We start from the raw sequence: 115,343 nt of genomic DNA on the forward strand, positions 1-115,343 counted from the left end.
GATTTTTTGAATATTAGTATATAATTTCTAATAAAATTGCAGATTCCGCTTTATAGAAAATTAAAATGGTCCATTATTGCCATCTTTCTTAATTTTAAAGTGAAATAGATCTTAAATTACATGGTTTTTAAAACAAAAGTTATGGAAATTATTTATGCCAAAAGTGATGTTATCAGGGAAAAACCCAAAAATTTCGACCCAAAGGATGAATTACTTTTTCAAAAAGTATGGAATTCAATCAAACCTGAATGTCATTTGCTTAAAATTGACAATATCACAGTAGTAAAAGACATTTTGTTGGATAGCAATAGATTTATTTTTTACGATAAATATTCTCATGCAAACGGCTATAAAAACTACGCAAAATTCAAAAAAACTGTACGCTTTTTCACCAATAAAATAACCAATAAAACTATCAAAATTGAAAAAGGCATTTGGATAAGTGATACCTGGAGCGGTAACTATTATCATTGGTTTATGGATTGTATCCCAAGGTTATTGATGGCTGAAAATTATTTAGATGACCATGTTGTTATTATTCCGGAACGGTTTCAATCCTACTCATTTATCAAAGAATCTTTGGCATTTCTGAGAAGAAAGGCCATATACGTTAAACCTAACATCAACTATAAGGTATCCCACGCCCTTCTTCCAAGTGAAATTGGTAAAATTGGTCAATACCGTATTGAACTATTGGTTAAGCTCAAGGAAAAATTTGTAAAGGATGCGGATACTGTTGTTGGCAAGAGAAAGGTCTTTATCATGAGAAGACCTGCGAAAGCAAGGAATATTATCAATAAAGAGCCAATGATTGAAATATTAAATGAATTCCAATACGAAATCCATTATTTTGAGGATTATAACCTTTTGAAACAAATTGATATCATTAAAGAAACCAAGATTTTGGTTGGTATTCATGGTGCAGGGTTGACGAACATGGTTTTTATGCCAAAAGGGGGAACAGTTTTAGAGTTTAGGAATGAAGAGGACGGATCGAAATTAGTGAATTGCTTTTTCACCTTGGCAGCAGAATTAGGGCTTCATTATTTTTACACCACCAACAAAAGTACGGATAAATTAACGAACAAAGGGGATTTTGACATTGATCTCTTAAAACTCAAAAAAACGTTGAAATTATTGGACCAAATTAAATCTTGAATTTTTTCCCAATGGTATTTAAAGTGGGGCTTGAAGGTAATATCCATATTAAAAAATTCATTTTGAAAAATTTCATATTTTACGTTCCACAGCTTCCAATATATTAGTTTATCTATTGTTTTTTATTATCTGAAATATTACCTATATCCTAATTTGAATATTATAATTTTTTGGAAGAATTTATATGTTGCATAAAAAACCAATTGTAATTCCTGTTATTTGAAAAAATGTTGAATTTTAATTTTAACTTCACGTGTATTTTACTGTCACCGTAAGATTTATATTTTAATGTCAAAATTTTTATGGATTATTTCAAGAAATAATCTACCTGTAGAAACCGAGAAAAGGATTTTATCAATTTGTGAGGAACTAGCTCCCACAAATATTATTCCTAATGAACCAATTATCCACTTGTCAGACTATGTCGCATTCGGGATATCAAATCCGAAAAACAATGTCAATATCCAGTCTAACAGTCTATTGGTTGGAGCTTTGATAGGAAATTATGAGAACTGGTATCAACCGAACACGGATCACCCTGATGGTTCTTATGCCTTATTCCGGGAAGACTCATCCCACGCGGAAATAATTTCTGATCCAGCAGCTTCAAGGACAATTTGGTATTATTTTGAAGAAAATCTACTCATTGCCTCGACTTCGCAATTGGCAATTGTAAGGTATTTAGGGAATTTTGAGATCAATCATGATGTAATTCCGTGGATGCTTTCTTCAGGAACATTAGGACCTTTTCTTTCTTGGGACAAAAGATTACAAAGAATAATGCCTGATTGTTCTATCATATTGAATAAAAGAGATTGGATTCTGGAAAAGAAAACAAAACAAATTGTTTTCAAAGAAGGTAAAGGAGGTGATTTGGACCAAGAGAACCAACTTAAGAAAACTTTACAAAAAATATTTGAGAACTTAAAGCTAAATTATGCTAACTGGATCCTTCCCCTATCTGGTGGCTATGACAGCCGTGCATTACTTTATTACTTCAAAGAACTTAAAAATGAAAAAATCAAATCTGTAACATGGGGTAAACAAGACGCTTTGAATGATCCAAATAACGATGCCTACATTGCCAAAATACTTGCTATGGAAGCACTTATTGGACACACTTATTTTCAAACCAATTTCTCCAATGAGGATGTGGATGAACTAATCAATAAATTTGTCAAAAACGGAGAGGGAAGAATAGACTCTATTTCCGGCTACCTTGATGGATTTAAAATCTGGGAAGACCTTCACAGAGAAAAAGTTCAAGGAATTTTCAGAGGAGATGTAGGCTGGACTTCAGATAGAAAGATTCATACCTATTTTTCAGCAAGGAAAGCAGTTGGACTGACATTCATAAGCGACTACTCCAATCTACAAAACTTCTCTAAAAATAGACCAATTAATCAAACTTTACCTGACTATCTAATGAACTACCCCGGAGAAAATCCGGAAATTTGGAGAGATAGGTTGTATCATTCTTTTAGGATTCCAACTGTTTTAGCATCATTAGCCGACCTTAAATTAGGTTATGTAGAACAAGTCAATCCTCTATTGTCACGGGACTTACTTGAATTGATCCGAAAACAACCTACTCGTTTGAGGAAAGACAAAAAACTATTTAAAAAAATTGTAGATTCAATGTTTCCAAGCATTCCTTTTGCCAAAAACAGTGCTTTGGAACCTGTAAATAATTTCCTGCATTATCCTTATATAAAGGACTATTTAAGGGAAAATCTTGATGTGTTGAAAGAAAATGAAATTTTTGATAAAAATTATATCAACAGAGTGATTGAAAACATTTTGGATAAAAATAATTCTGGTCCTAAAAATAAAAATAACCTAATTTTAAAATTCAAAAGAATAATATTTCCTCCTACTATAAAACTATACCTGAAAAAGATTTTTCAAAAAAAATCAGATGTTAAAAGGACAGAAATGGACTACCACTTAATTGCTTTTAGAATACTTTTAATCCTTAAAACTTTTGAATTATTTGACAAGAAACCAACCACAAATCCATAAATATCTTTTCTTTTGAACCGATTTACATAATTTTAATTAATCTTTATGAAAATTGCCATCCATAATATACCCAATAAGGATCGATTCAGTTCTTACTGGGTGAAATACTGTGAAGAGCACAACATTCCTTTTAAAATCGTCAATTGTTTTGATTCAGACATTATAGCTCAACTTGAAGACTGTTCAGGCTTGATGTTCCATTTTTTTCTGGGGGCTCAAGACAAAATGCTATTTGCCAAACAATTATTGTATTCTGTAGAAAGCTCAGGAAAAAAGGTTTTCCCGGACTTTCGGACAATGTGGCATTACGATGATAAATTAGGACAAAAATATTTGTTGGAATCCATAAAAGCCCCCCTTGTACCAACATATGTCTTTTTTCAAAAAGAAAAAGCGTTGGAATGGGCCAATTCCACACAATTCCCTAAAGTATTTAAATTAAGAAACGGTGCAAGCTCTTCCAATGTAAAATTGGTGAAACATAAAGACCGAGCAATTAATCTCATTGATCAAGCTTTTGGAAGAGGATTTAAACATCAAGGCAATGCCTGGCCACATTTGAAAGAAAGAATTAGAAAATATAAAATGGATAGCAGCAAATGGAGTGGTGTCAAAGCTGCAATCAAAAGGGTTTTTTATATTCCTCCTTCAGAAAGGAAATACGGTGCAGAGAAAGGATACGTTTATTTTCAGGATTTTATTCCTTTAAATAATTTTGATATAAGAGTCATTGTAATCGAAAATAAGGCCTTTGCCATCAAAAGAATGGTAAGGGAAAATGATTTTCGTGCTTCGGGAAGTGGAATGATCAAATACGAAAGAGAACATTTTGATCCTGATACAATAAGGTTGGCACTTGATTTGGCAGGAAAATTAAATAGTCAAAGTGTTGCTTTTGATTTTATTTATTATGAGAGAAAGCCATTGGTAGTAGAAATAAGTTATTGTTTTACTTCACTCGGTGTTTATGAGAAATGTGAAGGTTTCTGGGACAAAGATATGAATTGGCATGAAGGTACTTTTAATCCATATGGTTGGATGGTAGATTCTCTATTAAAGGACTTGAATCAAAAATAGATTCAGCTATTATTTCTTTTTTTAAGTATCTGACTTTAGTTATTCGATAGGAATATATGTTCATTTCCTTTCCAATACCTAGTCAAACAAAAAAAACTGATAATGAACAAATGTTATTCTGCTTCACACGTATTGCCCGGGAAAGAAATTCCGAATTTAAAATTATCTAGTCCATACCAACATACAACATAGTGGATACTTAATTTGAAATGGTTAATCTTTTTTTGGATTAAAATTTTTGTGAATATAAAATTCTTATAAAATGAGTTATGGATTTAAGCTCCTTTGCAATTATCGAAATCTAAGTAGGTTTGATGACCGGATGCAGCGACTTAGACACGGTGCAAAGTTGTGGACTGTCCACTATTTCCTGTTGTCGATTATCCTAACAACCCCTAAACCTAATTTGAAAGTAAAGGCATAATAAAGGTTGGTAATAAATAATGTAAAAATAAAAAGCAATTTGCAATAAATTTAAAATTGCAATAAACAATTATTAGAAATGAAAATCGGAATATTGACCTTACCTCTCCACACAAATTATGGGGGAATTTTACAGGCTTATGCGCTCAAAACTGTTTTGGAACAAATGGGTCATGACGCTTATTTGATTGATGTAAGATTAACCCAACAATCCATGTTGAAAGTATTTAAAAACAAAATAAAGGAATTTATCTTTCGGGATAAAGCATTGCTAAAATCAAGCTTTTCCCGAAAAATAAAATTTCAGGCATATACGAAATTTACTAAACTGTTTATAGATAAGCACTTCAAAAATAAAACTCATACAATGAGTAAAATTCACCAGTTGGAGGATGAAATAAAAAAATACAAATTCGATGCGTTTGTGGTTGGGAGTGATCAAATCTGGAATCCAAAATATTTCAAAAATATTGAAATTGCATTTTTATCCTTTGTCAACGATGAAAAAATCCTTAAAATTTCTTATGCCCCCTCTTTTGGATCAGATACATGGTCATTCAGTCCTATACAAGAAAATAATTGTAAAACACTGATTCAAAATTTTGACGCGGTTTCTGTGAGAGAAGATTCAGGAGTCCAATTATGTGAAAAGTATTTTGGCGCCAAAGCCAAATGGGTGTTGGATCCCACCATGTTGTTGAAAGCAGAAGAATATTTAAAGTTGATACCGAAATCTTTCACAACCAAATCAGGAAAAATGTTTACTTATATTCTTGATAAAACAGAAGATAAGGCAAAGATGATATCATATATTGGTTCTCAAAAAAATCTCGAGGCATATGAACTGCAAACCATTGAGGGGTATGGTCCAATTTCATTGGAAATGGGTACCAAGGCCTCTGTGGAAGAATGGATTAACAGTTTTTCAGAAGCAAAATTTGTAGTGACGGATTCTTTCCATGGGACAGTATTTTCAATATTGTTTAATAAACCATTTTATTCCGTGATCAACTTTAAAAGGGGGGCAACGAGATTCCAATCCCTTCTAAAAGCTTTTGATTTGGAAGATAGATTATTGGGTTCCTTTAGTGATTTGGAGTCCAAAGATATTACCAATCAAATAGATTGGGAAAATGTGAATAAGAAACTTGAAGGAAAAAGGACTGATTCTTTTTTGTTTTTGAAAGAAAGTTTGAAGAAAAGAAATTCTTAAACTTCATTCAGAATTTCGTATCGTAAAAACAATTTTTCAAATCTTGATAGTTACATTATTAATAATATTTATATCATGAAGAGAAATGTAATAGCACTTTATATTATATTAATTCTCTCACTACTATTGAATATAGCCTACTTTAAGTTTGATACATTTGATTATTATCTATTGCCTAAACTGAAAAAACACTTTTCTTATAAGACAATATCAGAGGTAAATCATACGACTGAGTGGTTGATTTTTAATAAAGGGTTATATATGTTAAAATCACAAAATTCTTCAATGATTTACAGTGAGGATCAAGGATTGACAAATAAATTGTTAGGTTTAAAAAGTTCCCGAAAATCGCCTGAATTTCAAATTTATAATTTCCCAAAATCTTATCTGACATACACCTTGTTTTCTTATGCTTTCAAGGAAAATAACTCTGAAATGGTTGCGGAAATAATCCACGAATTCGATAAGCTTATCGATTCAGAAGGGAAGCCTTTGTTCAATTTAAATAAAGTTGATCAAGTACCTTTTGCTTTGACCTCATTAGAATTGTACAAATACACTAAAGAAGTTAAATATTTAACTTTTGGACACAATATTTACAATTTTATCAAATCCCAAATGGATGAGAATGGAATAGTGTGCTACCGTCTTAATTCCAAGGTATATTTTTATGATACTTTGGGAATGATAATTCCTTTTTTGATGGTTTATTACAAAGTGACAAAGGAAGATGAAGTGATTTCTCTTGCTAGACATCAAATAGATTACTATATCACCAATAATGGAATAAATCATATTAATTATATGCCTATTCATGGCATAAGAAAGGCAGATCATGTACAAGTAGGTTCTGCAAACTGGGGAAGGGGAATAGGATGGTATTTTTTAGCTCTATCGTACTTTCATAAAGAAACAGGCGAATTCGAAAAAGAATTTAAAGGATTATCTAAAACCTTAAATGGACTAAGGAATAGTGAAGGTCTATGGAGTCAATTTCCCGGGACAAGTAATGTGTTTGACGCATCTACTACAACTATGTTTATTTATTCAATGAAGTATGTTGATTTGAACTTATTCCCAAGTAAAGAAACTTTAAATTGCTTGAAAAACTATATTGCTGTTGACGGTGCAATATTACAAACATCCGGAGATACCTATACCTTAAATAACTACTCAAGGTCCTTTGGAAATAGCGAATTATCTCAAGGGATGCTACTACTTTTCCTCTCAGTAGATTGAATAATTAGACTGAAGTATAACACTATTTCCTAATCAAGCTAATGCTAGTTAAATTGAAAAAATTATGAACACTTATTTATAATTTCAACAGTTTTTGTGCAATAATGCTTAGCAAATCCTTTATTAAAATTAATACCACATTAATCTTTGTTAAAACCAATCATAATGAACAATTACCAAAGATTAGAAAATAAAAAAAGAACAAAAAATAAAACCTGAAAAAACCTTTCCGTTAGATTAACATAAAAATTATAACTATCTTTTTTGGAATTCAATTTAAATAAATTTACCACTTAGTTAATTTATTTGCAGAAATTGGTTTCTTTGAACATGAATTTTTAAAATCAAAAAAGAAAGTGAGAAAACTCCTAAAAAAAATCTATAGAAATTTGAAAAATATCTGTTCCTATTACTATTTATCAACTGGATCTAAAATTGTTTGTCCAATTTGCAATTGGAAGGGTCACAATTTCAGACAAATTAAATATGCTTTCAAACCTGAAAAAGTTAAGGTTGCCCCTCTTGCCTTCTTCAGAAAGGCATAGATTTGCATTATATTCCTTAAAGGAGAAACTTAAATATTCAGAAAGCACGCTACATATCGCCCCAGAGCAAATAATTGAGCCTTGGTTAAGGAAAATATCTAAAAATTATCTGAGTATTGATCTAATGTCACCTAAAGCAATGAAAAGTATGGATATTACTAATCTAGAATTAGGAGACAATGAATTCTTTTATTTGGTCTTTTCATGTTTTAGAACATATTGAAGATGATAAGAAGGCTATGAATGAACTTTATAGAGTTCTATCCCCAAAAGGTATGGCTATTGTTGGAGTTCCTATTTACAATGGTAGGACCTATGAAAATAAAGGAATAATTACCCCTGAAGAAAGGCTTATTCATTTCAAACCAAAAGACCATGTCTGATTGTATGGACTAGATATTGAAAGAAAATTATAAAATGCCGGTTTTGAAGTCCAAGTAATTATCACGCCCGTCTGTGATGAAGTTGATAAAAAAAGTATGGTCTGGAATATCCTTCTACCAAGGAAATATTTGTATGTAAAAAAACACCTATTTAAATCTAATTTTATATTATTAGTACCTAAGATACTTTTACAATACCGTGTTAATATTCCTTCAAATAAGTAGATATCTATTTTTCCTTCAATGTTCCAAACTGGTCTTTGTGAACAATTTTATCCTCATGCATTTCAATGGAAAGTCAAACAATCAGATTAGAATCCCCGGCTTACATTCAAAAATCTGAGGGTCTAAATGGTTGATAAAGTCAAAACAATTAGCTTATTTCTTTTTAAATTCCTTGAACCTTAATATAACTTAGATTCAATAAATCATGTGAATGCTGACAAAAGCTTCAACTCAATTTCTTGTCTGTTAACTATTAAAAAGTACAAAACGAAAAGCAATTTTCAATATTCTTCATTTTGGAAGATCAAATAAGGTTTCTACAATGAATATTCTTCGTACAAAAAAACAGTCTCAGGATTCAATAGAACTAAAGTCCTGTAATTCCACCATTTTTCGGAATTCTGAAGATTTCTCCTGAAGCTCAAAAAAATCACCTTTATTTTCAATTATACCATCTTTCAATAAATAGATCACATCTGCATTTTTAATAGTGGATAACCTATGCGCGATTACCAGAATGGTGTAACTACCGCTTAATTCTTCAAAATAATTTTGGATTTCCTTTTCCGTCGAGGAATCCAAAGCGGAGGTCGCCTCATCCAAAACCAATAAATCGACAGACTTATACAATTCCCTTGCAATGGCAATTCTTTGTTTCTGTCCTCCTGACACCATAACCCCGTTGTTACCCAATGGAGTATCTTCAGCAAGATCCAAATTTTCGAAAAATTCAGAAAGTGAAGCTTTTTGTAGACTTTCCATAAATCTCTTCAAATTCTCATTGGTTTTTTCTGCCCAAAAAGTAACATTATTAAAAAGTGTATCATTAAAAATAACAGGTTCTTGTGTGATATAGCCGATTCTCGATTGGAACTGCTGAATGTTGGATTTGGATAAATCTTTTCCATTGATCAATAAATTTCCATTTTGAACTGACAAAAGACCGGAAATAATATTAGATAAGGTAGTCTTTCCACTGCCACTGGGCCCCACAAAGGCAATGGTTTTGTTCTTAGGTATAGATAGGTTAATGTTGCTTAGAAGCTTTTTATCTCCGTAGGAAAAGTCAACATTTTTCAACTCAATACTCTCGATGCTTTTGATATCAAAACCGCTGTTGTATTCAACCCGGTTTTTCTTTAAATCAGAAATAAATTCCTTGTAACTCCAAAGAGAACCAGAATTATTTAGAAAGGAATTCCAAAAATTTTGAAAAACTATGATCTGATTCAGAGACCGGTAAAAAAACAGCAAACTCAAAATAATAGGACCTAAGGGTGTGTTGAAATAAGTAGTTTGGATCAAAATCACCACCACAACCACAAATATTGACAATGGTTCTTTTGTTGATGCCAAAATGGAATTAAAGAACCCGATTTTTCTATTTCTATTGACAAGATCTATGATGGTTTTTTTGATTTTTTGGTTGTATTTCCCAATCTGACCGGTTGCTCTTAAATACTTGTAATTATGGATCTGTTGCAACATCAATCCATGGTAAGTATGATTGCTTTGGGTAATCTTCTTAGATGTTTCTTTGGTTTTTTTATAAATTCTATTGTATACCAAATTCGATAATGCCCCACCTATAACGACAAGTACCGCAAATTGTGGATTAGTCAAAAATGCCAAGGAAACGTATACTGCCACAAAAATCATGGATTGCATGGCTGAGGAATAATTTTTGTAGGCACCTTGAACTTTATCCACTTCAGAACTCAGGGAGTTTTGAATCATCCCGGAATCCAACTTTATAAAATGTCGGTAATTCAAATTGGTGATACTTTCTACTGCCTCAAAACGTACTTTTTTTACAAAAAAAGTGGCCAAAATAACATTATAATAGGATTCGATAAATTTAAAAACCGCTTTAAAAGTGAAGAAAAATAAAATTAACATCAATACCGTAAAAAGATTCAAAGAAAGTCCGATAGAATTAAGCAATTCAATGAAATAATGCATGTTTCCTGTACTATCAGCGGTAGTGTTATAAACGCCACCGCTATCTACCAATTGAAGCAATGGAATAAACATCGCCAAACCTAAACCATCCATCAAACCTACTAAAAAACTTAAGGACATTGCAAAAAAGATTTTATTTCCTAGGTAGGAATAAAAGAATCTAAAATCAGAAAATCTATTGGAAATCAAATTGGATATTTTCATTTTTATTGGAAAGGAATGAATGAGCATTATATTTTTCTATCAATTATTAAATATCACTTTTGCAACCCTCAATTATTTATAAAGGTGAAACAGTGACAAGGCTTATTGAAAATTTTATAAAGTCGGGCTAAAATTGCTCGAGACAACAATGAAATTCAATCCATTCTTAGTCAAGACAGTGAGGCGGACGTATTTCATAATATTTTTAAATCCGTTTATGGTAATTACCTTTAAACTATATGTATACAATATAGTGTTCTTGGTCAAAACGTCTGCAAGGTACGATGTTTGGTCAATCAAGTGTTTAAGGGCGATTAATCAATAAATAATTTTCCACATTCTCTTTTTTAGCTACGATTCCTAATACAATTATTTTCCGCCATTTTCAATTTAAGACAAGTCTATTCATCCTGATTTGTTCATTTTTTAATTGTTTTTTCCCAAACAAAACTCCAATTGTCATAAACATATATACCGGTAAAAGCGGCAATTTAGGGGAACCTACCAGAAAAAAAGCCACAAAACATAAACCAGTATAAATCAGCAATATCCAATCAGCCCTGGATTCACATCTTTTCCATGCACGGTAAAATACTGAAGAAACCATCCCCAAGTAAAGGAACAACCCGAAAAAACCAAATCCATGGATAAAATAACCCAAATCTGTGTGCATCGGCCTATTTCCAAATATCTTTTTTCCATAATTCCCACCACTACTCAGCGGACCGTAACCAAACCAAGGGTCATACTCATAATAAACAAATAAATCTTTATACAATAGACCCAATTCCAAGACTCTTCCTTCACCTTCCAATTCCTTTTCTTCAAGATTTCTGCCCTCAATCCTTTCTACAAGCTGGTCACTAAACCCTGTTGTTTTCACTACAATTAATATTACAATCCCAAATACAAAACCATACAATGCAAATTGTTTGAGTTGTTTGAAATTCAACAATTCCACCATCACAGTCAAGACAGCTAAAAGTGATAATGCCATCACCATCCTACGTAAAGTAAGCATAACCAAAAACAACCCAACTATTGAAACAGCTAAGTACAATGGCTTTTTATCCAACAACCCTTTTCGGAAAGCCAAAAAAACCGCAAAAGGGAAAACACTGTATTGGGGCAAAGTAATATTTCCGAAAGATATCCCTGATTTAAAACCATAAGTTGCTTCTGGATAATACCCAAAGACAGTAGATAAACCAGTATTTATGATGAAAAAAAACAAAAGTAAAAAAGCAGAAAAACCCAATTCCTCAAATATTTTTTCTTTGGAATAATTTTTACTGATTTCAGGTGCCAATGTTATAACAGTTAATGTCCAATATAAACCAATAATCAGCAATCTGAGAGTTTTAAAATCATCTATGATCTTTAGTTGAAAGGAAAAAAATAAAATAAGGACTATAAAAAAAATATTCCATTTCAGAAATGGAAGGTTGAAAACGGCATAATAAATTAAAAGAGCTACAAATAATACCTGATAGATTGGAAGAATTTTGCTCTTCTCCAGGATAGAAAACATAAAATAAAAAAAAGGCACGTAGACTATTGACAAAGGACCTTTCTTCATGACAAAATAAGCCATCAATAATGGCAAAGATAAATCAATCAATAGCAGAAAAATATTCATCATATATCAATAAAATATAAGTATCAATAGTTACAATGCCGCATTGTCTCTTTTAAAAAATTTAGACATTCTTTTTTCCCTTTTTTTGGATTCTTCATAATAGCCGTAATTAAACCCTTTATAGGTTAATTCTTTGGCAGGGACATCGTTGAGTATCGCATAGATATTGGAAATCCCTTTTTTCAGTTTAATATCATTCAAATCATTTACAAAGGATGTTTCGCTGAAATTATGGCGCAATACATAAGTTATTAAATCCACGTGTTTGATTACCTCAAATGATTGACTGATCAAACCTACCGGCGGCGTATCCAAAACAATCACATCATACACTTTCTTCAGCTCTTCCAATAAAGTTACAAAACGCTCGGAGCCCAAAAGGTCAGATGGGTTTGGTGGAATGGCACCTGAAGTGATGATGTCAAAATAGGGATATTTTGTATTTTGGATAATTTCGAAAACAGAATCTACCTGTTGGCTTAAATAATTGGAAAGCCCAACCTTGCTCCCGAGACCAAAATCCTTAAAGGAACTCGGCTTAAACATATCACAACTGATCAACAGAGTTTTTTTATTATTTAAAGCATATATTGATCCCAAACCTATTGCCGCAAAGGTTTTACCTTCACCAGAAAGGGTAGAGGATACTGCAACAGTTAGTTGCTTTTTAACAGGAACAACAAAACTTATATTTGTTTTCAGAGCACGAAAAGATTCAGCTGTTGCAGATCTGGGTTCATCCAATACTATAAGTGGGGTCTGGGATTTGTTTTGTGGTATCTTACCCAATAAAGGAACAGCTAACCTATCTTCCAGTTCTTTTATATCTTTAATTCTATTGTCCATAATTACTATCAGGCCAATAATGACGACAGGGATAATAAATCCCAACGCAAAAAACACAATATAAGTAAATGTTTCTTTCACTTTTATTGGTTCCCAATCTGCTCTGGCATATTCTACTATTTTATTACTTGTAGAACTTGATGCCATTGAAATCGCAGCTTCAGCCCTTCTTTGTTGCAAGAAGGTAAAGATTGTTTCATTCAATTCACGGCCTCTTTCCAACCTGATCAGGTTTTGTTCGGTAGAAGGCAATCTTCTGAATTGGTTATCCAATTTCCCCATCCTACTTTCCAATTCTTTGATCTTGAATAGGGTATTATTAGTTAGACTTCTGAGTACCTCTGAAAGGGAAGTACTTGTATCAAGTATTTTGCGGTTAATTTCCTTGATACGAGGGGAAGCTTCTGTCTGGGTGAAAAGCAAGTTAGATCGTTCTTGTTGAAGGTCAATCAAACTGTTGATCAAGGAATTTAAATTAGCATCACCTATCCCCAGAGCTGATGGTGCAATGATTTGGTCATAACTTTCCCTTGCCAAATAATTTTTTAAATTTTCAAAATATTCCTTGTTGAATTTTTCTAGGGAAAGTTCACTTTCTAGCCTTGTTAACTCTTGATAGACCGTATTGCTTTCACGTTCAATATTATAGGTTTTATTTCCACTTCTAAATGATTGTAAATTGGTCTCGAAAAAACTCAACGAATCTGATACACCTGAAATTTGTCTGTCAATAAATTCAACCGTATTCCTAGCCATTCTATTCTTCTCCTCCAATTCCATCTCCAAATAGACTTCCATCATAGCATCCAAATAATCTGCCCCTTTTTGGGGATGGTTCGTTGTAATTGCTATGCTGAGAACGCTTGCAATATTATCAAAAGGGAATACCTGTAAAATATCCCCACTGAATTTTGAAATCAATGAACCTTTGGAATTGATTTTAAATAAAACTTCACCTTCCCCTTCATTTTTAACCAGTGATATTTTGACTTTTAAATAGGGGAGATCTATAAATTCACCAAATTTATACGTCTTGGTCAGTCCTTCCTCTAAAATTAATTCTTCGCTTGAACCACCCACCATAAATTTCTTGTATAATGGATCCGGGAAACTAATTCTAAAAATATCAGTATCAGACCATTCCACCTTAATCATACCACCTACCAACTGAGGATGATTCCAGTCCACCTGTGCATAAATGGGTGAACTCTTGTACAACTCAAAATTGGAAAACATGCCAGGCTGAAAATAATCTACACTAAAATCAAGCCTTTCCAATGTTTTCTCTGCCACTGTTTTGGATTTCAAGAAAACTGCTTGATTAGCCATTGTTTGATCCATTCCAGACATTCCTTCTCGGGAGAGACCTGTTAGGTTTAAAATCCCAGTACCTCCTATTTGTTCATTGATATAAAACAAACTGCTTGCCTGATAAATTTCCGGCTTGGTTTTATTATAAAAATAAGCTGCAACCAGTGCAATCAGCACTGAAATAAATATATAAGGCCAAAATTTAATGTATTTGGATAAAAATTTGATGGGATCAAATACCTCTGTTTTTTCTTCTGTTCTAAAACTATTTTCCATATTATTTTGGATAGGTTTCATGGTTAAATCAATTTTAATTGGTGGTGTTATAAACCAATAATGCTAATGTGGCAAGGCTTGCTAGTACCTGAATGGTTTGAAGAAGTGTGGTTCCTGTACCCAATTCTCTCACTTTCATCGGTTCTGCGTATATCATGTCATTTGGCCTAACAAAATAAAACTCAGAACTCATGATTTCCTTGTTATTCAAATTAATCCGATGTGCTTTTGAACCTTCGGGATACTGTCGGATGAGCATGATATTGTCTCTTTTGGCTACCACTGTAAGATCACCTGCTGTGGCGATGGCTTCAAAAATGGTGACCCTATTTTGTAAAACAGTGTATTTTCCTGGACGGGCGAATTCACCCAAAGCACTGAACCTGATTCCACCTAGCCTGACTCTCACAAAGTAATCATCATCGCGGACGTATTTTTTGAGTTCATTTTCAACAGTGACTCTTGCTGTTTCCAAGTTCATACCAACCAATTTCAACTTTCCCAATACGGGCAATTCAACGAAACCGAAATCATCTAAGGTATAGCCACTCAAATAGAAAATATCTCCACCTGACATAATGCCCCCACCCATCATCATCCTACTGCTACCGGCAGCCTGCACATTGATATCCAACATGGAGTTAAGTAGCGGATCTGATGTCTTGATATTGATTTCAATCACATCATTAAATTGTAAAAGATATTCTTCAAATTTGGCAGGGACCATTTCCCCCATTTTTACCACAGATTCATCAGTCGGCAAGTTCTGCATGTACACTACTCTTTTGTTTGAGATACAACTTACAGATAAGACTAAAAATAAAAAGAATACTAAATGGTTGATTTTAAGCTTCATATTGATATAAAATTGATTGCGGATAGATATAAATTTAAAGAATTTAATTCGGGTCAAAATTAAATACTTTTTGTAATATTAAAAATGTATTTCAAATGTTTTTTTTTGTATTTTATTTTTTTCTTGTTTGATTTTTTATTTATGGGCAAAAATAAAGATAAATATAAACTGTATCATCTGAATTTGATCAATTAATTGATATTTAATATATTTGTTTATACTCGTTATTCAAACCATTCCGAATTTTAATCTATTTTTTTTTATTGAACTCAAAATTTTCTTGTAAAAATATAAACCAATCATTTTATGTCGTTCTAAAGCATCCATTTACCCATGGCTCTTTTAAAACTTTTAATATCTAAATCAAGTACCTGTCTTCTTGGGATTCTTAGTTTGTCTCCATCCCTTTCAACATGTTTGTAGATTGTGGTAAAAGCCAATCCGAACCCCAATTCTTTTACGACTTCAACAGTTACATCATCATGTTTGCCTGATGGATAAGCAAAGGTATTGATTTTTTGTTTGGTAAGGGTTTCTAAATATTCCTTGTTGGTTTTGATTTCTTCCATTTGTACATGCCTTGGAAAAGCGGTAAGCATGGGATGTGACTGGGTATGTCCCCCAATAGTGAACAATGGACTTGATGACAATTCCAGAAGTTGGGCCATTGACATACAATAATTTTTCTCTTTAATATGTGCCGAAACTCCCGCATAGGCCCTTATCTGATCCATAATGAGTTGCTGCCCATCATAATCTAAAGGACTCAAAATCTCCCATATTTTCAAATATAGACCAATCCTTGAATTAGTAGCAGGCATTTGCCAATTCCAAGCTTTATTATAACTAATTAAATCTTGAGTTGCCAATGCTTCCTCATTTAAGTCAAAATAAAGTTTTTTCCCCTGTAGCTCTAAATCAAATATCTCAGGTAAAATCTCTGTTTCCAAAATTAAGTGGGCCAATTCATCCCACCAAAATTCTTTTTGGGTTCCTATATGTTTGGTACAGATAAAAAAGGTTGCAGGTATACCATATTTCTCCAAAAGGGGTTTGGCATGGAGATAATTGTCCAAATACCCATCATCAAAAGTCATCACTATGGATGGAGGTAATTTTTCCCCAGAATACAAATTTTCTTTAAATTGGCTCATCGAAATTACCAAACCAGTACTTTTTAAAAATTTTAGTTGTTCCTCAAAGTTTTTGGGGCTGACACATAACTGCCAAGGATCCATAGGACCTTCGATGATACGGTGATACATTAACACCAAAGTCTTTCTCCTGACTTTGAAAAATATTTTAGCTTCCTTCTCAAGCCTTCTTAATCTGCCTAAAATCATAACCATCTCATTTTTGTGCATTTGCTGAAATAATCACTTGCATATGCGGATCGTTGAAGTCCAACATTTCCTTTTTGACATCAGGTAATCCCATTCCATATAGAAAGGCAGCTGCTGAATGAACATTTCCAAAAGATTTCACATCAACCTGACTTTTCGGAAAAACTTGTGTCAAAATATTGATTATGGCCTTTTTCGTATATGACCAATACCAATATTCTTTCCACTCTTCATAATCTATATTTGATATACCTGGAACTGTCAACAACAAGTGGCCTCCTGGTTTTAAAATCCTGTAACAGGTGGTGACTACATCCTGATATTCAAAAACCATGTGGAGCATTTGGGTAAGAATGATACAGTCATAAGAGTTATCAGCTAAATTGGGAGCATTTCTCAAATCCGCAATAATCGTTGCTTTAGGGTTACTTTCATCAATATCCAATATTTCACTTTGGGTTATGTTTCCCCCGAATTTTATTGTGTATTCATTATCGGTAACCTCCAAAACTTTTCCTCGAATAAAATCTGACTGGTTTTTCAAAAATTTTTCCACATAATACCTATCGATTGCTCCTCCTCTATCATCTCCAAATTCTTCGCTAAAGGGTTTTAACCGAAATAAATCACCAAACTCAATTTTTCCAATAGGAGGAATGTATCTACTTATCAAACCATGTTTAAAAAATAATTTATTAAAATAATCAGGTGCATTATCTTTTATTAAAGGAGAATTATTTATAATCGATCTCAGCTTTTTCTTCAACATATATTTCAGGTAAAATTTCCTATTATTTTTTTTAACGATTTTTAAAGATTCCTTATCCAAGAAAGTATCAGAACTTTGGATTTTCCTGATCAATTTGTTGGTATAATAATTTGTGAAAAATCTTTTTCCATCTATTAATGAATTTTCTTCTTCAACTGATTTCAGTTTTGGCTTTTGCCTTTCTAATACTTCTAAAACAGATTCCAACATGAGTTTGGGATTTCCTGACATATTGGAACCATGCATTCTGTACACTGCAAGCATTTTTGTATGATGGAAAACAGAGTATTTTCTCGCCACTTTCAAGTAAAGATCGTAATCTTCACATGCCTTCAACCTTGTATCGTATTGAAATTCTTCAAAAAGAAAGCGCTTAAACATTACTGTTGCATGCATTTCAATATAATTCCTTTTTAACAAAAGAATATAGGCATTTTTGGAATCAATATCTTTTTGTTTTGGAATTTTCTCTCCTTGAGCGGTCAACAATTGATAAGCCCCTGATACAAATGCCAACTCAGGATTTTCAGACAAAAAATTTATATTAAACTCAATAGCATCCACCACCAATAAGTCATCGGCATCCAAAAAAACCAAATAATCTCCAACACTATTTAAAATACCTGTATTTCTTGCTGCAGATAAACCTTGATTTTCTTGAAAGACATATTTTACATTTGGAAAGGATTCGGCCACGTGTTTTGTATTGTCTGTGGACCCATCATCTACCACAATAATTTCAATCCATTTATATGTTTGGTTTAAGACACTCTGAATCGCCTCAGCAAGGTATCTTCCATGATTATAACAAGGTATAATCACTGAAACTACGGGCTGTGTTGCGTTTACGATTTCCATTTTTTATAAATAAAAAATTAATTTATTTGTTTATTTCAATTGACTCGAAAAAACTAATTCGATATGGTTTAATTCAATGTATGTTTTTGTTTTAATTTAATATGTTTGTCCGTTATGATGCCAATAGACAGGAGATCCATTTTAATTCTTGTCTGCATACTTTATTTCCCGGTACATCGGTCTTCCGACTTCGGTCTTCCGTCCCGAGTGAAGAAGAATATAGGGTTACTTGCTAAAAAGCGTAAATCCATTTAATTCAATTTTTTAAACAGCCTTTTCATTTTCCTATCTATTTTTTTTGGAAGTAATTCAACCAAGTAATAAACTTTGGGATATCGGAAAGGAAACAAAGCCTTCCTCAATAATCCATTCAACATTTTATCTTTTACACCACTTCTTTTCATGTAGCGTTCGAGCCAATCCAAGAAAAATTCCCTACTCTTTAGATAGGTCCCTTCTGACCTTGCCGTGTAGACCAATGAATCCCCTCTTTGCCGGTATATGTTGTAGCAACTAGAAGAAATATACACCTTTTCGTTCAAATAAATTTTACTTAAAAATACCTGATCCTCATACATTCCCTTGAAAGAATCATCAAATCCCCCATGTTTTTCCAAGGTTTTTTTATCCACCAAAAGAGAACAGATTGTTGGAGAAGAACCAATGCCCAAGGGATATAGAACGGACATCAATTCAGGAGGACTGTAGATTTTATTTTCTGTCGTTCCTACAGGATTATCGGTATCAAATCTTTCCGGAAATTTCCATGTGTGCCAGTATTTGGTCCTTTCACAATAGAAGGGCACTTGTTGCTGCTTTTTAATCTGAAAAGCATTCGAAAGAAAATCCGGGGTCCAAATATCATCCCCATCAAGGAAAGCAAGCATTTCTCCTGATGCTTTACTGATGGCCAAATTTCTACTGGCACTTAAGCCTTTATTGACATGACCCTCATGTTGATACAAATGAATATTTGGATATTGGTCAGAAAACCTTTTTGCGATTTCACCACTGTTATCTGAAGACCCGTCATCAACTAGAATCAGTTCCCAATTGGGGTAGTTTTGAGCCAAAACACTTTTTATAGATTCTTCCAAAAATTGTCCAACATTTAAAAAACAAGTTACGGCAGAAATCAAAGGACTTTCTTCATTCAATTGACTAGTGGCCTCGAGACCATTTGTACTAAGTGCATCCATAAAAAATAAATTAATTGGTGTTTAATGAATATTCGTTGACTTGGGTAGTCATCCATTCCAATTTGGGCCTAACAACGCCTCCCATAAAATCCGTATATTCCTTTCTCATATCTCCCGAATCTACGATGGTAAATGTCACCGCCTCTTCCACATAAACTATTGGTGTCATTGCTTCCCTATTAATGATGGCATTAATGAAATATCCTCCTTCATTGAAAAAATAGGCCGGAAATTTCATCCTTGATTTAAAAATTCCTTTTCCAAAGGTTCGATTGGAGTAAGGATCTACATTCAAGGTTGTAGATGCCCAATTTCCTGAAGAAAGCACGAAAATTCCACCTTCAGTAAATAACTGCAAATTACTTGTCAAAGAATTTCCTGCATTTTGGACAGAGAATTCCATTTCAATAAAAAACTCCTCATTATCAGTAAAAATATTGCGTACATTTTCCAAATTGTCCAAAACTTTTACCGACAATAATTTAACACTAAAATTCCCAGGGGCTATTGAAGGATCAGGCCAGATTTTCATTGCTTTGGTTCCATCAAAAGCCATATGGCTGTACTTTGCAATGGTATCTCTTGTTGTTCCCTCATAAAATAATTTGCCTGATTGGAGCATGATTGCCCTAGAACACAGCGCCTGAACAGCTCCCATATTGTGGCTTACAAAAAGAATGGTTCGGCCTTCTTTTGCTACCTGCCCCATTTTTCCAATGCATTTCTTCTGAAAATCTGCATCACCAACAGCAAGTACTTCATCCACAATCAGGATTTCGGGTTCCAAATGTGCTGCTACAGCAAATGCCAACCTCACATACATCCCACTGCTATACCTTTTGACTGGAGTATCTACATATACCTCTACTCCTGAAAAAGCAATGATTTCATCCAATTTGCTCCGGATTTCAGCTTTGGTCATTCCCAAGATTGCCCCATTCAAAAAGATATTTTCCCTTCCTGTCAGTTCAGGATGAAACCCTGTACCCACCTCCAAAAGACTCGCTATCCTTCCTTTGATCTTAATTTCCCCTGTTGTAGGAGTGGTAACTCTAGAAAGTAATTTCAGCAGGGTAGATTTACCTGCCCCGTTTTTCCCGATTATTCCCAAAACTTCCCCCTCTTTTACTTCGAAGGATAAATCTCTGAGCGCCCAAAATTCTTTTTCATCAAATGAACCGGGATTTTCGGAATCAACTTTAGAATATGGGTTTTCTTTCCCCCTTGCTTTTGCCCACCACATATTCAGGTCATCTTTCAACCTTCCGGTTCCGATTACACCTAATCTGTACTTTTTGCCGACATTGTCAACTCTAATGACTACTTTTGACATTTTAACTATATTTAAACAACATCCATAAAACTTTTTTCTATTTTATTGAAAATCAAAATACCAATAAATAGAGATACTATGGTGAATATTATGGTATAAAGGAGACTACTGACTTGGAACTCACCTACTCCCAGAATAGAAAAGCGAAACATCTCAATAATTGGGGTTAGGGGATTGATCATAATTAAGCTTCTATATTTCCCTTCAAAAAAAGACAGAGGATAAATGACAGGGGTAGCATACATCAAAAGCTGTGTCCCAAAGCCGATCAAGTTTGCAAGGTCACGGTATTTTGTGGTCAATGATGATATGATGATTCCGAACCCCAAGCCCAAAGAAGCAACTAATAAAAGAAGAAAGGGAAGCGCTAAAAGATAAATATTTAAAGAAAACTGAACTCCAACAAAAAAATAAAAATACAGTAATAAAACAAATAAAAGCATCAATTGTATCCCAAATCCGATCAGGGCTGAAATTATATTTGAAATGGGCATAATCAGTCTTGGAAAATATACCTTTCCAAAAATCCCAGAATTGGCAGAAAATGTTACGGATGTTTTAGTCAGACAGGTGGAAAAGTAATTCCAAATGACCAAACCTGAAAGGTAAAATAGCGCGGGGGGTGCCCCATCTGTGGGTATTTGGGCGACTCTATCAAAAACTACTATAAACATGACAGTAGTCAGCAGAGGCTGAATTAAATACCACAAAGGTCCCAAAATGGTTTGTTTGTAAGCGGACACAAAATCCCTCCTTACAAAAAGCATTAAAAGATCCCTGTATCTCCAAATATCAGCAATTTGCCAATCAAACCAAGATGTTTTTGGTCTAATGACCAATGACCACTCTACATTTATTTCTTCAAAATCTTTATTCATCTTAATTTTATTATGATTATTTCTGAATTCTCGCTTTTTAAAAGTTATAGTTCTTTAATCTAGGTTACATATTTTAGACAGTCTCATTCCTTTGAGGAACTTCCTTAACCTTGAGGCTATTTAGCATTGAAAATGACAGTGAATTTTTCAAAATTATACTGTATAATTTAATTAAACGGTTGTAAACCTTTGGCGAGGAACTGTCTAACCTCAATGCTAACTTGCTCAACTCAAAAACTAACTTAATGTCCCGGGATTGAATCCATATAGCATACGCGGTATATATAGTCGCTATTGCCCGTGTCTTTCTTAAATTTAACATAATATGTCTATCCTTTTTTGAGAGTCGACTTTCAATCAAAAATAGTGTCTTAGCCAAACTTTTTGCATAAATCCCCTTTTCTATTTTTGGCCAAGATATGGTACCAACATACTTTCTGTACTCTCCAAGAATCTCAGGTGAATAGGCAATGGGATAATCTTTTGCCACTCTTGTCCACATTTCCCAATCTTCCCCGGCAATTACCCCGTAAAAACTTCCCAACTTTTCGTAAACTTGACGTTTAACGACCATAATTACATATTGCATGGGTAACCCTGCAGACATTTTTAAAAAAGCATCTTTAACTAATCCTTCGTTACACTGTGTCAACTTAGCATCTTTCCTCTTTTCTCCAAATTCACCTATCGAATTATAGCTACAAAAAGCTGCCCCTGCTTCAGGATATTCTTCAAAAAGCGCCGTGAATTTTTTATAAAACCCATCTTTGACCCGGTCATCTCCATGTAAGAGATGGACAAGATGTCCATTTGCACGGTTGATGCAGGTTTCAAAATTCCGGAGACTGCCCATATTTTGAGGCTGTCGGAAATATTTTACCCGACCCTTGCCTAAAGTCATCACCAAAGCCTCCACATCTGCGTCTGTGCTGCCGTCATCTACAACCTCAATCTGCATGATGTCCTCTCCAAGATCCTGACTCAAGACACTTCCCAAAGCATCCGGGATGAATCTGGAACAGTTATAAACAGGTATCATGACAGACCATAAAGGCCTAATTGTACCTTCGGGAAGGACTGGAATATTGGGCGGGAAACTGGGTATACGCTCCATATTGGAAAAGTTAAAATAAACTAAGTCAATTGACCGAATCAAATTTAAAATCCCAACCAAATTTAAATGTCAGGGCAAAGACAACTTTAAAAATAGGAGGGAAACCTTTGAATAAAGAAAAGTTGTGGCTTTAATGGATAATTAACATTAATAAAACAAATATAGGTGAAACAATTCAAGATCAAAATAGTTAATAAATAATTTTGTTATTTTTTTTGTATATCATATATAAAAAAATGTATTACATATTTTTTTTAAGAAAATGCGGCATTACAATGAGGGTGAAATACTTAAATCTTTATTTGAAATAATTTAAAAATATCCGGATTGGTATCATTTTTTAAGGTATTTGTCAAAAAAGAAATAACTCCATGATTTATTACTTAATTTATGTACATCACCTATACCTCCATATCGTCCACAAAATCTTCCATCCAGCTCCAATCACTCCTTTGATTGTTCCGCTTACTTTTGATACTCCGATTCTTTTACGGTAATCCACCGGAACTTCAGTCGTTTTCAATCCTGCTTTGGCAGCTTTGATCTGCATCTCGATGGTCCAACCGTAGTTCTGATCTACCATCCCCAAGCCTTTCAACTTGTCCCATTTGATGGCCCTGAACGGACCCAAATCGGAATAGTCTGTTTTGTATATTACTCTCATCAAACTAGTGGCCAACCAATTACCGAATACCTGAGGCAAAGTCATCGACCCACTTTCTCTATTTCCCCTAGCCCTTGAACCTATCACCATATCATAATCTTGCTTTAAAATAGGATCAATGACAGCATGCAGCTGTTCGGGATAATCACTGTAATCGCCATCCAAAAAAACCAGGATATCAGGCTCCATATCCAAATTCGCCAAATAGGACATCCCTGTTAAACATGCTTTTCCATAACCCATTACCCGTTCATCCAAAACAATCGCACCTGCTTTCTCTGCCACTTGGCGGGTATTGTCTTTAGAATTGTTGTTTACGACTAAGACATTCCTTACTGACTTGGGAATGTCGTGGATGACTTTTCCGATCGAACCTTCTTCATTATAGGCCGGAATCAACACGTCAATAATCGGGAATGGTTTATGTTGCTCTTTTAGGGTTGAATTTAAAGACATTGATTTTTGGATGAAATTGGAAGGGAACTTCTGACAGTCCTTTTGAAATTCGGGATTATTTTAGCCTATAACTTTTCAGTGACTCAATGAAAACCACAGAATAGCCAAAAGTCAGCATCAGGTGAAAAACCAACATCTCATAGGTTTGGAAGTGAATCGATAATATTACCATCATCAAGAAAATTACAGCTAAAAGCCCTTCAATGTAGGTTGTGAATGGTATTTTGATCTGATTGTAAATATTCTTTGTCCAGGATTTTTGGCTTTTCTCCAGGTTGTATTTCGGTGTACGGATGAAAGGAGACCGTTTTCCTGTCAGTCCTTCCCAAACTGCCTGTGCATTGTGCAAAGCAAGTCCCATCGATACAGCTAGAAACAGGGGCAACTCCCAAAGAAATCTCCCGATTCCTTTCCATGAATAATCCACCAAACTCAAATTGGCAAAGAAATAAACCAAAGCTATGATCACAAATCCCACAAAAAACACAGCTGCTGCCTGAAAATAACTATCCGGAATATATCCCTGATGGAAAGCCCACCAAATCGGAATGCTGCTAAGGCTTACCAATAATACTGCGATGAAAATCACCGCATTTAGCAAATGGGCAGTTGCATGTAGTTTGGTTTTGAACGGAAGCTTTTTGGAAAGCACATTCCCAAGGTGCTTCACTGCGCATTCGGCGCCACCTTTTGTCCACCTGAATTGCTGTGATTTGATCGCCGACATTACGGGCGGAAGTTCTGCAGGGGATTTGATATCAGGTCGGTAAATAAACTTCCATCCTTTTTGCTGGGCCCGGTAACTCAGGTCAAGGTCTTCTGTCAGGGTGTCATCGTGCCAATTGCCGGCATCGAGGATACAGCTTTTCCTCCATATCCCTCCCGTCCCATTGAAATTGATAAATGCATGCTGCCCGTTTCTCCCCATCTGCTCCACCATAAAATGGGCATCCAAAGCAAAAGCCTGCAAGCGGGTCAAAACAGAATACTCCTCATTCAAATGTGTCCATCTCGTCTGTACCATGCCTACTTTCTCGTCCTGAAAATGCCCGATGGTCTTCATCAGAAAATCTGGATCCGGAACAAAATCGGCATCAAAAATTGCTATAAATTCACCATCAGCCACTTCCATTCCATCTCTCAAAGCACCTGCTTTGAATCCTTTTCGGTCTATCCGATGGATATATTTGAAATTTACATCTGGAAATTCTTTCAACTTGCGCTTGATGATCTGGGAAGTTTCGTCGGTACTGTCGTCCAATATCTGGATCTCTATTTTGTCGGAAGGATAGCGAAATTTGGAAACTGCATCGATCAACCTTTCTACTACATACATTTCATTATAGATAGGAAGCTGTACGGTCACTTTAGGTAAATCTTTGGCTGCGGGTTCCAATGATATATTAAGATTCTTTTTGAATTGAAAAAAATGATATAGCAAATGTGCCTGAGCAAAACTGTAAAAAAGAATGAACAGCATTGCCAGAATGTATATTCCCAAAAAGAAATAAATGAAGATCATTAAGCTTTTACAGTGATGGAATTGTTTCCGATGATGATGGGCATTTCGTTGATTCTCCCCTCCTCATCTCCATTTTCAAGTTTTAACACTCCCCTTGGACAAACTGCGGAACATACACCACAGCCGACGCAGGAAGAACGGACAATGTTTTGGCCCCTTTGTGCATACCACCTCACATCAATGCCCATTTCGCAATAAGTGGAGCAATTGCCGCAGGAGATGCACTGACCGCCATTGGTAGTGATTCGGAACCGGGATTTGAAGCGCTGCACCAATCCAAGGTATGCTGCCAATGGGCACCCAAATCTACACCAAACCCTGTTACCCATCAAGGGATAAAATCCTGTTCCGATTACACCTGCAAAAGCCGAACCAATGGCAAAGCCATAAATACTGTGCAGCTGATCAGTTGCCTGTCCCAAAATAGCGAATCCTGAAAAATAATTTATGATTGTCAGTGCAGTCGAAATCACTGCAAAACCCAAAACGCCGTGAATGAGATAGCGCTCGATTTTCCATGCTTTCACAGTTTTGTCGGATAGCTGACGGTAAGGGTCACCCAAAGTCTCAGCCAATCCTCCACAGCCGCAAACCCACGAGCAATACCACCTTTTCCCATAAAAATAAGTGAATAATGGAACCCCAATCACGATCAAAATGATCCCCCAAATCAACATGAACATTCCCAAAGCACCGGAACTGATCATTCCATCTATTCTGTATTCATAGAAAAAGGAATAATCCAAAGGCCAAATATTTTTGAAGTCATGCCAAGGCATGTTCATCAACACCAAAATTTCCGGCAATAAAAAAGCAAATGCCAATTGAAAAAACATGACTGATGTTGTTCTGATAGTCTGATAGGCATTGCCCCGGTATTTTCTAAACATCCTGATGCCCATCACGATGATGGCCAAAGTGTAGATAAATCCATACAAAAACCATTGACTTGCCGGATTGCCGGAAAGCGCCACACTGATCGGATCGACCATCAGAACGAGGTTGGTGATGTACTCCGGAAACCAATAAAGCACAATATAAAAGAGGATCAGCCAAGAGCCGGTAATCATTCCCAAAAGCCCCTTTGACTTCATCGAGGAAAAGAAAATCCCATCATTTTTGATCCCCTCCGTTTGGCCGCGGTAAAGGGGAAGAATGTAAAGCAATGCACCAAAAACACCTATCAGAACGGTGATCCCCAAAAACAAAAATGGGTTCTCCGAAACAGGTCCTGTAGACGAAGCTTTGGTCAATGCAAAAGCATAATTGTCCCAAATCACCTTATCCCATTCCTGATTTGCTTTTAAACAGTCATTATAGGCATTGAAATAACTTTTGAAATCACTGATAAAAGCAAAATTTGAAGAATAAGTTTTTCCAAACATCGGTGAAAGCACTTCCACCATCTTTTCCGAATGGATTTCTTTGACATTGGCCTCGACAGTTCCCTTTTCCAACTGATAAGTACCGAAAAAAGGGAGGAGAGTGAACAACAGTAGTCCAAAGGCAAAAATTAAAAGTCCTATTTTTTGAATGGTTTTCATGCTTTTGACCCGATTAATTTTTGAATAAAAGACATTTTGTGGACCTTCAGGGATTTCCCTTTTTGCTTGTTGTAGTGATCCAAGACGGCCTTGTGATGGGATTTGAAAAACTCCGGATTGAAGCTTGATTTGTTAAGGTGGGTCAGCACTTTTTCGAACATCCAACCATCCGAGATGGCCTTATCAAAATAATCATGCCGTAATCTCCAGCCAAAAGCATTCACTCCTTTGATTTTCATATCTGATTTCCCATACAAAAACCGGATTGCAATTTTCCCTCCGTCATCTTCCCAATACAAACTTTCATATTCCTCAGACCAAACAGGAGGTACAAAACCATAGGTTTGGTATTCAATGTCAAGAAATTTGGCGGAATTGAACCAAACACCCGGTTGGTAGGGAACAGGATTGTCTGAAGTCAGGTTGAACGCAAGTGTTTCTCCGTGCATTCTTCCTGTGTACCAAACCTGTTCGATATTTTTCCGGTCTGCAGCCGGTGCTTCCTGGAATTCTGCACAGTCACCGATGGCATATACGTCGGGAATATTCGTTTTGAAAAACCTGTCCACGATGATGCCTCTTTTGGTTTGTAATGTTTTATTATTTCCAGAACTCTCCAAGGGTTTGGTTCGAAGAAATTCAATATTGGGACTGACTCCAACAGTCAATCCTACAAACTGACAATCAATCTTTTCTCCTTTTTTGGTGGTGATGGCCTTCACTTTTCCGGACGCATCCCCAATAATTTCTCCCAATTCTGTTTCCAGTCTAAGGTCAATATGGTGTTCCAAAATATGGCGATTGATCATTTTGGATTCTTCCAAGGGGAGGATATTGTCCCAAAAGTTCTTTTCCCTCACCAGAAATGTCACCGGAATCTTCCTGCTGTTAAGCATTTCGGCCATCTCAATCCCAATCAATCCTCCACCCACAATGACCGCCCTGCTGATATCTTTGGTATTGGATTCCATGAGTTCCAAGTCCTGATACGAATACATCCCCTGCACGCCTTTCAGGTCTTGGCCCGGCCAACCGAATTTATTTGGCTTGGAGCCTGTAGCCAAAACCAACACATCGTAAGTCATGGATTCTTTATTGGAAAAAATCAGCGCCTTCTCCTCAAAATCAATTTTTTCTACCCAAGCCCTTTTCAGGTTAATCCTGTTTTTTTCCCAAAACCAATCTTCGTAAGGTTTTGTATGCTCATATTTCATGTGGCCCATGTAGATGTACATGAGCGCGGTTCGGGAAAAAAAATGATCCGTTTCCCCTGAAATGATGGTTATTTGGGCGGATTCATCTTTTTTTCGGATATGCCGGGCACAGGTGACACCGGAGATTCCGTTTCCGATGATGACAATATTTCTGTTTGCTTTACTCATTGAGGGACCAATCGTAGTCAAGGTGTGAGACCTTGGCGTTTGGTTTGATTTTGATGGTGGAATATTGGTTAAGGTAATCAATTAAGCTTCCATTTTTTGTAAAGTCACCTTTGAACCAAGAAAAAATTGATGAAATTTCAATCTTATCGACTGTGATTTTATTCCTTTTGGTATCATTGACAAATGTTCTTGCCACCTTATCTAGCTGTTGGTCAATTTTCTCAGGAAAAAAAGCTTCATTCAACAAAGGAGGACACGAGAAAGATGCACAGTTGATTGCAAAATGGATCCTAGGATCTTCGAATTCCTTCCTCAGGATTTTGTGCTCTATCTCATCAAGAGAAGCTTCCTTCCCTCCTATTTTGAAAAATTTGATATGCCAAACGGTATTGACCAAAGGAATTTTTACCGTGGGGTGTAAGTCCTGAATGCTTTTAACAGGATAATTATCGACAATGAGCTTTACCGTAAAGGCATTGTAAGCATTGATCCAATAGGCCAATTGTTCTTCCTTTGACCATTTCCCCCTGTCCGGGGCATTGTTGCTCAGGAAATCGAGGTATTTGTCAAGCTTGGCTTTATCTTGGATAAATCCCTTGTAATTGACAATCCCATCTTTGCTGACATGCTTTTTGAGCAACTCATCGAATGCCTGATGGGATGGTGCTTTGGAGTTGGCCTGACCGAGTTCTGAAGAACCACAGGAAAGACTGAAGAGAAAAAGGCCGATTATAAAAAGAATTTTCATTTTATCTGAATCAGGTTACAAATTATCCATTCCCGGAGATATACGGAACAGAAATGATTTTAGCTTAGCTATTCCTCATTTAAAAAAAGTTAAATGAGAACAAAGTCAAATTTACACCCGGGTACAAACAACATTTGTCGGGAGTAAGACAACAGAAAAAATTGAATTCAGGATAATTTTCTTTTTTACCTTTTTGGGGCAAGATTCGGGTAATCGGTAATGATTCCATCCACTCCCATTTCCAATAACCGTTCCATCTGATCGGTGGTGTTGACAGTCCAAGGAATGATTTTCATTCCTTTTTGATGGAGTTGGTCTACCGTCTCTTTGGTCAAAGCAATAAAATAAGGAGAATAAATCTGAGGCTGAAATCCCAACTCAGCAAGCTGTTCGGAGGGTTTGGCTGCCGTTTCGACCAACATGGCCAAAGTCACCTTGGGATAAGCCTGATGCATGTATTGCAAAACACGGAAATCAAAGGATTGAATATTTACCCTGTTCCAATCAAGTTTTCCGTCAATTACTTGATACACCATATCAGAAAATTCCTTTGGAGCAGGATGGTAAGTACCGTCACCCTCCGGGCCGCTTTTGATCTCGATATTGTAATTTGGCTTGGGTAATCCCATATCTGCCACATATTTTTCGACAACATCAATCAGATCCGAGAGTTTGGGTTTGCTGACATGAAACTTAACCTGCTTTGGGAATCCCAAATGGAATTTGCTACCACAGTCGTATTTCACTACCTCAGAAAAGTCCATCTGATAGATATTGTGAGATTTATCTCCTGCCGCAATCTCTTTTCCGTCTGAAGTCAGGCAGATCACAGGGTTCATATAAGGTTCGTGGGAGACAATTACAATCCCGTCTTTGGTTACTGCCAAGTCCAATTCCAATGTGGTTGCGCCCAGATCCAAAGCTTTGATCATGGCCGGAATGGTATTTTCAGGCATTAATCCCCTTGCGCCGCGGTGGCCTTGGAGGTCATAGGTAAATTGGGCCGAGGCAGACATGATCAAAAGGAAAAAAAAGAGTGTGGAAAAGATGGTTTTCATTGGGTTCTATTTTTGACTAATTTACCACAGATTTTAAATTTGATGAGGATTTTGGGATTAATGTTTCATTAATTAACGGATGGAAATGAATCCAAATAACCACAAAAGGCACAAAAGATTGATTTCTTCTGTGCCTTTTGTGGTAAAAACAGTTTGCTCAAAACTTTAGATCACATCCCCATACAAATCAAATTCAGTGGCGTCGTTGACACGGACATTGACAAAATCCCCAACTCTGCAATAATGCTTGGCCGCATCGATCAGGACTTCATTGTCCACCTCGATGGAGTCAAATTCTGTCCTTCCGACGAAGTATCCGTTTTCTTTTTTGTCCACCAACACTTTATATTCTTTGCCTATTTTGGCCTGATTGAGGTCAAAGGAAATCTGCTCCTGTATCTCCATAAGGTGGTTTGCCCTTGCCTGCTTCACTTCCTGTGGAATGATATCCTCCATCGTGTGGGCGTGGGTATTTTCTTCATGGGAATAAGTAAATACGCCCAAACGCTCAAATTTCATTCTTTCGACAAAATCCACCATCTCCTGAAACTCGGGTTCGCCCTCTCCCGGATGCCCGGCAATCAGGGTTGTCCTGATCGCAATTTCCGGGATGATGTCACGGATAGAATGGATCAATTCCTCCTGCTTTTCCCGGGTTGTGCCCCGTCTCATGGTCTTCAATACCGACGTAGAACCATGCTGAAGGGGGATATCGAGGTAATTACAGATATTGGATCGCTCCTTCATCACTTCGATTACATCCATCGGAAAACCGGTAGGATAGGCATAATGCAGCCTGATCCATTCGATTCCTTCCACATCAGAAAGGTTTCTGAGCAGGTCTGCAAGGTTTCTCTTTTTGTATAAATCCAAACCGTAATAGGTCGAATCCTGTGCAATCAGCAAAAGCTCTTTGGTTCCGTTGGCGGCTTTGTGTTGGGCTTCCTTCACCAATTCCTCGATAGGTCTTGAAATATGGCCTCCTCGCATCAGCGGAATGGCACAAAATGAACAAGGCCTGTCGCAGCCTTCGGAGATTTTCATGTAAGCATAATGGGCATTGTGCGTCAGCAGCCTCTCCCCTACAAGTTCATGCTTGTAATCCGCTTTGAATTTTTTGAGCAAAGCAGGAAGGTCTCTTGTCCCGAAATAGGCATCCACCTGCGGAATTTCCTTTTCGAGGTCGTCTTTGTACCGCTGAGAGAGGCAACCGGTCACATAAACTTTGTCCACCAATCCCTTTTCTTTGGCATCCACATATTGTAGAATCGTATCAATGGATTCCTGCTTGGCATTGTCTATAAAGCCACAGGTATTGATGATGACGATGTTGTTGTCCTGATTTTCGGATTCGTGGAATGCATTGATCCCGTTTCCTCTCAATTGTGTCAAAAGCACCTCGGAATCAACCAGATTCTTGGAGCATCCCATGGTGATGATATTGACTTTGTCTTTTTTTAATGTTCTCGCTTTCACGCTTTTCCTGCTTTGGCTGCAAAGGTAGGGAAATTTGAGGTTTTAAGATTGGAAGATTGAAAAATTGGAAGATTGGAAGTTGGGAAGATTGGAAGGTTGGAAGGTTTCTCCCTTTTTATTCCAATTTATTTCAACCCTATTTCCATTTTATTTCAACCGTATTTCCACTTTATTTCAATTTTTTGTCTTTCTCTTATTTCAATACCCCGTAATCTCCTTCATTAACTTAAAAAATCCCTTTTTCCGCTCTGAATTGGTTCCCCAATCAACCGGTACACTCTGATATCCCTGCTCAAAGCCCTCATCTTTCATGCGATAATCAAACAGCCCCCATGATGCGTAGGCTGAGACGGCAGCTTTGAAGTTATTCCGATCTTTGTCAAAATCAAAATGATCGTCTTCGTTAAAAATTATTGGCATTTTTTGATATCCTTCCACTTCTTTGGTCTGTTTAACCATTTCAACAATCCTATCCGGGTTGCTTACCCCATTGCCATGGAGCAATATAAAATCAGAGACTTTGACCACATTGGTTTTGGGAATCACTCCTCCTCCATAACTTGTACTCACATAAAACCTATGCCCATTTTTTTCTATATTCTTAGCCAACGCTATCAATTCATGAACTCTTTCAGGCTTTAAAATATCGTGGTCATAAGCATTGACATCACATTCATTGTTTATTTCGATCAACACATTCCTGTATCCACCATCCTGTAACCAATCTGTCGCGTTTTGAACTGCCGCAATCACAGCCTTTTCGTCCGCTAATCTTTGGTCCTGTCCAAAATAAAAATATCCGACAATCGGAACCATCCCTAATTCATCGGCTTTATCAAGGATTCTTTTCAACCGCCCCATATAATCTTTCCTCAATTCGCCCTTCTCGGTAAAAGCCGAATTATACCAAGGCTGACTTTGGGAATATCCAAACGGGCTTCCACCCTGTAAATTGATGGTGAAAGAAAGCAGTCCATGATTTCGCCATTCCTCCATATTGGCTATAAATTCATCTGTGTTTCTTTCAGGATCCCATTTTCCCGAATCCGGGTATTCCCAGTTAAATACAGTCTCAGGATTTAAGTCATCAAAAATCCCCTGTACCATCCTGGAATTCATCAATAATCCTTCAATCTTTTGGCCGTTCCAAACTCTATTTTGATAAGTTGGCTTGCCATTGATGTAAAACTGATCTCCCTTGATTTCGACTGTGGTTTTTCTTTCTTCCTGATCAAAATCATTGCTGAAAATCAAACTCAGGAGAATTATTAAAATTTTAGAAAGTACCATAGGTTCCGATTATTTATCCAAAGGTGTTCTTTAGCAAGTCATTAAGTTAAAAGATTATGTCTGAAAATTATTGAAATCGGCAATTTTGATTTGAAAGGCCATTAACGGGATCCCTTATGTTACTTAAATATTAATTTTTGAGGATTAATTTGGGTTTAAATTAAAGTATCCTTAACGGCTGATTTCCTTTTGGGGAAAGGTTTATTTCTACTTTTGAAGTCGTACAGCAAACGAAAATTTTTTCATTAACCTTGCATTACTTTTAGGCGTCGATGTGAATCGACGCCTTTGCTGTTTTTAGGGGGATTGAAAAATTTCAAAATTGGAAGATTGGAAAATAAAGGGTTTTAAGGTTAAAAAGTTGAAAGATTCTAAAGTTCCTTCCAAAGGTCATGTTTTTAAGGGATGGACAATGGATAACTTCCAACTCCCACTTCCCCCTTCCATCACCTTCCACCTCTCTCCCTCCTACTTCTGCCTTCCATACTTCCTACTTCCCACCTCCCTACTTCTTACCTCCATCCCTCCTCAATTTCCTATACTCACTCGGTGTCATGCCCGTGATTTTTTTGAATTGGGAAGAAAGGTGCTGCACGGAACTGTAATCCAGTTTATACGCCATTTCACTCAAGGTGAGCTCTTCATAAAAAAGCCACTCCTTCACTTTTTCGATTTTGAGGCTGATAAAATATTTTTCAATTGCAATTCCTTCCATACTGCTAAAAAGGTGACTCAGCATGCTATAATCTTCCGGGATATGGGAATTGATATAGGTGGAAATATTTAAACCCGAAGGTATTTCCTCCTTTTGAAACAACAGGGTAAACAGGTTTTTGACCTTTTCTATGCGCTGCACATCCCTGTCTTTCAAGATTTCAAAGCCGAGTTTTTCAATTTCGGTTTCAAAGATCCCGTAGGCTACTTCATCCATTTGGGTATTTAACCTTACTTTCCCAAGTTCCACCCTTTCAAACCCGATTTTTTGTTGGTTCAGGACATTTTCAACAGCCATGATACAGCGTGGACAAACCATATTTTTGATCAGGATATCTACCATAAATATTTCCTCCTTTGCTTATTGAATGAAAGATTTGGATTTAAGTAAACATAACCCAATTTGGTACAAGATAAGTTCTGTCCAAACCTTGGGGAGAAAGCTAAATTCAACTAATTTGGCATCAAATTAAATAGATATACGCTTCTTTGCCAGTTACCTAATAATCTACTTCAGTCGGGTCGGAAGACCGAAGTCGGAAGACCGATGTTCCGGACATTTCAGTGTCCAACATTAAATTATTTTGGATTAACGCTTTCACTGGCATCATTGCGTCCATACATATTAAATCATAAACCCTATGCCCAATCCAAGCACCGAAGCGCAAGCAATGATTTTTGATAGAAAAGAGTATTCTGACAAGACTTTATTGGGTCTATATGAATCCCTGTTGATGCCGAGAAGGATTGAAGAAAAAATGCTCATCCTTCTCCGTCAGGGTAAAATCTCCAAGTGGTTTAGCGGTTGGGGACAAGAAGCCATCTCCATCGGCGCAGTCAATGCCCTGCAGGAAGATGAATATATCCTGCCGATGCACCGTAACCTTGGGATATTTACCGGTAGAAATCTTCCTTTGGAAAAACTTTTTGCACAGTTTCAGGGTAAAAAATCGGGCTATACCAAAGGCCGAGACCGTTCCTTTCACTTTGGTACCAACGATCACCATATCGTCGGGATGATTTCCCACCTCGGTCCACAGATGGCCATTGCGGACGGCATCGGTTTGGCACATAAACTTTCAAAAGAAAACAAGGTCAGCTTGGTTTTTACCGGTGATGGCGCAAGTTCAGAAGGGGATTTTCACGAAGGGCTCAATGTGGCCGCAGTATGGAAACTCCCGGTAATCTTTGTCGTCGAGCACAACGGGTACGGACTTTCTACGCCAAGTGATGAACAGTTTGCTTTCAAATATTTTACTGAAAAAGGCCCGGGTTATGGTATGGAGGCTGTTCGAGTGGATGGAAACAATGTTTTGGCAGTCTATGATACTGTCAAAAAATTAGCAGAAGATATCAGGCAAAACCCAAGACCGATCCTATTGGAAGCAATTACCTTCCGGATGCGTGGACATGAAGAAGCTTCAGGAACCAAGTACGTTCCCAAGGAACTTATGGAAACATGGGCGCTCAAAGACCCGGTGGACAATTACGAGAGGTATTTGGAGGAATCAGGAGTATTGAATCCTGAAGCCAAAGAAAAAATCAACAAAAAAATCAAGGCTGCGATCAATAAAGGATTGGATATTGCCTTTGCCGAAGAAGCCATTAGCGCAGATACTACAGAGGAAATGGCGGATATCTACGCGCCATTTCAACAAGAAGTAATCACTCCAAAATCAGATCAGAAAACCGAAAAACGCTTCTTGGATGCCATCGCCGACGGCCTCCGCCAATCCATGGAAAAGTATCCAAACCTCATCCTCATGGGTCAGGACATCGGAACTTATGGTGGGGCATTTAAGATTACGGATGGTTTCAAAAACAGATTCGGCGCCGACCGTGTACGCAATACCCCGCTCTGCGAAAGTGCCATCATCGGTGCTGCCCTTGGTTTATCCATCAAAGGTTATAAGTCAATGGTGGAGATGCAGTTTGCGGATTTTGTGTCCGTGGGATTCAACCAAATCGTGAACAACTTGGCTAAAATCCATTACCGATGGGGACAAAATGCCGATGTTGTCGTCCGCATGCCAACCGGTGCCGGAGTCGCCGCAGGACCTTTCCATTCCCAATCCAACGAGGCCTGGTTTTTCCACACTCCCGGACTGAAAATCGTCTACCCCTCAAATCCATACGATGCCAAGGGATTGCTGAATGCGGCTTTTGAAGACCCAAATCCATACATGTACTTTGAGCATAAGGCACTTTACCGTTCCATCTCTGAATCCATTCCCGATGACTATTATACCGTCGAAGTTGGCAAAGCCAACTTGGTACAGGAAGGGGAGACGCTCAGTATCATCACCTACGGCATGGGTGTTCATTGGGCAAAAACAGCGGTGAAAGAATTGGGTGTTTCGGCAGACATCTTGGATTTGCGGACTTTACTTCCTTGGGACAAAGAGGCGGTGGAAAAAACGGTCAAAAAAACCGGAAAAGTAATTTTCCTTCAGGAAGATTGCCTCACAGGAGGAATAGGTTCGGAGATAGTGGCCTGGATTTCAGAAAACTGCTTTGAATTCCTTGACGCCCCTGTAATGCGGGAAGGAAGCATGGATACACCGGTTCCTTTTGCCCCAAGTCTGGAAAAGAATTTTCTGCCGGTGGGGAGGTTTAAAGAGAAATTGAGGAAGCTGATGGAGTATTGAGGGATTGAAAAATTGAAAGATTTGAAGGTTTTAATATTATTAAGTTTCAAGGTTGTGTTGTCGTGACGTCATCCTGAAACCGAGGTACAAAGTATGAAGGATCTATAAAATAAAAGAGACTCTTAGCTTCACCACCAATGACAGAAATGGAATTTCCCCCTTCGACAAGCTCAGGGATCGAAGATTCTGTGTTTGGAGGGTGAGGAGGGAAAAGCGGCTACGCCGCTTTTCCCTCCTCACCCTCTCGCGAGAACAACCTCGGTGGCCGAGCTTGCCGAGGCCGAAATAAGATAGTTTCAATGTCATTCCTTTTCTGAAAGTTTTTTTTGAAAATGTTTGAAACTCAGATTGACGAACCAAAAAGACCATTCTTACAGCTTTCATCAAAATCAATTTCACCAAGTTTTTCATTAAATTAGAATTATGAAAACCGAAGAAACCGAAAACAAAGTCAGCGAACCCTCTACAGAATATGGCAAGTATTCCTATGCGGATTACCTGACTTGGCAAATGGATGAAATGGTGGAAATCATCAAAGGAAAAGTTTTTAAATCTGCTGCAGCAGCTGCTCCTAGAAGAATTCACCAAAAAGTCTCTCTTAAGATTTCAAGTTCTCTCTATCAATTCCTTCAAGGCAAACCCTGTGAAGTATATACTGCTCCCTTTGATGTAAGGCTTCCTGTCAAGTCAAAAAGAAACGAAGATATCTTTACCGTCGTGCAGCCCGATATCTGCGTGGTCTGCGACCGCAGCAAATTGGATGATGCAGGCTGTATCGGTGCGCCGGACTTGATTATCGAGATCCTTTCCCCCGGTTCCAACCGAAAAGAACTCAAGTACAAATATGAAGTCTATGAAGAAAGTGGTGTGAAGGAATATTGGGTGATCCAACCTACCGAACAGACGCTGTTGATTTATACGCTGACTACAGGAAAATACGTCCCCTCCAGACTTTTTTCACCCGGAGATATTGTAAGTTCAGCTTGTATTGAAGGATTCAGTTTGGATTTGGAAGAGGTTTTCCAAGACTTGGATTGAAACAAATTTCTAAAACTGCATTAGGTTCTTTCCGTATTAATTCCAAAAACACTCGAATGACTCGGATAATCTTTCTAGCTATCTTCCTTTTGTCTGCATCTGTTTCCCATGCTCAATATTTCTCAACAGGTTTTCAGGCCAATCTTGGTGTACCTGTGGGTGATTTGAGGGAAATAATGGATGGATCTGTTTTTCCTGAATATACCATATCTTTTTATTACCGGTTTCCCATGAAGCCCATTGAGGTGGGATTTGGACTTGGATACGGAAAGCATGGCACAGAACTCGAAAAAAGAACCGACCTATATCCGGGATTTACCGACGAACTGAGACTGAGACGAAACAATAACCTGATGACTTTTATGGGGATATTCAGGTATAATTTTGAAAGTGAAAAGCGGATCATCCCATTTTTGGAAGCGCAGGTCGGCGCCAATTATTTCTATACCCGATATAAAATCCGAGAGTTTCAGTTTGAAGAACCGATAGAAGAAGGGATGGATTTCAGTGATTGGGTATTGGGTTACAGGTTTGGAGGTGGATTCAAAGTCCCCTTCAAAAACAGGGAAATGGGGCATTTCGAATTCAAAGTCCTGTACCACGACAGCGGGCCGGTGGATTTTCTAAGAAAACAGGATACAGAATACCTTCCCGACCAGGGCGAGGGGGAGTTTGTCTATACGCCGCAGCGGTCAGCCATTACCATGATCCAACCCGGAATAGGGTTTATTTTTACGATTGGCAACTGAAAATGCAATGGCACAGGATTTGTTTCGTTAAAATAGAATCTAAACCAACTGTATATATATCCTAAAAAACCGACGGGAAACTGCCGGTTTTTTTATTCCTTGATTTTTACTTTGTAGAAAATATTGTAATCCCGTTCTTCCTCCGGATTGGCGTTATCATTGACATAAAGGATTCCTTTTCCGTCCAAAAATTCCAATCCTCCATGAACAGGAAACTCATCAATGATCCCGATCTGCTTTCCGTCTTTGACCACAATATGGTAGTATTTCATATACTTTTTCATCGCTTCCTTGAACTCCGGCAATTGGTAATATTCTTCCGACTTGGCACGGAGTTCGGTCATAACAGATAGTGGGACTTTGGTACTGAAGGAAACAATCAGGTATTCGCCGGCAAATAGGACATTGGTAAATTTGGGATATTCAGAGTCGGGATTTTCTGCCTCTACGTCAAAGAGAGGTGCTGATTCAGGTCTGAGAGGGTGGGAAAGTTTGATATCGGCCGTCAAGACAGGTTTGCCCTCCTGAAATTCATAAATGAACACCTGATTGCCGACCAAAGGCAGCAATGCATATTTTTTCTTGGAATCATGTAGCGCCACAAAGGGAAGGTCAGGTCCTACAAACCGATTGTTCAGTCTTGGTTCCCACGACTCAGGGAAAGATTCCAGGATTTCATTCTCTTCAGTTCCAAGGTTGTAGCGATAGATGCTGCTGATTTTGGTAAAATAATCCGTCCCTAAGGTTTTGTAATCCGACTCCTCATTGGAAAAAAAATTCGGTTCTTCCCCTATCATCATGTCCTGACCGTTTTCGACATATGGGTGGAAAGTAGTCCTGTTAGAGTAGATGGCGATCGTCCACATTTCTGTCGCATTGCTGGCTATTTTTTGGATCTGATTCCCTTGCAGGTCATAGATAAAATACCCTGTAAATGCGCCTTGAGCCACAAATCGGTCTTTGTCCAAGAATTTATAGCCAAAAGCACCGTTTCCTCCGGTACCATTTGGGCCTTCTCCTTTCAGGTCAAACTTATTGAGAATTTCACCCTTCTCGTTGACCAAAAACGGATTTTGTGATTTGGAATCAAACAGGATATACATACCCGCCTCCTGTGAATAATCCTGAAGACGGAGCGGAACAAGTTCATCCACCATCAGAGAATCCACCACTTCCAATTCCAGTTGCTTGAGAGGATTATCTGCCACGGTTTCATCCTTTGAATTGCAATAAGAAAAGACGAGAAGTGAAAAAAGGAATAAAATAGAATTGGGTTTGAGATTCATAACAAGGAAGGGATTTTGGGTTTGTACAAAATGAGTATCAATATTTATTAGTGCCGGGAGGATAGATTTATATGACAGAACCTATTCAAAGTTTACAAAAAACTCTTGGCGCCTTGGCGGGAAATCAAAATTATCCTTTCTTCCTCCACAAAAACACAGGCAAAGCCACAAAGACTCCTATAATACTGAACACCAATCCGCCGATGGTGCCGATGGCTAGGGAGAACCAGAAAACTTCATTTTGCCCCTCTATGATAAATGGGATCAAGCCAAAGCAGGTGGATAGAATGGTCAGCATGATGGGAACTGCTTTACCGGCCACGGCTTTCAGAATATTCCTATTGTAAAGCCCAATGGACCGGTTGTTCAGGTCATTGACAATAAATATCGCCGCATTGACCGCCAAGCCACCGAGCATCACAAAAGCCGCATAACCTCCCTGATCAAAGTAAAAATCAAAGAGCGAGAATATCAGAAAGAGTCCTATAAATGAAAACGGAATGATAATGATGATGAAAAAAGGCTGCTTGAGGTTCTCAAAAAGAACCGCACATATAAAGAAAATCCCCACCACCAACACCAAAATCAAGCTATACTGTCTTTTTGCTTTGTTCCAATCCCAACTCCAAGTTTCCTTTTCTGCGGTATAGCCGATGGGCATATTGGCTTTCATTTCGGTCAGAACTTCGTCCAGATATTCATTGCCAAACTTGTGCGAACCCATGTACTCAAAAGCCACCAAACGGATATATTGCCGGTCCTCTTTGTGCAGGGCGTTGGTGGTGGTTTCTTTGGTAAGTGTACCAAAGTTCCTGACTTTAAAAACCTGATCTTCCCCTCCGATCAGGCTATTCTCTTCCAGGTCAAATTTCGAATAATTAGCAGATTCCTTTTCCCTGACCACTACAGCGTAGTTTTTATCCTCCAAAGCGAGGTACGCCGAAGGACCGGATGGACGGGAGACGTTGTTGAGTGCATTGATGACTTGGTATTGGTTTGCATTGCCAAGGGCCATTTTGCTTTGGTCGAGTCGGAGTACATATTCTTCGGTTTTCTGTTCATCCCAACCCAAGCGTTCGTTGGTATTCACAGTTTGGATCCTTTTGTGTCGGAGGAGCTTTTCAGCCAACAACGCCGATTGCCTTTCAAGCTCGTCGTAGTTGTAGCCTTTCAATGTCACCCTATATTGGGGGATTCCATCACCACTCGAACCTGTATAAAACCCCTGTCCTACTCCGTAAATCTGCCAACTCGCCCCCGACCAATCGGTGGACTTGACCGACAGCCGGCCTTTGAGTTGGTAAGGCAAAGCCGATTTTTCGTAAGCTTCTTTGAAAGTGATTTCGATTTGAGAGTATTGCCCCGATTGGATAAAAGTCACAAACTGATCAATGCCCTCCACCCCTTGGAGAAATTTCTCAAATTCCCGCATGATAAAATCCATCTGCTCCAAGGTATTGCCAAATGGCAACTGGGCAGTAATGTAAAGCCTTGTCTTTTCCGCTTGGCGATAGGATGATTTTTCAAAAACCCCACGCACAAACAAACGCAGCGAACCCCCAAGTGCCTTGTCCACATATGGCCGGATTTCTTCCTGATACAATGTCGAACCAACGGTTTTGTTGTACCATTCCTGACCCTCCCATTTGGCGGGAAGGAAGAAAACGGGTAACCCAAAAAGCAGCAAAAGGAATACAATGAATGTCTTTCTGTAATGGGCTATAAATCCGATACTCCTGTTGAAAACACCGAAAGCCCGGACCCTTTTTCGGAGTTGGGCAACGCTGAGTACCCTTCCCTTTTCTGCCTGATTGCCAAAAAGAAGATCATACATCGCCGGGGTGAAAACAAGTGCCACCAAAAGTGATACAGCCAACATCACAGTAACGACAATGGAAAATTCCGTGAGGTTTTTCCTGTCATCTTCAGGAAGGAAAAACACAATCAACAAAGCAACAATTGTTGTCAAAGAAGCTCCCAATAATGCTACAAACACCTTTCGGTTTTTGTGCTTGTGCATGTGGTCGATCATGATGATGGCATTGTCCACTATCAACCCAAAAGATATCGTCAGCCCAGCCAAGGAATACAAATGAATGTCCACTTTCATCAAATAGAGGATAATGGCGGTAATACTCAGGTTGACAATGATGCCCAAAAATAGGATACTGAGGTACCTGAGATTCCTATTGATCAGGAAAATGAATAAAATCAATATCAGAATGGACAATCCCGAACGCTCATAAATTTTATTCAATTCTTTTTCAAGAAACTCCGTGTCGTCATTTTCAAGCCTTACTTCAAATCCTGCCGGCAACAAAGATTTGGTGCTTTCAATGGCGGCCTTGATGTTTTTGGCAAGAAGGACTTTGTTGACCCCGTCGCGGTTGATGATGGACAGCGTGACCGAATTGTTTCCATTGATCCGGTAAAAGGAATTGGGTTCGGCTTCCTCCAAAGTCAAACTCGCCAGATCTTTCAGGTAAATCTCTTTTCCTTCTTTGGTGGTGACAAGGAGGTTTTCGAGTTGGCTGATGTCCTGCAGCGAGCGGTCAACCTGAATAAAAAGTGTCTCTCCCCTGTTATTGACGAGTGAACCAGGAAATGATCTTCCAAAAGAACCTGCAATGACAGATTCAATATCTGATTTGGAAAGTTTGAATGCCTGCAATTTTTTGATGTCATAGGTGACAAAAAGCTGCAGGTCATTTGCTCCACGGACGGTAATTTCCTCTATTTCGGCAAACCTATTGAGGGAGGATTTGATGACATCTTCAGCGATTTTTTTGATCTCAAAAGAAGCAAAAGGACCGTTGACAGAATAGGTTAAAATCGGGGTTTTAAGGTCGGACCTGCGCTCGGCAGTTTGGGTGACCAAGGGATAAGAGACCTTCTGATCCAAACCTGGATAAACTTGCCGGATGATGGAGGAGACTTCAAATTTTTTGAATTCCATATCCGTCTCTTTGTCAAAGCGCAGGGTGATTGATCCCCTGTCGTAATTGGATACAGAATTGATCTTTTTGAGATCTGCCAATTGGGAAAGAGCTCCTTCCAAAGGAGAAGTGGCCAGCTTTTCGACCAGATCCGGAGAAGACCTCGGCACCCCAAAACTCACCGTCAATACCGGTTCACGCTCCCGTGGATTCAGGTCCACAGAAAGCCTCGGCACCAGGGCAAAGCCGATGATGGCAAGAACGATGAACGATATGATGATGCGGAAGGGAGTCAATTTTTATGTTTTAGATTTGAGATGTGAGATGTGAGATTTGAGACAATAGAAACGAGAAGCGAGACTTTCAAGGGTTTAAGACAATCATAAAAAGAGTCGTTTTTTTTCTGAGTTTGTTAGAGTATTTGAAAATCTCATGAATTTTGTTTCAATAGTTATCATGAACTCAAGCTTTTTAAATTCTAAGTTCCCTATTGTTAATTCTTCATTCATAATTTTCAATTCACCAAGTCTCATGTCTCAAATCTCACTTCTCACGTCTACTTATAAACCAATAAGCCAAAGGCACGAAATACAGCGCAGTAAAGGTTCCGATGGTCAGACCGCCGATGACAGAATACACCAAAGGCCGCTGCAGGTCCGAACCCAAACCGCTTGAGAAAACCACTGGCAAAAGGGCCAATATGGTCGTAATCGAAGTCATTAGAATTGGCTTCAATCTTGTTTGCCCGGCTTCATAGATCGCCTTTTCCAAGGCTTCCACCGCAGGCAGTTGAGTACTGTACCTTTCTTTTAATCTATTGATGGTATCTATTTTCAGGATGGCATCATTGACCATAATTCCCAACATGACAACCAAGCCAATGGCTGACATGACATTGAGGGAAGTTCCGGTAAGAAAGAGGATGATAAACGCCCCCCCGATCCCCAAAGGCAAAGTAGAGATGATGATTATTGGCTGAATAAAACTTTCAAATTGTGCGGCTAGGATAAAGTAAAGGAGCAAAACTGAAATCAAAAGGATACCGACCAATTCTCTGATCCGCTCCTGATCTTTGAAGTACTGCCCAAAAAACGACACGCCAAGATTCTTATCCGCTGCCCAATTGATGATCTCGGCATTGTAGGCCGTTGGATTTTTTGAATCAAGTATCACCGATTGGAACAGACCACCCTTGTCCGCAGTGACAAATTTGTAATGGTTTTCATAATCAAAACTGATGAAATTGCTCAGTGCGTATTCATTCCCGTCTTTTCCCCGAAGGAAATTATTGTTGAGAATCTGCTCAAAATTGGTCTTGTCGGCCTTGAGTTTGATCGGGGTGATTTCCCCAAACCGCTTGATGTCGGTAATCGGATACACCCCAAAAAGCTGCTTCACCTGCTCTTGTAAGTCCCGGGGACTGATGCCATAGAGCGCAAGTTTGCCGCCATCCAACCTGAATATCACCGAAGCTTCTTTCTGTAATCCCGGTCCGCGGCTGAATTCCTGTACAGGAAATGCTGACAGCCATTCATCCATCCTGCCTTCCTCGATTGGTTTTTTGGTCGCCAGGTCTTTCCACCTCACTTCGTAAAAGGGAATGTTGGAAGCAAACAACTGATCAAAAGCATTTGGAGCATCCGAGACGGCAATTTGGGCATTGGGATAATTACCCGATACCAATTCCTGCAACTTCTGCATCTGATCGGTTTTGGCTTCTTGGGATTCAAATAGGAAATAGAGGTTGGCTTCCTGCAGGGAACTTTCCCCATCAAAAAGCAAAAACTGCCGCACCCCAAGGTCTGTCTCCGACTTCAGGTAAGCGCCTTTCATGGCTTCCAAGATGGACAAAACACGGTCTTTGTTTTGCTCCACACCGATCGGTTCGTTCCAGTCGATGGCTACGACGGCGTCAAACTTCTGTATCGGTGGCAGGCCTTCGACTTGGAGCAGGTAGCCCAATGCCAAACCTGCAGGGATCAATAGAATGAAAATCCAAAAGCTGAGTTTTTTATTGCTAAAAACCCTATTGAACAGGCTTTTATAGCCTTTTAAAATGATCTTGAAAAACCTGCTATCATCTTCTCTTTCTTCCTTTACAACTCTATTTCTAAAGAAAAAAAGATAAAGCATCGGTATAAAAATAAAGGCAACCAATAAAGAAACCCCCAAAATAGCGGAAACTGAAACCGCCTGATCCATAAACAATGCCCCTGAAACTCCACTTAAAAAAACCAATGGGATAAAAACTGCCAAAGTGGTCAGCACCGAACTGACCAAAGCTGACATCACTTCATTGACCCCCTGCACACAGGCTTCGAAAATCGGCAATCCCTCCTTCCTATTCAGGGTAATGCTATCCATGACGATGATCGCATTGTCAATCAACATCCCCAATCCCAATGCAAGGCCTGAAAGAGAAATGACATTGATCGAAATCTCAAAAAAGTAAAATACCAGAAAACTGATCAGCAATGAAGTCGGCAAAGAAATCCCGATGAAAACCGGCATCCTCCAATCCCCCATGAATAAAAATAACACTGCAAAAGCAAAAATACCCCCAAACAGCAAACTCGTCTGCAGGTTGCTGATACCGGCATTCAGCAAGACAGATTGGTCTTGAGTAAGCTCAAAATCCACTTGGTTGTAATCTGCTTTGAACAAATCTATAGCCTCATATACCTTGGGAAGAAGTTCGTTCATCTTGGCGGAAGCCTGCTTGTGCACCGTGATGACCAATCCCTCTTTTTCGCCAAAAAGGTGGTGTCCCAAAACCTCGTTCGTCTCGTATTGCACCGTGGCCACCCTAGCCAAATCTACGGTAACTCCCTTTTCGGAAGTAACGGGCAGCTTCATGATGTCGTCGGGAGAATCCACCCTTGTCGCCAACCGCAAGTAATACCTGAACTGACCGTCCTCCACACTGATGCCGGGAAGTTCTTCATTGCCAAATTGGATGGCATTGATCACATTGTCTTCCGTCATGCCAAGGGCACCGAGGGCAGCTTTATCCGTCGTGACGGTGATGATGCGCTCCTTTTTGCCATTGATATCGACCAGGGAAACCCCTTCCAACTGTTCGATCCTTTTCTTCAGGACATTTTCGGTCAACTGACTGATTTCTGTAAAGTCAAATCCAGGTTTGGGAATGACCTGCACCCGGACGACAGGAATGTCATTGGTATTGATCCGGATCACTTGGGGACGCGCAAGGTCCGAAGGAAGACTGTTGGTAAGCCGGTCGATCTTCTCATTGACGTCGATGTAGGCCAGTTCCATCTTGGTACCATAATCAAAAGTCAGTCGGATCGTGCCTGTTTCGCTTCCGGCTTTGCTTTCGACATCTTCCAGCCCATTGAGTGTCATCAGGCCTTCCCGGATCGGGGAAAGCACATTTTGCTCTATGGCCTCAGGAGAAGCATTGGGATAGTTGACCTTGATGACAATCTGTGGGACATCGATCGGAGGCAAAAGTGAAATCGGAAGCGTCCTGAACACGATGACCGAAAAGACCATCAAGGCCAAAAAAACCATCAACACAGCTATGGGTCTTGCCAATAAAAACCTTACCATAGCGCTTAGTCTTTGAGGATTTGTACAGGTGCCTGATGTGCAAGCTGCAGGTTGTTGGAAGTGATGACGGTCATGCCGGATTCAATGCCGCTGAGGATTTCGACTTCCTGTCCGTTGTCCTTGCCGACTTCGACATAGTTCCATTTGGATTCCTCTTTCTCTATGGTAAAAACCACGGGCCTGCCGGAACGGTAGACCAAAGCCTGCTTGGGTACGACGATGCTGTTGTTTTGTGGGGCGCGGATGATGGCCCGGGCGTTCATCCCCGGAAGCAATCCTTTGCCTCCGTTGATCAGGATATTGACTTGGACGAGTCCGTTTTCATCCACTTTGGGATTGATACTCCTGACCGAACCGCTGATGCCTTCCCCGCCGCCGACAGGAAGGATTTCGGCTTTTTGGCCTAGGGAAATAAGGTTGATGTCGGATTCCAGGACTTTCACTTTGAGTTCGAGCGCAGCCGTATTGATGACTTCGAGCATTTCGTCGCCTGACTTGACGAGGCTTCCACGCTTGGACTTCAGGTCAGCAATGCGACCCGAAATCGGGGATTTGATCACCGTCTTGTCCAGGTCAATCTGTGCTTCCTTGACGGCGATTTCAGCAGAAAAAAGCCCGCTCTTGGCCTTAAGCTGCTCCTGTACCTGCGCAATCCTGTCGGCATCGCCGCTGTTCATGATGCTTTCGAAGCTCAGGATTTCGGACTGGAAGTTAGCCTTGGCATTTTTGAGTTCGATATTGGCTTTTTCAAGGGTCAGCAGACTCTCGGTCTGATCGAGGCGGGCGAGGATTTTGCCTTTTTCGACAAAGTCACCTTCCTTCACGGTAAGTTCTATGAGGTATCCCGGCCGCTCGGCGATGATTTTGACCTGCTCTGCGGCTTCGATTTTGCCGGAGGCATTGATCAGGTAATCAAAGGTCCGCTTCTCGGCTTTGGCTATCCGGACAGGAGTAGCAGCCACTTCACCGCGGAAAGCCTCCAATGGCTGATCCTGACTTTCGGCTTTTTCTTCCTTGCAGGAAACGCACACTATCAAGACAAGGGCAAATAAAAATACAGGAACACGACGCATATTACTTGTGGTTATTGAATAGGATTACAATAAACTAAGTTATTAAACAAATTCAAAAGGGATGATGTTAAAAAGTTTGAAAAACTACATTTGGATTAATTGAAAAAGCTTATTGAAAAATTTTATGAATTTGGTTTAGATTAAATGTATTCTTAAAAAATTGATTGTACGAAACACTTAAATCGAAACTTCCACCTTCTCAGCAAGGTCGATCTCAAATCCTATCATACACAGGTCCATTTTGTCAAATAGGATCGGTTCTTCATAGATCCTCAGCCTGATATCTTCCGGCTTGTTGCCCTGATAATGACTCATCAATAAGTTCACGGTGGCCTGATCAGGTACTTCGATTTTTACTTTGGCAAGGCCATCTTTGACCATGTCGATTTCTGTGGCGGCGGCGCGAGATAAGTCGATGATTCTTTTGGAATTTTGTGGAAGGCGGTCATTAACCCTTACCCAAACCACTTTGTCGTTTTTGAGGTTGGTCACCTTCAGCATGGTGCCAAAGGGAAGGTTTTTGTGGGCAGCAGTCATTCGCTCCATATCAAAAATCTCTCCGCTTGCGGTCTTTCTTAAGTGGAATTTGCGACCATAATAACTTGCGACGCCTTCCTGAATCTTCAGCGAATCGCCTACATCAGCCTTAGGACCGCCTGCCAAAAGCGGCATCGGACCCATCAGCATCAGCAAAACGAATAGGATGTTTTTCATTTTCATTAGCTCGCATTTTACAATTAATGTGCCAATTGTCGTCAAAGACATAATTTCCATTTGGAATGGAAAAACTAAGCGTCTATTTTTATCAAAAATAGAAAGGCTAATTTAGCATAAATTTTCAAAATGCCTAAGCCCACAAATTTCTAAAAAAAACCGATTTGAACATGATCAAAATACTCCATACAGCGGATTGGCATTTGGGAAAAAGACTCCAGGAATTTTCCAGATTGGAAGAGCAAAAGCTCGTCTTGGAAGAAATCATCCAGATCGCCGACCGGGAAGAAGTGGATTTGGTCCTGCTTGCAGGAGATATTTTTGACACGTTCAATCCCAACCATGAGGCTGTGGAGCTCCTTTACAAAACCCTCAAAAAACTCTCCAAAGACGGCCAAAGACCTGTTATCGCCATCTCCGGCAACCATGACAGTACGCAGTTTGTCGAAGCACCGGATCCATTGGCGAGAGAAATGGGCATCTTTTTCTACAGCAGGTACGACAGTGTCATTCCCGTAGGAAAATTAGACAATGGCATCGAAGTTACCCGAAGCGAATCAGGTTTTGTAGAAATCCTTCTCCCAAAATACAGTTTCCCCATCAGGGTTATCCTTGCTCCCTATGCCAATGAAGTGCTTCTCAAAACCTACTTGGGAGAGGGAGACAGGGAAGCGGAGTTTAGGGAAGTTTTGGCCAATAAATGGGGAAAAATTGCAGACAATTACTGCGATGACAAAGGAGTAAATCTCTTTATGGGTCATTTCTTTTTTATGAAAGAATGTGGTCCTGTCGAACCCGAACCGGAATCCGAGCGGCCCATCCTCCATGTCGGTGGCACGCAGGCGCTTTTTACCCACAATATCCCAAACCAGATCCAATATGCCGCTTTGGGCCATCTGCACCGCTACCATGCCGTGGGCAAAAATCCCTTTCCGGTGGTCTATTCAAGTTCTCCCCTCGCCTACTCCTTCAGCGAAGCCGACCAACAAAAACAGGTCATTATCATTGAAGCTGAACCGGGAACAGCCGTCAGTTACAAGGCTGTGGGTTTGGAAAAAGGAAGGCCGCTGTACAGAAAAACCTTTGATGATCTTGCTGCGACGCTGCAATGGTTAGAGCAAAACCCTTATTGTTTTGTTGAAATTACCTTTGTTACAGAGCATTCCATAGATGCCGCTACCCGCAAAGCCATCATGAAGGCCCACGACGGGATTGTCAGCCTGATTCCCCAAATCAAAAATCCCAAAGGACAGGAAAGCCTCAGCCTGAAAGTCGAAGACCTCGGAAAGGACATGGTCACGCTCTTTAACATGTATTACAAAAGTGAAAAAGGTCAGGAACCCAATCTGGAACTGATCGGGATTTTTAAAGAAGTCATCAGCCAAGAATAGTCCAACCCACCAAGGGTTCAGAACCCTTGGAGGATTTTATAAACCAACCAAAAACGCCCATGATCCCGGTAAAACTCGAAATAGAAGGCCTTTATTCCTACAAAGAGAAACAGACAGTAGAGTTTGAACAACTCACCGGAGCGGGTCTTTTTGGGATCTTTGGTGCTGTGGGAAGCGGGAAATCTTCCATTTTGGAAGCCATTCTCTTGGCGTTGTATGGCAGCACCGAGCGGCTTTCTGACCGGGGAGAAAAGAACAGCATGCTCAACCTACAGAGCGAAACACTGTTGATCAATTTTGAATTCCGATCAGGGAAAAACAATTCCAAAAACTACCTTGCCCGCTATGCTGCCAAAAGAAATCCCAAAAACTTTGAAGAGATCCGGCCGGCCGAGCATACATTTTATGAAAAAGACGGTGAAAACCTGATTCCGATTACCCAAGCCGGGGAAGAAATCGTCGGGATGAAAAAAGAGCATTTCAAGCAGACTGTCATCATTCCTCAGGGCAAATTCAGGGAATTCATCGACCTGACTCCCGGACCGAGGGCTGAGATGATGAAGGAGCTTTTTGGTTTGGAAAGATTCGATCTTTCCCAAAAAACCGGAAGCCTGCTCAAAGCCGTCAGAGAAGAAAAAATCAGGTTGGAAACCCAACTTTTGGCTTTGGCTGAATATTCTCCCGAGGCATTGAAGGACAAAGAAAATCTGCGCTCTGAAAAAACCATTTTACTCGAAATGGAAGAAAAAACCTTCCAGACCTTAGAAGCCGAATCTAAAAAACGGGAAGCACTCCAAGCTAAAAACCTGCAATTGATAGAACGACAGAAGGAATGGAATAATCTGGAAATCCAAAGACCTGAAATAGAGACCAAAAAAGCCATTTGGAAGGATTTTCTCAAAGCCAAAACTTACCTGAAGCCTGTTTGGGAACAAACCAAAGAAGCCAAAATCGAATTGGAAAAATACCGGGTCAGCGTCATAAACTGCTCGGATTTCAAAAAAAGGTATGAAACAGAAGTAGCTGATCTGGTAAAACAGGAAGCAGAACTCAAAATAAAAGCGGACGACCGCCCAAATAGAGAAGCGAAAATCCGTGACCTCAAAAAGGTGATCGAAATCCAAGGACTATTGACGGGTTTGAAGGATGCCGAAAAACAGGTGGAAACACTCAGCCCGAATATCGAAAGCCTTAAAAAATCCCAAAAGGAAATCGAAAATGCGATCAAAGAAAAAGAATTCAAAATCGAAGGCATACAAGTTCCGAATACAGACGAAATCTCAAACCTGAAAAGCGCCACAAAAGATTGGACCAACCTGGAAAACCAATTGGCAAAGTTGACAGAAGACTTCAATTTGCTCAGGCAGACGGCAACAAACTTGGATACAGCCATTTTAGAGATCAAAAAACAGATTCCATCAGGGTTTGACAGCTTTGGAAGTTGGATTGAAAACCAAAAAAAGCAAATCCAAAACCTTGAAACCGATAAGGAGAAACTACTCAGCAAAAAAGGGCTTGCCGCCCATGTCCATCTTTTGCAGGACGGGGAAGCATGTCCGCTTTGCGGTGCCACCGAGCATCCTGACCCGATCACAGCAAGTCAGGAAGAAAGTGAATGGAATGGGATTTCCAGTCAAATAGAAGAGGCAAAAGCGCTTATGGAAAAAACCGTAAACCTATCACAAAAGCTCTCCGAGCAACAAATCCGTCAGGAAAATCACCGGCAAAACATTGGAGCCAAGGAAAAAGAACTTGCCGACTCCAAGCTACAATTGACTTCCCTAACGGACAGTCTGAAGTCAAAAAACATCCTTTCCAAAGAGATTCTGTCCAAGTTGATCGGAGATACCGATTTGGCTTTGAAGCACAAAGACCAACTCGCACAGGAAGTCAAAGATTTGAGAAAAAGCCAAGAGGAAGGGAAACTCCTTTTGGAAAAAGAAGAACAGCAACTCCGCGCCGCCGAACAAAAGCAGGTGGCCTTGCACAGTACCGTTGCCGCCAAAAAGGACGAAATCAAAGACCCGATATTCACCAAACCGTTTTTTGAAAAATCTACTGATTACATAGAAAATACCATTTTTACAGTAGAAAAGGACATCGAAAAAACAATCCAAGACCTGGACGGCAAGCGGAAAGTCCTTCAGGAAACCCGGGCGAAGCAATCCACCAACCTGGCAAATCTCAAGAATTTTGAAGATTTGGTAGAGAAGACCATTGTCAAAATTGTCGAGTTGGAAAGCCAATATGAAGCCCTGAAAAAGACACATGGATTTGAAAGTGAATCCGATCTTCAGGCCTTGTATCACCATTCCTTGGATGCCGACAAAACCGATGCGGAGATCCGCCAATATGAAGACCGGAGATTGCTAGTCCAAAATAATCTGGACAAACTCAAAGCGGAAGACGGTGTCTTGGACTTCAACCAAGATGTATTTGAGCGCCTTTTGGGGGATTTGAAGGAGAAAAAATCAGGCTTGGAAGGATTCAGAAAAGAACTGACTTTATTGATTCAGGACATCGAAGACAGCAAAACCAAGCTGAACAGAAAACAAGAATTGGCAAAAGAATTCAGCATTTTGGAAAACAGGGAATCCAACCTGAGGGAATTGGACAACCTGTTCCGGGGCAGCGGATTTGTCAAGTATGTGAGTACGATTTACCTCAAAGAACTCTGCAATACCGCCAACCTGCGGTTTATGAAGCTCACCAAAAACAGCCTCAGCTTGGAGATCGACGACAACAACACATTTTGGGTGGTCGATTACCTCAATGGAGGCAAGAAGCGATTACTCAAGACCCTTTCCGGAGGGCAGACTTTTCAGGCTTCATTATGTCTTGCTTTGGCTTTGGCAGAAAAAGTCAAATCACTCAATCAGGCCGATCAGAGTTTCTTTTTCTTGGATGAAGGTTTTGGGGCTTTGGATAGAAATGCCCTGCGTGTAGTATTCGAAACACTCAAGTCACTCCGACACGAAAACCGGATAGTCGGTATCATTTCCCATGTGGAAGAACTCCAACAGGAAATCGGCGTCTATGCCAAGATTGAACTCGATCCCGAAAAAGGAAGTCAGGTGGGGTATTCTTTTTGAGATTTGAGACGTGAGACGTGAGACGAGAATTGTGAGACATGAGATTTGAGATTTGAGACGTGAGACAAGATTCCCCATTGGTTCAAGTCTTCAGACTTGGACCCCCATTGGTTCAAGTCTCCAGACTTGGACCGCTGAAACTCGTTGGTTCAAGTCTCCAGACTTGGACCACAAGAATGCAGTCTCCTGACTGCTACGTCCTATTGGTTCAAGTCTCCAGACATGGACCGTCAAAATGCAATCTCCAGACTGCTAAGGCTGATGTTTGTACTTACTTAGGTTCTTTATTCAGCCGATGTTTGTGTCTTCACAAACATCTTAAAAATAATTTACTCAACCTATTGAGTAATTTTACTCAGTATATTGAGTAAAAAATTAAAATACCTCCATATCCATTGATATTCAATTAATTACAATTTAATTATTAAGCAATAAAATGGAGTATTTAAGCATACCAATTGGTTCAGGTCTCCTGACTAGGACCACCAAAATGCAGTCTTCTGACTGTTTCCTCCGCATCACTGCGTGAGGTATATTTTTTAACCGCAAAGGACTCAAAGGTTTCGCAAAGGTCAAAAAAGCGGATTAATGATTTTTTACCACTGAGGTCACTGAAGAAATGATTATGGAGAAAAGACCCCAACGGGGTCCAACCTTGAATAGCCCCGGGTAGAACCCGGGGGTAATTTCACAACAAAACCCGGCCAACCCTGAAGGGGTTGAACCATCCATCTTCCAGAATTTTATAGTAAAAAAACAAAAAAGGCAACCTGTGAGAGTTGCCTTTATTATGCATACAAATCCAAAACATCCATCTGAAGGAATTCTTGCCAAGGAATGCCATCCGCACCAATGAGCAGGGTTTTTTCGGGTTTGAATTGTTTGGCGAAGGCGTTCATTCCCGAAAGAGTACCGGTTTTGGAGGACTTTACTTCCAAGGCAATCACCCGCTTTTTGTATTCCAACACAAAATCCACTTCTTCATTTCCTTCCCGCCAATAGTAGACATTTAGCTTTTTATCCTTGAAGGACTGATTGATGAGATGCGCACCAACTGCAGATTCAACCCATCGTCCCCAAGCTTTGGGATCTGCCAACAAGGTATCCATACTTTCATTGGAAATACCGGACATGATGGCCGTATTATGGACCATAAACTTAGGACTGGAAGACCGTTTCCTGACCATATTGGGACTGTATTTTTCCAATCCTCCCAAAAGCCCGGCATCGTTTAATAGATTCAGGTAATTGGCCAAAGTGGTGGTATTGCCGGCATCGGCAAGCTGCCCCATGATCTTGGTGTAGCTCAGCACCTGACCGGAATACACCGAACCCAACTCAAACAAGCGCTTCATCAGCGCCGGCTTATCTACACGGGTCAGCATAAGGATGTCCTTTGAAATACTGGTTTCCAAGAGGGAATCCCGGATATAGTTCTTCCATCGGTCCTCGTCATCCTTTAAGGCGATAGCACCCGGATAGCCTCCAAACCAGATAAATTCTTCTGCTGTCAGGCCGAAAGCATCCTTCATTTCTTTATAGGACCAATGTCCAAGGTAAGTCGCTTCAAACCTTCCCGCCAGAGATTCTGTCAACCCCTGCTGGAGCATCAGCCTAGATGAACCCAACAAAACTACCCGAATATCTTTTTCTTCGGCAGTATCCCTGTCCCACTCGGCCTTGATCTGCTCGGACCAGTTGTCGATCTTCTGCACCTCATCGATGACCAAAAGAAAAGGCTTTTCGGGCTGCTGCTGTTGACGGATCCGGGCATTTTCCCACTGTTGGGAAATCCACACACCATCTCCGGCCGGCACTGCATCCGCGGCTATCATGACACTTGGATAATCCAACTCCGCCATAATCTGTCTTACCAAGGTGGTTTTTCCTATTTGCCTTGGGCCATAGATGACTTGGATAAACCTTCTTGGTTCATCTTTTAGCCGCTTCAGTAAACCTACTTTTTCAATTCTTTGGTATGCCATAATTATTTTACTCAATATACTGAGTAAATTTACTCATTACATTGAGTAATTTCAAATTTTTCTCACATTTTATTTATTATCAACACATTACAAAAATATAATAAGAAAAAATTCAGCTCTTTAATGAAAGAAAGTAAGACTAAAAGGACAAAAAAATCCTTCCCTTACCATTCATAATAAAACAATAACTTCCAAATAATATACTCCTCGCATGATTGGCTTAATTTCATAACTTGAAAAATAAACATCCAATACACCCATGAAAAAATACATACTACTCATCGGACTCTCTTTGTTGAGTTTGTCTGGATATGGCCAAAATACAGTCACCGGCTATGTGTATGAGGATCTCAATGCAAACGGAAAGAAAGATAGACGTGAAAAAGGGCTTCCAAATGTATCCGTATCCAATGGGATAGAAGTAGTCAAAACAGATGACAAGGGTCAATATGTACTTCCGATCCAGGAAGATCAGACCATATTTGTGATCAAGCCGTCAGATTACGCCCTGCCAAAAAACGAAAACAACCTTCCAAAGTTCTTTTACAGCCATAAGCCAAAAGGTTCTCCCACCAACCTGAAATATGCAGGCCTCAGTCCGACAGGAGCATTGCCCAAATCGGTGGATTTTGGACTTTTGCCATCCACGTCCGAAAGCAACTTTACCGCTTTGGTATTCGGTGACCCGCAGCCGTACAATATGACGGAGTTGGGATATTTTGAAAAAGGGGTGGTCGATGAAGTCGCGGGCATTCAGGGAATACGCTTTGGGATATCGGTGGGCGACATCGCAGGAGATGACCTGTCCTTGTACCCGGCCTATGCGAAGACAATCGGAAAAGTCAGCGTGCCTTGGTTTTCGGTTATGGGAAATCACGACATGAATCAGGACGCAACAAAAGACGAGTTGACTGATGAGACTTTTGAGTCCTTTTTTGGCCCCGCCACCTATGCTTTCAATGAAGGTGATGTCCACTTTGTGGTGTTGGAAAATATCCTCTATCCGGATCCAAGAGACGGACAGGGATATTGGGGAGGATTGAGGGCTGATCAGTTACAGTTTATCGAAAACAACCTCAAATTAGTCCCAAAAGACAAATTGGTCGTGGTATTCATGCACATCCCGTTGTTTGAAGAGGGAGAAAGCTACAGGGATGAAGACAGGGAAAAGCTACTCGAACTGCTTTCAGATTTCCCCAATACCGTATCACTTTCTGCGCATACGCACTATCAGAAGCAGACTTTCTTCGGAAAAGAAGCCGGGTATAACCAAAGCAAAGCCCATCACCATTATAACATCGGTACCCCTTCGGGAGATTGGTACAGCGGAAGGATGAGAGAAAGCGGCGTGCCCGAATCCACCATGCGTGACGGTTCGCCAAACGGTTATGTATTCATGGATTTTGAAGGCAACCAATACAAAGCGAGGTACAAAGCCGCCGGAAAACCCGACATCTATCAGATGGAAATCTTTGCTCCAAAAGTATTGGAGAAAGGAAAAAGAACCTCCACGGGAATTATTGTCAACTTCTTTATGGGCACTGCCAATGATGAGGTCCGCTACAGGATCGACAATGGCGAATGGAGAAAAATGGCCAACCTTACAGATTACGACCCTTCTTATTTGCTCAAAATCTTCGAATGGGAAACCACCGAAACACTCCTTGACGGAAGAAGACCTTCCAATGCCGCGCGCACGGACCACCTGTGGAGAGCCGGCATCCCTGTCAATCTTGAAGTCGGTGTCCATACCATCGAGGTCGAGGCCACGGACATGTTTGGCCAAAAACATACCGGAACCAAAACGTTTAGGATTGAGCAGTAATTGATCTCTAATCCATAAATCAATCTGATATTAATTGAAATTGGATATTGATGGATACTGGATATTAATAGATATTATGAGGTGAATTCTAAGTTTGATACTGGAAGACATTGTCAATAATGATCTCAGATAAATGAAAATCACCAAAAACACCTCAATCCAATTTGGGGTGTTTTTTTATATATGACCGCTTACTTGCAGGAGACCATTTATGATTTGGTTTGGAGTTCAAAATCAGCAGCTATGGACCATGGACTGATTGCTATGGACGATTTGAACATGCCTGATTTTTGCTTCTTGTCCGGAAGGATGCTACAGGAAATTGTCACAGTATTTTTGGATTTCTGGCAAACCTTCATTTTTCTTCCTTTTTGGTATTGAAAATATGTTTAAATTATAAACATTAAAATGTTTATAAAATTGACATATTATGGAGAGAAAGAGGAGCATTGTCCACATGGATCTGGATTCATTTTTTGTATCTGTGGAGCGGCTGTATGACAGCAGGCTGAATGGAAAACCCATTCTCATCGGCGGTTCGGGAGACCGGGGGGTCGTGGCTTCCTGCAGCTATGAAGCGAGGAAATTTGGCGTGCACTCCGCCATGCCTATGCGCACGGCGCGGCAGCTTTGTCCGGAGGCGCTGATCATCCGTGGGGATTTTGAGAAGTACAGTCAAAAATCCCACGAGATTACCGAGATCATCCGGGAGGATGTGCCGCTGTTTGAAAAGTCCTCCATCGATGAATTTTATATCGATTACACAGGTATGGACAGATTTTTTGGTTGCTTCAAGATGGCGCATGAACTCCGCCAAAGGATCATCAAAGAAAGCGGTCTGCCGATTTCCTTGGGGCTTTCGGAAAACAAAACTGTCTCCAAAGTAGCCACCGGAGAAGCCAAACCCAACAATGAAAAGGAAATCCCCTATGGGATGGAAAAACCCTTTCTCGCTCCCCTATCCGTCCGCAAGATTCCCATGATCGGGGAAAAAACTTCGCACACCTTATACAATATGGGCGTCAAAAAGGTACAGACCCTACAGGTCATGCCCGCCGAACTGCTGGAAGCTACTTTTGGGAAAAACGGCACCATGATCTGGGAAAAAGCCAACGGCATAGACCGCTCCCTTGTGACACCCTATTCCGAAGCGAAGTCCATTTCGACCGAAAACACCTTCGAGCAGGACACCATCGATGTCAAGATGCTCGAAGCCAACCTGATCGCCATGACGGAGCAGATCTCCACCAAACTGCGCCAAAAGCAACAGCTTACAGCCTGCGTGAGCGTGAAGATCCGCTATTCGGATTTTGACACACACACCGTGCAGCAGCGCGTGCCTTACACTTCTGCGGACCATACGCTGATCCCGATCGTGAAGGAATTGTTCAAAAAACTGTACAACCGCCGTATGCTGATCCGTCTGATCGGGGTGCGCTTCAGCCACCTTGTCCATGGCAATTACCAGATCAACCTCTTTGAAGATACGCAGGAGCAGATCCGGCTTTACCAGGCCCTCGACCGGCTCAATACCAGGTATGGCGACAAAACCGTCTGCCGTGCCATCGGCATGTCAATAGGCAGGAGACGGTTTAACCCTTTTAATGGAGTGGCGATGTGAGGGAGAAAAGGGGAAAGTATTTCACTTAAAAAACTATATCCTAAATGCCGCCCTCATCAGACGCTGCTCATTTCGGGGAATACCTATTTCATTGGCCACTTTCTCCCAATTGACAACTGCTGATTTTACTTCTTCAACAATTAATTCCATTTCTTTTTCGCTGATCCTAAAAAACATCCCCACGGATTTGGCCAATCCCAAATCCAAGACATTATTGTCCATATCGATGTTCAGCGACAAACGTTCCTTTTCTATAGAAGGGTTAAGGTCAAAAGCGGGAGATAATCGCCATCCTTTAAAGGTAAGCACAAAGCCATGATTACGAAGATGGTCATCTGTATTCGAGACCATAATATTGAAAACAATTCTTCTCCAAAGTTCCATGGAATCTCGTTCAATATCGCTTCCTGAAAACTGGATAAATTCCAAAATATCCAGGTATGAAGGTATATCATCTCTGATACTTTCTTCACTTTTCCCGGTCATTGTCATTGCTGAGGCAAAATGAATCCGCTCTTCCCCAGACCTGTCAAACCGCTTTGTGAAAAAAGTATGGTATTTACCTGAAACATGCTCCAACCTGCATGGTGACATTTCAATTCCAGCTTCTACAGCCAAGCGGTAGGTAAGGTATTCCCATGCCGCTTTATCAAAAGCATCATTTCGGGAAGGGAATTTGGCTATCCAAAGCGCCCCGTTTTCATCCCTGATGTTTGCTTTTGGTCTTGCCCCTCCCAATGAAGATCCAGGGGCCATCAACATAGAGAGCCATTTGTCGACCTCATCGGTATCAACATTTGATTCTAATAGATTTGCTCCATATTGCAAATCCCTGATTTGGGCCCAAGGTGGAACAGAAAAAAGAGATTCATTTTCCAAAAAAGGTCCTCCCGGATCGAGTTTGAACCTGAGTGCACCCATCCTCGTGTAGTCATTGACTCCCAACAAATAATCTATATCGTACAATATCTTGGGTGGGGTGCTTTCATTTTGTGCTAGTAAAAGGGCTCTTCTTTTCATTAAAGTCCTTCCCCAATTGTCAGGCATTGAATCCAAAAATATTCCAAAATTTTCTTTATCTTTTGGATATTGAGTCCCACTATACAAAGAAATATCCGGATCGAGCAACCATTGCTCTTGGGAAGAAATCCAGGCAGGATCATAAGAAAAACCAAATGCCTTCCTTCCTTTTGCTTGCTGTGCTGTCAACACCCCCAAACACCTTGGCACGGGCATTCCTTGCCAATGTGCATAGACCCAAATATCAGTTTTAGCCAGTGAACTCATGATTTACCAATCAATGCCAGATCCTGAAGCTTTCTCCCAAATTCATCATCGGCGGCAAGTTTTAAAAAATCCTCTTCCAAATTTAAAACCCGGAGAACATTAAAGTATGACCCTAATGCTACACTGGGATTTCCCTTTTCTATTTGATACAAAGTGGTTCTATTGATCCCTGCTCTTTCTGATACCTGAACGGTACTAAACCTCCTCCTCTTTCTTGCGAGTTTGATGTTTTCACCCATTTGCTCCAGTATTTTCTGAAACCTTGGCAGAAGAATCGCTTTCTTAGATTTCATTATATGTTGTTTAATATCCACAAAATAAATATTTATGTTGATAATAAACAACATAAATATTTATTTCCATACTCACTTACGAATATTTTGGCTTAAAAATATCCAGGTTTGGTGAAAACAATTCCCTCAAACAGTATGCCGTGCCATCGGCATGTCAGTAGGCAGGAGGCGGTTTAACCCTTTTAATGGAGTGGCGATGTGAGGGATTATTCTACTTCTGAGCAGTTAAATGTTATCTAAAAAGTAATTTCTTATGGATGAGGAATGCTTTGAAACTTTGATTCCTTGTGAAGCTTTTCCAACCTAACCGAAAATAAACATGTAATTCTTCGATCGTAACCGAAAAATTACATGTTTAAAAGTGGATTAGGCCCAAATTGGATGAATTGATCCTGATCATTTCCATTTGAAAAAGTCAGGATTTCAATTTCCCTTATTTAACTTCCTCCGGCTTTTCTCGATAAACCCTCACGTAATCCACTTCCATTCTTTGGGGCCAAATATCAGCGGCAACCCCCTTGCTGCCTCCCCAATTTCCACCGACGGCAATATTCATGATCAGGTGAAATGGCATATCAAATGGCCATTCGGCGGTATTCTTTTCTGTATTCACAAAAGTGTGATAAAGCTCTCCGTCGATATAAAAATCTATTTTCTTTTCCTGCCAATCGATGGCATAGGTATGAAATTCCTCGGAACAGGTAAGCACTGATTTGGTCGCTCCCATTTGAGTTCCGATCGTATGGTTGAATGCTTCAGTATGGACCGTCCCGTGGACTATGCCCTGATCATAACCAACATGCTCCATGATGTCGATTTCGCCGCTTTTGGGCCATCCCCCATATTTGTTTTCTTCGGGAAGCATCCATATAGCAGGCCATGTTCCCAAGCCAGAAGGAAGCTTTGCTTTTATCTCAATGTAGCCATACTGCCACGCTGCATTCCCTTTGGTGACCAATCTGGCTGAGGTATACCCCTTGGAAAAGGTACTGTCCTGATGGGCTTCTATAATGAGGCTCCCTTTTTCAACCCTTGCGTTTGCAAGAGTTTCTTTGGTGTAGTATTGCAATTCATTGTTGCCCCAACCGTGATCGCCGACATCATAGCTCCATTTTCCGGGGTCAGGGAGACCATCGATGTCAAATTCATCCGACCAAACGAGATTTTGTTCCTGATCATTTCCTCCACAAGCCAATAAGAGGAGTAACGGAATTGTTTTTGCAATATTTTTCATAATAAATATCTAATATTTTATATTTGGAATAGTATTTGTTTTATTTATTGTGAATTTTATATTAAACTAAAACCAAAACGACCATGTCACTAGACTTAAAGATCAAAGGAAACTGGAATGAGCTGAAAGGTAAATTAAAAGAAAAATACGGGGAACTCACAGATGATGACCTTGTTTATGCAGAAGGTCAGGAAGATCAATTACTCGGTAGGCTGCAAAAGAAAACCGGAGCTGCAAAAGATGAACTTACCAAATTCCTTTTTGGAAAAGATTGAAAATACCAAATCCAATAAGAGAGCGGCATATGCCGCTCTTTTTTTTTGCTCCCTACTTTAATTTGTATCCCGGAAGAATGGTATTTCATTTTTTATAAATTTGTTGGATACATAAACCCAAATACAAATGGCTTACTACCACAGATTAGGGAATATTCCCCCAAAAAGACATACTCAATTCAGACAGCCTGACGGAAGCCTCTACAAAGAAGAACTTGTAAGCTCCAAAGGATTTTCCGGCATCTGCTCCAATCTTTACCATATTTACAATCCCAACGATGTCAAATCTATAGGCAAGCCAAGCCCATTTTCTTGGGAACCTGCCAAAGCACATGGGTTGCAACAGACACATCTCAAAACTTCCGGGGTGGGCATCACCGGCAAAGACTATCTTTCCGCACGCAAAATGCTCATGATGAACAATGACGTCATGATGGGTATCTGCACACCTGAAGAGCGGAAAATGGACTTTTTCTTCAAAAATGCAGATGGGGACGAACTGATCTACGTCCATGACGGCGAAGGAGTGATGTATTCACAATTTGGGAAATTGGAAGTGCGGCAAGGGGATTATATTGTGATTCCGAGGACTACGATTTACAGGTTTGAATGGAAAGAAGAAGGTCCACTGCGACTATTGGTGATAGAATCTCATGGCCCGATCGAAACAGTCAAAAGATATCGAAATGAGGTCGGGCAATTGTTGGAACATTCTCCCTACTGCGAAAGGGATATCCGCACGCCAAGTGAATTGATCATCGATTCAGAAAAGAGTGATTACCTTGTCCAGATCAAAAAAGGGGGAATGCTCCATCCCTATACTTACGGGCACAGTCCATTGGACATCGTCGGATGGGATGGTTACCTGTATCCTTACGCCCTTTCGATCCATGATTTTGAACCGATCACGGGTAGAATTCATCAGCCGCCTCCGGTACATCAGACTTTTCAGGCTTGGGGATTTGTGATTTGTTCTTTTGTGCCAAGGCTGTTTGATTACCATCCATTGGCCATTCCTGCCCCATACAACCATAGCAATATCGACTCAGATGAAGTGCTATATTATGCTGAGGGAGAATTTATGAGCAGAAAAGGAATTGACCGGGGATCTTTCACCATCCATATGGGCGGACTTCCGCATGGCCCGCATCCGGGAACTGTCGAAAAATCCATCGGAGCAAAATCCACGGAAGAGATCGCCGTGATGCTTGACACCTTCAAACCTTTGCAAGTGACGACCCAAGGTCTTGAATTTGTCGATCCCAATTATCCGATGTCCTGGAAGGAGTAGGTGATTGGTTATTTGGTTAATGGTTATTGGTTATTTGGTTATTTGAGCAGGTTTTGAAATCAAAACAGCTTCCCGTTTTTGGAGGGGAAGCTGTTCTTTTTTTTTTGAAAATGATTAACTCTAAATATCTTAGTTATGGATTTACACTTTCTTTCCTTAACCATTTAAAACTCGGAGTGAGGTTCAATTGAAGTGGCTATGGACTGTCGACTGTGGTCTATGGACAGATATTATCCAAATGTCCAGTATCTGTTAGATCCGAATCATTTCTTATCCACAATCTCCAATATCGGTTGACCCGTGGCTCCATTCGGCAATCGGATATCAAGCATCATAGAAAGTGTCGGAGCAATGTCGGTGACGGTAGTGTACCTTGAACTTTCACCTTGTGGAACATTCCATCCCATAAATACAATAGGCACATGGGTGTCGTAAGTATAGCCTGTCCCGTGGGTGGTGCCTTTTTTCCAAAAACTGCTGATCCAAGCGGGTTCCAATAGTAAGAGAAGGTCTCCGGATGCTTTATGATTGAATCCCATCTGGAGAAGGTTTTTGTGACCGGTCACGTAATCCATTCTTTTCATGTCAGTAGCTGTGTACACTTCCTTGATTCCATCGTACCGATTTAAGAGAAATTCTCCCAATTCACGTTGGATTTTCTCTATTGCAACTCCTTTTTCCTTGGCCAATGCATGGTTGAGAAAAACCTGCTCATTGGAAAAATTGGAAATCCAATCACCTTCCCCATAATTGATGATGCAGAAACCCTTCATTTGGGTAAGAACCTGTCTGGTATTGAAGAGGCCTGCAGGTACTTTCTCACTATTCATATACTCTACAATATCTGCAACAGCATGGTCGGCTGTGAGAAATACCACGTATTCATCTTTTCCATATTCTTTGTCCAAATAATTAAAAAACTTTTCAAGGTCTTTGTCCAACCGAAGGTAATTATCTTCCAACTCGATAGAACTTGGACCAAATCTATGTCCAATGTAATCCGGGGATGAAAAACTGATGGCCAACAGATCTGTTTCTCCCCTTTTTCCTAATTTCTCTCCCTCTATGGCAGCATATGCCATATCCAAAGTCAAGGTATTCCCAAAAGGAGTATTCGCCACCAAACCCAGACCCTCATTATTGGCCATCAGAGCGGGAAGGTCGTAAGGGAATGCTGTCGAATCCATCCCGATAAACGGTGCTTCAAATTCATTGTGATCGGAAATGCTCTGGATGTAAGTATCAATAGGGAAAAGTGGCTCCCATTTTGTTGAAAGGTATTTTTCAGCCAGTTTCTTATCATTGAATTTTTGTACCCAAGCGGGTAATGAGTCATAATAATAGGTTGAAGTCATGAAATTGCCGGTAATGTTGTCAAACCAATATGCATCTCCTAAATGACCTGCAGGAAGGGAGGCTCCTCTGTCTTTGATGGCAATACCTACAACTTTTGACCTTTTGTTTGATGCAAATCTCATTTCATCCGAGATTGTGGTTGAATACATATTCCGCGGGGAGATTTTCCCGTTTTTAATATCTCCTCCGACGGCACTGACTGTACTGTCTTCAGCACAATACATCGTCCTGCCAAGGCTTCGCACATACCATTCATTGGCAATGATGCCGTGTATGGCAGGTGTTGTTCCGGTGTAGACAGATGCATGGCCCGGACCAGTAAAGGTTGGAATGTAGTTGTAATGGGCATTTTTCATCATGAAGCCTTCTTTCATCAACCTCTTGAATCCACCTTCGGTATACCTGTCCTGAAACTTATAAAAATACTCTTGCCTCATCTGGTCGACCACAATCCCCACCACAATCTTGGGTTTTGCGGAAGAAGTATTTTTTTGGTTTTGAGCAAAAGCCATGAAGCTAAAAAGTACAAACATGAAAATTGTCATCAATTTTTTCATTCTCAACAATGGTTTAAATTTTGGTAAATATATGGATTTACAAATTGGAAGCTTTTTTCCAACTTGTCAATCGGCAGGAATTATTTAGGATCGGATCTGATTTTTCATGGTTGGTTTACTTTTTTATAAAAGTGACGCTATATTTCCTTCCTAATCCAACATTCTGAATAAATGAAATTCCAAACCAAGCTCCTTTGCCTTTTTGCATTCCTAACTTTCATTTCATCCGTAAACAACCTTTCTGCCCAATCCTTTTTCGATGATGGTTTGAGTCCCGAATTTCACAAAGGCCGCAGGGAAGCACTGAGGGCTTTGTTGCCTGAAAATTCGGCAGCTGTTTTCTTCAACAATCCAGTCAAAAACAGGTCCAACGACACTGATTTTACCTATAGACCAAACTCCGATTTTTATTATTTCACCGGTTTCAGGGAGCCGAATTCTGCCTTGATCGTCTTCAAAACGCCGCAAACCATCGATGGCAAATCAGTCAATGAAATCATCTATATCCAACCCAAAGATCCTGCAAAGGAACAATGGGACGGAGAAAGATTGGGTGTGGAAGGAGTCAAAGAAAAGCTCGGATTTGAGCATGTTTATCTTTATTCAGATTTTCTAAAAAATCCTGTAATTGACCTGAAGCAACTGAAAAGCGTGCTTTCTTTTGACCTCGGTGAAATTGAAAGAAATGACTACAACAATCCTCTAAAGGCCATGGTCACTGCCTTGAAATCAGCCCATTCTACACCTTTGAAGCCTGCAGATATGGCGCTGAACAATATCATGGAAAGGATGAGGGTGATCAAAACCGAGGAAGAAATCAAAATTCTGCGAAAAGCAGTCGCTATCTCAGGTTATGGACATATGGAAGCGTTCAGATCTATCCAACCCGGCACGACTGAAAGGGGAATCCAAGGCGCACATGAATTTGTCCATAAGGCCATGGGCGCAGAATATGTCGGTTATGGTTCAATTGTCGGTTCGGGCAACAACTCCACTATTCTGCACTATGTTGACAATGGTGTAGTTAATCTCCGGGAAGGAGTCGTGTTGATGGACGTAGGCGCGGAATACAGAGGCTATTCCGGTGACATCACAAGAACAGCACCGGTCAAAGGTGTTTTTTCTCCTGAAGAAAAAGCCATTTATGAAATTGTCCTGAAAGCCTTGGAAGCCGGCACAAAGGCTTGTACGGTTGGCGCTGATTATAGAGAAGTCGATGCCGTCGCCCGCAAGGTGATTGACGAAGGACTTGTGAAGTTGGGCTTGGTCAAAGCGGGTGAACGCCATCCTTATTTTCCGCATGGTATCGGGCATCATTTAGGTCTGGATGTGCATGACCGGGGTGCTTATGGCATTTTGGAACCAGGAATGATCTTGACCATAGAACCGGGCATATACATTCCTGAAGGCAGTCAGGTAGATCCCAAATGGTGGAAAATAGGTATCAGGATCGAAGACAATATTCTCATCACCAAGGAAGGTAATGAAAACCTGAGTGAATTTGTACCTAGAACCATTGCCGACATCGAAAAACTGATGAAGGAGGAAGGTCTTCTTCAAAAAACAGGACTTCCAAATTTGGATGGAAAATAATCCAGACATTCAAAACCTAATGCTTTAAAATAAAGTTGGTAGAGGTCAGGAATATATCCAAGTTCCTGACCTTTTTGTTTTAATTTTGAACCATGAGCGCCACAACCAAAGCCAAAAGACTTTCATTTTGGAGTCTTCTCAAAATCAGCAGACCTCTCAATCTGGTGATTGTGGCTTTTGCACAACTGATGACTGCGTTTTTTTTGGTGGAGACCACCCGAAAGGGACTTCCTGTGCTTCAAGACATCAACCTTTATCTGATCATCCTGTCCACCGTCATCCTGACGGCTGCCGGCTACATGATCAATGACTATTATGATGTCAAAATCGACTATGTCAACAAACCAGATGAAGTCATTATCGGCAAAGGGATGAAGAGACGAGTCGCTATTTTTCTCCATACCATCCTTAACATCAGCGGGGTCGGGATCGGGCTGATAGTCAGTCCAAGGATCGCAGTGATCAACTTCATCGCCTCTTTTTTACTTTGGCTTTATAGTAATTCCCTGAAACGGCTGCCTTTTATAGGGAATTTCACCGTGGCCTTATTGACAGGAACAGCCATTTGGATGATCGGGTATTATTATCAAAAGTCCGAACTGTTGGTCTTGACATACGCCATTTTTGCTTTTTTTATCAACCTGATCCGAGAAATCATCAAAGACATCGAAGACAGGCAAGGCGACAGAAAACACGGTTGCCGTACACTTCCGATCGTTTTTGGCTTCCGCAATACCAAAAGGATCATTTTCATGATCGCCTTTTGCTTTATCAGCGCGATTTTAGTGGTGACTTTTAAGATCAATAATACCCAGCTTTACTTTTACTTTGGAGGTCTGAGTATCCTCTTTTTTATTTTTATGTACAAAATCTACATGGCTGACCGTAAAGCCCATTTCACCCAACTGAGTATTCTTTCCAAAATGCTGATGTTTACAGGGATTTTGAGCATGGCTTTTTTGTAGGTTAGATTTGAGATTTGAGATCAAAAAAACCGAATTCAAGAAGTGATTCCATTTTTGCTTTGAGTTCAAAACATATCTTGGTTAAAATTGCATTGGGTTCAGAACAATAATTATCAGAAAAAACCTTGGATGATTTATTCCAGGATTTAAAAGGAATTTTAGATACCAATCCTCTATTTTTACGGCTTCAAAAAAAGCCAAGCAATCTTGAAAAAAATAGCCATCCTAGCTTCCGGTAGCGGTACCAATGCCGAAAAGATCATGGAGTATTTCCAAAACTCCTCAAAAGTCCAAGTGGTCCTTGTGGCTTCAAACAAAAAAGATGCTTTCGTGCTTGAAAGGGCTAAAAAATTTCAGGTTCCTACTTATACTTTTTCAAAATCAGAACTTGAATCCGGAATACTCACCGACCAACTCCAGACCTTAGGAGTCGATTTGGTAGTATTGGCGGGCTTTCTTCTCAAAATTCCCGATAATCTCATCCAAGCTTTCCCAGATCAAATAGTCAACATCCACCCTGCCTTATTACCAAACTACGGAGGAAAAGGAATGTATGGTGCCCATGTACACCAAGCTGTGAAAGATGCAGGGGATGCTGAAACAGGAATCACCATACACTTGGTCAATGAACATTATGATGAAGGTAAAATTATCTTTCAGGCCGCTGTGCCGGTCAATCCTACCGATAGCCCCGATGATATTGCCCACAAAGTCCACCAACTCGAGCACAAATACTTCCCAAATGTGATTGAAAGCCTGCTATAATCCCTTGGTTTTCCTACCTTTGCGACTTGAAAAATTTCCAATAAATAAATCACCCCATTGGCACACTATTTCTGTTCTGAAAAGTGACTTTGTGGGATTCATTCAAACATGGCTACCAAAAAAATACAATCCGCCCTCATTTCGGTCTATTACAAAGACAATCTTGAACCTATCATTGCCCAACTGAAAGCACAAGGAGTGACCATTTACTCCACAGGCGGCACTCAGGCTTTTATCGAACAACAAGGTGCTGAAGTCATCCCTGTAGAGGAACTGACAGGCTATCCGTCAATATTCGGAGGACGTGTAAAAACCCTTCATCCAAAGATTTTTGGAGGAATTCTGCACCGAAGAGACCATTCCGGAGATATTTCCCAAGCCACTGAGTTTGATATTCCGGCAATTGACCTGGTGATCGTGGACTTGTATCCATTTGAAGAAACTGTCGCCTCAGGTGCTTCCGAAGCGGATATCATCGAAAAAATAGACATCGGAGGCATTTCCCTCATCCGTGCAGCAGCCAAAAACTTCAAGGATGTCGTCATCATCGCCTCCAAAGGACAATATGCTGAACTTGAAGAAAGACTAAGCCTACAGGACGGCGCAACGACTTTGGAAGACAGACGTTATTTTGCAGCTCAGGCATTTCAGGTTTCTTCGAATTATGATACCCATATTTTCAACTTTTTCAACCAAACTGAAAATATCCCTGCCCTCAAAATCTCTGAAACGAAAGCCAAGGCATTACGCTACGGAGAAAACCCACATCAGGCCGCCCATTTCTACGGAGACATGGAGGCTTTGTTTGACCAATTGAACGGAAAAGAACTTTCCTATAACAACTTGGTGGATGTGGATGCAGCAGTTGCTTTGATTGCTGAATTTGAAGGAGAAACGGCATTTGCCATTCTAAAACATACCAATGCCTGCGGTGTGGCAACTGCCAAAACTGTTCAGGAAGCTTACAAAAAAGCATTTGAAGCGGATACCACTTCCGCCTTTGGAGGTGTTTTAATCACCAACCAAAACGTAGACCTTGCGGCAGCTGAAGAAATGCACAGCCTTTTCTTTGAAGTGCTGATTGCTCCTTCTTTTGACGAAGATGCCTTGGCATTGCTCAAAGGGAAGAAAAACAGAATCCTCCTCAGGCAGAAAATCCAAATCGAAGGCACCAAGCAAATCAAAACTTTGCTCAATGGCATCATCGAACAGGACAAAGATCTGAAGACCGAAACCAAAGCCGACTTCAAAGTAGTGACCAAAATCACCCCAACGAACGAAGAACAGGACGCCTTGGTATTTGCTGCCAAAGTCTGTAAGCATACCAAATCCAATACGATCATCCTGAGCAACAGCAACCAATTGTTTGCTTCGGGAGTGGGACAGACATCAAGGGTGGACGCACTGAGACAAGCCATCGAAAAAGCGAAGTCATTTGGCTTTGAGCTGAAAGGTGCCGTGATGGCTTCAGACGCATTTTTCCCTTTTCCTGATTGCGTAGAAATCGCCCATGAAGCAGGCATCACCGCTGTCGTCCAACCTGGCGGATCCATCAAGGACCAAGACAGCGTCGACTTCTGTGATGCACATGGCATAAGCATGGTGATGACAGGTGTGAGACATTTCAAGCATTGATTTGCGAGAAGCCAGAGATTAGAAACGAGACCGTTTGAAAACATTTCAGACGGTCTTTTCTTTTTAAACCACTGGAATACTTGGAAAACCTGATTGACACCCAACAAAACCTGATTGATTTTTTACCATCAGGAGATCAATTGAATATTAAAGGCTTATCCCAACCCATTTCTTTTCATTCCCGATTTCTATTTTCTATTTTGCGTCTTCATTTTAAATACCTTTATTCTTTGGTATTCCGTACCCTTATATTATGACCCATAATCTAAAAATCTACAACACTCTTTCCCGCAAGAAAGAAGATTTTGAACCGATCAACCCCCCTTTTGTTGGCATGTATGTCTGCGGACCTACCGTATACGGAGATGCGCATCTAGGCCATGCGAGACCGGCAATCACTTTTGATACTGTCAATAGATACCTTACGCATCTTGGCTATCGTGTACGCTATGTCCGAAACATCACAGATGTAGGACATTTGCAGGGTGATGCGGATGAGGGCGAGGACAAAATTGCCAAAAAAGCAAAATTGGAGCAATTGGAACCGATGGAAGTGGCGCAGCAATATACTGACACTTACCACCGTGACATGGAGGCGCTCAATACATGGAAGCCGAGCATTGAACCAAGGGCAACAGGGCATATTCCTGAGCAGATCACTTTGGTTGAGAACATTTTGAAAGAAGGTTTGGCGTATGTTGTCAATGGATCGGTATATTTTGATGTATTGAAATACAATGAAACGTACGAATATGGAAAGCTTTCAGGCCGGGTTTTGGACGAGCTGATCAGCGGAAGCCGTGACCTTGACGGACAGGGCGAGAAAAGAAATTCTGTTGATTTTGCATTGTGGAAAAATGCTTCTCCCGAGCATTTGATGAAATGGGAATCACCTTGGGGTACGGGCTTCCCGGGTTGGCACCTCGAGTGTACTGCCATGAGTTCCAAGTACCTTGGAAAGCAGTTTGACATCCACGGAGGCGGAATGGATTTGATGTTTCCGCACCATGAATGTGAAATTGCACAGGGCAATGCCTGCAACCATCAGGACCCTGCCAAGTATTGGATGCATAACAATATGATCACCATCAATGGACAGAAGATGGGCAAATCATTGGGTAATTTCATTACCCTTCAGGAGCTTTTCACCGGAGACCACAAACTCCTGGAACAAGCCTATAGCCCGATGACGATCCGTTATTTCATATTGACGGCACACTATCGGTCCACTTTGGATTTCTCCAATGATGCCCTGAAAGCCGCCCAAAAAGGATATAAGAAAATCATCAATGGTTTAAGGATTGCAAAAAAATTGGAATTTGAGGCGGATGATTCTCAAACATTGGATGCGGAGCAGGTCAAGCAAGTAGAAAGCAGCATCAGCAATGCATACCGTGCAATGGATGATGACTTCAATACAGCCCAGGCGATTGGTCATATTTTCAATTTGTTGAAAAAAATCAATTCTGTCTATACTGGTCAGTTGAATGTAGCTGTATTTGGCAAGGATATTTTTGACCAAATGATCCAGACCTATGTGATTTTTGTAGAAAAAATATTGGGTCTAAAAGAAGAAGTTGCCAATAACCAACAGGGGCTTTTGGAGGTTCTGCTGAAACTTTATACCGAATCAAAAACCGCCCGCAACTATGCCAAAGTGGATGAAATAAGGGTGGGTTTGAAGGAATTGGGCATCGTAGTTAAAGATATGAAAGACAAAATCGATTGGGCATATGAAGAATAGATGGGGATTAATCCTTCTTTTCGTTGTTTTCCTATGGTCATGTGGCAGTGACAAAACAACTGAAACCTCTCAGGTACCCGTTGTTTACAAGCCCGTTCCAGAATTTGTGACTGACTCCGCCTATGCTTATATCCAAAAACAGGTGGATTTTGGTCCAAGAGTTCCCAATACTGAACCTCATAAAAAAACAAAAGAGTGGCTTGTCCAAAAATTTGAAAGCTTTGGATTGGACGTTCAGACACAGGATTTTCAGGCCAAAACCTATGACAATCAACTTTGGAATCTGACCAATGTCATCGCTTCTTATAATCCCTCTGCAAAAAAACGGGTTTTATTGGCGGCTCATTGGGATACAAGAAGAATCGCCGACAAAGACACCGAAAGGATTGGCGAACCAATAGATGGTGCCAATGACGGCGGTTCGGGTGTCGGTGTGCTCTTGGAGATTGCCAGAATTATTAGCATTGCAGAGCAAAAACCTGAAATAGGGATAGATTTTATCCTTTTTGACGGGGAAGATGATGGAGAACCTGAACATACCTCCTTTTCCAAAAATGCACAGGTTTGGTGGTGTCTCGGTTCTCAGCATTGGTCGAAAAATCCTCACCAAGCAGGCTATTCAGCCTACTACGGCATATTGGTAGATCTTGTAGGGGCAAAAGGTGCGAGGTTCTACAAAGAGGGCAATTCCATGCGCTATGCCAAAAACATTGTCAATAAAGTGTGGAATTTTGCCTCAGAATTGGGATATTCAGACTTCTTTATCATGGAAAATGCTCCAGAAATCATCGACGACCATGTTTTTGTGAATAGAGATGCAGGGATTCCGATGATAGATATCATTGAATTTTCTCCAAGGGCAGGATTTGGCCATTACCATCATACCCATATGGACAATATGGAAATAATCGATAAAAGAACACTAAAGGCAGTAGGCCAGACAGTTTTATTCACTGTATACCAAGAATAAAAATCCTATATAACCACCAACAAATCATGAAAAAAGGCCATCAGGTTACAATGAAAGAGATCGCCAAAAAACTTGGCGTGTCGGTCTCTACTGTTTCCCGGGCGATGAAAGATTCCCCTGAGCTCCATCCCGATACCAAAAAACGTATCGTGGAGATGGCCAAAAGCATGAATTACCAATACAACCTTTTGGCACAAAGTCTCAGGATCAGCCGAAGCAAGGTTTTGGGGGTCATAGTTCCTGAGTTGACTTCCCATTTTTTCTCTAGCAATATCAGCGGAATACAGGATACTGCATATAAGCGTGGCTACAATATCATGATATGCCAGTCCAATGAATCCTTCGAACAGGAAAAAGCCAACATCAAAACTCTGGTGTCTTCGCAGGTTGACGGTCTCTTGATTTCCCTCAGCAGGGAGACCAAAACTTACGAACACCTACAGGACATCTATGACCGTGGAATTCCTTTCATCATGTTTGACAGGGTGACTGAAGAAATCCCTGTATCCAAAATCACGGTGGACGATGCACATGGGGCCTATTTGGTAGTAAAACATTTATTGGATCAAGGTTGTAGGAAAATAGCTTATTTCTCGGGACCCGAGGACCTGTATATCAGCAAGAAAAGAAAAGAAGGTTACCTTGAAGCTTTGGCGGAATATGGCATACCGGAAAAAGACAGCAAGGTTTATTTTACAGACCTGACCCCAGAGATGAACCGCAAAGTAACTTTGGAAATGCTTGAAAGCGGCGATCTTCCTGACGCCATATTTGCAATGATAGATCCTGTGGCAGTCGATGTCATGATTGTGTTAAAAGAAAAAGGCATCAAAATACCTGATCAAATCGCACTTGCCGGGTTTACAAACAATCCTACATCGGCAGTGGTGGAACCTTCCCTCACGACGGTTTCACAACCCGGATATGAAATGGGCCAACTTGCTGCCAATCATTTACTTGACCAGTTGGAAGAAATAGTGTCGGACGATCCACAGTCATTTGTGTTATTGACCACTCTTGTTCCAAGAAATTCTTCCAAGAAAAAATTATAAAGCCTTAAATGGCTTTTTTTATAACCAAACCAGCCTATGCAACCTGTCTTGACTTCCAAAACATTTGGATTTTCTCCCAAAGGAGATGAAATCCATCTTTTTACTCTTGCAATCCCCGGTCAAATTGAGGTTTCTGTAATGAATTATGGAGCAACTTGGACCCACCTCATTATACCAGACCGAAATGGGAAAATGGAGGATGTAGTGTTGGGGTTTGATACCTTGGAAGGTTACCTTCAAAAAGATTATCAAGATCATTATTGCTATATCGGATCAACGATTGGAAGGATTGCGGGCAGGATTACTGACAATCGGTTCCATTTGGAAGGAAAAACATATGAGCTTCCAGCCAACTTAAACGGCACTCACTTACATGGCGGAATGGAAGGATGGGATAAGAAAGTATGGAAATCAGAACCATTTGAAACCCATAATTCGGTGGGAGTCACTTTTTATTACCAAAGCAGGGATGGTGAGGAAAATTATCCCGGTACCATGGATGTTTGGGTGACTTATACATTGGATGAAACTGGCAGGCTTGAGATCAGTTATAAAGCGAGCTCCGATGAGAAAACAATCATCAATCCCACCAACCACGCCTATTTTAACCTCACAGGCGATTTCTCCAAAACAATCGAGGGGCACGGATTCTTTGGAGACGCAGAGAAATACCTTCCAATGAACCAAAACAGCTTACCGACAGGCGAAATCGCAAACGTCGGCGGAACTCCATTTGACTTTAGAAACCTGAAAACAATCAGTGAACCTATTCACCGAAATCATCCACAGTTAGACCTTGCGGGTGGAATCGACCATTGCTTTGTCCTCAACCAACCTGAGGATTGCGCCGTACTTTATGACCCAGAATCAGGGAGAAAATTGACCCTTTCCACCACCGAACCCGGACTTCAAGTATATACCGGGAATTATCTTAGAAATAATTTCAAAGGAAAAAATGGTCTTACTTATGGCAAAAGAACCGCTATCTGTCTGGAGACGCAACATTTCCCGGATTCCTGCAACCATCCTGAGTTTCCATCCATACTCCTGATGCCCGAAGAAATCTTTCAATCGAGGACGCAGTTTGTATTTACGGCAGAGTGAATATTTTAAAAATGAAGAAACCTATCGAGACCACCTTCAAGGAATTGTTTCAAAAAGAACCTTTGACCGTTTATTCTCCGGGAAGGATTAACCTGATCGGCGAGCATACAGATTACAATGAGGGTTTTGTGATGCCGGCAGCCATAGATAAGAAAATGATTGTCGCCATCGCTGCCAACCGTACCCGACAAGCGAAGGTTTATTCAGTCGATTTTGAGGAGGAATTCGCTTTCAACCTTGATTCTTTTGGTCCAAAAAAAGGTCATTGGGCGACTTACATCATAGGAGTCACAGCCCAATTGCAACAAGCCGGATACGCTGTTCAAGGATTTGATATGGTTTTTGGCGGGGATATTCCAGTGGGTGCAGGCCTTTCTTCTTCTGCGGCCTTTGAAGCCGCTGTTGGATTTGCATTGAACACTTTGTTTGGCTTTCATATTCCAAACCGCTCATTGATCCATTATGCACAAAAGGCAGAACATGTTTTTGCAGGTGTTCAATGCGGCATTATGGACCAGTTTGCCTCTGTGATGGGCAAAAAAGGCCATGTCATCCGCTTGGATTGTAGGTCAATGGATTTCCAATATTTTCCTCTGAACTTGCCTAATCACAGCATTTTGCTGATTGATACCTGTGTAAAGCATTCCTTGGCAGATTCTGCCTACAATAAAAGAAGACAGGAATGTCAGGAAGGTGTCCAAGCGGCCAAAAAAAATAATCCGGACATAAAATCTCTACGGGACATGGATTTGGCACTTTTGGATACTATCCAATCTGACATCAGCCCAACAGTTTTCAACAGGTGCAAATACATCATTGAAGAAAACAACAGGGTGGTGGCAGCATCAGCATTATTAGACCAGAATAACTTAAAAGGTTTTGGAGAAAAAATGTATGCTTCCCACGAAGGTCTTTCCAAACTGTACGAGGTATCATGTCCTGAACTTGATTTTTTGGTTGATTTTACCAAGGAACAGGATTATGTCCTTGGCAGCCGCATGATGGGTGGAGGATTCGGTGGCTGCACCATCAATATTGTCGAAAAAGCAAAACTCAAAGCCCTCAAAGAAAGCATCCAACCTGCTTTTGAATCCAGATTTGGGGTTACTCCAAAGTTTTATGAAGTGAGTTTGGAGGATGGTACAGGTTTGTTATAATCTTTCTTTTTATCATTTATTGTTAATGTTAATTTCATCTATTTGTGATAAATTTAGGTATGAAAGATCCTGTTTTAAAAAAATATCTGATTCAAATTGCCGAGCGATTGACGCCTGAATCAACACTGGAAGACGTTTACGAGCAACTTTCTTTACTTGCGGACATCGATGAATCCGAATTGGAGGAAGAAAAGGGTGAAGTATTAAGTCATGAAGAAGTAACCAATAAATCACGGGAATGGCTAAAATAATCTGGACAAATAAAGCATTTGGTCAATTAGAAAGAGCCATTAATTATATCCGCAAAGAACAAGGCCTTTCATATGCTGAAATAGTCTTAAATAAAATATTAGAAAAAATAAGGCTCCTTGAATCTTCTCCTGAAATGGGGACATTGGAACCATTGTTATCCCATAAAAAAACTGAATATAGATTTTTAATTGTCTGGAGCTTTAAGGTCATTTATAGATTTTCAAAAGACCAAATAACTATATCCAGAATTTTCCATACCTCGAGGAATCCTAGTAAATTGAAAGGAATTTGACAATATATTAGTTTTATTTTTTATTTAGGTGTTACTCACTCCACCACCAATACCCAATCCTGACCCTTTCCATTCGAAGGGGCTTTGATAGTATTTTTTCCTTTGACCAATTCAGTTCCTGAATAAGGAAAACTAACACCTGTCCTCGGGTCGTACCAATTGGCTTTCAGAGTTCTATTTTTCATTTTAGAAAAATCTACTTCCACGCTTTTTCCGGTAGGAAAATAAACCATCGCATAAGATCCTTCTGGATCCCTTGTGGCTATGACAAAATGCTCATCATCTTCTTGCTTGCTAATCACCATGACATCATCAGGAATTCTTGTGAAATACGGTTTTGAAAGCATAAGATTTTTGAGATGCTTGACCTGATTGGCCATAGGGAGATCCAGAGAAACTTTCCATGGTCTCAATGGTGCATTGACCGGCTGTCGGTCCAAAGTAAACATCTGCCAGACGGCATGGCACCCATAGGTCTGTCCCGCCCCTCCTGCAAACACATTCCAATACATGATTCTTCTGATATCATCCGGGTTGCTATAGCCAAGCTCTTTGGCATTGAAGCAGTTGGGGTGTTCTTCGTAGAGCGGTTCACCGTCAAGAGTCGGTTTAGTGGGAAGGAGTCCGTAGTCGTGACTGATGATTCGGTAGGTGGGTTGATTGGGGCAATGTCCCGTTTGTTGCATGTTGAAATCCAGCCAATCCTCTTGATGGAACCAAGTCGAAGAACCTGCCGGCCGGTTTGGCTGTGGATGAAAAGTCATCAAAATCGGATTGTCTTGATGGGCTGAAGCTTGGATTCCTTTTGCCATCTGATTCCAGACTTCCACATCATCAGAGTCTTTTCGGGGATTGCGGTCGCCTCCCAAAACCCAAATCAGGTTTTTCTTTCCGGCGTACCTTGCTCCGATCCATTTTCCATAAGTGTAGGCATTCTCTTCATTGAATATTTCCGGACCCATTCCCCAACTGTCTTTATACAGCTTGTCACCCCAAGTAGGCAGAAGGGCTATATGGATTCCCTTTTGCGCAGCTAGATCAATGATATAATCCACATGCTCCCAATATTTTTCATTGAAGGCCAAAGGTGCAATCGAGCTAAAGGGCATTTCCCCGTAGGAATTTGGTGAATTTAACCCATCCAATTCTGCCAAGGCTACGGCCTGAACAACATTGAATCCCTGAGATACCCTTGTATCAAGATAGTATTCAGCTTCTGCCCTATCAGTTCTATGAAACAATTCCCAGGCAGTATCCGCCATCCAAAAAAAAGGAGAGCCGTCAGATTGGGCCAAGAACCTCTTGTTTTCTGACAATTTGATTGGGCCATTGACCTGAGCAAAACCGGGAACCAGAGAACCCAAAAAGAAGAAAATAAATACCAACTTTTTCATGATGGAATTTACAAAACAAAAGACAAAAAAAAAGCAGCCCTTTCGGACTGCTTTGAAGTTTTTAGTGTGCCGCAGCGCCTGCGGCTACTTTTGAGTTTTTCTGCCAAATAAAGAAGATCGTAAACAAGACGATCAATATTGCCGGGAACATCACCATTTTGAGCAAAGTTGCCTGACCTGCGGCCAATTCAAGTGCATCACCTGCCAAGCCCAAAGCGGTTTGATCTGCCCTTGACTCATCTATCCATCTACCGATGATAGGTTGGAAGATTGCGGTGGAGAACATACCCACACCACCGATAATTGACATACCCAAAGCTCCGCTCAACGGCACTCTTTGGGCAACAGCCCCAACCATGACAGGCCAGAAATAACAAACGCCTATGGCGAAAATTACCGCTGCAAAATAGGACATGGAACCTGTTACAGTGCTAAACATGTAGATACCTAAAGTTGCGAAAATAGCACCTCCAAGTAGCACGCCTGTCTGACCGAGCGACTTAACTACCGGTCCTGCGAAGAACCTGCCGACAGCCATAATACCGGTAGTCAATGCTAGGATAAGCATTCCGCTTGCGCCACTTGCGCTCATGACAACGTTTACCCACTGCTGTGGTCCAAATTCGGAAATCGCGGTAAGTGCCATACAGAAAAATAAGAAAATGAAGACCGGAGAGAACATTGCCTTCAAATTACTGGAAATGGACGTAACACCCTCCACAGTAGGCTTTGGAAATGCCTTTCCAAAAAACAGGAATGCATAGATCAAAGTAGGAATCATCAATACCCACATTTGCATTTGCCATCCCATTCCAAAATCTGTCATGAATTTGGAAATCAAACTTCCCAAAACTATACCGCCGGGAAACCACATGTGGAATCTGTTAAGCATTTTATTCATTGTGATCCCAGAGTACATGTCGGCAATCATAGGATTACAGGCCGCTTCTGTACAGCCGTTACCAAAACCGATAAATAAGGTAGAAATCAAAAGCCCCGTGTAACCGCCTGCATAAATCGTCAAAACGATACCCAAAGTATGGGCAACAAATGCGATTTGCATGATGATTTTGGGGCCGATGGTGTGGTAAAAAAGCCCGCCCAAGATCATGGAGATCGGAAAGCCCAGAAACCACATGGAGTTGATGAATCCGAGCTGTTCGGCAGTCAGGCCAAACTGGTCTCCCAACTGAGGCAAAATCCCCGCGCGGATGGCAAAGGTAAAAGCAGTCGTAATGAGGGCAAAGCAGCTCGCATTAAATAATGCTGTCTTGTTGATATTTTCGTTCATATTAATTGGGTTTAAAAGGTTTTAATTGACTTTTAAGTTTGGGTTGATTTTTAATTAAGACGGAAAATATAAAAAATATCAGGTATAGCGATGCCCTTTCATAAAAAAATATAGGAATAGGAAATTATACCCAAAAAATCTATTGAAAATAGAATGATTGCAATTGTGTTATGGATGACGATGGGTTGAAAATCTCCTAAAGAAAGAATCTTAGATTTTCCTTTTCTAATCTACGACGGTTACCGAACTCCAAATGGACTTGGTAATATTTTCAACATTGTTTTTGTAAATAATCTTCACGGCGTAGGTACCTGTTTCAATGGTCTGCCCATTAAAATCCCCAAACCATTCGCAGAGTTCATTGCCGGCGGTTAGATTTTGTTTACTGCATTGGTAGACCAATTGTCCCCAATTATTATAAATCCACACCCCTATTTCATCTACCAATGGATTGGAATAGACCCTAAATGGCCGTTGGGAATCCTTTGTGCTCATTCCCGTCGTATGGATAACCTGGGCCTTACATTCCACCAAAACCTCAAACGCCGTACTGAATGTGCAACCATCAGAATTAGTGACTGTAAGGATATAATTCCCACTTTCGGTAGGTGAAAAAACAGCCTCTTCACTCATCAGGTTTCCATTCAAAATCCATTCGTACTTTTGGAAATTACCCGGGTTGATGCCTTGATCGGAACCCAAAGAAGGGCAAATCAGGTACGTTTCCTCCACCTGAGGCCTGCTTTCATCCATACTTCTCATCACCATGAGGACATCTTTTCCTACAGTACAACCCAGTTTATTGAAAATTTCAACTTCATAAGTCCCTTCCTTTGAGACAACGATTTCTCTTTGGCCGTTAAAATTCTTAAGCCAAACCAAATTTCCGTTGAAATCCCTGTAATACCATTGGATTTTGGAAACCAATCTAAAATCTGCTTCAAGAGAAACTGTGACATTTTCCCCTTCTGAACAAAACGGCGTGGCAGATAAATTTCCTTCTACTTCAATTATTGGCTTGATCACTTCAAACTCTTTGGAATTTGGTGCAGGACAAGGATAGCTGCCCTTTGGCCTTACTTCAAGTGCGAATACTCCGTATGTCTCCGGCGTCAGGAATTGCTCATTTCCAACAAGAACACCCAATTCATTGTACCAAAAAATATCAACTTCCACGGCCGACTTACCAAACAGGTTGGCTTCAAAAATAAGTTTTCCATCACAGGTTTGTTCAGAAATTTGAGGCCCAAAGTTCACTGGCTCAGTTCTTTTTACTTGAATGGTCTTCGTGATTGTACACAAAACCATGTCTGCATCGGCACTTTCAGCGGTTAAGGTATATTTACCCTCCTGTGAAAAAATGACACTTTCCCCGGGACCAATCAAACTGATCTCTCCATTTGGATTTACCAATGTGAAATTTAAATCTAATTCCGTTTCTGGTACAAGTTGAAGAAAATCACAGATGATGATTTCCTCGGGAATCTGAAATGCTGCCATAGCAGTGGTTTCCACCACAGTGATGAGATTTCTTCCGATTTCACAGTTCATCTCATTGAAAACCACCGCTTCATAGGTACCTGGATTTTGGACAGTAAATTCGGTCTTGTCCTCATGCTGATTCAAAACTGAAGAGTTGCCTGCAGGATCGATAAATAACCAAAAAATCTTCTTGACTTCAGCTAGATCAGTCGCAAGCTCAATCAAAGAAGAACTTCCTGGACAAAGTAAAGAAGCCTTTAGATTTACATCGACAGACAAGACGGTGTTTTCAATGATAAAAGCTTTGGCCGGTGCCGGACAGGTTTCTGAGTTTTTGGGTTGAACATCAAGTTTAAATTCGCCAGATGAAATCGGAAACAATAACTCTTCTGTGCCGACCACTTCGTTTTTTTCATTGATCCACTTGATGTTGAATCTACTTGGATCCTCCCCAAATAAATTGGCTTTGTACTGTTTGTTGCCAAAACAATCCTTGGATATCAATTCAGGTTCAAATTGCACCTGTTTATTGACAGTGACGAATACGGAAGTCTCTTTCGGACAAAATCCATTCTGTGAATCACTTTCCATGCCCAACAAAAAATACTCCCCTGATTGGTCCATTCTAAATGCTTCTCCTTTGTTCTTGGTGACTTTGGAACCGTCCGGATAAGTAAGCGTAAATTCCAGATTTTGATTAGTCGTTGGGGTGAAATCAAAGTATTCACATATCGTCAACCTTGCGGGTGCTGTAAAAACAACTTGTGCCTTGCTTTGTATTATCACTCTTTGAGTCGTGGGTAGTCTGCAACCCTGCCCATTGATAAGTTCGATATGGTAATTGCCCGCAGGGGCGGATATTGAAAATTCCTGAACATTGGTAAGGACATTGGACTGAACAATTGTGCCGGAGGAAGTGAGGAGATTGAACCTTCCTGAAAAATTAGGCTGTAATAGTTTTACATTGATCTTGCCATTTATTTTTCCATTTTCATCGCAGGTTTCATGTACAACTTCTTGTATGCTAAACTGTAGGTTTGACGGGACATTAACCAATGGAATAAGGGCACCAAAGGTTTTGGAACAACTTCCTAAGGCAATTGAAACACCATACAACCCTGATTTTAAACCAGTAATTCTTATTTCATCTCCTTTTTTTACTTTTTCATATCTGGCAATCACAATCCCGTCTTTTCTGAATCTTACAAGATCAATGTCTGTCTCAGCAACCAATAAAAACACTCCGTCATTTGCATTGCAATCTGTAGAACCTTGAACAAGACTCATATTAACTTCAGGAGACACATTTACCCTGTAAGGGATGGATTCAGTCAGTTTGCAATAGGCACTGTCTCTGTTGTCCACCTCAAAAATGATCAGGTAATTCCCGGGGCCATCCAAATTCCTAGAGCTCGTAAACTCCAGTTTGTTTCCCTCACTTAAGAAAACCTTCTCATCTTCATTTTCTTTTTGATAATACCATTTTCCAAAGTTTGATGATCCTGCTGATACGGTAACCAATGTACCACCATCACAAGCTTCGGGATTACTGATGGCTAATTTGTATTCTTTTGGCTTATACACGTAAGTGTTGATGGAAAAAGGACAAACTTCCAAACCAACTTCATTTATGGTAAAAAATTCAACCCTGTATTTATCAGGTGAATTTACCTGAATACTATTTCCGGTTCCGACTAACTTATCGGAACTGTCAAACCATTTGATTTGGAAAGAACTGAGGTTGGTTGTATTGGGGTTGAGCAGGGTCAATGTGGCCTTGCCATCATCGCAAAGGAGATAGGAATTCTCGATGACAAGGTCAGCTCCTTTATTGATGATAATTTTTTTTGTGCCAGAATATACTTCATCCACCCCTCTTCGGATGGACAATTGGATATCAAATAACCCTTCTTCTGAAAATGTATGGCTGAAAGTCTGAAATCCACCTTCACGATCAACAAGGACACTGCCATCGGCTTTGATTATTTTCCATTTGAAAACATCAGTTGCCAAACCCCCACCAAAAAATTCCCCAATGATACTTCCATAATATAGGCAAAGCTCTTCCGGACCAATAATACCAAAATCGTTTATTAAACGAACAGCGTACCCTGCGTCAATTTCAGTTTTTGGATGGTATTCATTTTCCAAACCTATCGCCATTGATCTTTGACCAATACCAATAAGTATAAAGACGAGGGTGAGGTGAGAAAATAAACTTTTCATTTGCGAGATAGGTAAAGAATCGTGAGAATCTTTATCCCAAATCTATGCTTTTCTATAATTAGAAAAAAATTTATATGTATTTAAAATACATTTATTTTAGTATAAAAAACATTTATGGGTATTATTTAGGATTTTGGAGGGTAACAACATACCTAGCAAATGCAAAAAGCCCTGTCAAAACAATTTACCTGACAAATCTCCAGATTCCACCCTCTTCTTCTCCTTTCCACTCATAGTTGCCTTCATTGAAAGTCTTCAACAATTCCGGATCGTTGATCCTGTTTTTGATGATATAATTTGTCATCATTCCGCGGGCTTTCTTGGCAAACAATCCTATTACTTCATACTTTCCGTTTCTGTATTCTTGAAAAATGGGGGTAATTACTCTCGTTTTCAAAGATTTAAGATCCACAGCTTTGAAATATTCTTGAGAAGCGAGGTTGATTATAGGTTCACCTTTTGCAGTCTCCTTGATGGCTTTTGCTATTCTTGTTCCCCAAAATTCATAAAGGTTTTTTCCTTTTCTATTTTCCAGCCTGATTCCCATCTCGAGACGGTATGGCTGAATGAGGTCCAAAGGTTTGAGCATCCCATATAATCCTGACAATATTCTCAGTCTCTCTTGGGCAAAATCAAAATCTTCCTGCGAATAATGTTCAACGTCCATCTGCATATATACGTCTCCTTTGAATGCCAACAGCGCCTGTTTTGAATTTTGGACTTCAAAGCTTTTCTGAAAATCCATAAATCGGTGCTTATTCAAGACAGCAAGGTTTTCGCTGATTCCCATTAGATCTTGGATATCTCCAATGGATTTTTTCTTCATGATCCTTACCAATTCAAATGTTTCCTTTTGAAAATCAGGCTGTGAATAAACGGGTAATTCCGATGTACTTAAATCAAGTGTTTTTGCAGGGGAAATAAGGGTAATCATTCTCTAAAGTATCTTTTATTCAATTACTAAAATGGATTTTGTGATTTTGTTGGTGACATTTTGGTTGTTGCTTTTAAAGTTAACCACCACTGGGTACACCCCGATCGGAACGTAAGTTCCATTTACGGTCCCATCCCATCCACAAACAAAAGTGTCGCTGTTAATGTTTTTTTGCTCGCAATAGAAAATCAGTTCTCCCCATCGGTTGAAAATAAACACCTCTAACTCATCGACGAAATCATTGGTGTAAACCAAGAAATGTCTGTCAGGCTTACTCGGCACAATAGCATCAGGGAAAATCACCCTCAAGGCGCAATCTTCCAACACCTCAAAGCTGACCGTATATTCGCAGCCGAGATTGTCCGCTACGGTAAGGAGGTAATTTCCCGGTAGTGTAGGCACAAATACAGAATCAGTTGAAACTTCGTTTCCTTCGAGCTTCCAAGAGTAGAAATCATACGTTCCCGGATTGATCCGAACTGTGATATTTTCAACCGCACATATGGTATAACTTGGAGCCAAAACAGGCGGTATAATCACCGATCTGGAAATCTGTACTTGCTCTCTTGCCAGTTCACAACCATAAACACTCAACAAAATCACTTCATAGACACCTACGTCAAAAACAGTGACAGTCTCTAGGTCGGTAAATTCCGGTATCAGTGTTCTTGTCGAACCCACTACACTGAACCATTGGATCAGGGAAACATTGGTAAAATCAGCCTCGATACTGATATTGGCAAAAGTATCTCCTACGCAAAATTGCTGGGCGACCACAGTCATTTCTACACTTTCCAAGAATTCTTCTACTTCAAATTCAATTGTTTTTTCCGGGCACAATCCTCCGCTTCTAGGCTGGACTTCCACGGTATACGTTCCCGGACTTGGTGGGAAAAATTCCTGGTTTCTTCCGACAATGTCACCTGAAGAATTTCTCCAAAAGAAATTTGCATTGTTAGGGTCAAAACCAAATAAAACTACCTCATAGGAAACCCCCAATTCACAATCCACAATCGGTTCGGATAATGAAAAATCAATCGGGCTATTGATAACAACCTCTATCAAACTCAATTCGCTTGGACACAAAATACCATTAGGATCAAATCCCCTGACTGTATAAACCCCAGTAAATTCAAACAAATAACCTCCATCCTGATCTGGATTTATAACCTGACCATTGGGCCCTCTCACTTCATAATCGAGTTGGGTTGCAGATTGGGGAACCATGATAAACAGACCACATGCAGTCACATTTGTAGGTACAGAGAAAATGACCTGATCGGCATTGTCAATAATGTAAGAAACCGGATCAGGAAAAGCGCAGTCCACTATATCTAACAAAGTCAATGTATAAGTCCCATCAGGCAATGAAACTTGAATGGAATCTACAGAAGTAAAAGTCCCCCCAAATTCCTGACCGTCTTCCTGTCTTGTCAGCACGTATGAACCGCTTTGAGGGCCAAGATTAAATACGACCTTGAGTGAACCAAAATCAACTCCTGTTGCCGAACACGTTTCTGGAGTAGTGGTAACCTCATAATCCGAAATCCCGGTTGGTGGATTCAAATTCCGAACCACAACAGGTAGTAAAAATTCACATCCCGAATCACTTGTCGCTACCACAGTATAAACTCCAGGTTCAAGTCCTGTGACAACAGGTAAAACATCTCCGGAAAATACATTGGTGAAAACTTGCCCAGTTTGGACAATCCTTACCTCATCGGCATCAGCCAACATGGTAATCTCAAAACTGCCATTTGCTGCGGCACAATCATCCGCCTCCGTCAACACCACAACCTCAAATGCCGGTAAAGGAAATACAATCAACTCCAACTGTTTTTCGACAATACAACCCTCCAAGATCGGGTCTTCTGCCACAAATATGATGTCATAAACTCCCGGAGAAGGAAGAGAACTTGGAATCAGATTCAATTCAAAAAACTCACCCAAAGGTACCCTGTTTACAGTTCCCTGAACCTGATAAAACCATTGTCCAGAAATGGGTGTATTGGGTGCGAAAACCACAAGATTATCATCATAACAAACCTGATCGTCTGTCTGTGTGAGGTCAAATTCAAATGCAGGACCGACAAAAACAGAAGCCTCTGACGGACAAGGATCAAAAAATGCAGGATCATCACCGGCTCCGGGTCTATGGGATACCACTACAGTGAAAATACTTTCCTCATTGACGATAATGGTATTTGAATTTTGATCTCCAAACAATTGTCCTGCGGCATTTCTCCATTCAAAATCATAAAGCCCTTCAGAAGGGTCATAACCATCGATAGCGGTAAGGCTGACCGGAGTTCCCAAACATAGAGTGACAGCTTCGGGCAAAGTCAAAGCCGGAGGTGCGATAACCATAACCTCAAGCCTTCCTTCATAAAAATCCGGATCGCCACACCTGTCAACCCTCAAATCCACTGTATAAAGACCGGGCCTGGAAAATTGATGTTCATAAATTTGAAACTGCTCACCCGGGCCACCAAAGTTATTCAGTTCTACCGTTCCATCTTCATGCGTGATAGTCCAGAAATAACTGTCGATATCAGGTTCCCCAGCGCCTTGAAACTGTCCTATTACTCCATTTTGAGGATCAAGACATAATTGAGGGGTCCCGGAGAGTAAAGGATCCGGAATGCTGCTGCCAGATTGTTGCACAAAAGATGGAAGACCAAGGTTACTCGTTCCCGTCAAAACAGGAGAACCCATCTCATTATAAATACTCACATTACAATCGGAACCGGCATTGATTGATCCCAATACATTTTGTCCGGGTCTTGCCACATAAATCTGCCCGTCAGGTCCTATCTGAAGCGCCCCAAAAGGACCTGATGTACTCAATATTCCTCTGACAGGAGAATTCAATATACAAGCCTCTCTCTCAGCCCTAGTATCTGCATTATCAAAACAAGTAGCACAGGCAAGTGCAGTGGAACCGGTCTGTTCAGGTGCCTGAATCAAAAACTCCTCGACTTTTCCGCCACCTCCTGCATACGAAACGTAAGCCCTGCTTCCGTCGGGAGAAAATTCCATTCCATAAATATCTTCCCCATTACAGCCCAGATCAAGCAATGCATACTCTGTCATTTCCCCCGTATCAGGATCAAAGTCAAAGATTTCCAACCGGCTGCATGCCCCATCTTGGATGGTAACCGCAACTTTGGTTCCATCGGGGCTAAATTTCATGGTTCCAACTCCAGTATTAAACCCATGATTGGAACCGACAGATGAAAATACAGGACTGCCGATACCGAATATTGAAACCGGATAAGCCCTAAAGGTATTGTTGCCCAGCTCGTGAAATAAAACCCATGTGGTATCTCCGGCAGCAAGTGCTGCGGAATGTTCTGTACTGGGACTGAACAGAAAATTATCCTTACTGACCACATTTCCGACACCGTTTGGATTTTCGGCTTTGATATCGACAACCGAAAACTTCACCTGATTACTGCCGTCAACAGCTGTTTGGGTGGTAAATAGATAAAATATCGTTTCATCCTGAGGAACCGGTACCGCAATGACACTTTGAGAAGAAAGGTTACTTCCGCCGATGCTGTCTCCATTTTCCATTACATTGCCGTTCAGGTCCCAAACAGTCTCTCCGTCTGTAAAGAACAAGACCTGGCCCGTTCCATCGGAAATGGTAGTCGTACCTGCCGGAATATTTTGGTTATGACTTACCGCCCTTGGAGTTGGCCCATTTGGGTTGTTTGGATCTGGATTGAAGTCTAAACCTGCCCCATCACCAAAATACCAGATGTTGTTGCTTTGGTCGTTCAGATCCCAGATTTTGACCCTTACACTTCCATAGGCATAACATTCAGAACCTGGCTCCCTTACCAAAACCCAATACAAACCAGGCAAGTCAACACAATTGTCTTTGGTAGGTCTCCATTCCCTGATATTGGACCAGAAGTACTCATAGACGCCACCACCACCGCCTCCGCCACCACCATCTTGTCCTGCCTGTACGGTCAGCATGGAGCCAATGTCTACACAACCACCCTCACAAACGGTTGTGTCCTGAGCGCTGAATTGGACCTGTAATTCATTGGGAAGGAGCGTTATGGTCTTGTTAACTGTCTGGGTTGTACCATCTGCAAAAGTGACAGTCAAGGTGACGTCAATGCTCTCATTTGCGGTTGCTTCCTCAGGAATCAACAAGTGCTCTTGGGTAAAGTCAATATCTATTGGGGCTCCATCTTCATCTGTTAATGGCGGATTGAAAGTCCATTCAAAACTGACAGGTCGGAAATTTTCAGGAGTGATCAAGCTTGTCAACTGCACAGGATTGTTACTGCATGGTTCAGCAGGATTCCATTCAAAATCCACCGTTGCGTTGATATTTTGATTGGGAGCAAACTGGGGAAAAATCCTTCCACAAAAATCAGTTCCGTTGAATGGATCTTCCTCCAATTCAATTTCAGCCAAGTCTTCGACATCGGGATTTTCTACCCTCCCTATCAGCTGCGGGCCGCCTGCGACCTCCTCATAGATATAGTAAAGCCTTCCATCAGGTCCAATTTTGACATCATAAATCTGAAAAACATCGTTTTCCAATGGAATGACTTCAGGCGTTGCGGTAAGGTCACTTACAGGAACTCTTAACAATTCATCTCCTCGTGAAAAATATATATAATCTCCATCAGGGGAAAAAGAGGCTCCTCCAAAATCATCTCCATTGCTAGATTGGGGAATGGGTGTGACAGCTCCAAAAGTCCCTGTTGCTGCATCAAAATCCACCAAAACGATATTTTCATTGGGGTCTTCGGGAATCAAAATAAATTTTTGGGAATCCTCATCAAAAACCATGGATTTTGGATTGAAAGGAACCGGGGAGTTGGAATTAAGTAAAAACTCTCCTTGATTGGCACCAACCCGTCTCGAAACAATCGTCCCCCCTTCGATACTGATCAGGTATGAGGGGGATTGGGGAGTTTTGACTACCATAATCGGTCCTGAAACCGCTCCGGTAATTACCTGATCTTTTACAATTATTTCACCCAAAGGAGGTTCGTTTCCCACAGCCTGACCAGGTGCATTCATGTCAATCAGTGCATATTGTAAATCTCCGGCAGGGCTCAGGTAAAATATATAATACAACCTGTCCCCGACAGGGTCATAGCTCAAAACCCCGATGGCTAGTTCCTGTATTCCATCAATATTTCCATTGATTCCGGGAGCTACTCCTTCAAGTACCTGATTGTTTGCATCATAGACCAAAACCCCATTGGTATAAAAAATAATATTGCCAGAAATTGGATCGATGGCTACAGCGTTGTTATTTTGTCCGACAATCACCCCACTTGGAAGACTCCTGACTATGGGATCTTCTCCTTTTCCAAATGAAAGAATGTTATTTTGGCCTGAACCGCAGTCTCCAAAAATCCATTCATTATTGTTAAACCCTTGGGCATGAAGGGGTGCCGGATTGAAAGCATTGCTCAAAAATATCAGCGCACTAAAAAAAAAGAATATTTTTATGGAATTACTACGGCTTTTCATAATTTACACGTTGCGTTTAAAACAACAAAACGTTTTGGACGTTGCAAAGGTGAATCCAATTGCTAACATAACGAATTACAACTTGCAAAGGTCTTTAATCCTCCGTCTTTTTTTTGTTTCCTTTATTTTTATAGGAAATATGACATTGCAGGCCCAAGACCCGCAATTCAGCCAATACTATGCGGCGCCACTTTATTTGAATCCTGCTTTCACCGGTTCAGAAATGCTTCCACGAATCGGTGCCAATTATCGTAACCAATGGCCGGGACTTGATGCGCAGTTTACCACCTTCGCAGCTTACTATGATACCTACCTGGATGATTATAACAGCGGAATCGGTTTTATGGTTATGAATGATGTAGAAGGCGGGGCAAAATTGAGATCTACTACCGTAGCAGGTTTGTATTCTTATGAGTTGAGAGTCGGCGAAAATGCCTATTTCCGTCCCGGTGTTCAGGCAGCCTATATCCGAAGGGATATCGGTTTTTTTGAAAACCTGATTTTCGCCAATGAGATAAATCCCAGTGACCCTTTAGGCCCATTACTTCCAAGCACAAATCTTCCCGGTGCCGGTGAACCTGTAAATTTATTATCCCTTTCGTTTGGAGGGTTGTTTTTTACTGACAAATTCTGGTTTGGTCTTTCTGCACACCATGTCAATGAACCCAACCAATCTTTCTTGGATGGGGTGAGTCCTTTGCCTGCCAAATTTTCCTTCCATACAGGGTATAGGATTTCTCTTGGAACAGGTAGCTATCGCTCAGATTATACCCATCAGAGAAAGCAAAGATATTTGTTACCTACTCTGAATTACAAACGCCAAGGTCCTTTTGAACAATTGGATATCGGCGCTTACCTCCACATGGAACCTTTGAATCTTGGTATCTGGTACAGAGGTCTTCCTTACAAACCTGTTGAAAACCAAAATAACCGTGACGCCATCGTCATGATGATCGGCTTCAATCTTCCGACAGGGATGAGCATGGGATACAGTTTTGACTACACCGTTTCTCAACTTGGTATTCAGTCCGGCGGTGCCCATGAAGTCAGCATTGCTTTCCTTTTGGCAGATAAAAACCAGGCAAGAACTCGTAAAAGAGACACCCTCCTTCCTTGTCCAAAGTTCTGAGCTGATGGAAGCTGAAGAGATCAAGTACCTGATATTGGGTATTCTTGTTTTGGGTTTTGTGGCTGAAAAAACCTTAAGTTATCTCAACATCAAAAGGCCGGTTCCTTCCATTCCGAAAACACTCGATCAATACATCAGCCAGCAAAAACTCCTTGAGTCCAAATCTTATCAGTGGGCTAATTTCCGATTTGGTCTGCTGACTAGTACCACGGTTTTTATTTTGACTATCGCTTTCATCTATTTCGGCGTATTCGGGTGGCTTGATATTTTTTTAAAAGACTACGTCGGAAACCCTATCCTGCTCTCCCTGATCTATTTTGGGGTTGTTTTTATAGGTTCGGATGTCATTTCTATTCCTTTCGATTATTACCAGACATTTGTGATTGAAGAAAAATTTGGATTCAACAAATCCACCAAAAAGACCTATTTCGAAGACAAAATCAAAGGATATCTTATTTCCATTGTCATCGGAGGGCTTTTGCTGGGAACGCTGCTTTGGCTGATCCATCAGATGGGCAAAGACTTTTGGTGGCAGTTTTGGTTGGTTTCAGGTGTTTTCATGGTCGTTGTCAACATGTTCTATACTGCTTGGTTTCTACCGCTTTTCAACAAACTTACGCCACTTGAAGAAGGCGAACTCAAAAACAGTATCGTCCGGTATGCCAAATCTGTTGATTTTCCTTTGGACAATATCCTCGTCATGGATGGCAGCAAACGCTCCGCAAAAGCCAATGCATTCTTTTCGGGTTTTGGCAAAAGGAAAAAAGTAGTCCTTTTTGATACACTTATCGACCAACATACTCCAGACGAATTGGTGGCAGTTCTTGCCCATGAAATCGGACATTACAAGAAAAAGCACATCTTATGGAGCATGGTCACTTCTGTCCTACAGGTTGGAATTCTGCTTTTCATACTTGCTCAGTTTATTCACAGCGAGCAGATGAGTCTTGCTCTTGGAGGCACAGAAATGGCGATCCACCTGAACATCATCGGATTTACGATACTTTTTTCTCCTATTTCCAGCATTCTTGGGATCGGGATGAATCTATTGAGCCGCAAAAATGAATTTGAAGCAGATGCCTTTGCCAAGGAAACTTATGATGGCAAACCTCTAGCTGAAGCACTAAAAACCTTATCGGTCAACAGTCTCAGTAATATCAACCCACACCCTTGGTATGTTTTTGTCAATTACAGTCATCCTCCACTTCTTGAAAGACTTGAAAAGCTGGAGAAGTAGGGATGTAAAGTGTCGGATGACCGATGACCGGTGTTGCTACATTATTAATTTTCTCTCCCCTCTCCCGGGATAGATTTAATTTTTCAATTTTCCCAATTTTGTAATCTTCCAATTTTTCAATTTTGTAATCTTCCAATTCTCCAAGCTTTCTCTTAACTTCATGGCTATTACCCAAAATAACAATCCCATGCAAGACTTATCCCTCATTCACAAACCTATCACCGGACTATTCCCCTATCCAAAAACCCAGGAAGAGTGGGAACCGTACAGGCTCAGCCAAGAACAGGTTGATTTTTTTCATGAGCAAGGATACCTCAGCGGCATCAAGCTCCTTGACGAAAATCAGATAGAAATACTCAAAAAAGAATTGGATGAAGTAGCCGATCCAAAGCATCCTTTCCACCATCTTTTCCATGAGTTTCACAGCAATGAATCGGACGATCCGAATACTGTCTTGTTCCATTCCCTAGGTCATTGGAGGATTTCTAAGGCCTTTCATGATGTGATCTGGAATCCGGCTTTTGTAATGGCAGCAAGTCAGCTTCTTGGAAATCAAAAAGTCCGGTTTTGGCATGACCAATTATTCTGCAAGCCTGCCCACCATGGCGGTGTAGTGGCTTGGCATCAGGATTATTCCTATTGGACACGGACGATCAAGATGCAGCACCTCACCTGTTGGTGTGGACTCGATGATGCAACCACCGAAAACGGCTGCCTTTATTATATCCCCGGCAGCCACAAATGGGGTCTGTTGGAAAAACCGGCTCTTGCAGGCAAAATGGATGGATTGATGGAGTTTATGACTGAAGAACAAAAAGCTGCATTCAAACCCGTAGCAATCGAACTCAAAGCCGGATATGGGACTTTCCACCATCCACTGATGGTGCATGGAAGCTACGAAAACCGCTCCCCAAGAAGCCGAAGGGCTTTTGTCCTAAATGTTTTTGCCGACGGAACCATCTCCAATACCGATGATGAATTGCTCAAAGGTGTGCCGATCATAGAAAAAGGAAACAAAATGGAGGGACAGTTTTTTCCTTTGCTGAATTGAGTTTGTTAAAATAGATATGTAAAAGAAAATTCATGGTCTGGGACAACTTTCCCGGACCATTTGATTTTTCTCCTTTATACTCCTCTGGTTTTCATATTGATTCCCCCTTGCCGTGAATTGTGTATCTATTTTGAAAATTCATGTAATGCTTTGATTTGTTGGGTAATGTAAATTTGATCATCAATTATTTATAACCTAAACCCATGAAATCATGAACCAACAGAAAAATGAAAACCGCAATTCTCATGACGAGAACAAGTCAAATCAGAGAACAAATCAAGGGAAGGGTAGAAATGACCTGAATCCAACAGACCGCGACCAAGGAGATCATGAGAGGGAGTTTGATCTTGATGATGACAAGCAAAGAAACCTTAAAGTGACTTCAAAAGGTGAAGATCCTTCCAAAGACAAGACCTTGGACAAAAAAAACCAAGACAAGTCACTTCCAAGGCACGAGGACCCCAATGTAAATGCCGAAAATGAAAACCGAAAGGAAAAGACCGGAACGATGAGGAATGAACCCCAACCAAACCGGACACTTTCTGAAAAATAGAAATCGAATTCAAAATCAACCTCTTCTGAGTAGTCAGGAGAGGTGTTTTTCCCCAAAACCAAAACAGCATCGAAATTCCCTCCTCAACTGCTCCAATCTGATTGGGAAGGATAGAAACCCAGATTCAAAAACCACTGAAAAAGTATGAACAACCTTTTTAAAACCTTGATTGCGGGCTATGGCGCAAAGAAATTAGGTGGCGGCTGTATCAGCACCATCATTGTATTTGTTATTATTTACTTTTTGTTAGGTCAGTGCAGCTAGCTCAATCAATAGAACGATAAACGAAAAGGACATATACTGATCGTCGATTCTTTCTAGCCCGAAAACCGTCAGCCTCATCACTGACGGTTTTTTTCTTATTTCGTAATTTTTTGATTTTTTTTTAAAAATTAGTTTTATTTTTAAATCAAACTCGCACCCATGAAAAACTTAATCAAATCATTCGCACTAGGTACTTTTTTATTCCTTTTCCTTCAAAATTGTACCCCAAAAGAAGAAATCCCTACTGAGCCCATTGTTTGGGAAAGAGCAGCAGGTTTTGGAACGGCTCCACTTTTGGGTAGCAGCTTGCTTAATCAAGAACTTTTCGTGACTTCCGAAGCAGGAAGGTATCCAAACGCATCACTTGATGGTCCAAATGATTTTCAAGGTTTTGGAATTGAACAAAATAAACCTGGTAGATATAGATTTCCTGTTTCGGATAAAGTTGTTGCGTCAAACAATAACTACCAAATCGTGCTCGAGGCACCCAAAAATGTTGGCTTGTCTGGCAAAGCTATCAAGTTAAATATGAGAGAACTTGATCCGGACTTTCAGTATTTTTTTGATCTCCCTTACTTTGTGGGCGATGCCATCGGAATTGACAAAAATGGAACCGTCCTTGTTCCTTACCACAGCGCAAAAGATGGATTTGCGAAAAGTTCTCCTGACTTTGTCATCATCAAAACAAAACTTGTAGAAGGCGAACTTGAAATCCTAGAATTGAAATTGATAAAAGAAAATTACATTCAAGGAATGAATTCGGTCACAAGGTTGAATTCATTTGAAAACTTTTTCCAAATTAGAATAGGACCCTATACCTATAATTTAGGCGACGATGGAAAACCGAAATTAAAACATGAGCACCTCACAAAATCATTTCAATTCGGGAATGAGATAATATCTTTTGGAGCATTGTTCGGCCAAAGCAGCCCTCTTTTTGCCTATCGTTCAAATCTAAATGGGGAGAATACCCAATTGATAAACACTTTTAATGATCCTTCGATCCTCCAATTAGAATTTACGGCTGTGGACGGAAGGATCATTGGATATGGAAACAGTCAGTTATTTTTAATCGACCTTCAAGAAAGTAACATTAAAATCACAGAACTTGACAATACCGGGCTTGAAGGAAGCTATATCACTTCCGTTACTGTGGCAGATGACAACAGGGTATTTGTGACATCTGCTCCAATCCCTGGCTTTGACCTCGCTGGTGGATTCTATAAACCTATTGAAGAATTGTTCAAACCAAGGCAGGCTTCAACCAAATAAAAAAAATCCGGATTCTCATCCGGATTTTTCAATTTATAACTTTTTACAAGTTCCCCTTGTTCAATTCCTCCACTGCATGGTTGGCTGCACGGGCAGTAAAAGCCATAAACATCAGCGTAGGATTTTGGGTGCTTGTACTCGTGAAGCTCGCTCCGTCTGAGACGAAAACATTTTTGCAGGTATGCAACTGATTCCATTCATTCAGCAGGGAAGTTTTTGGATCTTTTCCCATACGAACTCCTCCCATTTCGTGGATGTCAGATCCAGGAGGTGCTTTGGTATCTTCGACTTTGATATCTGTAAATCCTGATTTTTCGAACATCTCTTGTTGCTGCTGAAGGAAATCTGCCGTCATTTTGTCGTCATTATCCGTCCATTCGACCGAAAGGATGATCTTTGGGATACCATATTTATCCTTCTCATCAGTACTGAGGCGAATATGGTTGGTTTCGATGGGAATGGTTTCTCCCTGCATCCAAGCTGACATACGCCAAGTGCCATATTTTTGGTTGAGTAGGCTGTCACGAAGGTCATGCCCGATGACGCTTGTGTCTGAACCGAGACCTCTTCCACCTGCCATGCCTATCGAATAGCCTCGTAGAAAGTCTGTGTCCTGACGGAATACATTCCTGAATCTCGGCACATAGGCGTGTCCGGCATGCCTTCCCTCGGTGGCTTTGTCAGCAAATCCCTCATAACTCGCACTTCCTTTTCCACGGTAATTATGACAGGCAAGGAACTTGCCCATCAGGCCGTTGTCATTGCCGATACCATTGGGAAATCTTGAAGATTTTGAGTTGAGCAATATCGCATTGGTAGCGATGGTGGATGCATTTACGAAGATGATTTTTGCATAAAACTCCATTGCATCACCTGTTGCCCGGTCACTGATTCTCACGCCCGAGGCTTTACCTTTTGCTTCGTCATAAATGATGGATTCCACTACCGAATCGGGACGAATGGTCAGGTTTCCGGTCTTTTCTGCCCAAGGCAAAGTAGAGGCATTGGCAGAAAAATATCCTCCGTACACACAGCCTCGGTTACACATGCCTTGGTTTTGGCATTTATTCCGCCCTTGTTCTTTATGGATTTGCTGAGGATCTGTAAGGTGTGCACACCTTCCCTGGATGAGGTGTCGGTCGCCATAATTCTGCTTGAGCTGTTCTTTATAATATTGCTCGATGCAACTCAACTCAAATCCCGGCTGCACGATGGAATCCGGCAACTCAGGCAATCCATCCCTTCCTCCGGCGATTCCTGCAAATGTCTCTACATAATCCAGCCAAGGCTCTAGGTCTTTATACCTCACCGGCCAATCCACCGCAAAGCCATCCCGCGCAGGACCTTCAAAATCATAATCCGACCAACGCTGCGTTGCCCTAGCCCAAAGCAATGACTTGCCTCCGACATGGTATCCACGAAACCACCGGAATGGCTTTTCTTCAATGATCGGCTGCTCATCTTCATCCAAAGCCCAATGCATGGTCTCTTCTCTCGCCCACCTGGCCGCACCGATTCCGGATCGCTTATCCACAGGTACGGCACCACGGAACTCAAACTCCCAAGGTGCTTTGGAAGCTGTGGGGTAATCTTCTATGTGCCGGACCATCCTGCCCCTTTCGAGGACTAGGGTCTTCAATCCTTTTTCTGTGAGTTCTTTGGCTGCCCATCCTCCGCTGGCGCCTGAACCAATCACGATCGCATCATAGGTGCGCTTATCTTTTGAATCCTGTAACATGTCGTCTTGGGTTTAAGCTTGGGAAGTTACATCGATGCATCCATGGAAATAGCCCGGAGCCATCTTGTAGCCACGGTAATCTACCATCACCTCCTTGACTGTGGTGAATCCTGTGATGGTCTGTGATTTTATAAGGTCAAAAAACTTCTTCTCTTCCTCATTTTCAGAGGAAGCCAAGGAAAGTAAAAGCCCTTCACGCTCCTCTTGAGTACCTTTTTCAAAAGATTTACCGAGTGTTGTCTTTGACTTTTCTGCAAGTGAGGCCAATTGGGATTTGATCATATCCTGATCTTCCTTTTCGTAGCAATGCTCAAAAAGCCTGATCAGATACTTGTCCGTGCCGGTACTCAGTGCACCGATAGGTTGGGCATCCGGGGTAGGTAATTTGGTTGGCAATCCTGCAGGAATGATCGTGTCCGCGATAGCAGTGATCAGGTGCTCTTCCTTGAAAGAGAAAAAACCTTTGTGTGTCAACTGGTCGACGAGCTGCCATTTCCAGTCCACAAGAACCAACCCTGCGATACCCACTGCAGTACCTCCAAGGATTTTAAGCGATTTTCTTCTGTCCATAAATGTTATTTCGGGATGCAATACTGCTGTAATATAGGGCATTGACTTTTAAAATAACAGCCCCGAAACTCCAAAATCTACCAATGGAAAATGAAAGGGATCGGTGGAGGATGAAGTCTGCTTCGGATCTGTTACAGACAGTCATGAAAACACACAAAGGTTTATTAGTGAATTGGAATAGTGAAATTAATTGAGAAAATTTAGAACAGTAATATCCGAAAAGTAAATCCTCAATTTAATGGATTCACTAAGCCAAAACCTTTATATTAAAATGAAAAAATCCAAAGAATGTTTAAAAGGAGAAGTTTTCATCAATGCCTCCATCGACAAGGTTTGGGGGCTTTGGATCGATCCTGACCACATCAAGAACTGGAACATTATCTCTAATGAATGGCACACCCCGATTGCCCAAAATGACTTTCGGGTTGGCGGGAAATTGTACCTGAAGATGGAAGCCCTTGACAAAAGTGACGGTTTTGATTACGAATGTATTTATGACAACATCATCCCATTCAAAGAAATCAGCCATGTAGGTGCTGATGGCCGCAAAACAAAATTGGACTACGAAGAGACTCCGCAAGGCGTCAAAGTCACAGAGTCATTTGAACCCGAAAACCATACTCCGCTAGATGTTCAAGAGGCTTTTTGTCAGTCTATTCTTGATAATTTCAAAAGGTATGTGGAGGATGCAGAATGAGTATTTGATTGTCATTTTATTCATTAAACTCAAAAAATAAAATGAAACCAACCCTGACACTTTCGCAATTTGGATTTTCCCAAAGGAAAATATTTGTCTTGTTTGGGTTTTTGGTCACCTGTATTTTGCTGACTGTATTGATTGATTTTCTGGAATCCAGATTTCAAAACTACGGCTTTTACCTTTCGGAATCTTTGTTGTTCAGTTCGTATTGGTGGATTTTTTTACCGCTTTGGTATGGACAGCTGAGTCTTCTGGAAACCCACAAAACCAAAGTAAGATTTGCCCTTATTGTTCTCATTCCGATCATCATCCACCTTTTTGCTTTTCCCGGATTGGTATGGCTCATTTCGTCCGTATTTTATACTCATACCTTTGAGTTTGGGCAGACTTTTGAATTTGGCTTGACCCAACATTTCTTTAAAATTTTTCTTTTATACACCATTCCGATCGGTCTGTATGCCTTTTTTAGGGATAGAATCAGGGATTTCCAAAGTCAAAATAACTCAATAAGTAAAGAAGCAAATGATTTTTTGACCAGTCTAAAAGTCAGGGAAGGAAACAAACAACTCCAAATTCCCACTAAAGATGTGTTCTATTTTTCTGCCAACCCCCCCTATGTCAATGTCCATTACAAAGACAAAAAACACCTTTGCAACATCACACTCAAATCCCTTTCTGAAAAACTGGACCTCAGATTTTTTGTCAGGATTCACAAATCTGAAATTGTAAACCTGATTCATGTCCAATCCTATAAATCCCGACAGAACGGGGATTATGATGTGACGATGGATGACGGAACAGAACTCAGACTCAGTAGGAATTTTGCAAAGGATTTCAAAAGCAAACTTGAAATCCTTACTCAGGATAAGCTATAATTCCATCCTGTTGTCGATTTTGATTTGCAATCCAGGTTTTTAATGACTGATTTTTACAGAAAAAATCAAATGAAAAAGGGAACACTAACCTGGTTGTTACTCGTGTTTTTTGCTTTTGGCTGCAAAGGCCAAACAGAAAGTACTGAAAACATTTCCAATCCATCTCAAAGAAAAGGTCCGGTCGGAGGAGGTTGTGACGGCTGCGAATTGATGTATGTCGGCATTCCAAAAGAAATAAACGCAACAGACACCAGTGCCGGTTGGTACGAAGAAAAAGGACAAAAGCTTCTATTGACAGGAACTGTTTTCGAACCTGGTGGAAAGACTCCGGCTCCAAATATCATTATCTATTATTGGCACACCGACACCGGAGGATATTATACTGCGGACACCGAAACTGATCCAAAAGCAAAAAGTCATGGAAGGCTTAGAGGTTGGGTAAAATCCGATGAAAACGGAAAATACAGCATCTACACGATCCGACCTGCCCCTTATCCCAATGAGGATTTGCCTGCACATATTCACCTTTCAATCAAAGAACCTGATATCAAAAATGAGTACTATACCGATGATGTCGTTTTTGATGATGATCCGCTTTTGATTCCCTTTATGAAAAAATATCCACCCGAAAACCGGGCAGGAAGCGGAATCGTAAGGGTGCTTTTGAAAGGCAATTTGCAGATCGCCGAACATGACATCATCCTTGGATTGAATATCCCCAATTATCCCCAAAAAGATGTTTCGAACAAGAAGTCAGGATTAAACATTGGCGAAGACCAACCCTCTTTTATCCCATTCCACGCCTTTGGGCCGGATAAGGGAAGCCAGGCTTGTCCAGTCTGCAAGTATGGAAGGTACCACGGGATCGTTTTTTTCGTGGGAAATAATCCTGATTGGGACGACATCAAAAAATGGCTTGGGTTTTTGGAATTACAGAGCATGTCGAGACAAAAATATCTCAAAGCTTATTTTGTATATGGAAATGAAAACGCATATAGCAAATCAATAAGGGCCAATGAACTTGAAACCATTGGCAGAGAACTGAATCTTCAAAGGACTGCTTTGACTTTCGTTCCCTCCTTCAGTGATTCCAAAACAGAGGCTAACCTAAACAAGATCAATCCTGAAACAGAGAACACATTCATCATTTATAAGAACCGGAGGATTGTCGATAAGTACATTGACCTGAAAGCGAATTCAGAAAATTTTGCTTTGATTTCAAATTCCTTGGATAGAACCCGGGGAGATTTTTTTGATTTGGATGGAATGCCGCATAATTGACCTATCTTCATTTGCCATTGACTCAATACTCCAATAATTAATAATAATCCGGCTTAATGATATATTTTACTTATTTATATCCAAACATTAATCAAAACCCTATTTTGGAAGTTAAGCCAATATGATTTAGTTTTGATTGAAAATTATCCATCGGATAAAAAGCTGACCCAAACCAGTTTTTCAGCTTCCTGCCACGCATAAGTATTATATAATGCAACAGCCTACACCTGCACTGAACAAAAGTGTGAAATAAGATGGTTTGGACTTAATGAAAGCCATGGCCATTTATTTTGTCTTGATTTACCATTTCCCGATTATGGAAGTTGACTTTATTGGGACAGGAAAAACGGGGGCTTATTCCAATTTCTTTATTTTCTCCATTTTCAGCACATGCGTGCCGATTTTCTTTTTTATCAATGGCGCTTTGCTATTCAACAAATCAGGATTAAGTCTTAAAGCCCATGTGTCCAAGATCCTAAAAACAGTCATCTTGGTTATTATTTGGGGATTCATTACTATGATTTCGCTTTCTCTGATATATGGTGAAAGTATTTCTGTATCTGGAATCATAAAGGATATCTATACTTTGAAAACCGGATGGGTAAACCACCTTTGGTTTTTGGAAGCACTTGTGGTGATTTATATCTTTTTCCCTATGCTTTTTTTGGCATTCAAAACCAAAAAGAACTACTTCTATTTCTTTTTTGCCTGTGTGATGATTTTGTCATTTGGCAACACCTTCATCGGGCTTCTGCTGAATGTAGCAAGCACCGTTTCGGGAAAATTTTTGAACACTTATTTTTTCCTCAATTACTTTGGCGGGTTCAATGCTTTCAGCGGAATCTATGGTTTTTCTATCGGCTATTTCATGCTGGGGGGAATTGTATTCTCTATGAAAGATTCCATCCTCACCAACAGAAACCGGATACTGTCCTTGATAGCAATCCCCGTGTCTATGGCTTTGTTGTTTTCCTATGGTGTCCTTATTTCATTCAGACAAGGGGAAACCTGGGACATTGGCTTCGAAGCGTTTGATTCTGTCTTTGCTTTGGTCATGGTCGTATCCATTTTTATCCTTTCCATGCAATACAATAACCGTGGCCTTTCAGGAAAAGTAATCCGACATGTCAGTAAAAATACCTTGGGCATCTATCTTCTACATAGAATTGTCGGCGCTTTGATCAAACCATTTTTCATGGAATTTAGCTTTTTCAGCACGTTTTTCGGGGGAATGGTTTTTGCAGGGGCCATACTGTTTCTAAGTTTGCTTGTCATTTATATCATGAAGAAAATCCCTTATTTCAATTACCTTTTTTCTTTGAAACTGAAGCTTGCCTAAAAATATCTGGTTCCTTTCGTAAAAAAAATCAGGTATTGGGTTTGCGATGATTGTTCTGATTCCTTCTTCTATTTTTTGGACAAAATTCTTTTTATCTTCATTGGGTACCACTAGCCCAATAACCAAATCAGATGAAAGAAGACAGTCAGGTCATCGCAAAGAATGACCGAAAAACGATTCGTGCTTGGGCCATGTATGATTGGTCCAATTCCGCTTATTCTTTGGTGATCGCCTCGGCGATTTTCCCGGCTTATTACAATTCGATTACTACCACCGACGCCGGCAGCAAAATCACGGTTTTCGGATTGGAGATCGAAAATACAGCGGCTTACTCAATCAACCTCGGTATTGCTTTTGGAATCATTGCCCTGGTCTCTCCACTCCTGTCTTCGATATCGGATTATTACAGCAATCAAAAAAGGTTTATGCAGTTCTTTTGCTATGTGGGAGCGATCGGCTGTTCATCTCTTTTCTTTTTTGATGGCCCCGAAATGGTTCACTTCGGATTGGCCTTCATGATGCTGGCGACGATCGGCTATTCGGGTAGCATCGTTTTTTACAATTCTTACCTTCCTGCAATTGCCACCGAAGACCAACAGGATAAAGTCAGTGCGAGAGGCTATGCTTTTGGCTATATCGGTTCTACGACCCTACTACTCCTCAATCTTGCCGCCATCCTCAATCAAGATGCGCTTGGTGTAGAAGATGGTTCCCTACTCCCCAGGGTTTCATTTCTGCTCACAGGCATATGGTGGTTTGGATTTGCGCAGGTAACTTTTCGAAAGCTTCCCAAAGGAATCTATTCCAAAACCACGACAGAGAGAAAGTTTCTCCTCAACGGATACCGGGAATTGGCCAAGATCTGGGGGAGACTTAAGAACGACCCAAAATTAAAGATGTACCTGATGAGTTTTTTCTTCTATATCATGGGGGTACAGACGGTAATGTTCATGGCTGCATCATTTGGGGAAAAGGAAGTCGGCATGGGCATGACACAGTTGATCATTACTATCCTTTTATTGGAATATGTAGGAATTATCGGTGCGTTCTTGTTTGCATGGATTTCCAAAAAGATGGGAAACCTTCAGGCTCTGACTATTGCAGTGACTATTTGGATTTTCGTGTGCATCGGCAGCTATTTTATTCAAACCGCCTTCCACTTTTACATCGCAGGCTTCTTTATTGGGATGGTAATGGGAGGAATACAGTCCTTGTCCCGCTCGACTTATGCGAAGTTTATCCCAAAAACAGAAAACAACGCAGGTTACTTCAGCTTCTTTGATGTCTGCGAAAAGTTGGCCATGATGTGCGGACTCGTCATGTGGGGATTTATGGACAACCTCACCGGCAGCATGCGCAATTCGATCATTGCTTTGGCCATTTGGTTTTCCATCGGGCTGATTCTATTGATGGTAGTCAGAAAATTAGAAAAGCAGGAAAAGGCTGCTATGGCTTAAATCCTTCAATTCGATCTCTTCAGGTAGTTTCTCAAGAAACTACTAATTGGATGTTGCCACCAGGGGAATGTCAAATCTGAAAAAAAATCAAAGGCAGAAATCAGAAACTTACCCAAGGAGCATAAAAGTGAAATAAAATAATATCAGAATTTTCTTAAATTAGACTTTCACTTAAATCAATTGAAATGAAAAAATTAGCCTTTATTCTCATCTTATTATTTGTAGTAAAAACTGATTTTCTATTGGCACAAACCGCCACAAATGTAAAAGGAAAGTGGATTATGAATGTTGAGACAAATATGGGGAGCGGTTCGCCGACATTTGTACTTGACCACGTGGACGCCACCAACCTGAAGGGAACCTATACCGGTCAGTTGGGAGATTCCGAAGTAAAAGGAACACTCAAAGGCAATACCATTCACCTTGAATTCAGCATAAGTGGAGAAATCATCGAATATGACGGTACAGTGACCGGAAATGAAATGAAGGGAAAAGTGAAATTGGGAACGATGGCTGAGGGAACCTTTACCGGAAAAAAGAAAGAGTAAAATGGTTTATTAAACCATCCTCCAATACTATATGATGTTGCCCATTCCTATTTTAAAGAATAAAATATTTCAGAATTATATCCTGATAATGACCATGTTTCCAAGAAATAAACATCATTACCTGTCAATGGTGGAAAACGTTTTTTTATAAATCAGATAATTATTTTAAAAAAATTAATGAAGTTTGATAAAAAATGACGCTTCCATAGTTTTAAATTAAATCAATAAGAGAACAACTTTATAAACCCTATTTAAAAATGAAAAAATCAATTATTCTTATCGTATTTATACTAGTGAGTGGATTTGGATTTGCACAGGGAATTCGTGTCAATACCTATGCGGGTTATGTCTTCCCGGACAGTTTTGACAATTATTATTCTGCAAATTCTTATGTCCAAGGACAAATCCAAGATGGATTCAGATGGGGTGTGGGATTGGAGTATGCTGTCCCCGGCAACCGTGCCATCGAACTCCAGTATAAAAGGCAGGATACCACTGCACCAACAACATACAGGGATCCAAATATTGGCAGTGGGGGACTTAATACTTCAAATTTTGAGGTAGGAATCAACTGGATCATGTTGAATTTCACCAATTATATTCCGGTCAATGAAACAGTCGAACCATTTGTTGGAGGAGGTCTAGGTATGGGGATTTTTGATGTTAGAAATCCGGACACAGGAAATGCCAACAACGGGACAAAATTTGCATGGAATATCAGAGGAGGATCTAACCTCTGGGTATCTGAAAATGTAGCTTTAAGAATTCAGGCATCTTTATTCTCAGCCGTACAATCAGTAGGGGGTGGATTATTTTTTGGTACAGGTGGTGCAAGTGCAGGGGTTGCAACCTATTCTACTATGTTCCAGTTTGGATTTGATGGAGGTTTAGTATTCAGGCTACCAGGGAAATAAAAAACTTCCAAACAATTGTATTCGGAAAAAAGAATTTTCCCCCTAAAACAACAAAACCCGAGCATTTGCCCGGGTTTTTTTTATGATTTTTATAGAAATCTACAGCTTTTTTATTCTGATGTTTTTAAACCAAACTTCATCACCATGGTCTTGAAGTGCGATCTTACCTTTCTTGAATGTACCAAAACCTGGCATGTCTTTGAATTTGCTTTTGGCGATCAATGCTTCCCACTCAGGAGTCCAAAGTGTGGTTGACACGATCATGACACCGTTAAGATAAAGTTCGAGCTTGCCATCCTTGGAAATGATCTCGGCAAGATTCCATTCTCCAACAGGCTTGACAGTCTCTTCACTGCTGACAATCAGGTCGTACAAATCCCCTGCACGGTGGCTGACAATCTTGGCATCAGGATGTCCATTATTGTCCAGAACCTGCATTTCCATGCCGGTATTCCAAGGATAGGTAAATTCCGGCGCTTCATGCACAAAGAATATAATACCGCTGTTACCGTTTGGAGCTATTTTCCATTCTACCTGTAGGTGATAGTTGTCAAACTCCTCATTGGTCACGATGTCACCACCGTCACCTGTTTGCCAGCCGGCTTTGTTGGTGGCATCAAGGTAAATGGCGCCATCCTGAACTTTCCAGGCTTTGCCGACTTCTCCCCCACCATATTTGGACCATCCGTTAAATGAGGTTCCATCAAATAGGCTGATCCATTCAGATTCAGGAGCAACAGTTTCAACTACCTCTGCAACCTCAGTTTCTTCGGTTGCCTCTTGGTTTCCCCCACAGGCAAATGCCAGGGAAGCTGAAATCAGGAATATAAATGCTTGTTTTTTCATTTTTATTTCTTCAAAAGGAGAACATATTTCACCATAACTTCCACATCTGCAGGAGCAAGCTGTGGATGCGGAGTCATTGCGATTTCTCCCCAAGTACCTACATGTCCTTCTATCACGTGCTTGGTCAGCAAAGCGATATTTTCAGGAGTACTTTCATACTTTGCAGCTACATCGGCGTAAGATGGTCCTACAATTTTTCTTTCTACCATGTGACATGCTGTACAGCCTGCCTCTTTGGTTTTTGCTTGACCTGCGATGAAGATCGGGTCGTCTTTGTATTTTTCCTCCAAACTAACGGGAGCAGCAGGCGGAGGAGTGGTGACCGCGGTCTCCGTGGTGGCCGTTTCGGAAGTAGAACCTCCTCCACAGGAGTAAGTCAATGCGGATGCGGCTATCAAGCCAAGTGTCAATGATTTAATCAGTTTCATAAAATATAGGTTAATGGTAATTTAAATTCCTAGGATTTTTTTGTTGAAAGCCTCGTCAGCTCCGGCTGCAGCAAAATCATCAAAAGCTTTTTCTGTGACTCTGATAATATGGTCCGCAATAAATGGAGCTCCTTCAAGTGCTCCCTGCTCGGGATGTTTGATGGCACACTCCCATTCGAGTACCGCCCAACCTGAGTAGTCGTACTGCGAAAGTTTGCTAAAGATACCACTAAAATCTACTTGACCATCTCCCAAGGAACGGAATCTTCCGGCACGCTGCACCCATCCTTGGTATCCGCCATAGACGCCCTGCTTGCCGGTTGGATTGAATTCCGCGTCTTTGACATGGAACATCTTGATTCTTTCGTGATAGAAATCAATGAATTGAAGGTAGTCAAGACACTGCAATACAAAATGACTTGGGTCATACAGGATGTTTGCGCGCTTGTGGTTGTTAACTTTCTCCAAAAACATCTCGAAAGTAATTCCGTCATGCAAATCTTCTCCGGGATGGAGTTCATAGCAGACATCGACGCCATATTCTTCAAAAGTATCCAAGATGGGCATCCATCTTTTTGCCAATTCTGTGAATCCTGTATCGACCAAACCTGCCGGACGCTGTGGCCAAGGATATACTGTCTGCCACATCAATGCGCCTGAGAAAGTAGCATGTGCATTTAGTCCAAGATTGGAGGAGGCTTTTGCAGCAAATTTCAGCTGTTGGGTTGCCCATTCAGATTTTGCTTTGAGATTTCCGGCAAGGTTTGCAGGAGCAAAGCCATCGAAAAGCTCGTTGTAAGCAGGATGGGTTGCCACCAACTGACCCTGAAGGTGGGTTGAAAGTTCAGTGATTTGCATGCCTGTGGCATTGACGATGCCTTTGATTTCATCGGCGTAGGTTTTGCTTTCGGCGGCTTTTTGGAGGTCGATCAATCTTCCATCCCAAGATGGAATCTGTACACCTTTGTATCCGGCTGCTGACATCCACTCACAAATACTTTTCAGGCTGTTGAACGGTGCTTTGTCATCGGCAAACTGTGCCAAAAAAACTGCAGGTCCTTTTATGGTTTTCATAGGTTTATTTATTAAAGATTGGAAAATTAGAAAATTGGAAAATTATAATGTTAGAAGGTTATAAAGTTTCAAAGTTTAGAGGAAGATGACAAATGCTACAAGCGAATTTGGTACTTGGTACTTAGTACTTGATACTTGATACATTATTCTCGCTTCACCCCTAAAACTCCACATTGAAAGGTGTCCATTTCTGATCGGAAGCCGAGCTTGCCAAGACATTTTCGATAAAGGCCATGCCACGGATTCCATCTTCTGCACCGGGGAAGTCCCACCATTCGGCTTTGGGTTCCTCCCCTTTTCTCAACGCATAAATGCACCTTGCGAAATTTCTGTAAATATTGGCAAAAGCTTCAATATATCCTTCCGGATGACCGGCCGGAGTTCTGGTATTTTCATTGGCCATGGAACCTAAATAGCCGTTTCCTGCACGGTATATTTCATCCGGCCTGTCAGACCATCTTAGTCTCAGGGTATTATTATCTTCCTGCATCCATTCCAACCCACCTTTTTCTCCATAAACACGGATTTTGAGGTTATTTTCACAACCGGCGTCTATTTGGGATGCTGTCAGGATTCCGGATGCGTTGTTTTCAAATCGCATCAAAACTGCTCCATCGTCATCTATCGGGCGTCCTTTCACCTTGATGTCAAGGTCGGCACATATTTTTGCTACTTTGATCCCGGAGACATATTCAGCAAGGTTGAATGCATGGGTTCCGATATCGCCAAAGCAACCGGCTTTCCCATTTCTGGCAGGATCTGTTCTCCATTCCGCCTGTTTGTTTTCATATTCCAACAGCTTGTGCAACCATCCCTGAGGATATTCCACATAGACTTTCCTGACTTCCCCGATTACCCCTTCAGCGATCATTTGCTTCATTTGCTTGATCATCGGATATCCGGTGTAAGTATGTGTCAGGCAAAAAAGCTTGTCACTTTTCTTGATGATTTTATAAAGTTCTTTTGCTTGGTCATAAGTCAAAGTCATTGGCTTGTCAAGGACAACATGGAATCCTGCCTCCAAAGCTTTCTTTGTAGGATCAAAGTGCACATTGTTGGGAGTGACGATGCTGATGATGTCTATCCTTTCGGATTCGGGCAATGCCAGTTCCTTTTGAATCATTTCGTCATAGGATGAATAAACCCGGGATGGGTCAAGCATGAGCTCTTCACCGGCCTGTCTGGTTTTTTCAGGATTGCTGCTAAATGAGCCCGCAGTGATTTCTATCAAACCGTCCATCAGCGCCGCACTCCGGTGGATCGCACCGATAAATGCACCTGGACCGCCGCCGACCATTCCCATTTTGAGTTTTTTCTGTGCTGCCATATTATATTGGATTATTGGTTTTCAGGGTTTAATATTTTGGATTAAATTTCTTGTAAGATAATTTATGATTTGTTTTCACTTAAACACGAAATGAAATAAATGACCAATTGCAGTAAGATGTTATGAGTGGTAAAGTTTTGAACCGCTTATTGACTTATTTCATTTGGACTTTCGGAAAAACTAAAATTAAGGCAAAATCCCTGAATTTTAAACATAAAATTGATACTTTACCGCTTCGTTATATCCGATTTTAACCAATCAACCACGACATTATGCATTCCGGAACCAGAGCCCAACTTTCTTTCATGATGTTCTTGGAATTTTTCGTTTGGGGTTCCTGGTATGTGACCATGGGTACTTTTTTGGTTACCAATCTTGGTGCAAGCTATACCCAAATAGCCGCCGCCTTTTCCACACAGTCATTTGGGGCCATTATCGCTCCATTTATCATCGGATTGATTGCAGACCGGTATTTCAATGCAGAAAAAATTCTGGGCTTCCTCCATTTGATCGGCGCTGTGTTGCTATACCTGTGCTATCAGGCCACGAGTTTTGAATTGTTTTATCCGTTCATATTTGGATACATGGTTCTCTATATGCCGACTTTGGCTTTGGTCAATTCTGTTTCTTTTAGACAGATGAAGGATCCCGAAAAAGAATTTTCCCCGATCAGGGTATGGGGAACCATCGGATGGATCGCTGCAGGGCTTTCGATCAGTTATGTTTTTTTATGGGATGAAGCCGGGAATATGTCCAATGGCTTTCTCAAAAACACTTTTCTGATGGCCTCCATATCCTCTTTGGTTCTTGGCTTATTTTCATTTACTCTTCCAAAAACCCCTCCAAGAGCCAATAAAAACGAAAAAGTCAAAATAGGAGACTTGATCGGGCTGGACGCCTTGAAATTATTGAAGGACAAAAACTACGCTATCTTCTTTTTATCTTCTATCCTGATCTGCATTCCTTTGGCTTTCTATTTTCAAAATGCAAATCCGTTCTTAGCCGAAATCGGCGTATCGGATCCTACCGGAAAAATGACCATCGGACAAGTCTCAGAAGCTTTCTTCCTTCTTTTGCTTCCTTTTTTCTTCAAAAGATTTGGATTCAAAATGACCATGATGATCGGAATGCTAGCTTGGGTAGTCCGGTATGCCTTGTTTTCAATAGGAGATGCAGGGGATGGACTTTATTTATTGATCCTCGGAATAGCCCTGCATGGTATCTGTTATGATTTCTTCTTTGTATCCGGCCAAATCTATACTGATTCGAAGGCAGGAGAGAAATTCCAATCCTCTGCACAAGGACTAATCACCCTGGCAACCTACGGTTTGGGAATGCTGATAGGATTTGCTGTCGCCGGACAAGTCACTGATTTATATTTGAATGCAGATGGTACACATGATTGGAAATCCATCTGGATGATTCCCTCCGGTATTGCTATATTAGTGGTACTGATTTTCCTGATCTTCTTTAAAAATGAAACAATGAACAAAAAACCCGAAATAAAACCTATTGAATCATGACCCAACTCAGCCGAAGAAACAGTCTTAAAAAAATGCTTGTGGGAACAGTGGCCGCCACCGGACTTCCTCTTGTCAGCACCCATGCTGAAAGCCTTCCATATCAGCTCAAAGGCAATGTAAACCATGCCGTATGTCATTGGCCCTTTAATCCGATGACAATCGAAGAGTTATGCATTGGAATCAAAAAAATCGGATTCAATGCCATTGACTTGATAGGCCCAAACAACTGGCACATTCTCCAAAAACACGGAGTGGAATGCTCAATGTGCAATGGCGCTGACATGGGAATAGTCAAAGGATGGAATGATCCCAAAAACCATGAACAATTGATCAAAGGCTATGAGGAAGTGATTCCACTGGTTGCAAAAGCCGGCTACAAGAATTTGATTGCTTTCAGTGGCAACAGAAACGGGATGGATGATGAGACGGGGCTGAAGAATTCTGCTGAAGGTCTCAAAAAAATCATGGCCACTGCAGAAAAACACAATGTCATGATCATCATGGAGCTCCTCAACAGTAAGGTAGACCATGCTGATTACATGTGTGACAAAAGCGCTTGGGGCATAGAGCTCTGCAAAATGGTAGATTCTCCAAACCTCAAACTGCTTTATGATATCTACCACATGCAAATCATGGAGGGTGACATCATCAGGACCATCAAAAGAGACCATCAATACTTCGGACATTACCATACAGCCGGTAATCCCGGAAGAAATGAAATAGACGAAACCCAGGAAATCTATTATCCACCGATTGTAAAAGCGATCTTGGAGACAGGTTATAAAGGGTATTTCTGTCAGGAATTTGTGCCAAAGAAGGCAGACAAAATGGCTTCACTTGCCGAAGCCATCAGAATTTGTGATTTATAAATAAATACAACCAATAACTAATTATGGCAGACAATACCTATGACGCTATCGTGGTCGGCTCCGGAATCAGCGGAGGCTGGGCCGCGAAAGAGTTGACAGAAAAAGGGCTTAAAGTCCTCATGCTCGAAAGAGGACCAAATGTAGTACACAAAACCGATTACAAAACAGCGACACTAGCCCCTTGGGAAGTACCGCACAGAGGCAGGAGAACTACCGAGATGATCGATGCTCATCCCAATTTGAAGAGAGATTATGTACTCAATGAGCTAAATCTTGACTGGTGGGCACACGAATCCGAATCACCTTATATCGAGACCAAACCATTCACCTGGTTCAGGGGATATCAGGTCGGAGGAAGGTCTTTGCTTTGGGGAAGACAAAGTTACAGGCTGAGTGACCTTGATTTCGAGGCGAACCTTAAGGAAGGGATTGCTGTGGATTGGCCCATCAGATACAAAGACTTGGCCCCATGGTATTCTTATGTAGAAAAATTCGCCGGAATTTCCGGAAACAAAGACGGACTAGCCCAGCTTCCGGACGGTGATTTTCAGCCACCCATGCCGCTCAACTGTGTAGAAAAAGATGTAGCAGAAAGAGTAAAGAAGGCTTTTGACGGAAAAAGACTCGTCACTATCGGAAGAGTTGCCAACCTGACCCAACCTTTGGAAGGAAGATCGCAATGCCAGTTTAGGAATAAGTGCTCTTTGGGATGTCCTTTTGGAGGATATTTCAGTACCCAGGCCTCCACCATGCCTGCTGCTGTGAAAACTGGGAACTTAACTTTGAGACCTTGGTCCATTGTCACCAAATTGATTTATGACAAAGACAGCAAAAAAGCCACCGGAGTCGAAATCATTGACGGCGAGACCAACCAGACCTATGAATTCAATGCCAAGATCATTTTCCTTTGTGCATCTGCCTTCAATTCGACTTCTATCCTGATGAGATCTGCGACCGATATTTGGCCGGAAGGCTTGGGAAGCAGTTCTGGTGAATTGGGCCATAATGTGATGGACCACCATTTCAGATTGGGCGCAAATGGGGTTGCGGAAGGATATGAAGACAAATATTACTTTGGAAGAAGACCAAATGGGGTTTATATCCCTAGGTTCAGGAATATTGATGGAGACAAGAGAGATTACTTGAGAGGTTTTGGCTATCAGGGCGGCGCTTCCCGTTCAGGTTGGAGCAGGAATGTCGCTGAGATGAACTTTGGTGCACCCATGAAGGAGGCCTTGAGCGAACCGGGACCATGGAGTATGGGAATCACCGCCTTCGGCGAAATTCTTCCATACCATGAAAACACCATCAAACTCAGCAAAGACAAAGTAGATAAATGGGGCATTTCAATTTTGGAAATGGACGCCGAGATAAAGGACAACGAGAAGAAAATGAGGGTTGACATGATGAATGACGCTGCCGAAATGCTGGAAGCTGCAGGATTGAAAAATGTCAATACTTTTGACGCAGGATATACTTTCGGTCAGGGAATCCATGAAATGGGCACCGCAAGGATGGGCAGAGATCCAAAGACCTCTGTTCTGAACGGGAACAACCAAGTGTGGGATGCAAAAAATGTGTTTGTCACCGATGGGGCGTGTATGACTTCCGCAGCTGCTCAAAATCCTTCTTTGACTTATATGGCTTTGACAGCTAGAGCAGTGGATTTTGCTGTAAGCGAACTGAAGAAAGGAAATTTATAATCTTAAAAGAATTGAATCATGGCAATGAATAGAAGAGATGCTTTGAAAAGCGTCATTTTGATGATGGGAGGAACAATGGTCGGAGCCAATGTTATCCTTACCGGTTGTGCCCCAGAAGACCAAATCGTAGGCTTGGAGTTTTCGCCAAAGGACATTGCATTCCTAGATGAAATCGGTGAAGCCATCATCCCAACTACCGATACCCCGGGTGCCAAAGCTGTTGGTATAGGTGAGTTTATGGTAATGATGGTCAAAGATACCTACAATGCCGAGCAGCAAACCTCTTTTGTGGATGGTTTGAATTTCATCAGGAAGGATTTCAAAACAAGCAAAGGAAGTGACTTCATGGAAGCCACTTTAGAAGAACGTACTGCCTACCTCAATGAACTGAAAGCAAAAGCAACTGCAGATGCTGAAGACAAAAATGCAGGGGTAATCAAAATGCTTCAGGATTTGACCGTACTTGGATATTTTACTTCTGAAGTTGGTGCTACCCAACAATTGAGGTATTACGAAGTGCCTGGCAAATACGATCCTTGTATTGAATACAAGCCGGGAGACAAAGCTTACGCCATTTAATTAGTAAAAAAAGAGACTTTCTGCGGACAGTCTCTTCTCAATTAAACAAAACCCAACATGAAAAACAGAAGAAAATTTATCAAGCTAGGTGCAGCTATGGGCGTAGGGGCCTTCTTACCATTACAATTTTGCGCACCAAAAAAAGAAAGTGACACCCTCACAGAAGCGGTCTTAGATGCTGCGGCAGGCATTTTGGATAACTTTGGCCTTCAACTGTATTCGGTCAAAGAAAATATGGCAGAAGACCCTGTGGCGACAATAAAGGCTGTGGCAGGATTTGGCTATACACAGATCGAAGGATTTGACGGAGGAAAAGGTATTTTTTGGGGCATGAAAAATACTGAATTCAAAAGCCTCACAGATGACTTAGGGCTTAACTTCATCGCATCTCATGCAAACACTTATGAGAATCTCCAGAAACAAGCAGAGGAGGCTGCTACCATCGGAATGAAATACCTGATCAACCCTTGGGTAGGACCTCAAAAATCAATGGATGACTTCAAAAGGATTACTGATGATTTCAACAAGCAGGGAGAAATCTGTAAACAGCACGGGATCAAATTTGCCTACCATAATCATGGCTATACTTTTGTAGATCTGGATGGCCAAATCCCCCATGACTATCTCTTGGAAAATACCAATCCTGACTTGGTAGATTTTGAAATGGATACCTATTGGGTGTATACAGCAGGCAAGGATCCGATTGAATATATCAAAAAATACCCTAACAGGTTTACGCTTGGTCACGTAAAGGACAAATCCGGTGACCTGGAATTTTCAGAACCCAACGGGTCAACAATAATCGGCACAGGCATCATGGATTTTCCTACCATCCTGAGAGCGGGAATGGACAACGGGATGAAATATTTTATTGTGGAGCAAGAAAGGTTTGATGGAACCAAACCTATGGAAGCGGCTGAAAAAAATGCCGCATTCATGAAATCATTGGTATTCTAAAATTAAAAGGCCTGCACATTTGATGCAGGCCTTTTTTATTTATTCCACAAAATTAGATTTGATGGATCTTGAGGTGTATATCAACAAGTAGATGATCACAATAAGTATTACCAATGCAGCCACTTCAAATTGCGCCCAAATTTTTGATCTATTGACCACTTTTTCTGCGTTGGTGGCCAATTTTTTTCCCTCTTCGATTTGGATCAAGGAAAGCCTCTCCAAATCTAAAATAGCTTTTTCAATATAAGAATTGTATTCTTTCACCTTGGCGGCGTTTATCCCTGTTTCGGCGGAATACAATGATTGGTAATCAGCAATTCTCAAACTTTCCTGAATAATCTTTTTGAAGTCAGTCAAAAATCCAGCTTCGGCCATCGTCAATTTGGTGTCTTCAAATTCTTTGACAAGATTTAGAATATCAGATTCATGGGTACTGATTTCCTCTACCACATGACTGTAGTCGCTTTCAAACTGACAGTGGTTTACCAAAAGTTTTATTCTGAATAACTTTTCTGATATCGAAAATATATAACTCTCCACCACCAACCTGTCTTCATAAAAAGTCACAAATGAATTTCCAAGTTCATTGAAATTTCTCCTTTCAAGAATATTCTTACCAAAAATCATGATAATCAAAACCGTCAGGATAATAGCTACTTTAAGTTTTCTTTTTTGGGTAATGGTTCTAGACATAATTTGGGCAAGTTATGGAGAAGGTTCAAATCTACACCAATGGAGTTTACTCAAAAAGGTAGATAGGGTTACAGAAATTTAAACCGAATTAAATTTTTTAGATTCAAATAACCTAAAAATCCTGACATTATTTGATTTTTTTAAATTGGGGAGGAAAAGTCAAAAGCCTAAAAATCAAAAAACCTCCTGATTGTGGAGGTTTTTGTGATCCCGCTGGGATTCGAACCCAGGACCCATACATTAAAAGTGTATTGCTCTACCAGCTGAGCTACGGAATCATTTGTTTTGCTCTACCGTCCCGATAGTTATCGGGATACGGAATCCTTTGTTTTGCTGTTTCTTCCCGGCATTCATCCGGCATGCGAACAGAAACTCCTATTAATAAATCGAGCATCCCTCTCTAGAGATGCTCTTGAAGTCTTTTTGTGATCCTGTCAGGAATCGAACCTGAAACCTACTGCTTAGAAGGCAGTTGCTCTATCCAATTGAGCTACAGGACCGGCAAAATAGTCGGGGTGGCAGGATTCGAACCTACGACCTCCACATCCCAAATGTGGCGCGATACCGGGCTACGCTACACCCCGAACTTATTCAATCTGTTTTGAAAAACCCTTTGATTTCTCAGTGATCCCGCTGGGATTCGAACCCAGGACCCATACATTAAAAGTGTATTGCTCTACCAGCTGAGCTACGGAATCATTTGTTTTGCTCTACCATCCCGATAGCTATCGGGAAAGGAAATCATTCGTTTTTTTATCTTTCCGATCGTTATCAGGATTGATATTCAGTTACGATTTGATTTGTTTTTTTTTAAATCATTCCCGTAATTGGAGTGCAAATTTAAGCCTCTGAATTTAAAATGCCAAACCTAAACCGAATCTTTCTTACAAAATTTATAATATTTTTATTCGCTTTTTTACAAAGCTTTAATTGTCAGGCCAATATATCCAAGCTCCAAAAAGCAGATTCTTTGTTTTCTACCAAGAATTACCAAGAAGCAATGTTAGTTTATGAAGACTTACTCAACAATGAGGAAACTTTCTCTCCGGCAATGCTTTTAAAAATGGCTTTTATCTCTGAAGGGAAAGGCGATTATTCAAGTGCAAGTTTCTTATTGGCTAAATATTACGATCAAAATCCAAATCAAAGAGTAATCAGCAAGATCAAAACCCTGACGGAACAAGTAAACCTCATTGGATACGATTTAGATGACAGTGACAGACTTTTTAAATTTATTACTGATTTCCAAACCGAGCTTTCCAGTACCTTTTCATTTTTACTTTTCCTTTCATTGATCCTGCTGTTTGTATTTAGGACCAAGGCAGATAAACCAATGTATTACCTTCCCACAGTGGTATTGATCATTTTGGTTTTTGTCATCAACAATTTCTTGTCGGAACCCAAAACAGGAATCGTAACAGGAAGCCCAACCCTGATTATGGATCAACCTACAGCAGGAGGAAAATTAATTGAAGTGGTGGAACCGGGACACAGGGTCATCATCAAATCAACAAAAGATGTGTGGTATGAGGTCACTTGGGGAGAAAAGGTAGCCTTTGTCAAGAAAGACAATATCACGAGATTATAATGACTAAAAATCCAAGGGTTCAAGATTTTTGAAATGGCCATTCATCTGGATTTTCTTTTTAGCGACTTCAATGTCTCTCATTATGGGAATCACTTTCATCATGTGGGTGGTCAGGAATCTGATTCTATCTGATTCCTTTGTCATCAGTAACAATTCATATTCTTCCGCTAATTTCAATCCCAATTTATGGACATAGGTGAAGGAATTGAGTCGAAGGGGAACTATCTCCGTTTGATATTCCATCAATCTAAAAAGCTCCTTAAGATAAAAAATAAATTCGGCATACTGATTTTCTCCTACCCTCGGGTCATTGTCAAAAAAAACCACATTGCCTCCGGCATATAACTTGTCTTTCATCGGGTTTTCAAATGAAAGAATCTCAAATGTCCTTTTCCCACGTGTCTTAATATCCATCCTGCCATCTTCATATACCTTAGAAACCTCCTCCAACTCCACTTCTGTACCAAAAGGCATCAGTTTGTCCAAGTAAACTGCTATTCCAAAAGTACC

At 40.6% G+C, this 115,343-nt stretch carries 88 protein-coding genes, 4 tRNA genes and 1 pseudogene (2 of these 93 running past the window's edge); 45 read left to right on the plus strand and 48 right to left on the minus strand.

Annotated features, from left to right (window positions below):
• The 7 genes from DQW11_RS05855 to DQW11_RS05885 all read left to right on the plus strand — a co-directional run.
• Positions 1-24: the 3' end of a glycosyltransferase gene (locus tag DQW11_RS05855; RefSeq protein ID WP_113923021.1), read on the plus strand. It extends 1,092 nt beyond the left edge of the window; the window shows 24 of its 1,116 coding nt (coding positions 1,093-1,116); the start codon falls outside the window, past its left edge; it ends in the stop codon at positions 22-24.
• 231 nt (positions 25-255) lie between these two features.
• The gene (locus tag DQW11_RS05860; protein ID WP_157966046.1) at positions 256-1,158 is read left to right on the plus strand and encodes a glycosyltransferase family 61 protein; all 903 of its coding nucleotides are present in this window, start codon (positions 256-258) and stop codon (positions 1,156-1,158) included.
• Positions 1,159-1,446: 288 nt separating this feature from the next.
• On the plus strand, positions 1,447-3,180 hold the full coding sequence (locus DQW11_RS05865) for a hypothetical protein (RefSeq protein WP_113923023.1): 1,734 nt from the start codon (positions 1,447-1,449) through the stop codon (positions 3,178-3,180).
• A gap of 45 nt (positions 3,181-3,225) precedes the next feature.
• A complete protein-coding gene (locus DQW11_RS05870; protein WP_113923024.1) occupies positions 3,226-4,257 on the plus strand; it encodes an ATP-grasp domain-containing protein in 1,032 nt (343 codons plus the stop codon).
• Between the two features lie 502 nt (positions 4,258-4,759).
• Positions 4,760-5,893, plus strand: coding sequence for a polysaccharide pyruvyl transferase family protein (locus tag DQW11_RS05875; RefSeq protein WP_113923025.1), 1,134 nt, complete (start codon positions 4,760-4,762; stop codon positions 5,891-5,893).
• 75 nt (positions 5,894-5,968) lie between these two features.
• A complete protein-coding gene (locus tag DQW11_RS05880; RefSeq protein WP_113923026.1) occupies positions 5,969-7,132 on the plus strand; it encodes a glycoside hydrolase family 88 protein in 1,164 nt (387 codons plus the stop codon).
• 724 nt (positions 7,133-7,856) lie between these two features.
• Positions 7,857-8,060 (plus strand): methyltransferase domain-containing protein, encoded by a 204-nt coding sequence (locus tag DQW11_RS05885; RefSeq protein WP_113923027.1) that lies wholly within the window; start codon positions 7,857-7,859, stop codon positions 8,058-8,060.
• A 576-nt stretch (positions 8,061-8,636) separates the two neighbouring features.
• Here DQW11_RS05885 and DQW11_RS05890 read toward each other — a convergent pair.
• The 20 genes and pseudogenes from DQW11_RS05890 to DQW11_RS05985 all read right to left on the minus strand — a co-directional run bounded on the left by DQW11_RS05890 (position 8,637) and on the right by DQW11_RS05985 (position 34,070).
• The gene (locus tag DQW11_RS05890; protein ID WP_232826684.1) at positions 8,637-10,367 is read right to left on the minus strand and encodes an ABC transporter ATP-binding protein; all 1,731 of its coding nucleotides are present in this window, start codon (positions 10,365-10,367) and stop codon (positions 8,637-8,639) included.
• Between the two features lie 469 nt (positions 10,368-10,836).
• On the minus strand, positions 10,837-11,760 hold the full coding sequence (locus DQW11_RS05895; RefSeq protein ID WP_157966047.1) for an O-antigen ligase family protein: 924 nt from the start codon (positions 11,758-11,760) through the stop codon (positions 10,837-10,839).
• Positions 11,761-12,120: 360 nt separating this feature from the next.
• Entirely contained in the window at positions 12,121-14,544 is a 2,424-nt protein-coding gene (locus tag DQW11_RS05900) for a GumC family protein (protein ID WP_113923029.1), read from the minus strand.
• A 13-nt stretch (positions 14,545-14,557) separates the two neighbouring features.
• Positions 14,558-15,295, minus strand: coding sequence for a polysaccharide biosynthesis/export family protein (locus tag DQW11_RS05905; RefSeq protein WP_113923237.1), 738 nt, complete (start codon positions 15,293-15,295; stop codon positions 14,558-14,560).
• 398 nt (positions 15,296-15,693) lie between these two features.
• Complete coding sequence (locus DQW11_RS22615) at positions 15,694-16,329, minus strand: polysaccharide deacetylase family protein (protein ID WP_394337138.1); 636 nt, start codon at positions 16,327-16,329, stop codon at positions 15,694-15,696.
• A 33-nt stretch (positions 16,330-16,362) separates the two neighbouring features.
• Positions 16,363-16,743, minus strand: a pseudogene (locus DQW11_RS22620) (polysaccharide deacetylase family protein); the annotation flags it as partial.
• The gene (locus DQW11_RS05915; protein ID WP_113923031.1) at positions 16,730-18,349 is read right to left on the minus strand and encodes a glycosyltransferase; all 1,620 of its coding nucleotides are present in this window, start codon (positions 18,347-18,349) and stop codon (positions 16,730-16,732) included. The pseudogene DQW11_RS22620 and the gene DQW11_RS05915, both read right to left, overlap by 14 nt.
• A gap of 251 nt (positions 18,350-18,600) precedes the next feature.
• Positions 18,601-19,548: a glycosyltransferase family 2 protein gene (locus DQW11_RS05920; protein ID WP_113923032.1), complete on the minus strand. Its 948-nt coding sequence runs from the start codon at positions 19,546-19,548 to the stop codon at positions 18,601-18,603.
• 10 nt (positions 19,549-19,558) lie between these two features.
• Entirely contained in the window at positions 19,559-20,881 is a 1,323-nt protein-coding gene (locus tag DQW11_RS05925; protein ID WP_113923033.1) for an ABC transporter ATP-binding protein, read from the minus strand.
• Positions 20,882-20,892: 11 nt separating this feature from the next.
• Entirely contained in the window at positions 20,893-21,759 is an 867-nt protein-coding gene (locus DQW11_RS05930; RefSeq protein ID WP_113923034.1) for an ABC transporter permease, read from the minus strand.
• Between the two features lie 73 nt (positions 21,760-21,832).
• Positions 21,833-22,873 (minus strand): glycosyltransferase family 2 protein, encoded by a 1,041-nt coding sequence (locus tag DQW11_RS05935; protein ID WP_113923035.1) that lies wholly within the window; start codon positions 22,871-22,873, stop codon positions 21,833-21,835.
• A gap of 397 nt (positions 22,874-23,270) precedes the next feature.
• Positions 23,271-23,993, minus strand: coding sequence for a glycosyltransferase family 2 protein (locus DQW11_RS05940; RefSeq protein ID WP_113923036.1), 723 nt, complete (start codon positions 23,991-23,993; stop codon positions 23,271-23,273).
• A 55-nt stretch (positions 23,994-24,048) separates the two neighbouring features.
• Positions 24,049-25,515 (minus strand): cellulose synthase family protein, encoded by a 1,467-nt coding sequence (locus tag DQW11_RS05945; RefSeq protein WP_113923037.1) that lies wholly within the window; start codon positions 25,513-25,515, stop codon positions 24,049-24,051.
• The gene (locus DQW11_RS05950) at positions 25,515-27,059 is read right to left on the minus strand and encodes a 4Fe-4S binding protein (RefSeq protein WP_113923038.1); all 1,545 of its coding nucleotides are present in this window, start codon (positions 27,057-27,059) and stop codon (positions 25,515-25,517) included. Before DQW11_RS05950 ends, DQW11_RS05945 begins: the two co-directional genes overlap by 1 nt.
• Positions 27,056-28,441 (minus strand): NAD(P)/FAD-dependent oxidoreductase, encoded by a 1,386-nt coding sequence (locus DQW11_RS05955; protein WP_113923039.1) that lies wholly within the window; start codon positions 28,439-28,441, stop codon positions 27,056-27,058. Before DQW11_RS05955 ends, DQW11_RS05950 begins: the two co-directional genes overlap by 4 nt.
• On the minus strand, positions 28,434-29,189 hold the full coding sequence (locus tag DQW11_RS05960; RefSeq protein ID WP_113923040.1) for a DUF547 domain-containing protein: 756 nt from the start codon (positions 29,187-29,189) through the stop codon (positions 28,434-28,436). Before DQW11_RS05960 ends, DQW11_RS05955 begins: the two co-directional genes overlap by 8 nt.
• A 185-nt stretch (positions 29,190-29,374) precedes the next feature.
• Positions 29,375-30,247 carry a glycerophosphodiester phosphodiesterase gene (locus DQW11_RS05965; protein WP_113923041.1) on the minus strand — a complete coding sequence of 291 codons (873 nt, stop codon included), beginning with the start codon at positions 30,245-30,247 and terminating at the stop codon, positions 29,375-29,377.
• A gap of 165 nt (positions 30,248-30,412) precedes the next feature.
• Entirely contained in the window at positions 30,413-31,723 is a 1,311-nt protein-coding gene (gene rimO, locus DQW11_RS05970) for a 30S ribosomal protein S12 methylthiotransferase RimO (protein ID WP_113923042.1), read from the minus strand.
• Positions 31,724-31,921: 198 nt separating this feature from the next.
• Positions 31,922-33,013, minus strand: coding sequence for a hypothetical protein (locus DQW11_RS05980; RefSeq protein WP_113923044.1), 1,092 nt, complete (start codon positions 33,011-33,013; stop codon positions 31,922-31,924).
• A 505-nt stretch (positions 33,014-33,518) separates the two neighbouring features.
• Positions 33,519-34,070: a helix-turn-helix domain-containing protein gene (locus DQW11_RS05985; protein ID WP_113923045.1), complete on the minus strand. Its 552-nt coding sequence runs from the start codon at positions 34,068-34,070 to the stop codon at positions 33,519-33,521.
• Positions 34,071-34,368: 298 nt separating this feature from the next.
• Here DQW11_RS05985 and DQW11_RS05990 point away from each other — a divergent pair, with 298 nt between their 5' ends.
• From DQW11_RS05990 to DQW11_RS06005, 3 genes are all read left to right on the plus strand, one after another.
• The gene (locus DQW11_RS05990; RefSeq protein ID WP_113923046.1) at positions 34,369-36,375 is read left to right on the plus strand and encodes an alpha-ketoacid dehydrogenase subunit alpha/beta; all 2,007 of its coding nucleotides are present in this window, start codon (positions 34,369-34,371) and stop codon (positions 36,373-36,375) included.
• Between the two features lie 423 nt (positions 36,376-36,798).
• Positions 36,799-37,413 carry a Uma2 family endonuclease gene (locus DQW11_RS06000; RefSeq protein WP_113923048.1) on the plus strand — a complete coding sequence of 205 codons (615 nt, stop codon included), beginning with the start codon at positions 36,799-36,801 and terminating at the stop codon, positions 37,411-37,413.
• A 56-nt stretch (positions 37,414-37,469) separates the two neighbouring features.
• Positions 37,470-38,162, plus strand: a complete 693-nt coding sequence (locus tag DQW11_RS06005; RefSeq protein WP_113923049.1) for a hypothetical protein — start codon at positions 37,470-37,472, stop codon at positions 38,160-38,162.
• A gap of 92 nt (positions 38,163-38,254) precedes the next feature.
• On the opposite strand, the gene DQW11_RS06010 is transcribed toward DQW11_RS06005, so the two are convergent.
• The 5 genes from DQW11_RS06010 to DQW11_RS06030 form a co-directional block, all read right to left on the minus strand.
• A complete protein-coding gene (locus DQW11_RS06010) occupies positions 38,255-39,448 on the minus strand; it encodes a DUF4221 family protein (RefSeq protein ID WP_113923050.1) in 1,194 nt (397 codons plus the stop codon).
• A 130-nt stretch (positions 39,449-39,578) separates the two neighbouring features.
• Positions 39,579-42,680, minus strand: a complete 3,102-nt coding sequence (locus DQW11_RS06015; protein ID WP_113923051.1) for an efflux RND transporter permease subunit — start codon at positions 42,678-42,680, stop codon at positions 39,579-39,581.
• A 247-nt stretch (positions 42,681-42,927) separates the two neighbouring features.
• Positions 42,928-45,957: an efflux RND transporter permease subunit gene (locus DQW11_RS06020; protein WP_113923052.1), complete on the minus strand. Its 3,030-nt coding sequence runs from the start codon at positions 45,955-45,957 to the stop codon at positions 42,928-42,930.
• Positions 45,958-45,962: 5 nt separating this feature from the next.
• Positions 45,963-47,030 (minus strand): efflux RND transporter periplasmic adaptor subunit, encoded by a 1,068-nt coding sequence (locus DQW11_RS06025; protein WP_113923053.1) that lies wholly within the window; start codon positions 47,028-47,030, stop codon positions 45,963-45,965.
• Between the two features lie 177 nt (positions 47,031-47,207).
• Entirely contained in the window at positions 47,208-47,744 is a 537-nt protein-coding gene (locus DQW11_RS06030; protein WP_232826685.1) for a septal ring lytic transglycosylase RlpA family protein, read from the minus strand.
• A 170-nt stretch (positions 47,745-47,914) separates the two neighbouring features.
• On the opposite strand from DQW11_RS06030, the gene DQW11_RS06035 reads away from it, so the two are divergent.
• Positions 47,915-49,135, plus strand: coding sequence for a metallophosphoesterase family protein (locus DQW11_RS06035; protein ID WP_198669848.1), 1,221 nt, complete (start codon positions 47,915-47,917; stop codon positions 49,133-49,135).
• A 59-nt stretch (positions 49,136-49,194) separates the two neighbouring features.
• Complete coding sequence (locus DQW11_RS06040) at positions 49,195-52,227, plus strand: SbcC/MukB-like Walker B domain-containing protein (RefSeq protein WP_113923055.1); 3,033 nt, start codon at positions 49,195-49,197, stop codon at positions 52,225-52,227.
• Between the two features lie 788 nt (positions 52,228-53,015).
• Here DQW11_RS06040 and DQW11_RS06045 read toward each other — a convergent pair.
• A complete protein-coding gene (locus DQW11_RS06045) occupies positions 53,016-54,212 on the minus strand; it encodes an ATP-binding protein (RefSeq protein ID WP_113923056.1) in 1,197 nt (398 codons plus the stop codon).
• A gap of 259 nt (positions 54,213-54,471) precedes the next feature.
• Here DQW11_RS06045 and DQW11_RS06050 point away from each other — a divergent pair, with 259 nt between their 5' ends.
• Positions 54,472-56,037 carry a calcineurin-like phosphoesterase C-terminal domain-containing protein gene (locus tag DQW11_RS06050; protein WP_113923057.1) on the plus strand — a complete coding sequence of 522 codons (1,566 nt, stop codon included), beginning with the start codon at positions 54,472-54,474 and terminating at the stop codon, positions 56,035-56,037.
• Between the two features lie 209 nt (positions 56,038-56,246).
• Here the strand turns inward: DQW11_RS06050 and DQW11_RS22215 are convergent, their stop codons facing one another.
• Positions 56,247-56,396 (minus strand): hypothetical protein, encoded by a 150-nt coding sequence (locus DQW11_RS22215; RefSeq protein WP_157966049.1) that lies wholly within the window; start codon positions 56,394-56,396, stop codon positions 56,247-56,249.
• A 71-nt stretch (positions 56,397-56,467) separates the two neighbouring features.
• Here DQW11_RS22215 and dinB point away from each other — a divergent pair, with 71 nt between their 5' ends.
• The gene (gene dinB / locus DQW11_RS06060) at positions 56,468-57,658 is read left to right on the plus strand and encodes a DNA polymerase IV (protein WP_113923059.1); all 1,191 of its coding nucleotides are present in this window, start codon (positions 56,468-56,470) and stop codon (positions 57,656-57,658) included.
• Positions 57,659-57,691: 33 nt separating this feature from the next.
• Here the strand turns inward: dinB and DQW11_RS06065 are convergent, their stop codons facing one another.
• The 3 genes from DQW11_RS06065 to DQW11_RS06075 form a co-directional block, all read right to left on the minus strand.
• Entirely contained in the window at positions 57,692-58,945 is a 1,254-nt protein-coding gene (locus tag DQW11_RS06065) for a type II toxin-antitoxin system HipA family toxin (protein ID WP_113923060.1), read from the minus strand.
• Complete coding sequence (locus DQW11_RS06070; RefSeq protein WP_113923061.1) at positions 58,942-59,238, minus strand: helix-turn-helix domain-containing protein; 297 nt, start codon at positions 59,236-59,238, stop codon at positions 58,942-58,944. Before DQW11_RS06070 ends, DQW11_RS06065 begins: the two co-directional genes overlap by 4 nt.
• A gap of 433 nt (positions 59,239-59,671) precedes the next feature.
• Positions 59,672-60,472: a glycoside hydrolase family 16 protein gene (locus DQW11_RS06075; protein ID WP_113923062.1), complete on the minus strand. Its 801-nt coding sequence runs from the start codon at positions 60,470-60,472 to the stop codon at positions 59,672-59,674.
• Positions 60,473-60,555: 83 nt separating this feature from the next.
• Between DQW11_RS06075 and DQW11_RS06080 the strand changes: the two genes are divergently transcribed.
• Together DQW11_RS06080 and DQW11_RS22685 are read left to right on the plus strand one after the other, a co-directional pair.
• Positions 60,556-60,747 (plus strand): CsbD family protein, encoded by a 192-nt coding sequence (locus tag DQW11_RS06080; protein WP_113923063.1) that lies wholly within the window; start codon positions 60,556-60,558, stop codon positions 60,745-60,747.
• Between the two features lie 127 nt (positions 60,748-60,874).
• Positions 60,875-62,038, plus strand: coding sequence for a homogentisate 1,2-dioxygenase (locus DQW11_RS22685; protein ID WP_113923064.1), 1,164 nt, complete (start codon positions 60,875-60,877; stop codon positions 62,036-62,038).
• Positions 62,039-62,301: 263 nt separating this feature from the next.
• Here DQW11_RS22685 and pafA read toward each other — a convergent pair whose 3' ends face one another.
• Positions 62,302-63,951: an alkaline phosphatase PafA gene (gene pafA, locus DQW11_RS06090; RefSeq protein WP_113923065.1), complete on the minus strand. Its 1,650-nt coding sequence runs from the start codon at positions 63,949-63,951 to the stop codon at positions 62,302-62,304.
• Between the two features lie 171 nt (positions 63,952-64,122).
• Here pafA and DQW11_RS06095 point away from each other — a divergent pair, with 171 nt between their 5' ends.
• The 11 genes from DQW11_RS06095 (at position 64,123) to DQW11_RS06145 (ending at position 75,480) form a co-directional block, all read left to right on the plus strand.
• The gene (locus tag DQW11_RS06095; RefSeq protein WP_113923066.1) at positions 64,123-65,544 is read left to right on the plus strand and encodes an aminopeptidase P N-terminal domain-containing protein; all 1,422 of its coding nucleotides are present in this window, start codon (positions 64,123-64,125) and stop codon (positions 65,542-65,544) included.
• A 92-nt stretch (positions 65,545-65,636) separates the two neighbouring features.
• Positions 65,637-66,509 (plus strand): geranylgeranylglycerol-phosphate geranylgeranyltransferase, encoded by an 873-nt coding sequence (locus DQW11_RS06100; RefSeq protein WP_113923067.1) that lies wholly within the window; start codon positions 65,637-65,639, stop codon positions 66,507-66,509.
• Between the two features lie 207 nt (positions 66,510-66,716).
• Complete coding sequence (gene purN / locus DQW11_RS06105; RefSeq protein ID WP_113923068.1) at positions 66,717-67,274, plus strand: phosphoribosylglycinamide formyltransferase; 558 nt, start codon at positions 66,717-66,719, stop codon at positions 67,272-67,274.
• A gap of 108 nt (positions 67,275-67,382) precedes the next feature.
• Positions 67,383-68,909 carry a bifunctional phosphoribosylaminoimidazolecarboxamide formyltransferase/IMP cyclohydrolase gene (purH, locus tag DQW11_RS06110; protein WP_113923069.1) on the plus strand — a complete coding sequence of 509 codons (1,527 nt, stop codon included), beginning with the start codon at positions 67,383-67,385 and terminating at the stop codon, positions 68,907-68,909.
• A gap of 253 nt (positions 68,910-69,162) precedes the next feature.
• The gene (gene cysS / locus DQW11_RS06115) at positions 69,163-70,653 is read left to right on the plus strand and encodes a cysteine--tRNA ligase (protein WP_394337133.1); all 1,491 of its coding nucleotides are present in this window, start codon (positions 69,163-69,165) and stop codon (positions 70,651-70,653) included.
• Positions 70,643-71,623, plus strand: coding sequence for a M28 family peptidase (locus DQW11_RS06120; protein WP_113923071.1), 981 nt, complete (start codon positions 70,643-70,645; stop codon positions 71,621-71,623). The genes cysS and DQW11_RS06120 overlap by 11 nt, the downstream gene beginning before the upstream one ends.
• Positions 71,624-71,649: 26 nt before the next feature.
• Positions 71,650-72,675: a LacI family DNA-binding transcriptional regulator gene (locus tag DQW11_RS06125; protein ID WP_113923072.1), complete on the plus strand. Its 1,026-nt coding sequence runs from the start codon at positions 71,650-71,652 to the stop codon at positions 72,673-72,675.
• A 36-nt stretch (positions 72,676-72,711) separates the two neighbouring features.
• The gene (locus DQW11_RS06130; protein ID WP_113923073.1) at positions 72,712-73,779 is read left to right on the plus strand and encodes an aldose epimerase family protein; all 1,068 of its coding nucleotides are present in this window, start codon (positions 72,712-72,714) and stop codon (positions 73,777-73,779) included.
• A gap of 11 nt (positions 73,780-73,790) precedes the next feature.
• Positions 73,791-74,936 carry a galactokinase gene (gene galK / locus DQW11_RS06135; RefSeq protein WP_113923074.1) on the plus strand — a complete coding sequence of 382 codons (1,146 nt, stop codon included), beginning with the start codon at positions 73,791-73,793 and terminating at the stop codon, positions 74,934-74,936.
• A 59-nt stretch (positions 74,937-74,995) separates the two neighbouring features.
• Positions 74,996-75,187 carry a hypothetical protein gene (locus DQW11_RS06140; protein WP_113923075.1) on the plus strand — a complete coding sequence of 64 codons (192 nt, stop codon included), beginning with the start codon at positions 74,996-74,998 and terminating at the stop codon, positions 75,185-75,187.
• Positions 75,175-75,480 carry a type II toxin-antitoxin system RelE/ParE family toxin gene (locus DQW11_RS06145; RefSeq protein WP_113923076.1) on the plus strand — a complete coding sequence of 102 codons (306 nt, stop codon included), beginning with the start codon at positions 75,175-75,177 and terminating at the stop codon, positions 75,478-75,480. The genes DQW11_RS06140 and DQW11_RS06145 overlap by 13 nt, the downstream gene beginning before the upstream one ends.
• Positions 75,481-75,515: 35 nt before the next feature.
• On the opposite strand, the gene DQW11_RS06150 is transcribed toward DQW11_RS06145, so the two are convergent.
• From DQW11_RS06150 to DQW11_RS06170, 5 genes are all read right to left on the minus strand, one after another.
• Positions 75,516-76,874, minus strand: a complete 1,359-nt coding sequence (locus DQW11_RS06150) for a glycoside hydrolase family 140 protein (RefSeq protein ID WP_113923077.1) — start codon at positions 76,872-76,874, stop codon at positions 75,516-75,518.
• A 61-nt stretch (positions 76,875-76,935) separates the two neighbouring features.
• Positions 76,936-78,165 carry an MFS transporter gene (locus tag DQW11_RS06155; RefSeq protein ID WP_113923078.1) on the minus strand — a complete coding sequence of 410 codons (1,230 nt, stop codon included), beginning with the start codon at positions 78,163-78,165 and terminating at the stop codon, positions 76,936-76,938.
• Positions 78,166-78,390: 225 nt separating this feature from the next.
• Entirely contained in the window at positions 78,391-81,873 is a 3,483-nt protein-coding gene (locus tag DQW11_RS06160; protein ID WP_157966050.1) for a hypothetical protein, read from the minus strand.
• Between the two features lie 184 nt (positions 81,874-82,057).
• The gene (yaaA, locus tag DQW11_RS06165) at positions 82,058-82,807 is read right to left on the minus strand and encodes a peroxide stress protein YaaA (RefSeq protein ID WP_113923080.1); all 750 of its coding nucleotides are present in this window, start codon (positions 82,805-82,807) and stop codon (positions 82,058-82,060) included.
• 15 nt (positions 82,808-82,822) lie between these two features.
• On the minus strand, positions 82,823-88,318 hold the full coding sequence (locus DQW11_RS06170; protein WP_113923081.1) for a gliding motility-associated C-terminal domain-containing protein: 5,496 nt from the start codon (positions 88,316-88,318) through the stop codon (positions 82,823-82,825).
• An 82-nt stretch (positions 88,319-88,400) separates the two neighbouring features.
• On the opposite strand from DQW11_RS06170, the gene DQW11_RS06175 reads away from it, so the two are divergent.
• The 5 genes from DQW11_RS06175 to DQW11_RS06195 all read left to right on the plus strand — a co-directional run bounded on the left by DQW11_RS06175 (position 88,401) and on the right by DQW11_RS06195 (position 93,824).
• A complete protein-coding gene (locus DQW11_RS06175; RefSeq protein WP_113923239.1) occupies positions 88,401-89,447 on the plus strand; it encodes a PorP/SprF family type IX secretion system membrane protein in 1,047 nt (348 codons plus the stop codon).
• A 4-nt stretch (positions 89,448-89,451) separates the two neighbouring features.
• Positions 89,452-90,684 carry a M48 family metallopeptidase gene (locus DQW11_RS06180; protein ID WP_113923082.1) on the plus strand — a complete coding sequence of 411 codons (1,233 nt, stop codon included), beginning with the start codon at positions 89,452-89,454 and terminating at the stop codon, positions 90,682-90,684.
• 187 nt (positions 90,685-90,871) lie between these two features.
• Positions 90,872-91,735, plus strand: coding sequence for a phytanoyl-CoA dioxygenase family protein (locus tag DQW11_RS06185; RefSeq protein WP_113923240.1), 864 nt, complete (start codon positions 90,872-90,874; stop codon positions 91,733-91,735).
• A gap of 211 nt (positions 91,736-91,946) precedes the next feature.
• Entirely contained in the window at positions 91,947-92,288 is a 342-nt protein-coding gene (locus DQW11_RS06190) for a hypothetical protein (RefSeq protein ID WP_113923083.1), read from the plus strand.
• A gap of 423 nt (positions 92,289-92,711) precedes the next feature.
• Complete coding sequence (locus DQW11_RS06195) at positions 92,712-93,824, plus strand: hypothetical protein (RefSeq protein WP_113923084.1); 1,113 nt, start codon at positions 92,712-92,714, stop codon at positions 93,822-93,824.
• Between the two features lie 43 nt (positions 93,825-93,867).
• On the opposite strand, the gene DQW11_RS06200 is transcribed toward DQW11_RS06195, so the two are convergent.
• A complete protein-coding gene (locus DQW11_RS06200; RefSeq protein ID WP_113923085.1) occupies positions 93,868-95,562 on the minus strand; it encodes a GMC oxidoreductase in 1,695 nt (564 codons plus the stop codon).
• A 12-nt stretch (positions 95,563-95,574) separates the two neighbouring features.
• On the minus strand, positions 95,575-96,174 hold the full coding sequence (locus DQW11_RS06205; protein ID WP_232826686.1) for a gluconate 2-dehydrogenase subunit 3 family protein: 600 nt from the start codon (positions 96,172-96,174) through the stop codon (positions 95,575-95,577).
• A 229-nt stretch (positions 96,175-96,403) separates the two neighbouring features.
• Here DQW11_RS06205 and DQW11_RS06210 point away from each other — a divergent pair, with 229 nt between their 5' ends.
• From DQW11_RS06210 to DQW11_RS06240, 7 genes are all read left to right on the plus strand, one after another.
• Positions 96,404-96,829 carry an SRPBCC domain-containing protein gene (locus DQW11_RS06210; protein WP_113923242.1) on the plus strand — a complete coding sequence of 142 codons (426 nt, stop codon included), beginning with the start codon at positions 96,404-96,406 and terminating at the stop codon, positions 96,827-96,829.
• A gap of 41 nt (positions 96,830-96,870) precedes the next feature.
• Positions 96,871-97,707, plus strand: coding sequence for a LytR/AlgR family response regulator transcription factor (locus DQW11_RS06215; RefSeq protein ID WP_113923086.1), 837 nt, complete (start codon positions 96,871-96,873; stop codon positions 97,705-97,707).
• 69 nt (positions 97,708-97,776) lie between these two features.
• Complete coding sequence (locus tag DQW11_RS06220; protein WP_113923243.1) at positions 97,777-98,988, plus strand: dioxygenase family protein; 1,212 nt, start codon at positions 97,777-97,779, stop codon at positions 98,986-98,988.
• Between the two features lie 268 nt (positions 98,989-99,256).
• Entirely contained in the window at positions 99,257-100,327 is a 1,071-nt protein-coding gene (locus tag DQW11_RS06225; RefSeq protein WP_113923087.1) for an acyltransferase, read from the plus strand.
• 131 nt (positions 100,328-100,458) lie between these two features.
• A complete protein-coding gene (locus DQW11_RS06230; protein WP_113923088.1) occupies positions 100,459-101,784 on the plus strand; it encodes an MFS transporter in 1,326 nt (441 codons plus the stop codon).
• A gap of 185 nt (positions 101,785-101,969) precedes the next feature.
• The gene (locus tag DQW11_RS06235) at positions 101,970-102,332 is read left to right on the plus strand and encodes a hypothetical protein (protein ID WP_113923089.1); all 363 of its coding nucleotides are present in this window, start codon (positions 101,970-101,972) and stop codon (positions 102,330-102,332) included.
• Between the two features lie 257 nt (positions 102,333-102,589).
• Positions 102,590-103,246: a porin family protein gene (locus tag DQW11_RS06240; protein ID WP_113923090.1), complete on the plus strand. Its 657-nt coding sequence runs from the start codon at positions 102,590-102,592 to the stop codon at positions 103,244-103,246.
• A 99-nt stretch (positions 103,247-103,345) separates the two neighbouring features.
• On the opposite strand, the gene DQW11_RS06245 is transcribed toward DQW11_RS06240, so the two are convergent.
• The 4 genes from DQW11_RS06245 to DQW11_RS06260 all read right to left on the minus strand — a co-directional run bounded on the left by DQW11_RS06245 (position 103,346) and on the right by DQW11_RS06260 (position 106,921).
• The gene (locus tag DQW11_RS06245; RefSeq protein ID WP_113923091.1) at positions 103,346-104,092 is read right to left on the minus strand and encodes a 3-keto-disaccharide hydrolase; all 747 of its coding nucleotides are present in this window, start codon (positions 104,090-104,092) and stop codon (positions 103,346-103,348) included.
• Positions 104,093-104,094: 2 nt separating this feature from the next.
• On the minus strand, positions 104,095-104,520 hold the full coding sequence (locus tag DQW11_RS06250) for a c-type cytochrome (protein WP_113923092.1): 426 nt from the start codon (positions 104,518-104,520) through the stop codon (positions 104,095-104,097).
• A gap of 21 nt (positions 104,521-104,541) precedes the next feature.
• Entirely contained in the window at positions 104,542-105,594 is a 1,053-nt protein-coding gene (locus DQW11_RS06255) for a sugar phosphate isomerase/epimerase family protein (protein ID WP_113923093.1), read from the minus strand.
• 160 nt (positions 105,595-105,754) lie between these two features.
• Complete coding sequence (locus DQW11_RS06260; protein ID WP_113923094.1) at positions 105,755-106,921, minus strand: Gfo/Idh/MocA family protein; 1,167 nt, start codon at positions 106,919-106,921, stop codon at positions 105,755-105,757.
• A 272-nt stretch (positions 106,922-107,193) separates the two neighbouring features.
• Between DQW11_RS06260 and DQW11_RS06265 the strand changes: the two genes are divergently transcribed.
• The 5 genes from DQW11_RS06265 to DQW11_RS06285 are packed head-to-tail and all read left to right on the plus strand — an operon-like array spanning position 107,194 to position 112,552.
• Positions 107,194-108,444 (plus strand): nucleoside permease, encoded by a 1,251-nt coding sequence (locus tag DQW11_RS06265; protein ID WP_113923095.1) that lies wholly within the window; start codon positions 107,194-107,196, stop codon positions 108,442-108,444.
• On the plus strand, positions 108,441-109,313 hold the full coding sequence (locus DQW11_RS06270) for a hydroxypyruvate isomerase family protein (RefSeq protein WP_113923096.1): 873 nt from the start codon (positions 108,441-108,443) through the stop codon (positions 109,311-109,313). Before DQW11_RS06265 ends, DQW11_RS06270 begins: the two co-directional genes overlap by 4 nt.
• 23 nt (positions 109,314-109,336) lie before the next feature.
• Positions 109,337-111,016 carry a GMC oxidoreductase gene (locus DQW11_RS06275; RefSeq protein ID WP_113923097.1) on the plus strand — a complete coding sequence of 560 codons (1,680 nt, stop codon included), beginning with the start codon at positions 109,337-109,339 and terminating at the stop codon, positions 111,014-111,016.
• A gap of 18 nt (positions 111,017-111,034) precedes the next feature.
• Positions 111,035-111,595: a gluconate 2-dehydrogenase subunit 3 family protein gene (locus tag DQW11_RS06280; protein ID WP_113923098.1), complete on the plus strand. Its 561-nt coding sequence runs from the start codon at positions 111,035-111,037 to the stop codon at positions 111,593-111,595.
• Positions 111,596-111,652: 57 nt separating this feature from the next.
• Positions 111,653-112,552 (plus strand): sugar phosphate isomerase/epimerase family protein, encoded by a 900-nt coding sequence (locus DQW11_RS06285; RefSeq protein WP_113923099.1) that lies wholly within the window; start codon positions 111,653-111,655, stop codon positions 112,550-112,552.
• A gap of 39 nt (positions 112,553-112,591) precedes the next feature.
• Here the strand turns inward: DQW11_RS06285 and DQW11_RS06290 are convergent, their stop codons facing one another.
• The 5 genes from DQW11_RS06290 to DQW11_RS06310 all read right to left on the minus strand — a co-directional run bounded on the left by DQW11_RS06290 (position 112,592) and on the right by DQW11_RS06310 (position 113,943).
• Positions 112,592-113,245 (minus strand): MCP four helix bundle domain-containing protein, encoded by a 654-nt coding sequence (locus tag DQW11_RS06290; RefSeq protein ID WP_113923100.1) that lies wholly within the window; start codon positions 113,243-113,245, stop codon positions 112,592-112,594.
• 205 nt (positions 113,246-113,450) lie between these two features.
• Positions 113,451-113,523, minus strand: a tRNA-Lys gene (locus DQW11_RS06295).
• A gap of 148 nt (positions 113,524-113,671) precedes the next feature.
• Positions 113,672-113,745 (minus strand) — tRNA-Arg (locus DQW11_RS06300).
• A 10-nt stretch (positions 113,746-113,755) separates the two neighbouring features.
• Positions 113,756-113,829 (minus strand) — tRNA-Pro (locus DQW11_RS06305).
• A gap of 41 nt (positions 113,830-113,870) precedes the next feature.
• Positions 113,871-113,943 (minus strand) — tRNA-Lys (locus DQW11_RS06310).
• Positions 113,944-114,215: 272 nt separating this feature from the next.
• Here DQW11_RS06310 and DQW11_RS06315 point away from each other — a divergent pair.
• Positions 114,216-114,833 carry a tetratricopeptide repeat protein gene (locus DQW11_RS06315; protein ID WP_317047871.1) on the plus strand — a complete coding sequence of 206 codons (618 nt, stop codon included), beginning with the start codon at positions 114,216-114,218 and terminating at the stop codon, positions 114,831-114,833.
• A gap of 3 nt (positions 114,834-114,836) precedes the next feature.
• Here DQW11_RS06315 and DQW11_RS06320 read toward each other — a convergent pair whose 3' ends face one another.
• On the minus strand, positions 114,837-115,343 hold the 3' portion of the coding sequence (locus DQW11_RS06320) for an LON peptidase substrate-binding domain-containing protein (RefSeq protein ID WP_113923102.1). The gene runs 120 nt beyond the window's last position; 507 of the gene's 627 nt are visible here — the last part of the coding sequence; its start codon lies beyond the right edge, outside the window; its stop codon occupies positions 114,837-114,839.

This window comes from Cognataquiflexum aquatile (assembly GCF_003316845.1).
Taxonomy (GTDB): Bacteria; Bacteroidota; Bacteroidia; order Cytophagales; family Cyclobacteriaceae; genus Cognataquiflexum; species Cognataquiflexum aquatile.

Bases quoted from the DNA above. Each gene is read 5' to 3' on its own strand.
- DQW11_RS06120 (WP_113923071.1), top strand. From the start codon at position 70,643: ATGAAGAATAGATGGGGATTAATCCTTCTTTTCGTTGTTTTCCTATGG.
- DQW11_RS06265 (WP_113923095.1), top strand. From the start codon at position 107,194: ATGCATTCCGGAACCAGAGCCCAACTTTCTTTCATGATGTTCTTGGAA.
- DQW11_RS05980 (WP_113923044.1), bottom strand. From the start codon at position 33,013: ATGGTACTTTCTAAAATTTTAATAATTCTCCTGAGTTTGATTTTCAGC.
- dinB (WP_113923059.1), top strand. From the start codon at position 56,468: ATGGAGAGAAAGAGGAGCATTGTCCACATGGATCTGGATTCATTTTTT.
- DQW11_RS05915 (WP_113923031.1), bottom strand. From the start codon at position 18,349: ATGGAAATCGTAAACGCAACACAGCCCGTAGTTTCAGTGATTATACCT.
- DQW11_RS06200 (WP_113923085.1), bottom strand. From the start codon at position 95,562: ATGTTACAGGATTCAAAAGATAAGCGCACCTATGATGCGATCGTGATT.
- DQW11_RS06205 (WP_232826686.1), bottom strand. From the start codon at position 96,174: ATGCCCTATATTACAGCAGTATTGCATCCCGAAATAACATTTATGGAC.
- purH (WP_113923069.1), top strand. From the start codon at position 67,383: ATGGCTACCAAAAAAATACAATCCGCCCTCATTTCGGTCTATTACAAA.
- DQW11_RS06285 (WP_113923099.1), top strand. From the start codon at position 111,653: ATGAAAAACAGAAGAAAATTTATCAAGCTAGGTGCAGCTATGGGCGTA.
- DQW11_RS06250 (WP_113923092.1), bottom strand. From the start codon at position 104,520: ATGAAACTGATTAAATCATTGACACTTGGCTTGATAGCCGCATCCGCA.
- DQW11_RS06050 (WP_113923057.1), top strand. From the start codon at position 54,472: ATGAAAAAATACATACTACTCATCGGACTCTCTTTGTTGAGTTTGTCT.
- DQW11_RS06100 (WP_113923067.1), top strand. From the start codon at position 65,637: ATGAGCGCCACAACCAAAGCCAAAAGACTTTCATTTTGGAGTCTTCTC.
- DQW11_RS05865 (WP_113923023.1), top strand. From the start codon at position 1,447: ATGTCAAAATTTTTATGGATTATTTCAAGAAATAATCTACCTGTAGAA.
- DQW11_RS05960 (WP_113923040.1), bottom strand. From the start codon at position 29,189: ATGAAAATTCTTTTTATAATCGGCCTTTTTCTCTTCAGTCTTTCCTGT.
- DQW11_RS05985 (WP_113923045.1), bottom strand. From the start codon at position 34,070: ATGGTAGATATCCTGATCAAAAATATGGTTTGTCCACGCTGTATCATG.
- DQW11_RS05885 (WP_113923027.1), top strand. From the start codon at position 7,857: ATGAATTCTTTTATTTGGTCTTTTCATGTTTTAGAACATATTGAAGAT.
- DQW11_RS05890 (WP_232826684.1), bottom strand. From the start codon at position 10,367: ATGTCCTTAAGTTTTTTAGTAGGTTTGATGGATGGTTTAGGTTTGGCG.
- DQW11_RS05900 (WP_113923029.1), bottom strand. From the start codon at position 14,544: ATGAAACCTATCCAAAATAATATGGAAAATAGTTTTAGAACAGAAGAA.
- DQW11_RS06260 (WP_113923094.1), bottom strand. From the start codon at position 106,921: ATGGCAGCACAGAAAAAACTCAAAATGGGAATGGTCGGCGGCGGTCCA.
- DQW11_RS05965 (WP_113923041.1), bottom strand. From the start codon at position 30,247: ATGAAAACCATCTTTTCCACACTCTTTTTTTTCCTTTTGATCATGTCT.
- DQW11_RS06000 (WP_113923048.1), top strand. From the start codon at position 36,799: ATGAAAACCGAAGAAACCGAAAACAAAGTCAGCGAACCCTCTACAGAA.
- DQW11_RS06195 (WP_113923084.1), top strand. From the start codon at position 92,712: ATGAAAAACTTAATCAAATCATTCGCACTAGGTACTTTTTTATTCCTT.
- DQW11_RS06030 (WP_232826685.1), bottom strand. From the start codon at position 47,744: ATGAAAAACATCCTATTCGTTTTGCTGATGCTGATGGGTCCGATGCCG.
- DQW11_RS06170 (WP_113923081.1), bottom strand. From the start codon at position 88,318: ATGAAAAGCCGTAGTAATTCCATAAAAATATTCTTTTTTTTTAGTGCG.
- DQW11_RS06225 (WP_113923087.1), top strand. From the start codon at position 99,257: ATGAAAGCCATGGCCATTTATTTTGTCTTGATTTACCATTTCCCGATT.
- cysS (WP_394337133.1), top strand. From the start codon at position 69,163: ATGACCCATAATCTAAAAATCTACAACACTCTTTCCCGCAAGAAAGAA.
- DQW11_RS06020 (WP_113923052.1), bottom strand. From the start codon at position 45,957: ATGGTAAGGTTTTTATTGGCAAGACCCATAGCTGTGTTGATGGTTTTT.
- DQW11_RS06065 (WP_113923060.1), bottom strand. From the start codon at position 58,945: ATGAGTTCACTGGCTAAAACTGATATTTGGGTCTATGCACATTGGCAA.
- DQW11_RS05880 (WP_113923026.1), top strand. From the start codon at position 5,969: ATGAAGAGAAATGTAATAGCACTTTATATTATATTAATTCTCTCACTA.
- DQW11_RS06160 (WP_157966050.1), bottom strand. From the start codon at position 81,873: ATGAAAAGTTTATTTTCTCACCTCACCCTCGTCTTTATACTTATTGGT.
- DQW11_RS05955 (WP_113923039.1), bottom strand. From the start codon at position 28,441: ATGAGTAAAGCAAACAGAAATATTGTCATCATCGGAAACGGAATCTCC.
- DQW11_RS06245 (WP_113923091.1), bottom strand. From the start codon at position 104,092: ATGAAAAAACAAGCATTTATATTCCTGATTTCAGCTTCCCTGGCATTT.
- DQW11_RS06005 (WP_113923049.1), top strand. From the start codon at position 37,470: ATGACTCGGATAATCTTTCTAGCTATCTTCCTTTTGTCTGCATCTGTT.
- DQW11_RS05940 (WP_113923036.1), bottom strand. From the start codon at position 23,993: ATGTCTTTAAATTCAACCCTAAAAGAGCAACATAAACCATTCCCGATT.
- DQW11_RS06070 (WP_113923061.1), bottom strand. From the start codon at position 59,238: ATGAAATCTAAGAAAGCGATTCTTCTGCCAAGGTTTCAGAAAATACTG.
- DQW11_RS06080 (WP_113923063.1), top strand. From the start codon at position 60,556: ATGTCACTAGACTTAAAGATCAAAGGAAACTGGAATGAGCTGAAAGGT.
- DQW11_RS06215 (WP_113923086.1), top strand. From the start codon at position 96,871: ATGAAACCAACCCTGACACTTTCGCAATTTGGATTTTCCCAAAGGAAA.
- DQW11_RS22685 (WP_113923064.1), top strand. From the start codon at position 60,875: ATGGCTTACTACCACAGATTAGGGAATATTCCCCCAAAAAGACATACT.
- DQW11_RS06190 (WP_113923083.1), top strand. From the start codon at position 91,947: ATGAACCAACAGAAAAATGAAAACCGCAATTCTCATGACGAGAACAAG.
- DQW11_RS05875 (WP_113923025.1), top strand. From the start codon at position 4,760: ATGAAAATCGGAATATTGACCTTACCTCTCCACACAAATTATGGGGGA.
- DQW11_RS06040 (WP_113923055.1), top strand. From the start codon at position 49,195: ATGATCCCGGTAAAACTCGAAATAGAAGGCCTTTATTCCTACAAAGAG.
- DQW11_RS05930 (WP_113923034.1), bottom strand. From the start codon at position 21,759: ATGAATAAAGATTTTGAAGAAATAAATGTAGAGTGGTCATTGGTCATT.
- DQW11_RS06025 (WP_113923053.1), bottom strand. From the start codon at position 47,030: ATGCGTCGTGTTCCTGTATTTTTATTTGCCCTTGTCTTGATAGTGTGC.
- DQW11_RS06155 (WP_113923078.1), bottom strand. From the start codon at position 78,165: ATGAACGAAAATATCAACAAGACAGCATTATTTAATGCGAGCTGCTTT.
- DQW11_RS06210 (WP_113923242.1), top strand. From the start codon at position 96,404: ATGAAAAAATCCAAAGAATGTTTAAAAGGAGAAGTTTTCATCAATGCC.
- DQW11_RS06125 (WP_113923072.1), top strand. From the start codon at position 71,650: ATGAAAAAAGGCCATCAGGTTACAATGAAAGAGATCGCCAAAAAACTT.
- DQW11_RS06150 (WP_113923077.1), bottom strand. From the start codon at position 76,874: ATGAAAAAGTTGGTATTTATTTTCTTCTTTTTGGGTTCTCTGGTTCCC.
- DQW11_RS05920 (WP_113923032.1), bottom strand. From the start codon at position 19,548: ATGGATGCACTTAGTACAAATGGTCTCGAGGCCACTAGTCAATTGAAT.
- DQW11_RS06230 (WP_113923088.1), top strand. From the start codon at position 100,459: ATGAAAGAAGACAGTCAGGTCATCGCAAAGAATGACCGAAAAACGATT.
- DQW11_RS06010 (WP_113923050.1), bottom strand. From the start codon at position 39,448: ATGAATCTCAAACCCAATTCTATTTTATTCCTTTTTTCACTTCTCGTC.
- DQW11_RS05870 (WP_113923024.1), top strand. From the start codon at position 3,226: ATGAAAATTGCCATCCATAATATACCCAATAAGGATCGATTCAGTTCT.
- DQW11_RS06145 (WP_113923076.1), top strand. From the start codon at position 75,175: ATGGCTAAAATAATCTGGACAAATAAAGCATTTGGTCAATTAGAAAGA.
- DQW11_RS06280 (WP_113923098.1), top strand. From the start codon at position 111,035: ATGGCAATGAATAGAAGAGATGCTTTGAAAAGCGTCATTTTGATGATG.
- DQW11_RS05935 (WP_113923035.1), bottom strand. From the start codon at position 22,873: ATGGAGCGTATACCCAGTTTCCCGCCCAATATTCCAGTCCTTCCCGAA.
- DQW11_RS05905 (WP_113923237.1), bottom strand. From the start codon at position 15,295: ATGCAGAACTTGCCGACTGATGAATCTGTGGTAAAAATGGGGGAAATG.
- galK (WP_113923074.1), top strand. From the start codon at position 73,791: ATGAAGAAACCTATCGAGACCACCTTCAAGGAATTGTTTCAAAAAGAA.
- DQW11_RS06075 (WP_113923062.1), bottom strand. From the start codon at position 60,472: ATGAAAAATATTGCAAAAACAATTCCGTTACTCCTCTTATTGGCTTGT.
- DQW11_RS06130 (WP_113923073.1), top strand. From the start codon at position 72,712: ATGCAACCTGTCTTGACTTCCAAAACATTTGGATTTTCTCCCAAAGGA.
- DQW11_RS05945 (WP_113923037.1), bottom strand. From the start codon at position 25,515: ATGATCTTCATTTATTTCTTTTTGGGAATATACATTCTGGCAATGCTG.
- DQW11_RS06235 (WP_113923089.1), top strand. From the start codon at position 101,970: ATGAAAAAATTAGCCTTTATTCTCATCTTATTATTTGTAGTAAAAACT.
- DQW11_RS22215 (WP_157966049.1), bottom strand. From the start codon at position 56,396: ATGAAGGTTTGCCAGAAATCCAAAAATACTGTGACAATTTCCTGTAGC.
- DQW11_RS05990 (WP_113923046.1), top strand. From the start codon at position 34,369: ATGCCCAATCCAAGCACCGAAGCGCAAGCAATGATTTTTGATAGAAAA.
- yaaA (WP_113923080.1), bottom strand. From the start codon at position 82,807: ATGATTACCCTTATTTCCCCTGCAAAAACACTTGATTTAAGTACATCG.
- DQW11_RS06275 (WP_113923097.1), top strand. From the start codon at position 109,337: ATGGCAGACAATACCTATGACGCTATCGTGGTCGGCTCCGGAATCAGC.
- DQW11_RS06045 (WP_113923056.1), bottom strand. From the start codon at position 54,212: ATGGCATACCAAAGAATTGAAAAAGTAGGTTTACTGAAGCGGCTAAAA.
- DQW11_RS06270 (WP_113923096.1), top strand. From the start codon at position 108,441: ATGACCCAACTCAGCCGAAGAAACAGTCTTAAAAAAATGCTTGTGGGA.
- pafA (WP_113923065.1), bottom strand. From the start codon at position 63,951: ATGAAAAAATTGATGACAATTTTCATGTTTGTACTTTTTAGCTTCATG.
- DQW11_RS05925 (WP_113923033.1), bottom strand. From the start codon at position 20,881: ATGTCAAAAGTAGTCATTAGAGTTGACAATGTCGGCAAAAAGTACAGA.
- DQW11_RS05950 (WP_113923038.1), bottom strand. From the start codon at position 27,059: ATGAAAACCATTCAAAAAATAGGACTTTTAATTTTTGCCTTTGGACTA.
- DQW11_RS06255 (WP_113923093.1), bottom strand. From the start codon at position 105,594: ATGAAAACCATAAAAGGACCTGCAGTTTTTTTGGCACAGTTTGCCGAT.
- DQW11_RS06220 (WP_113923243.1), top strand. From the start codon at position 97,777: ATGAAAAAGGGAACACTAACCTGGTTGTTACTCGTGTTTTTTGCTTTT.
- DQW11_RS06185 (WP_113923240.1), top strand. From the start codon at position 90,872: ATGCAAGACTTATCCCTCATTCACAAACCTATCACCGGACTATTCCCC.
- DQW11_RS06290 (WP_113923100.1), bottom strand. From the start codon at position 113,245: ATGTCTAGAACCATTACCCAAAAAAGAAAACTTAAAGTAGCTATTATC.
- DQW11_RS06240 (WP_113923090.1), top strand. From the start codon at position 102,590: ATGAAAAAATCAATTATTCTTATCGTATTTATACTAGTGAGTGGATTT.
- DQW11_RS06095 (WP_113923066.1), top strand. From the start codon at position 64,123: ATGAAATTCCAAACCAAGCTCCTTTGCCTTTTTGCATTCCTAACTTTC.
- DQW11_RS06140 (WP_113923075.1), top strand. From the start codon at position 74,996: ATGAAAGATCCTGTTTTAAAAAAATATCTGATTCAAATTGCCGAGCGA.
- DQW11_RS06035 (WP_198669848.1), top strand. From the start codon at position 47,915: ATGATCAAAATACTCCATACAGCGGATTGGCATTTGGGAAAAAGACTC.
- DQW11_RS06180 (WP_113923082.1), top strand. From the start codon at position 89,452: ATGGAAGCTGAAGAGATCAAGTACCTGATATTGGGTATTCTTGTTTTG.